The sequence below is a fragment of the Roseovarius sp. TE539 genome, from assembly GCF_003298505.1.
Classification (GTDB): Bacteria; Pseudomonadota; Alphaproteobacteria; order Rhodobacterales; family Rhodobacteraceae; genus Roseovarius.
This window is the reverse complement of sequence record NZ_QNGB01000004.1, coordinates 1-112470: the sequence shown is the minus strand read 5'-3', so window position 1 is coordinate 112470 and position 112470 is coordinate 1. Positions and strand designations below refer to the sequence as shown.

General features: G+C 62.9%; 113 protein-coding genes and 1 pseudogene. 55 read left to right on the top strand and 59 right to left on the bottom strand.

The genetic code is table 11. The features are described 5' to 3' along the window. Positions 1-187 precede the first annotated feature (187 nt). Both DQW77_RS04075 and fdhF read right to left on the bottom strand, forming a co-directional pair. Positions 188-1387, bottom strand: a complete 1200-nt coding sequence (locus DQW77_RS04075) for a hydantoinase/carbamoylase family amidase (protein WP_113256917.1) — start codon at positions 1385-1387, stop codon at positions 188-190. Between the two features lie 219 nt (positions 1388-1606). Then, the gene (gene fdhF / locus DQW77_RS04070) at positions 1607-4387 is read right to left on the bottom strand and encodes a formate dehydrogenase subunit alpha (protein ID WP_113256916.1); all 2781 of its coding nucleotides are present in this window, start codon (positions 4385-4387) and stop codon (positions 1607-1609) included. Between the two features lie 288 nt (positions 4388-4675). Between fdhF and DQW77_RS04065 the strand changes: the two genes are divergently transcribed. Genes DQW77_RS04065 through DQW77_RS04050 form a run of 4 tightly spaced genes read left to right on the top strand, consistent with a single transcriptional unit; the run spans position 4676 to position 8170 of the window. After that, complete coding sequence (locus DQW77_RS04065) at positions 4676-5326, top strand: histidine phosphatase family protein (protein ID WP_113256915.1); 651 nt, start codon at positions 4676-4678, stop codon at positions 5324-5326. A 25-nt stretch (positions 5327-5351) separates the two neighbouring features. Continuing rightward, a complete protein-coding gene (locus tag DQW77_RS04060) occupies positions 5352-5966 on the top strand; it encodes a glutathione S-transferase family protein (protein WP_113256914.1) in 615 nt (204 codons plus the stop codon). A gap of 12 nt (positions 5967-5978) precedes the next feature. Continuing rightward, entirely contained in the window at positions 5979-7034 is a 1056-nt protein-coding gene (locus DQW77_RS04055; protein WP_113256913.1) for a saccharopine dehydrogenase, read from the top strand. Continuing rightward, entirely contained in the window at positions 7031-8170 is a 1140-nt protein-coding gene (locus DQW77_RS04050) for a saccharopine dehydrogenase family protein (protein WP_113256912.1), read from the top strand. The genes DQW77_RS04055 and DQW77_RS04050 overlap by 4 nt, the downstream gene beginning before the upstream one ends. A 315-nt stretch (positions 8171-8485) precedes the next feature. On the opposite strand, the gene DQW77_RS04045 is transcribed toward DQW77_RS04050, so the two are convergent. The 7 genes from DQW77_RS04045 to DQW77_RS04015 all read right to left on the bottom strand — a co-directional run bounded on the left by DQW77_RS04045 (position 8486) and on the right by DQW77_RS04015 (position 13965). Next, positions 8486-8929, bottom strand: coding sequence for a heme-binding protein (locus DQW77_RS04045; RefSeq protein ID WP_113256911.1), 444 nt, complete (start codon positions 8927-8929; stop codon positions 8486-8488). Positions 8930-9001: 72 nt separating this feature from the next. Then, the gene (locus DQW77_RS04040; protein WP_113256910.1) at positions 9002-9328 is read right to left on the bottom strand and encodes a DUF3775 domain-containing protein; all 327 of its coding nucleotides are present in this window, start codon (positions 9326-9328) and stop codon (positions 9002-9004) included. A gap of 69 nt (positions 9329-9397) precedes the next feature. Beyond that, on the bottom strand, positions 9398-10132 hold the full coding sequence (locus DQW77_RS04035; protein WP_113256909.1) for an SDR family oxidoreductase: 735 nt from the start codon (positions 10130-10132) through the stop codon (positions 9398-9400). Further along, positions 10129-10692: a DUF3833 domain-containing protein gene (locus tag DQW77_RS04030; RefSeq protein WP_113256908.1), complete on the bottom strand. Its 564-nt coding sequence runs from the start codon at positions 10690-10692 to the stop codon at positions 10129-10131. Before DQW77_RS04030 ends, DQW77_RS04035 begins: the two co-directional genes overlap by 4 nt. Next, a complete protein-coding gene (locus DQW77_RS04025) occupies positions 10689-11909 on the bottom strand; it encodes an MFS transporter (protein WP_113256907.1) in 1221 nt (406 codons plus the stop codon). The genes DQW77_RS04030 and DQW77_RS04025 overlap by 4 nt, the downstream gene beginning before the upstream one ends. After that, positions 11906-12661, bottom strand: a complete 756-nt coding sequence (locus DQW77_RS04020; RefSeq protein WP_113256906.1) for a DUF1365 domain-containing protein — start codon at positions 12659-12661, stop codon at positions 11906-11908. The genes DQW77_RS04025 and DQW77_RS04020 overlap by 4 nt, the downstream gene beginning before the upstream one ends. Further along, positions 12658-13965, bottom strand: a complete 1308-nt coding sequence (locus DQW77_RS04015; protein ID WP_113257003.1) for an NAD(P)/FAD-dependent oxidoreductase — start codon at positions 13963-13965, stop codon at positions 12658-12660. Before DQW77_RS04015 ends, DQW77_RS04020 begins: the two co-directional genes overlap by 4 nt. Positions 13966-14193: 228 nt before the next feature. Here DQW77_RS04015 and DQW77_RS04010 point away from each other — a divergent pair, with 228 nt between their 5' ends. Then, the gene (locus DQW77_RS04010; protein ID WP_220124943.1) at positions 14194-14742 is read left to right on the top strand and encodes a sigma-70 family RNA polymerase sigma factor; all 549 of its coding nucleotides are present in this window, start codon (positions 14194-14196) and stop codon (positions 14740-14742) included. Positions 14743-14750: 8 nt separating this feature from the next. Continuing rightward, positions 14751-15413, top strand: a complete 663-nt coding sequence (locus DQW77_RS04005; RefSeq protein WP_113257002.1) for a ChrR family anti-sigma-E factor — start codon at positions 14751-14753, stop codon at positions 15411-15413. An 8-nt stretch (positions 15414-15421) separates the two neighbouring features. Here the strand turns inward: DQW77_RS04005 and DQW77_RS04000 are convergent, their stop codons facing one another. Together DQW77_RS04000 and DQW77_RS03995 are read right to left on the bottom strand one after the other, a co-directional pair. Next, on the bottom strand, positions 15422-16123 hold the full coding sequence (locus tag DQW77_RS04000; protein WP_113256904.1) for a response regulator transcription factor: 702 nt from the start codon (positions 16121-16123) through the stop codon (positions 15422-15424). Next, a complete protein-coding gene (locus DQW77_RS03995) occupies positions 16120-18033 on the bottom strand; it encodes a PAS-domain containing protein (RefSeq protein WP_113256903.1) in 1914 nt (637 codons plus the stop codon). Before DQW77_RS03995 ends, DQW77_RS04000 begins: the two co-directional genes overlap by 4 nt. 195 nt (positions 18034-18228) lie before the next feature. Between DQW77_RS03995 and DQW77_RS03990 the strand changes: the two genes are divergently transcribed. The 8 genes from DQW77_RS03990 to DQW77_RS03960 all read left to right on the top strand — a co-directional run bounded on the left by DQW77_RS03990 (position 18229) and on the right by DQW77_RS03960 (position 26200). Next, on the top strand, positions 18229-20205 hold the full coding sequence (locus DQW77_RS03990) for an AMP-binding protein (protein WP_258523661.1): 1977 nt from the start codon (positions 18229-18231) through the stop codon (positions 20203-20205). Continuing rightward, on the top strand, positions 20202-20600 hold the full coding sequence (locus tag DQW77_RS17995) for a hypothetical protein (RefSeq protein WP_147094923.1): 399 nt from the start codon (positions 20202-20204) through the stop codon (positions 20598-20600). The genes DQW77_RS03990 and DQW77_RS17995 overlap by 4 nt, the downstream gene beginning before the upstream one ends. Continuing rightward, positions 20593-21411 (top strand): ABC transporter ATP-binding protein, encoded by an 819-nt coding sequence (locus DQW77_RS03985; protein ID WP_113256901.1) that lies wholly within the window; start codon positions 20593-20595, stop codon positions 21409-21411. The genes DQW77_RS17995 and DQW77_RS03985 overlap by 8 nt, the downstream gene beginning before the upstream one ends. 95 nt (positions 21412-21506) lie before the next feature. Beyond that, positions 21507-22493, top strand: a complete 987-nt coding sequence (locus DQW77_RS03980) for a branched-chain amino acid ABC transporter permease (RefSeq protein WP_113256900.1) — start codon at positions 21507-21509, stop codon at positions 22491-22493. Between the two features lie 4 nt (positions 22494-22497). Continuing rightward, positions 22498-22758 carry a hypothetical protein gene (locus DQW77_RS03975; RefSeq protein WP_113256899.1) on the top strand — a complete coding sequence of 87 codons (261 nt, stop codon included), beginning with the start codon at positions 22498-22500 and terminating at the stop codon, positions 22756-22758. Beyond that, a complete protein-coding gene (locus DQW77_RS03970; protein WP_113256898.1) occupies positions 22759-23880 on the top strand; it encodes a branched-chain amino acid ABC transporter permease in 1122 nt (373 codons plus the stop codon). 78 nt (positions 23881-23958) lie between these two features. Next, positions 23959-25242, top strand: coding sequence for an ABC transporter substrate-binding protein (locus DQW77_RS03965; RefSeq protein WP_113256897.1), 1284 nt, complete (start codon positions 23959-23961; stop codon positions 25240-25242). A 133-nt stretch (positions 25243-25375) separates the two neighbouring features. Next, the gene (locus DQW77_RS03960; RefSeq protein WP_113256896.1) at positions 25376-26200 is read left to right on the top strand and encodes an ABC transporter ATP-binding protein; all 825 of its coding nucleotides are present in this window, start codon (positions 25376-25378) and stop codon (positions 26198-26200) included. Between the two features lie 114 nt (positions 26201-26314). Here the strand turns inward: DQW77_RS03960 and DQW77_RS03955 are convergent, their stop codons facing one another. Next, the gene (locus tag DQW77_RS03955) at positions 26315-27163 is read right to left on the bottom strand and encodes a hypothetical protein (protein ID WP_113256895.1); all 849 of its coding nucleotides are present in this window, start codon (positions 27161-27163) and stop codon (positions 26315-26317) included. A 128-nt stretch (positions 27164-27291) separates the two neighbouring features. On the opposite strand from DQW77_RS03955, the gene DQW77_RS03950 reads away from it, so the two are divergent. Next, entirely contained in the window at positions 27292-28512 is a 1221-nt protein-coding gene (locus DQW77_RS03950; protein ID WP_113256894.1) for a phenylacetate--CoA ligase family protein, read from the top strand. 116 nt (positions 28513-28628) lie between these two features. Here DQW77_RS03950 and DQW77_RS03945 read toward each other — a convergent pair whose 3' ends face one another. The 7 genes from DQW77_RS03945 to crcB form a co-directional block, all read right to left on the bottom strand. After that, entirely contained in the window at positions 28629-29420 is a 792-nt protein-coding gene (locus DQW77_RS03945; protein ID WP_113256893.1) for an amino acid ABC transporter ATP-binding protein, read from the bottom strand. A 15-nt stretch (positions 29421-29435) separates the two neighbouring features. Beyond that, entirely contained in the window at positions 29436-30806 is a 1371-nt protein-coding gene (locus DQW77_RS03940) for an amino acid ABC transporter permease (RefSeq protein WP_113256892.1), read from the bottom strand. Position 30807: 1 nt separating this feature from the next. After that, the gene (locus DQW77_RS03935) at positions 30808-32076 is read right to left on the bottom strand and encodes an amino acid ABC transporter permease (protein WP_113256891.1); all 1269 of its coding nucleotides are present in this window, start codon (positions 32074-32076) and stop codon (positions 30808-30810) included. A 127-nt stretch (positions 32077-32203) separates the two neighbouring features. Further along, a complete protein-coding gene (locus tag DQW77_RS03930) occupies positions 32204-33220 on the bottom strand; it encodes an amino acid ABC transporter substrate-binding protein (RefSeq protein WP_113256890.1) in 1017 nt (338 codons plus the stop codon). A gap of 173 nt (positions 33221-33393) precedes the next feature. Continuing rightward, positions 33394-34104, bottom strand: coding sequence for an ATP12 family chaperone protein (locus DQW77_RS03925; protein WP_113256889.1), 711 nt, complete (start codon positions 34102-34104; stop codon positions 33394-33396). A gap of 82 nt (positions 34105-34186) precedes the next feature. Next, on the bottom strand, positions 34187-35230 hold the full coding sequence (locus DQW77_RS03920; RefSeq protein WP_113256888.1) for an RluA family pseudouridine synthase: 1044 nt from the start codon (positions 35228-35230) through the stop codon (positions 34187-34189). Then, positions 35227-35604, bottom strand: a complete 378-nt coding sequence (gene crcB, locus DQW77_RS03915; protein ID WP_113256887.1) for a fluoride efflux transporter CrcB — start codon at positions 35602-35604, stop codon at positions 35227-35229. Before crcB ends, DQW77_RS03920 begins: the two co-directional genes overlap by 4 nt. A gap of 141 nt (positions 35605-35745) precedes the next feature. On the opposite strand from crcB, the gene DQW77_RS03910 reads away from it, so the two are divergent. Together DQW77_RS03910 and DQW77_RS03905 are read left to right on the top strand one after the other, a co-directional pair. Continuing rightward, positions 35746-37029, top strand: coding sequence for a glycerate kinase (locus DQW77_RS03910; RefSeq protein ID WP_113256886.1), 1284 nt, complete (start codon positions 35746-35748; stop codon positions 37027-37029). Between the two features lie 58 nt (positions 37030-37087). Then, complete coding sequence (locus DQW77_RS03905) at positions 37088-37495, top strand: hypothetical protein (RefSeq protein WP_113256885.1); 408 nt, start codon at positions 37088-37090, stop codon at positions 37493-37495. A gap of 23 nt (positions 37496-37518) precedes the next feature. Here the strand turns inward: DQW77_RS03905 and rsmD are convergent, their stop codons facing one another. Next, positions 37519-38082 carry a 16S rRNA (guanine(966)-N(2))-methyltransferase RsmD gene (gene rsmD, locus DQW77_RS03900; protein ID WP_113256884.1) on the bottom strand — a complete coding sequence of 188 codons (564 nt, stop codon included), beginning with the start codon at positions 38080-38082 and terminating at the stop codon, positions 37519-37521. After that, positions 38079-39293: an NAD(P)/FAD-dependent oxidoreductase gene (locus DQW77_RS03895; protein ID WP_113257001.1), complete on the bottom strand. Its 1215-nt coding sequence runs from the start codon at positions 39291-39293 to the stop codon at positions 38079-38081. Before DQW77_RS03895 ends, rsmD begins: the two co-directional genes overlap by 4 nt. 106 nt (positions 39294-39399) lie before the next feature. Here DQW77_RS03895 and DQW77_RS03890 point away from each other — a divergent pair, with 106 nt between their 5' ends. Next, positions 39400-39888, top strand: a complete 489-nt coding sequence (locus DQW77_RS03890; protein ID WP_113256883.1) for a peroxiredoxin — start codon at positions 39400-39402, stop codon at positions 39886-39888. Between the two features lie 38 nt (positions 39889-39926). Here the strand turns inward: DQW77_RS03890 and DQW77_RS03885 are convergent, their stop codons facing one another. The 4 genes from DQW77_RS03885 to DQW77_RS03870 are packed head-to-tail and all read right to left on the bottom strand — an operon-like array spanning position 39927 to position 42692. Continuing rightward, positions 39927-40223, bottom strand: a complete 297-nt coding sequence (locus DQW77_RS03885) for a 4a-hydroxytetrahydrobiopterin dehydratase (RefSeq protein WP_113256882.1) — start codon at positions 40221-40223, stop codon at positions 39927-39929. Then, positions 40220-41410, bottom strand: a complete 1191-nt coding sequence (locus DQW77_RS03880) for a GNAT family N-acetyltransferase (RefSeq protein ID WP_113256881.1) — start codon at positions 41408-41410, stop codon at positions 40220-40222. The genes DQW77_RS03885 and DQW77_RS03880 overlap by 4 nt, the downstream gene beginning before the upstream one ends. Positions 41411-41463: 53 nt before the next feature. Further along, the gene (locus tag DQW77_RS03875; protein ID WP_113256880.1) at positions 41464-42234 is read right to left on the bottom strand and encodes a glycerophosphodiester phosphodiesterase family protein; all 771 of its coding nucleotides are present in this window, start codon (positions 42232-42234) and stop codon (positions 41464-41466) included. Further along, the gene (locus DQW77_RS03870; protein ID WP_113257000.1) at positions 42231-42692 is read right to left on the bottom strand and encodes a RidA family protein; all 462 of its coding nucleotides are present in this window, start codon (positions 42690-42692) and stop codon (positions 42231-42233) included. The genes DQW77_RS03875 and DQW77_RS03870 overlap by 4 nt, the downstream gene beginning before the upstream one ends. A gap of 377 nt (positions 42693-43069) precedes the next feature. On the opposite strand from DQW77_RS03870, the gene DQW77_RS03865 reads away from it, so the two are divergent. Both DQW77_RS03865 and DQW77_RS03860 read left to right on the top strand, forming a co-directional pair. Continuing rightward, the gene (locus DQW77_RS03865; RefSeq protein WP_113256879.1) at positions 43070-43840 is read left to right on the top strand and encodes a VacJ family lipoprotein; all 771 of its coding nucleotides are present in this window, start codon (positions 43070-43072) and stop codon (positions 43838-43840) included. 11 nt (positions 43841-43851) lie between these two features. Further along, positions 43852-44469, top strand: coding sequence for a phospholipid-binding protein MlaC (locus tag DQW77_RS03860; RefSeq protein WP_258523660.1), 618 nt, complete (start codon positions 43852-43854; stop codon positions 44467-44469). 6 nt (positions 44470-44475) lie between these two features. Here DQW77_RS03860 and DQW77_RS03855 read toward each other — a convergent pair whose 3' ends face one another. Then, the gene (locus DQW77_RS03855; RefSeq protein ID WP_113256878.1) at positions 44476-46608 is read right to left on the bottom strand and encodes a transglycosylase domain-containing protein; all 2133 of its coding nucleotides are present in this window, start codon (positions 46606-46608) and stop codon (positions 44476-44478) included. A gap of 254 nt (positions 46609-46862) precedes the next feature. Here DQW77_RS03855 and DQW77_RS03850 point away from each other — a divergent pair, with 254 nt between their 5' ends. After that, positions 46863-47201 carry a P-II family nitrogen regulator gene (locus DQW77_RS03850; protein WP_113256998.1) on the top strand — a complete coding sequence of 113 codons (339 nt, stop codon included), beginning with the start codon at positions 46863-46865 and terminating at the stop codon, positions 47199-47201. Positions 47202-47229: 28 nt separating this feature from the next. Continuing rightward, positions 47230-48570, top strand: a complete 1341-nt coding sequence (locus tag DQW77_RS03845; RefSeq protein WP_113256877.1) for an ammonium transporter — start codon at positions 47230-47232, stop codon at positions 48568-48570. Positions 48571-48656: 86 nt separating this feature from the next. Here DQW77_RS03845 and DQW77_RS03840 read toward each other — a convergent pair whose 3' ends face one another. Then, the gene (locus DQW77_RS03840) at positions 48657-49034 is read right to left on the bottom strand and encodes a rhodanese-like domain-containing protein (RefSeq protein WP_113256876.1); all 378 of its coding nucleotides are present in this window, start codon (positions 49032-49034) and stop codon (positions 48657-48659) included. Between the two features lie 24 nt (positions 49035-49058). After that, positions 49059-49958 (bottom strand): MBL fold metallo-hydrolase, encoded by a 900-nt coding sequence (locus tag DQW77_RS03835; RefSeq protein ID WP_113256875.1) that lies wholly within the window; start codon positions 49956-49958, stop codon positions 49059-49061. A gap of 143 nt (positions 49959-50101) precedes the next feature. Here DQW77_RS03835 and mutL point away from each other — a divergent pair, with 143 nt between their 5' ends. Together mutL and DQW77_RS03825 are read left to right on the top strand one after the other, a co-directional pair. Further along, entirely contained in the window at positions 50102-51982 is a 1881-nt protein-coding gene (gene mutL / locus DQW77_RS03830) for a DNA mismatch repair endonuclease MutL (RefSeq protein ID WP_113256874.1), read from the top strand. Continuing rightward, positions 51979-53148 (top strand): DNA recombination protein RmuC, encoded by a 1170-nt coding sequence (locus DQW77_RS03825; RefSeq protein ID WP_113256873.1) that lies wholly within the window; start codon positions 51979-51981, stop codon positions 53146-53148. Before mutL ends, DQW77_RS03825 begins: the two co-directional genes overlap by 4 nt. Before the next feature lie 231 nt (positions 53149-53379). Here DQW77_RS03825 and DQW77_RS03820 read toward each other — a convergent pair whose 3' ends face one another. The 4 genes from DQW77_RS03820 to ilvD are packed head-to-tail and all read right to left on the bottom strand — an operon-like array spanning position 53380 to position 57055. Next, positions 53380-53757 carry a hypothetical protein gene (locus DQW77_RS03820; protein WP_113256872.1) on the bottom strand — a complete coding sequence of 126 codons (378 nt, stop codon included), beginning with the start codon at positions 53755-53757 and terminating at the stop codon, positions 53380-53382. 18 nt (positions 53758-53775) lie between these two features. After that, positions 53776-54570: a DUF6478 family protein gene (locus DQW77_RS03815; RefSeq protein ID WP_258523659.1), complete on the bottom strand. Its 795-nt coding sequence runs from the start codon at positions 54568-54570 to the stop codon at positions 53776-53778. Positions 54571-54606: 36 nt separating this feature from the next. Continuing rightward, complete coding sequence (locus DQW77_RS03810) at positions 54607-55278, bottom strand: hypothetical protein (RefSeq protein WP_113256870.1); 672 nt, start codon at positions 55276-55278, stop codon at positions 54607-54609. Between the two features lie 19 nt (positions 55279-55297). After that, positions 55298-57055 carry a dihydroxy-acid dehydratase gene (gene ilvD / locus DQW77_RS03805; protein ID WP_113256869.1) on the bottom strand — a complete coding sequence of 586 codons (1758 nt, stop codon included), beginning with the start codon at positions 57053-57055 and terminating at the stop codon, positions 55298-55300. Positions 57056-57155: 100 nt separating this feature from the next. On the opposite strand from ilvD, the gene DQW77_RS03800 reads away from it, so the two are divergent. The 4 genes from DQW77_RS03800 (at position 57156) to DQW77_RS03785 (ending at position 61266) form a co-directional block, all read left to right on the top strand. Next, a complete protein-coding gene (locus DQW77_RS03800; protein WP_113256868.1) occupies positions 57156-58046 on the top strand; it encodes a CPBP family intramembrane glutamic endopeptidase in 891 nt (296 codons plus the stop codon). Positions 58047-58105: 59 nt separating this feature from the next. After that, positions 58106-59053 carry an acetyl-CoA carboxylase, carboxyltransferase subunit beta gene (gene accD, locus DQW77_RS03795; RefSeq protein ID WP_113256867.1) on the top strand — a complete coding sequence of 316 codons (948 nt, stop codon included), beginning with the start codon at positions 58106-58108 and terminating at the stop codon, positions 59051-59053. Then, the gene (locus tag DQW77_RS03790) at positions 59050-60324 is read left to right on the top strand and encodes a folylpolyglutamate synthase/dihydrofolate synthase family protein (RefSeq protein ID WP_113256866.1); all 1275 of its coding nucleotides are present in this window, start codon (positions 59050-59052) and stop codon (positions 60322-60324) included. The genes accD and DQW77_RS03790 overlap by 4 nt, the downstream gene beginning before the upstream one ends. A gap of 315 nt (positions 60325-60639) precedes the next feature. Further along, the gene (locus DQW77_RS03785) at positions 60640-61266 is read left to right on the top strand and encodes a LysM peptidoglycan-binding domain-containing protein (protein WP_113256865.1); all 627 of its coding nucleotides are present in this window, start codon (positions 60640-60642) and stop codon (positions 61264-61266) included. A gap of 191 nt (positions 61267-61457) precedes the next feature. Here the strand turns inward: DQW77_RS03785 and DQW77_RS03780 are convergent, their stop codons facing one another. The 5 genes from DQW77_RS03780 to DQW77_RS03760 all read right to left on the bottom strand — a co-directional run bounded on the left by DQW77_RS03780 (position 61458) and on the right by DQW77_RS03760 (position 64118). Beyond that, the gene (locus tag DQW77_RS03780) at positions 61458-62018 is read right to left on the bottom strand and encodes a F0F1 ATP synthase subunit B (RefSeq protein ID WP_113256997.1); all 561 of its coding nucleotides are present in this window, start codon (positions 62016-62018) and stop codon (positions 61458-61460) included. 5 nt (positions 62019-62023) lie between these two features. Further along, a complete protein-coding gene (locus DQW77_RS03775) occupies positions 62024-62554 on the bottom strand; it encodes a F0F1 ATP synthase subunit B' (RefSeq protein WP_113256864.1) in 531 nt (176 codons plus the stop codon). Between the two features lie 85 nt (positions 62555-62639). Continuing rightward, entirely contained in the window at positions 62640-62876 is a 237-nt protein-coding gene (locus tag DQW77_RS03770) for a F0F1 ATP synthase subunit C (RefSeq protein ID WP_085799500.1), read from the bottom strand. Between the two features lie 110 nt (positions 62877-62986). Then, complete coding sequence (locus tag DQW77_RS03765) at positions 62987-63769, bottom strand: F0F1 ATP synthase subunit A (RefSeq protein WP_113256863.1); 783 nt, start codon at positions 63767-63769, stop codon at positions 62987-62989. Then, positions 63759-64118, bottom strand: coding sequence for an AtpZ/AtpI family protein (locus tag DQW77_RS03760; protein WP_113256862.1), 360 nt, complete (start codon positions 64116-64118; stop codon positions 63759-63761). The genes DQW77_RS03765 and DQW77_RS03760 overlap by 11 nt, the downstream gene beginning before the upstream one ends. Positions 64119-64348: 230 nt before the next feature. Between DQW77_RS03760 and DQW77_RS03755 the strand changes: the two genes are divergently transcribed. After that, complete coding sequence (locus DQW77_RS03755; RefSeq protein WP_113256861.1) at positions 64349-64699, top strand: metalloregulator ArsR/SmtB family transcription factor; 351 nt, start codon at positions 64349-64351, stop codon at positions 64697-64699. A 30-nt stretch (positions 64700-64729) separates the two neighbouring features. On the opposite strand, the gene DQW77_RS03750 is transcribed toward DQW77_RS03755, so the two are convergent. After that, positions 64730-65611 carry a DMT family transporter gene (locus tag DQW77_RS03750; protein ID WP_113256996.1) on the bottom strand — a complete coding sequence of 294 codons (882 nt, stop codon included), beginning with the start codon at positions 65609-65611 and terminating at the stop codon, positions 64730-64732. Positions 65612-65631: 20 nt separating this feature from the next. Continuing rightward, positions 65632-66513 (bottom strand): LysR family transcriptional regulator, encoded by an 882-nt coding sequence (locus DQW77_RS03745; protein ID WP_113256860.1) that lies wholly within the window; start codon positions 66511-66513, stop codon positions 65632-65634. Positions 66514-66858: 345 nt separating this feature from the next. Between DQW77_RS03745 and ffh the strand changes: the two genes are divergently transcribed. The 8 genes from ffh to rimM all read left to right on the top strand — a co-directional run bounded on the left by ffh (position 66859) and on the right by rimM (position 72234). Beyond that, complete coding sequence (gene ffh / locus DQW77_RS03740) at positions 66859-68352, top strand: signal recognition particle protein (protein WP_113256859.1); 1494 nt, start codon at positions 66859-66861, stop codon at positions 68350-68352. 64 nt (positions 68353-68416) lie between these two features. Continuing rightward, positions 68417-68986: a GNAT family N-acetyltransferase gene (locus tag DQW77_RS03735; protein ID WP_113256858.1), complete on the top strand. Its 570-nt coding sequence runs from the start codon at positions 68417-68419 to the stop codon at positions 68984-68986. Beyond that, a complete protein-coding gene (locus tag DQW77_RS03730; protein ID WP_113256857.1) occupies positions 68983-69522 on the top strand; it encodes a GNAT family N-acetyltransferase in 540 nt (179 codons plus the stop codon). Before DQW77_RS03735 ends, DQW77_RS03730 begins: the two co-directional genes overlap by 4 nt. A 1-nt stretch (position 69523) precedes the next feature. Next, positions 69524-70129 (top strand): GNAT family N-acetyltransferase, encoded by a 606-nt coding sequence (locus DQW77_RS03725; protein ID WP_113256856.1) that lies wholly within the window; start codon positions 69524-69526, stop codon positions 70127-70129. 81 nt (positions 70130-70210) lie between these two features. Further along, positions 70211-70507, top strand: a complete 297-nt coding sequence (locus DQW77_RS03720; protein WP_113256855.1) for a chorismate mutase — start codon at positions 70211-70213, stop codon at positions 70505-70507. 51 nt (positions 70508-70558) lie between these two features. Continuing rightward, entirely contained in the window at positions 70559-70927 is a 369-nt protein-coding gene (gene rpsP, locus DQW77_RS03715) for a 30S ribosomal protein S16 (protein WP_113256854.1), read from the top strand. A gap of 24 nt (positions 70928-70951) precedes the next feature. Next, entirely contained in the window at positions 70952-71581 is a 630-nt protein-coding gene (bluB, locus tag DQW77_RS03710) for a 5,6-dimethylbenzimidazole synthase (RefSeq protein WP_113256853.1), read from the top strand. Positions 71582-71721: 140 nt separating this feature from the next. Continuing rightward, complete coding sequence (rimM, locus tag DQW77_RS03705; protein WP_113256852.1) at positions 71722-72234, top strand: ribosome maturation factor RimM; 513 nt, start codon at positions 71722-71724, stop codon at positions 72232-72234. Between the two features lie 49 nt (positions 72235-72283). On the opposite strand, the gene DQW77_RS03700 is transcribed toward rimM, so the two are convergent. From DQW77_RS03700 to leuS, 3 genes are read right to left on the bottom strand one after another with little or no spacing between them, the layout of a single operon-like run. Next, a complete protein-coding gene (locus DQW77_RS03700) occupies positions 72284-73309 on the bottom strand; it encodes a DNA polymerase III subunit delta (protein WP_113256851.1) in 1026 nt (341 codons plus the stop codon). Next, positions 73306-73800, bottom strand: a complete 495-nt coding sequence (lptE, locus tag DQW77_RS03695; RefSeq protein ID WP_113256850.1) for an LPS assembly lipoprotein LptE — start codon at positions 73798-73800, stop codon at positions 73306-73308. Before lptE ends, DQW77_RS03700 begins: the two co-directional genes overlap by 4 nt. Then, a complete protein-coding gene (gene leuS, locus DQW77_RS03690) occupies positions 73787-76444 on the bottom strand; it encodes a leucine--tRNA ligase (protein ID WP_113256849.1) in 2658 nt (885 codons plus the stop codon). The genes lptE and leuS overlap by 14 nt, the downstream gene beginning before the upstream one ends. A 152-nt stretch (positions 76445-76596) precedes the next feature. Here leuS and DQW77_RS03685 point away from each other — a divergent pair, with 152 nt between their 5' ends. Continuing rightward, on the top strand, positions 76597-77835 hold the full coding sequence (locus DQW77_RS03685) for a glycosyltransferase family 4 protein (RefSeq protein ID WP_113256848.1): 1239 nt from the start codon (positions 76597-76599) through the stop codon (positions 77833-77835). A gap of 22 nt (positions 77836-77857) precedes the next feature. Here the strand turns inward: DQW77_RS03685 and DQW77_RS03680 are convergent, their stop codons facing one another. Then, on the bottom strand, positions 77858-78337 hold the full coding sequence (locus DQW77_RS03680) for a DUF3576 domain-containing protein (protein ID WP_113256847.1): 480 nt from the start codon (positions 78335-78337) through the stop codon (positions 77858-77860). A 156-nt stretch (positions 78338-78493) separates the two neighbouring features. Here DQW77_RS03680 and DQW77_RS03675 point away from each other — a divergent pair, with 156 nt between their 5' ends. Then, positions 78494-79147 carry a YggS family pyridoxal phosphate-dependent enzyme gene (locus DQW77_RS03675; RefSeq protein ID WP_113256846.1) on the top strand — a complete coding sequence of 218 codons (654 nt, stop codon included), beginning with the start codon at positions 78494-78496 and terminating at the stop codon, positions 79145-79147. 20 nt (positions 79148-79167) lie between these two features. On the opposite strand, the gene DQW77_RS03670 is transcribed toward DQW77_RS03675, so the two are convergent. Further along, positions 79168-79665 carry a L,D-transpeptidase gene (locus DQW77_RS03670; RefSeq protein ID WP_113256995.1) on the bottom strand — a complete coding sequence of 166 codons (498 nt, stop codon included), beginning with the start codon at positions 79663-79665 and terminating at the stop codon, positions 79168-79170. Positions 79666-79905: 240 nt separating this feature from the next. Beyond that, positions 79906-80937: an FAD-binding oxidoreductase gene (locus DQW77_RS03665; RefSeq protein ID WP_113256845.1), complete on the bottom strand. Its 1032-nt coding sequence runs from the start codon at positions 80935-80937 to the stop codon at positions 79906-79908. 63 nt (positions 80938-81000) lie between these two features. On the opposite strand from DQW77_RS03665, the gene mnmD reads away from it, so the two are divergent. Together mnmD and DQW77_RS03655 are read left to right on the top strand one after the other, a co-directional pair. Beyond that, positions 81001-81681 carry a tRNA (5-methylaminomethyl-2-thiouridine)(34)-methyltransferase MnmD gene (mnmD, locus tag DQW77_RS03660; protein ID WP_113256844.1) on the top strand — a complete coding sequence of 227 codons (681 nt, stop codon included), beginning with the start codon at positions 81001-81003 and terminating at the stop codon, positions 81679-81681. Next, positions 81678-82544, top strand: coding sequence for a DMT family transporter (locus DQW77_RS03655; RefSeq protein ID WP_113256843.1), 867 nt, complete (start codon positions 81678-81680; stop codon positions 82542-82544). The genes mnmD and DQW77_RS03655 overlap by 4 nt, the downstream gene beginning before the upstream one ends. Before the next feature lie 19 nt (positions 82545-82563). On the opposite strand, the gene DQW77_RS03650 is transcribed toward DQW77_RS03655, so the two are convergent. The 3 genes from DQW77_RS03650 to DQW77_RS03640 form a co-directional block, all read right to left on the bottom strand. Then, complete coding sequence (locus DQW77_RS03650) at positions 82564-83262, bottom strand: NYN domain-containing protein (protein ID WP_113256842.1); 699 nt, start codon at positions 83260-83262, stop codon at positions 82564-82566. A gap of 56 nt (positions 83263-83318) precedes the next feature. Further along, the gene (gene yghU / locus DQW77_RS03645) at positions 83319-84191 is read right to left on the bottom strand and encodes a glutathione-dependent disulfide-bond oxidoreductase (RefSeq protein ID WP_113256841.1); all 873 of its coding nucleotides are present in this window, start codon (positions 84189-84191) and stop codon (positions 83319-83321) included. Between the two features lie 141 nt (positions 84192-84332). Continuing rightward, positions 84333-85445, bottom strand: a complete 1113-nt coding sequence (locus tag DQW77_RS03640; protein ID WP_113256840.1) for an S-(hydroxymethyl)glutathione dehydrogenase/class III alcohol dehydrogenase — start codon at positions 85443-85445, stop codon at positions 84333-84335. Positions 85446-85588: 143 nt separating this feature from the next. On the opposite strand from DQW77_RS03640, the gene DQW77_RS03635 reads away from it, so the two are divergent. The 3 genes from DQW77_RS03635 to DQW77_RS03625 all read left to right on the top strand — a co-directional run bounded on the left by DQW77_RS03635 (position 85589) and on the right by DQW77_RS03625 (position 88078). Then, entirely contained in the window at positions 85589-85876 is a 288-nt protein-coding gene (locus DQW77_RS03635; RefSeq protein WP_258523657.1) for an I78 family peptidase inhibitor, read from the top strand. Between the two features lie 85 nt (positions 85877-85961). Next, positions 85962-87620, top strand: a complete 1659-nt coding sequence (locus DQW77_RS03630) for a DNA polymerase Y family protein (RefSeq protein ID WP_113256839.1) — start codon at positions 85962-85964, stop codon at positions 87618-87620. 113 nt (positions 87621-87733) lie between these two features. Beyond that, entirely contained in the window at positions 87734-88078 is a 345-nt protein-coding gene (locus DQW77_RS03625) for a DUF2794 domain-containing protein (protein ID WP_113256993.1), read from the top strand. Positions 88079-88084: 6 nt separating this feature from the next. Here DQW77_RS03625 and DQW77_RS03620 read toward each other — a convergent pair whose 3' ends face one another. Next, positions 88085-89869, bottom strand: coding sequence for an ABC transporter ATP-binding protein (locus DQW77_RS03620; RefSeq protein ID WP_113256838.1), 1785 nt, complete (start codon positions 89867-89869; stop codon positions 88085-88087). A 108-nt stretch (positions 89870-89977) separates the two neighbouring features. Then, positions 89978-91813: a trypsin-like peptidase domain-containing protein gene (locus DQW77_RS03615; protein WP_113256837.1), complete on the bottom strand. Its 1836-nt coding sequence runs from the start codon at positions 91811-91813 to the stop codon at positions 89978-89980. A 164-nt stretch (positions 91814-91977) separates the two neighbouring features. Here DQW77_RS03615 and DQW77_RS03610 point away from each other — a divergent pair, with 164 nt between their 5' ends. The 7 genes from DQW77_RS03610 to folP all read left to right on the top strand — a co-directional run bounded on the left by DQW77_RS03610 (position 91978) and on the right by folP (position 101305). Then, positions 91978-92907 (top strand): glycine--tRNA ligase subunit alpha, encoded by a 930-nt coding sequence (locus tag DQW77_RS03610; protein WP_113256836.1) that lies wholly within the window; start codon positions 91978-91980, stop codon positions 92905-92907. Beyond that, positions 92904-93431: a DUF6446 family protein gene (locus DQW77_RS03605; RefSeq protein WP_258523656.1), complete on the top strand. Its 528-nt coding sequence runs from the start codon at positions 92904-92906 to the stop codon at positions 93429-93431. Before DQW77_RS03610 ends, DQW77_RS03605 begins: the two co-directional genes overlap by 4 nt. A 4-nt stretch (positions 93432-93435) precedes the next feature. Next, positions 93436-95712 carry a glycine--tRNA ligase subunit beta gene (gene glyS, locus DQW77_RS03600; RefSeq protein ID WP_113256834.1) on the top strand — a complete coding sequence of 759 codons (2277 nt, stop codon included), beginning with the start codon at positions 93436-93438 and terminating at the stop codon, positions 95710-95712. Positions 95713-95783: 71 nt separating this feature from the next. After that, entirely contained in the window at positions 95784-98324 is a 2541-nt protein-coding gene (locus tag DQW77_RS03595) for a putative PEP-binding protein (protein WP_113256833.1), read from the top strand. Between the two features lie 245 nt (positions 98325-98569). After that, positions 98570-99178: a cell wall hydrolase gene (locus tag DQW77_RS03590; RefSeq protein WP_113256832.1), complete on the top strand. Its 609-nt coding sequence runs from the start codon at positions 98570-98572 to the stop codon at positions 99176-99178. A gap of 98 nt (positions 99179-99276) precedes the next feature. Further along, complete coding sequence (locus tag DQW77_RS03585; RefSeq protein WP_113256831.1) at positions 99277-100209, top strand: dihydroneopterin aldolase; 933 nt, start codon at positions 99277-99279, stop codon at positions 100207-100209. Positions 100210-100249: 40 nt separating this feature from the next. Then, the gene (gene folP / locus DQW77_RS03580; protein WP_113256830.1) at positions 100250-101305 is read left to right on the top strand and encodes a dihydropteroate synthase; all 1056 of its coding nucleotides are present in this window, start codon (positions 100250-100252) and stop codon (positions 101303-101305) included. Here folP and DQW77_RS03575 read toward each other — a convergent pair. Continuing rightward, the gene (locus DQW77_RS03575) at positions 101271-102197 is read right to left on the bottom strand and encodes a DMT family transporter (RefSeq protein WP_113256829.1); all 927 of its coding nucleotides are present in this window, start codon (positions 102195-102197) and stop codon (positions 101271-101273) included. The genes folP and DQW77_RS03575 overlap by 35 nt on opposite strands. Positions 102198-102269: 72 nt before the next feature. Next, the gene (gene ilvC / locus DQW77_RS03570; RefSeq protein ID WP_113256828.1) at positions 102270-103292 is read right to left on the bottom strand and encodes a ketol-acid reductoisomerase; all 1023 of its coding nucleotides are present in this window, start codon (positions 103290-103292) and stop codon (positions 102270-102272) included. Positions 103293-103437: 145 nt separating this feature from the next. Here ilvC and DQW77_RS03565 point away from each other — a divergent pair, with 145 nt between their 5' ends. Together DQW77_RS03565 and DQW77_RS03560 are read left to right on the top strand one after the other, a co-directional pair. Further along, on the top strand, positions 103438-103893 hold the full coding sequence (locus DQW77_RS03565) for an Lrp/AsnC family transcriptional regulator (RefSeq protein ID WP_113256827.1): 456 nt from the start codon (positions 103438-103440) through the stop codon (positions 103891-103893). Next, a complete protein-coding gene (locus DQW77_RS03560; RefSeq protein ID WP_113256826.1) occupies positions 103890-104348 on the top strand; it encodes an Lrp/AsnC family transcriptional regulator in 459 nt (152 codons plus the stop codon). The genes DQW77_RS03565 and DQW77_RS03560 overlap by 4 nt, the downstream gene beginning before the upstream one ends. A gap of 42 nt (positions 104349-104390) precedes the next feature. Here DQW77_RS03560 and DQW77_RS03555 read toward each other — a convergent pair whose 3' ends face one another. Both DQW77_RS03555 and DQW77_RS03550 read right to left on the bottom strand, forming a co-directional pair. After that, on the bottom strand, positions 104391-105593 hold the full coding sequence (locus DQW77_RS03555; RefSeq protein ID WP_113256825.1) for a UbiH/UbiF family hydroxylase: 1203 nt from the start codon (positions 105591-105593) through the stop codon (positions 104391-104393). Positions 105594-105657: 64 nt separating this feature from the next. Continuing rightward, complete coding sequence (locus DQW77_RS03550; protein WP_113256824.1) at positions 105658-106302, bottom strand: pyrimidine 5'-nucleotidase; 645 nt, start codon at positions 106300-106302, stop codon at positions 105658-105660. A 112-nt stretch (positions 106303-106414) separates the two neighbouring features. Between DQW77_RS03550 and DQW77_RS03545 the strand changes: the two genes are divergently transcribed. Continuing rightward, the gene (locus DQW77_RS03545; RefSeq protein WP_113256823.1) at positions 106415-107059 is read left to right on the top strand and encodes a GntR family transcriptional regulator; all 645 of its coding nucleotides are present in this window, start codon (positions 106415-106417) and stop codon (positions 107057-107059) included. Here DQW77_RS03545 and DQW77_RS03540 read toward each other — a convergent pair. Then, positions 107000-108952, bottom strand: coding sequence for a glycosyltransferase (locus tag DQW77_RS03540; RefSeq protein ID WP_113256822.1), 1953 nt, complete (start codon positions 108950-108952; stop codon positions 107000-107002). The two genes, DQW77_RS03545 and DQW77_RS03540, sit on opposite strands and share 60 nt — an antisense overlap. Positions 108953-109051: 99 nt before the next feature. After that, positions 109052-110200 carry a glutamine-hydrolyzing carbamoyl-phosphate synthase small subunit gene (gene carA / locus DQW77_RS03535; RefSeq protein ID WP_113256821.1) on the bottom strand — a complete coding sequence of 383 codons (1149 nt, stop codon included), beginning with the start codon at positions 110198-110200 and terminating at the stop codon, positions 109052-109054. A 148-nt stretch (positions 110201-110348) separates the two neighbouring features. On the opposite strand from carA, the gene DQW77_RS03530 reads away from it, so the two are divergent. Further along, a complete protein-coding gene (locus DQW77_RS03530; protein WP_113256820.1) occupies positions 110349-110807 on the top strand; it encodes a GatB/YqeY domain-containing protein in 459 nt (152 codons plus the stop codon). Between the two features lie 108 nt (positions 110808-110915). Here DQW77_RS03530 and DQW77_RS03525 read toward each other — a convergent pair whose 3' ends face one another. The 3 genes and pseudogenes from DQW77_RS03525 to DQW77_RS03515 all read right to left on the bottom strand — a co-directional run. Next, entirely contained in the window at positions 110916-111416 is a 501-nt protein-coding gene (locus tag DQW77_RS03525; RefSeq protein ID WP_113256819.1) for a DUF2244 domain-containing protein, read from the bottom strand. 64 nt (positions 111417-111480) lie between these two features. Continuing rightward, entirely contained in the window at positions 111481-112278 is a 798-nt protein-coding gene (locus DQW77_RS03520; protein ID WP_113256818.1) for a DNA methyltransferase, read from the bottom strand. A 65-nt stretch (positions 112279-112343) separates the two neighbouring features. After that, a pseudogene (locus tag DQW77_RS03515) lies at positions 112344-112470 on the bottom strand (IS481 family transposase); the annotation flags it as partial.

The window sequence follows — 112470 nt, the reverse complement described above, 5'->3', positions numbered from 1 at the left end:
TCCGCGCCGCGGCCCCGGAAGAACATGCCGCGCGCGACAGGCAGGATGCTGGCCACGACGACACCGGCCCCGGCGAAGGAGACCGCAAACCGCAACCTGAACGTAAACCGTGGCCAAATCCATTGCGCCGCTCTGTCAAAGGGCGACCAGACAGCCTGGCAGTTCGGAACGTGGCGGCCACGCCTCATCATGCGATGCGCGCCACGGCGCCGGCCAGCACCTTGAGCCCAAGGACGAGGTCCGCCTCCTCGGTGTCTTCGGCGAAATCGTGGCTGATGCCCCCGATCGACGGCACGAAAAGCATGCCGGTGGGAAGGACGGGAGCAAGGTTGGAGGCGTCATGCAACGCGCCCGAGGGCATATCACGCCACCTTCCCGGCACCTCTTCTTCCGCGGCCGCAGCCAGCGCCATGCGAAACCGTCCATCCATCGGCACCGGCGAGAGGTCGCCCAACGGCTTCAGCTCCGATTCCAGACCGCGGCCTGCGCAGATTTCATCAAGCAGGCCGCGAACGGATTGTTCGATGCGATCCAGACGGTCGGCGTCGGAGTCTCGCCATTGCACCGTGAACCGCACCTCGCCGGGGACGATGGAAGGCGCATTCGGATGCAGCTGGACCCGGCCGATTGTCCAGACGGTCCGGGGTGTCACGATTTCCTCCAGCCGTCCGTTCAGAGCGACACAAAAGGCAGCGAGCCCCTGGAACGCATCGCGACGCTGATGCATCAGGGTGGTACCGGCGTGATTCTGGCGACCCCTGAGCGTGACTTCCAGCATGCGCGAACCGACGATATCCGTCACCACGCCAACAGCCTCGCCCGCCTCGTCGAGTGTCAGCCCCTGTTCGATATGCATCTCCATAAAGCCCGAGAACCACGCCGGATCGACATACCCGCCGGACATGTCCGCCATCGCCGCACGCGCCTCGGCCAGCGTGATCCCGTCCGCATCGACATTTCGATCGGCTTCCTCGCGGGATAAAAGACCCGAGAAAACCGCGCTGCAGGTCACGGCGCCGAAACGGCCCTCCTCATCCTGGAAACTCACCATCGAAACCGGCGGGCCGCCGGCTTCCCGGGCGGCGCGCGCGATCTCCAGTCCCGCGATGACCCCGAGCGCCCCGTCAAGCCACCCGCCCTCGGGCTGCGTGTCGGAATGCGAACCGACCAGAAGCGACCGGCCCTCGGCAAGGCCGAAAACATTGCCCATCGGATCGACCCGGGGGATCAGACCCGCTTGCTCGATCCTCGACACCAGCCATTCGCGCGCCTCTATGTCGGCCTCGCCATAAGCCGGGCGCATGACGCCCTTGCCGACACCGGCGGCGCCGAACTCGCGAAGCCTGTGGAGATCGGCAAGAAAACGGTCCGGATCTACGGGAATCATGGGCGGTCCTCCTTGAACTGCGCCCAGTAGACAGCCATACGCGCGCGGCGTCAATTTATCATGAAAAATTATGTGGCCGGACCATGCCCTTCATCTTTCCCGAAATACTCCCGCCGGAGGCGCCCCAAGGCAGAACCCGGGGCCGGCCCCTCCCTGGCCAGCGCGCAGCCCGGCTCCCGGCCGGGCGGGCCGGGGCGGCGTGGCCACACGCCACGGAACTCATTCCGCCGCGACCTGGTCCTCGGCCTTTTCCACCCGCACGGCGGAGAACTTGAACTCGGGGATCTTGCCGTAGGGGTCGATCGCGGGGTTGGTCAGGATATTGGCCGCCGCCTCCACGTAGGCAAAGGGCAGAAACACCATGTCGGGCGCGATGGCACGATCGGCGCGGGCCATGATGCGGATGCTGCCCCGCTTGGTCGTGAGGCGCACATGCTCGCCCGGCGCCACCCCCAACTTGCGCAACGTCGCGGGATGCATGGAACAGTTGGCCTCCGGCTCCACCGCATCGAGCACCGTTGCACGGCGGGTCATCGAGCCGGTGTGCCAATGTTCAAGCTGCCGCCCGGTGGTCAGCACCATCGGGTAATCGTCGTCGGGGGTGTCGTCGGGCGGAATGACGCTGGCGGGGGTGAACCGTGCACGCCCTTCCGGCCGCGGAAAGCCCTCACCGAAAACCACCGCTTCGCCGGGACCTTCCGGATCGTGACAGGGATAGGTGACCGCGTTCTCCCGCTCCAGCCGCTCCCAGCCGATATTGTCGAGCGAACGCATGTTGAGTTTCATCTCGGCAAAGACGTCCGCGGGGCTCTCGTACTGCCACGGCAGTCCGAGGCGCCGGGCCAGCGCCACGGTGATCGCCCAGTCCTCGCGCGCCTCTCCGGGCGGGGTGACGGCACGGCGGCCCATCTGGACCTGTCGGTTGGTGTTCGTCACCGTCCCCGTCTTTTCGAAGAACGCCGAGGCAGGCAGGATCACGTCGGCGTAGTTGGCCGTTTCGGTGATGAAGATGTCCTGCACCACGAGATGATCGAGTTTGGCCAGCGCATCGCGGGCGTGTTCCACGTCCGGATCCGACATCGCCGGGTTCTCCCCGAGGATATACATGCCGCGGATATTGCCGGCATGCACGTCATCCATGATCTCGGTCACGGTGAGGCCCTTTTCGTCCGAGAAATCCCCCGATTGCCAGACCTCCGTGAAGGCGGAGCGCACCCCGTCATCCGTGACGCTCTGGTAGTCGGGCAGGAACATCGGAACCAGCCCCGCATCCGAGGCCCCCTGCACGTTGTTCTGCCCCCTGAGCGGGTGCAGCCCGGTCCCGGGGCGGCCGACATGCCCGCACATCAGCGCAAGGCTGATCAGGCAGCGCGAATTGTCGGTGCCGTGGATATGCTGCGAGATCCCCATGCCCCAGAAGATCATGCCGGATTTGGCGGTGGCGAATTCGCGCGCCACGGCACGCAGCGACTCGGCCGGTATGCCGCAGAGATCTTCCATCTTCTCCGGGGCGAAACCGGCAAGATGCGCCTTCTCGGCTTCCCAGTTCTCGGTGAAGGCCTCGATGTACTGCTGATCGTAAAGTCCCTCCTCGGCGATGACGTGCATGATGGCGTTGAGCATCGCCACGTCGGTGCCGGGCTTGAACTGAAGCATGTGGGAGGCGAAGCGGCGCAGGCCCACGCCGCGCGGGTCCATCACGATCAGCTTGCCGCCGCGCTTGGTGAACTGCTTGAAATAGGTCGCCGCGACGGGATGGTTCTCGACCGGGTTGGCGCCGATGATGATCGCCACGTCGGCATTCTCGATCTCGTTGAAGGTCGCGGTCACCGCGCCGGAGCCCACGTTCTCGATCAGCGCGGCCACACTGGACGCATGGCACAGCCGCGTGCAGTGATCCACGTTGTTGTGGCCGAAACCCTGGCGGATCAGCTTCTGGAACAGATACGCCTCTTCGTTGGTGCACTTGGCACTGCCGAATCCTGCGACGGATTTGCCCCCGTGCCTGTCCTTCAGCGTCTTGAGGCCATCGGCGGCCACATCCAGCGCCTCGTCCCAGTCCGCCTCGCGGAAGAAAGCCTGCCAGTTGGAAGGATCGACATTCAAGCCCTTGGGCGGCGCATCATCACGCCGGATAAGCGGCATGGTCAGGCGGTGATCGTGGTGGATGTAGTCGAACCCGAACCGGCCCTTGACGCAAAGCCGCCCCTCGTTTGCCGGGCCGTTGAGTCCATCGACGTATTTCACCTTGTTGTCCTTGACCTTGAGGCTGACCTGGCACCCGACGCCGCAGAACGGGCAGACGCTCTGGACCTCGGTGTCATAATCGGCGCTGTCGCCCCTCTGGGCGTCGTCCAGCACGCTGGCCTCCATCAGCGCGCCGGTCGGGCACGCCTGCACGCATTCACCGCAGGCCACGCAGGTACTGTCGCCCATGGGGTCGTCGAAATCGAAGACGGGGAAACTGTCATGGCCGCGGCCTGCCATGCCGATCACGTCGTTGACCTGGACCTCGCGGCAAGCACGGACACACAGGTTGCACTGGATACAGGCATCGAGGTTGACACGCATGGCGACGTGGCTGTCATCAAGACGCGGAACCCGCCGCTTTTCCATCGCGGGAAACCGGCTTTCGGAGACTCCCTGCATGCGCGCCATTTCCCAAAGATGGGAAGACGCGTCATGCGCTTCTTTCTGAACCGGCTGATCGGCCAGCAGCATCTCCACCACCATCTTCCGGGCGTTTTCGGCCCGCGCCGAATTGGTGGTCACCACCATGCCATCCCTGGCTTCCCGGATGCACGAGGCGACCAGCGCGCGCTCTCCCTCGACCTCGACCATGCAGGCCCGGCAATTGCCGTCCGGGCGGTAGCCGGGAGCGGGTTTGTGGCACAGGTGCGGGATCACCAGTCCGCGCCCGTGGGCCACTTCCCAAAGCGTCTGGCCGGCTTCGGCTTCGACGTCGCTGCCATCCAGCGTGATCGTGATTTTCTCGGACATGCGCGTGCCTCCCTGCTTGGTGACATTCTAGACCATGAGACGGCGAATGGGAGTCCGCCAATCCCGACACCTGCCCGCGTTTTTGCGCCACCCGGACGGCGCGCGTTTCGCATCGTCAACACGGGCCGCCCCGAAACGGCAAAGGTTCGGCCCCGAGGACCCATCAGGATCAAAACACGCCGGGCCTGACCTGACCGCGCCGGCGCCGTTCGAAATTTTCGTCATCCGCCTTTCACCTTCCCGCCGCCGCCGGTAACCTGTGTCCAGACACATCGGGAGAAAATTCAGGTGGCGGAAATCATCCTGGTAAGACACGGGCAGGCCAACAGCCATGCCACCGACGAGCAAAGCTATGACCGCCTGTCGGATCTGGGCCGCGAACAGGCAACGTGGCTGGGCGCGCATCTGCGCGACACCAATCCGCATTTCGACCGTGTGGTCACTGGCACGCTGACCCGTCAGACCGACACCGCGCACGCGATGGGATACGAGATCACGGCCCGTGACCCGCGGCTCAACGAGCTGAGCTACTTCAGCCTCGCGATGGCGCTGGAAGCGCAGCACGGCATCCCTGCCCCGCGCGATGCAACCGAGTTCGCAACCCATCTCCCGCAGGTCATCGACCACTGGTCGCGGGGCACACTCGCGGATGTTCCCGAAACCTTCGATGCGTTCTCCGCGCGGGTCACCTCGCTGATCGGGGACATCTGCGAAGGCAGCGGGCGGATATTGCTGGTGACATCGGGCGGGGTGATCGGCATGGCCATGCGCCAGGTTCTGGATCTTCGCAATGGCGGCATGGCGCTGATGATGCTTCAGATCATGAACAGCTCTCTCCACCGCCTCGAATATGTGCATGATCGTCTGATGCTGGGCGGATTCAACGCAACGCCGCATCTGGACCTTCCGGACCGCGCCCATGCCCGGACCTTCGTATGACCACGCAAACCCGGAGACCCCGCAAATGATCCTGTATTATGCGCCGAACACGATCTCGGTCGCGGTTGCCATCGCTCTTGATGAAGCCGGGCTCGATCACACGCTGGCAAGGCTTGATTTCGCCAAAGACGAACAACGGCAGGCCGATTATCTGGCTGTCAATCCCAAGGGCCGGGTGCCTGCGCTCGAAACACCGCAGGGGGTGCTGACCGAAACCGGCGCAATCCTCGATTACATCGCCGCTCTGGCGCCGGAGGCGGGGCTGGTGCCCGGAGAACCGTTCGCGGCCGCAAGAATGCGCGCGGTGATGTATTACCTCGCCAGCACGATGCATGTGAACCATGCCCATTTGCGCCGCGGCCACCGCTGGGCCGACAACCAAAGCTCGTGGCACGACATGGCGGCAAAGACCCCGCGGACGATGACCGAAAGCTGCCGTTTCATCGAGGATCACGCCCTGATCGCACCTTTCGTGATGGGCACCACGCTAACACTGGCCGATCCCTATCTCTTCGTGGTCAGCACATGGCTGGAAGGCGATGGCGTGGAGATAGCCGATTTCCCCGCCATCGCGGCTTTCCGGGCGGCAATGCGCGCCCGCCCCGCGGTCGAGCGGGCCGAAGCCCGGGGCATGATCTGAGGGAGAGCAGGAATGACCCATCTTTGGATGCGGGCCGAACAACGCCCCAACGAGGAACGTACGGGCCTGACCCCGGAGGGTGCGGGTGCCCTGATTGCCGCGGGCATCGAGGTCACGGTGGAGGAAAGCCGCAATCGGGCCATTCCCCTGGAAGGTTACCGCGCCGCAGGCTGCACGATCGCGCCGGAGGCAAGCTGGCCCGGCGCCCCGGACGACGCGATCATCTTCGGCCTCAAGGAACTGCCCGATGACGACAGTCCGCTGCCGCACCGACACATCATGTTCGGGCACGCCTTCAAGGGGCAGCACGCGGGGCGCCGCCTGCTGGAGCGTTTCGCGGCAGGGGGCGGCACGCTTTATGACCTCGAATACCTCGTGGACAGCGAGGGCCGTCGCGTCGCGGCGTTCGGTTACTGGGCCGGCTACGCGGGAGCGGCGGTATCTCTGAAGGCCTGGGCGGCTCAGCGCCGCGGAAAGATCTGCCCGCCGGTCGCCACCTACGCCTCCAGGCAAGCCCTGCTTGACGATCTCGCCGATGACCTGGCCGGTGGCCCCCGCCCGTCCGCCATCGTCATCGGCGCACTGGGCCGGGTAGGGTCCGGGGCCGCGGATCTGTGCATGGAAACGGGTATCGAAACCACCCGGTGGGACGTGGCCGAGACCGCCGGGGGAGGCCCGTTCGCCGAGATCCTCGCGCATGACATCTTTCTCAACTGCATCTTCGCGCGCCCCGGAACGCCTGTTTTCGTGCCGCGCACCGCGCCGGACTCGGAGCGCCGGCTGACCGTGATCGGCGATGTAGCCTGTGACCCGGACAGCGATTACAATCCGGTCCCGGTCTACGACGCGGCCACCACATGGACGGCGCCGGTAACACGGGTCCATGACGCTCCGCCCCTCGACGTGATGGCAATCGATAATCTTCCCTCGCTCCTGCCGGTGGAATCATCGCATGATTTCGCGGCACAGCTCTTGCCCTCGCTCAAACGCCTCGGCACTCTGCACGACGGCGTATGGGCCCGCGCAGAGGCCGAATTCGAAACCCACATGGAAGGGATCCGAGCATGACAATCCATTGGTGCGGCACCGGGCTTTCGGCCATTCCCGGGCTGAGGCGGCTGATAGAAGGCGGGCACGAAATCACCGTCTGGAACAGGACCCCCGAAAAGGCCGAGGAGGCCGTCGGCGACCTGACCAACCGGATCATGGCCTTCAGCGTGGACGCCCTGAGCGCCGAGGTGCAACCCGGTGACGTTGTTGTGTCGATGCTGCCCGGCGACTGGCACGTGCCCCTGGCCGAGATGTGCATCGCCAAGGGCGCGCATTTCGTATCGTCAAGCTATATCGCCCCCGAGATGCGCGCCCTCGACGGCGCCGCGCGCGAGGCCGGCATCTGCTTGGTCAACGAGGTCGGGCTCGACCCCGGCATCGACCATCTTATGGCGCATCACCTCGTGGCCGATTACCGCGCGTCCGATGAATGCGACGCTGACAACGTGTTGAGCTTCATTTCCTACTGTGGCGGCATCCCGAAACATCCCAATCCCTTCCGCTACAAGTTCAGCTGGTCACCCCTGGGCGTTCTCAAGGCGCTGCGCTCGCCGTCGCGGTCGATCCGGGACTTCTCGGAACTCAACGTGGCGCGGCCGTGGCACGCGCTCTCGAGCTATACCGCACCGCTGCCAGCGCCCGAGACCTTCGAGGTCTATCCGAACCGCGATTCGATCCCCTTCATGGCGGATTACGGGTTCGATGCGGACTGGAAGGTGAAGGAATTCGTGCGCGGCACGCTGCGGCTCAACGGCTGGGCCGAGGCCTGGGGCGACGTTTTCGCCGAAATCGAGACGCTCGAAGGCCCGGAAGGCGAAGCGCGCCTGAGGGAGATGTCCGACAGCTTCTGGGCCGAGAACGCCTATGAGGAGGACGAGCCCGACCGCGTGGTGCTCTGTGTCTCGCTCAGGGCCGAGAGGGAGGGTATGCCCGTCTGGCACAAGACCTACGTGATGGACGCCTGGGGTGACGCGCGCGGCACTGCGATGGCACGGCTGGTGTCGATCCCGCTATCACTGGTGGTGGAGGCCGTGATGAACCGAGAAATCCCCGTCGGCGTTACGCCGGCGCCAGGCGACCCCAAGCTGGTTCAGCGGCTCCTTGGCGAGATCGACCGCCTCGCGCAGCATTTGCAGGTGGTTGACCACCTTTAGGGCCAAATTGCTGAACCACGCGGCGCCTTTCAAAAGGTGCGCCTTTCAGGCGCGCAGTCCTGTCTCGTTGCCGGCCTTCGGCCGGCGCCTCGGGGCGCCTCCGGCGGGAGTATTGCAGGAAAGATGAAGACGGACCGGAGGTCTTCATCTTTCCCCAAATACTCCGGCGGAGGTTGTCATTGTCCCACCAATGACGCCGGAGACGGAGGCGAAGGTCAGCGCCACGGAGCCTGCGTGGCCCGAACGCAAAACAGACGTGTGTGGCGCAGTCACGCCTGCGGGGAACGGCCGCGGTCAACCCGGAACGACACTGGCTCAGCCGGTCTCGGCGGTGAAGCCTGCCGCCCCGATTCCAGCCACTGCGAAGGCTTCATCGAACTCACCGGCCTCTCCGGCCACGCCAACAGCCCCCAGGACACCGCAGGCGCCATCGCGGATCAAGACGCCGCCCCGCGATCCCGTGAGAGGCACGCCCATGCGCGATTGCGCCACCTCGCGCACACCGTGAAACCAGGTTGGCGTTGCATCGGCCCATTCCATCACCGTCTTGCTCGGCTTGCCGTAGACGATGCATGTCTTTGCCTTGGCCTCGGCGATATGCGACAGCAGCGGGGCGGCATCGGCCTCGCGGCTCATGGCCAGGGGATGACCGCCCGCGTCAACCACGCAAACCGCAATCCGCCGTTCTGATCCCGACCTCTTTCCGGAAAGGGCGGCATCGATGATGATGCGGGCATGATCAAGGCTGAGGGTGGTCATGGCAGGGATCCTTCAGACCGGGGCGTGTGACTGGAGCAACGCAGGACCATGCCCCGGGGTGGCATCGACCTCTCAGCCGCCACGCACCAATTCGTCCTCTTCGTCCACCACGGAAATGCCCAGCTCATCAAGACCATTCTCGAGATGATCGGAAAGATGCGGCGTCCCCAGGAGGTAATCCGCGGTCGGCGTCGTGGCCTCCGCACGGGCGGTGGCCTTGGCCTCCTGCAGTTCATCGGCGGCGAAACTTTCGCGGCCGATCCACATCAGCGCGACCAGGCTGATCTGCTCCTCCTCGTCGAGCCGGTCGATGAAGGCCCGCAACTCTCCTTCGGCGCGATCGAGTTCCCGCGCCATCAGTATGACCTGAGCGATCTTGTATGTGCTGATTTCGAGCATGAGCGCAACTCCCCCTGGCACGTGATCCTAGCACAGCTTTGGTCCACCGCGCAGCCCCGTTCCTTGATCCTACGCAAAAAGACGGTAATAGATCCAGTCCGGCAGAAACCGCGACATGCGGAACACAAGGCTGAAACCGGCCGGGAAATGACGTTGGAAAGCGCGTTCGTCACACATCAGCTCGAACATCTGCCGGGCGGCCGTTTCCGGGGTCATCAGGAAAGGCATGTGAAACTCGTTCTTGTCGGTGAGCCGGGTCTTGATGAAGCCGGGATTGGCGAGTTGCACCCGCACACCGGTGCGCCAAAGGTCCGCCCGCATCGATTCCGCAAGCGCCATGATCCCGGCCTTGGACGCGCAATAGCCGATCGCGCCGGGCAGACCGCGAAAGCCCGATAGGGATCCTGTCAGCACGACATGCCCCGAATCACGGTCCACCATCGCCGGCAGGGCAGCACCGATCACGCGCATCGCGCCCGTGAAGTTGATATCAGCCATTGCGGTGACCTGTTCAGCGTTCCAGTTCACCGAAGACATTGGCCAATAGACGCCGGCGAGGTACACCAGCCCGTCAACCTGGCCCACCTGGGCCGCCGCGGTGGCAACGCTTTGGTCGCTGGCCACATCCACCGGCACGACCCGGGTTCGCCCGGGCAGGGATTCGGCCAGCTGATGCAGCTTGTCGGCATCGCGGGCCGACAGGATCACCTCGGCACCGGCGGCACTGATGCGGCGGGCCAGCGCGGCGCCCAGCCCCTCGCTTGCACCCACGAGCCAGTATCTTTTTCCGATCCACCCGGTCATGACGCGTCCACCCTGCGCATCGTCGCGACAAGTTCCGCGACCTTGATGCCGAACTTGCGGAACTGGCTCCGGTTCACGATCGTGCCATTGGGCGCCAGATACATCCAGTCATTGGCATCAAGGACGTGACCGCCGGACTCCCGCGGCAGGCGCAGCCGATAGCGCAACTGCACCGTCGGGCCCGACTGCCGCCCCTGCCCGGTGCCCTCCACGTCCGCGGCCTCGGCCCGGATTGCCCCGTCGTTGCCCAGTTCCAGATGCCACGCACGATCCTGGGTTTCACCACTGTCATAGATGAAATGTTCTGTCATCACGCCGCGATTGCCGGTCCATTCGGCGTTGAACCTTCCCGTGAACCGTGATGCGACCCGTCCAGTGGGCCCGTAGATGACCCCTTCGCAGATCATCGGGCCGTTCAGATGGCGGATCAGATCGAATTGCGGTGTCGCGTCGGCGTAATGCCGCGGCCGCTGCGCGGAGAACCCTGCCAGGTATTCACGCAGCCACACGAGACCCAGCATCGCCAGGGCGCCGGTTGCAAGGAATGAAGCCGCGGTCATGCGCCGTCCTCCGTGTCGTCGAGTTTCAGTGTCGCCAGAAGCGCGATGGCCACGGCCTTGAGAAGACAGGGCACGGCCCCGTAAAGCAGGCTCAGGAGGAGCAGAGCCTCCGCATCATTGGACCCGCCAGCGCGAAAGCCACCCGACTCGAGCAGGGGCAGAAGCGCCACCGCCGCGAATGCCAGGGTGAACTTGGACACGAAGGACCAGAGGCCGAAAGCCTCGCTCGCCCCGGGAGAGACACGCGCCATGCGGCGGGCAAAGAGGGCCGGCAAAAGCGTCATGTCCGCACCCAGTGCCGCACCGGATGCCACACAGATCACCCCGAAGGCCCAGGTGTCGCCCGGCCCCAGCGTCACCGCCGCTCCGAAGGCCGCGATCGACAGGACCATCCCGGACAGAAGCACGCGGCGGGCGCCGGCATGTTCGGCAGCCCGTCCCCATAACGGCGCCGCAAAGGCCGCCGAAAGGAAAAACAGTAGAAGGAACGGCCCCTCGAGACCGGGCGCTTTCAAGCGGCTTTCGACAAAGAAGAGAAAGAGGGTCGAACTGACGGCCACCGGCGCCGCGTTGACCATCGCGATCACCAGGAGACGCCGCGCGATCCTGTCGCGCAGGACGGGCAGGAACCCGGCTCCGGCCACCGGGGCGGCGCGCCATTCCCGCCGCATCACCGCCAGCGCGGCAATCGCAAGCAGTGCAAAGCCGATGGCAAATCCGCCGTGGCCACCAAGCGCCAGCGGCGCCACCGCGGCGGCGCATATCCCCAGCAAGGCACCGCTTTCGCGCCAGCGTGCAAGGCGCAGATGCCCCTTGCCCTGAAGCGTCACCGCCGCGGTCACGCCCTGCGCGTAAAAGCAGACCGTAAGATAACTGAAAGCGGAGAAAACGATCGTGAGCATCACCGCGAACCAGGCGAGGGGCTCTATCGGTGGTGTCACGGCGAACAGGCCCACCATCGCCGCCGCCATGGCCACCACCGCGACGGCAACGGAGGCTCCGCGCCGCAATCGCAGACGGTCCGCCAAACGTCCGAGAAGCGGGTCCTGAAGGACATCCAGCAAGCGGAGTCCGAAGAGAACGGTGCCGAGCGCAGCCAGGGACACACCGTATTCGTCGACATAGAACTTCGGCGCATGGATATACAGCGGCAATCCCGCAGACGCCAGCAACCCCGCGAACAGCGCATATGCCGGAAGGCGCGGCGCTGCCGTCAATGGCTCACCTCCTGCGCGGGCGCCTCGGGCCGTGGACGATAGCGCGCACCCTTCCACCACAGCTTGAGTGCCTGCCAGTGAATCAGCGCCAGAACCCGGCGCGAACCCAGGGGACGGCGCAGAACGGCGCGCAGCAACCCGGCATTGCTGAGCCGCGCGCGCGGACCGACGAGGGTGGCGATCACGCCCCCGTTGCCCCCGGTGAAATCGATCCAGATGCCGATGCGGTCGGATCTCAGATCAAACCGGAACTCGTAACCGCCCTCGACCTTCTGGAACGGCGATACGTGAAGCAGCTTGGCTGCGTACAGCCGGTCATCGGCCGTGATCGGCGCCATGTCGGGGCGGTGACAAAGGTAGGAATGGCGATCGCCGAAGGTATTGGTGACCTCGGAGATGACTGATCGCAGCGCGCCCTGTTCGTCGCGGCAGATCCAGAACGAAACCGGGTTGAATACATGCCCCAGTATGCGCGGCTGGGTCAGAAGCTCGATCCGTGCTGGAGCTGGAAGGCCATGCGTCCGAAGCACCTCGCGCACCCAGAGCGGGCCGCGCCCCATACCCGGAGGGCCGCCGTGATCTTGGTCGCGCACCGATGCCAGCGCGGCCCGGTTGCGGCCGAAAAGGCGCGGGCATTCCGGGTCCGCCTCGGCGTCGAGGAGCACGTAATCGACACCGTAGCGGAACGCGTTCTCAATCGCGCCCTTGCGCCCGTGCCACGTGTGGCCGGCGATATGATCAACGGTCCTCATGCGGCGCGCGGTGCCGTCGCGGTCCTGTCCGCGCCGCCGGTAAGGCCATGCACCACATCGACCGCGCTGGACAGCCCGTCCTCGTGAAAGCCGTGCTTGAGCCAAGCACCGCAGAACCAGGTCCGGTCGCGACCGTTCGAGGCCCGCACCCGTTGCTGTGCTGCCAGTGCGGGCAGGTCGTAAACGGGATGGCGCAGCGTCACCTGATCATAGATCAGCTCTTCGCGGATCGTGCGGTTCGTGTTGAGAGTCACGAAGTGGAGATCATCCTGCGGGATCGGCTGAAGCCGGTTCATCCAGTAGGTAAGGTCGATCTGCCCGTCGCGTCGGGCCTCGGCCTCGGTATAGTTCCACGAGGACCACACCGCGCGACGACGGGGCATCACGCTTGCATCGGCGTGAAGCACGATGTCATTGGGCTGGTAGCGTATTGCACCGAGGTCGGCCCGCTCGTGCGGGGTGGCGTCACTCAGCATGCGCAGGCTGTCGTCGGAATGGGTGGCGAAGACGACCTCGTCAAATTCTTCCCAGTCTCCGCCGTGCGCCCGCACGGCCACGTCGGATGGGCCACGCCGCACACCGCTGACCGGGCACCCGAGCCTCAGGGTGACTCCAAGCCGTCTCATGTCATCGCCGAGGCGATCCACATACGAGACAGAACCGCCCGCCACAGTGTACCACTGATGCTGGCCGGTATGGTTGAGCAGGGCATGGTTCTCCATGAATCGGATCATCGCGTGGGCCGGGAAATCGCCCATCTTTGTCTTGGGCGTGGACCATATCGCGCCGGTCAGCGGGTACAGGTAATAATCGCGGAACCATGGCCCGAGGCCCATGCCGCCGAGAAACTCGCCGATCGTCTGATCGGGATCGCTGGTGTGGCGCAACGCACGGGCATTGAACCGCATCACATCGCGCAGCATGCCAAGAAAGCTGGGGTTCAGAACGTTGCGGCGCTGCGCGAATATCGCGTTCACGCTGGCAAGGCCATATTCCAGTGCCCCGCCACGGATCGAGGCGCCGAAGCTCATGTCGCTCTTGACGACGGGCACGTCCAGCCTGTCGAAAAGGCGTGCCAGGTGTGGATAATTGGCATAGTTGAAAACGATGAAACCGGTATCGACCGGCTGATCGCCGCGTTTCCCGGCGATAACCGTGCGGGCATGACCGCCAAGCCGGTTTTCAGCTTCGAACAGTGTCACGTCATGGGTGTCCGCCAGCATGTGCGCCGCCCCCATTCCGGAAATGCCGGCACCGATCACGGCGATACGCTGGCGCGGGGGCGGCATGGAGTCGAATGGCATGGTGTTTTGACCGTTTCTTTTCATTGCGTCTGGGGTTTCTACGCGCCGCAAGCCGCAGCGGATGACAAAATAAATCGGTCGGCAGGTGATCCGCCGGGCGAAGCGGGCCGTAGACGTTACATGTTGCAAGAACCCGACGTCATTGCTCGCCCGGTCCCCTCGCCTGTGTTTGCGGGCTGTGCTAGGGCAAAGCCCAAATCCGCAACGGGGGTGGGATCAGACCGAGTGATGACGGCGAAGAACGAGGAAAACACCGAATGGGTAACGTGCATCGCACGGGTGAGGGACGCGCAGGACAAGGCTGCCTTCGCCCGTCTCTTCGCGCATTTCGCACCAAGGGTCAAAGCCTTCCTTATGCGGTCGGGCGCGGACGCGGCCATGGCGGAAGAATGCACCCAGGAGGTGATGGCGACGCTTTGGCAAAAGGCGCATCTATTCGACCCGGCTCGGGCCAGTGCGGCGACATGGATCTTCACCATCGCCAGAAACCGCAAGATAGATGCCTTGCGCAAGGCGCGCCGGCCGGAACCGGAAGAGGTGATTTGGGGGCCGGACGAAAGCCCTGACCAGGCAGAGATCCTTGCCCTGCAACAGGAAAGCGAGAAGTTGGCAGAAGCCATGACGGCGCTGCCGGAAAAACAGAGAGCATTGATTGAAAAGGCCTATTTCGGGGATCTCAGCCATTCCGAGATTGCCGAGCAGACGGGCCTGCCACTTGGCACGATCAAATCCCGAATCCGTCTGGCGCTGGACCGGCTGCGCCACGCAATGAAGTGATGACCAGTATGACCGACATGATAAACCACCATCTTACCGATGCGCTTTTGATGGCGTATTCCGCCGGCACATTGCCCGAAGCGTTCAGCCTGGCGGTGGCAACGCATGTTTCGATGTGCGACGAATGCCGCGCACGGCTGGGTGCGTATGATACGGTTGGTGGCGCGTTGCTCGACGAGAGTGAAACAGCCACCATGGAGCCCGGAAGCCTTGAAGCGACACTGGCCCTGATCGCCGGTTCGGAGGAGGCACGGGGCGCCACGGCGCCCTGCCAGGTGGGATCGACCGACGATGTCTTCCCCGCGCCGGTGCGCGATTACGTCGGCGGCGGACTTGACGATGTCAAATGGCGCCCGATCGGCATGGGGGTTAAACAGGCGATACTCCCTACCGTCGGCGACGCCGAAGTCCGGCTGCTTCATATCCCCGCCGGGGTGGCGATGCCTGATCACGGCCATACCGGGACCGAGATCACCCTGGTCCTGAAGGGCGCCTTCATCGACGATCAGGACCGCTTTGCCCGCGGTGATGTGGAGGTCGCCGACGAAAAAGTGAACCATACGCCGGTGGCCGATATCGGCGAGGATTGCATCTGCCTTGCGGCCACTGAGGCACCGTTGAAGTTCAAGGGGCTGATGCCGCGGATCGCACAACCGTTCTTGCGCATCTGACACCCGGGTCAATCCCAGCTGACATCCCCGAGAAAGATGTAGCCCGCGCCATAGATGGTCTTGATCAGGCGCGGGCTTTTCGGATCCTCACGCAGCTTGGTGCGCAGGCGCGATATGCGCACATCCATGGCCCTGTCGAAGGTTTCGCCGGCCGCGCCGCCCAGCACCTCCTGCATTGCCTGCCGCGAAATCAGTCTTTTGGGCCGTTCCAGAAAAAGACGCAGCACCTCTCCCTCGGCGTGGGAGAACGGGGTTTCGGTGCCGCTTTCGTCCTCCAGGGCATAACGGTCGAAATGGGCGGTCCAGCCGTTGAAGTGAGCCGTCTCGCCTGTTTGCGGCGCAGACGCGCCACGCCGCAGGCGTGCCCGGATCCGCGCCACCACCTCGGCCGGGTCGAAGGGTTTGATGATGTAGTCGTCGGCACCCAGCTCAAGCCCTGTCACGCGGTCCTGCACCTGTGCCCGACCCGAGATGATGATGACCGTGGCCCCCTGTTCCAGCGCAAGACGATGAACCAGGGTCAGTCCGTCACGGTCGGGAAGCGACAGATCAACCAGGCACACGTCGGGTGTGGTCGTCCGAAGGGACGCCTCGAATTCGGTCGCCCGGTTGAACGTCCGGGTCCGAAAGCCGGCCTCTTCCAGCGCATCGGCCAGCATTGCGCGGATCGCCGGCTCGTCATCCAGGATGCTGACAAGGGGCGCGGTCACGACGCGACCCCGGCGGTGTGCCCCAGGAAAGCGTGCAAATCCTGCGCTGAGAAAGGCTTGCGCAAAACCGGCGCCCGCCCCAGTGCCGCCACGTGCCGGGGATCATCCGCGGGCAGCGACGTCATGAGGTAGGCCGGGCAATGATCTTCGGGCATGCGATCCAGAAGGTCCAACCCGGTTTCACCGCCTTCCAGAACGATGTCCGACAGCACGGCGGATACCTGTGGAAGGTCGGCAAGCAGCGCCAGCGCCTCCCCGACGTTGTCGGCCTCGACAACACTATGACCCGCGTCGCGCAACATGTCGCGCACGGCGCCGCGCAGATCCGGACTGTCCTCGACCACAAGCACCATCCCGGGGGCGCCGCCGGGCGTGGCGGGCCGGAACGGCAGACGCAGCACCACCCGTCCGCCACTGTCCGTGTTGGCAAGGTTGACATGCCCGCCGGCCAGCTTCGTCATGTCGTAGACCATCGACAACCCGAGGCCCGATCCCTCTCCGCCCTTGGTCGTGAAGAAGGGATCGAGGGCGTGCGAAAGCGCCTGATCCGAAAACCCGGTTCCGGTATCCGACACCACGAATTCGAACCAGGTGTCGCGAATGATGCGCGCCGTGATCTCGATCCGGCCCCGCGGCCCGCATGCATCGCGTGCGTTCAGCACCAGATTCAGAAGCGAATCCTGCAACATGCCGGCATCAAGGAGATAGGAACCGGCACCGGCGAGATTGCTGATTTCAAGGCTCATCCCCTCTGGCAGGGTGGAGCGCGCCAATGTTTCCAGATCGGACAGGAACCCTGCAAGATCCACCGGCGCGGGCATGTGCTCACGCGGGCCGGTCATGTCCGCGATGCGATTCAAAAGCCCGCCACCCCGGCGGGCGGCGGCAAGCGTGGCGCCGATCAATTCATCGGCCTCGGCCGGCAGGTCCATGCGGCGCAGCTTGGATTGCATCCCCAGAATGATCGTCAGCAGGTTGGAGAAATCATGCGCCAGCCCCGAGGTCAGCTGCGCCGCCATCTCCCTGCGCCGTGTCTGTTGCAGGGCGGCGCGGGTCTGGCTTTCCTCGGTGATGTCCATCGACAGGATATAGACGCCACCATCGCTGTGATCGGGCGTGAGCGCCACGCGGATGCGCCGTGAGCTGGGATCATGCGTAAACTCGAACACGGACGGCTCACCGGCATAGGCCTTGTCGAGATGCGGGCTGATGACGGACCATGGCTGCGGACCAAGAACCTCGGCCGCGTGGACGCCGATGAGATCGGATTTCGAGCCGGGCATCACCGTTGTTAGCCGGCGGTTCGAATAGGTATAGCGGCGATCGGCATCCACATGGGCGATATGGGCCGGCATCATCTCGGTCGTGAGCCTTGTGCGCGCCTCGGAGGCCGTCAATTGTCGCTTTGCCTCTTCAAGCGCGGTAATGGTGGCCGAAAGCTCGCGGTTGGCTGCGGCAAGTTCCTCGGAATAGTTCAGAAGCTGATCCGAAAGTTCTTCCGATCGGGCACGCAACAGGGTTTCCTGCCGTTTGGTGCGTGTGATGTCCGTATAGACAGTGACCCAACCACCCTGCGGCAGCGGCGACCCCTCGACGCTGATCGTGCGGCCGTTCGCACGGGTGCGTTCCATGTAATGAGGCTCGAACGCGCGGGCCTGACGCACACGCACGTCCACGAACTCTTGCAGATCGCCGACATGCCCGTAATCTCCGCGCTCCGCGAGGTAGCGGATCGTGTCGGCAAAATCCGCGCCGGGCGTCACCAGACGGTCGGGCAGATCGAACATTTCCTGGAAGCGCCGGTTGCAGACCGCAAGGCGCAGATCACGATCATAGATCGTCAGGGCCTGCTGTATCAGGTTCAGCCCGGCCATTGTCATGGCGTCGGTGTCTGGGCGCGTGGATTGCATCTGCTCTTCCCCCGAACCTCGCTAGCACCGGTGCGTGGCGCCGGAAAGTCCTGACTGCAACTTGTTACATTTTGTAAGGATTGGGCAATCTTCACGAAAGAGTTGACCGACAGCGTGAGCGGCGCACTGTGGATGTACAGGGAATCGCCCATCGGGCGTTCGGGCCCGCACAGCGGGCAAACGGGAGGAGAAAACTTGGCACAGTCGTCACAGGCGACCGGCGGGCTTGAGTCCGTGCCGGCGCTTTTGCAGCGCAACGCGTCCGAGTTCGGCGGCAAGCCCGCCTACCGGGAGAAGGAATTCGGGATCTGGCAGTGCTGGACCTGGTCTGAAACCGAGAAAGAGATCGAATCTCTGGCACTCGGTTTCATCAATCTCGGCGTCCAGGAAGGTGATTTCATCGCCATCATCGGGCGCAATCGCCCCTGTTTCTACTGGACGATCGTCGCCGCGCAATCGGTCGGTGCGATCCCGGTGCCGCTCTATCAGGACGCTGCCGCCGAGGAAATGGCCTTTGTCATGGACCATTGCGGCGCGCGCTTCGCCGTTGTCGAGGATCAGGAACAGGTCGACAAGGTCATCGAGATCCAGGAACGGCTGCATCAATTCGAGCACATGATCTATGTCGATCCCCGTGGCATGCGGAAATACGATCACCACAAGCTGCACCGCTTCGTCGACATTCAGGAGCAGGGGCGCGCGGCCTACTACGAATTCATCGAGGACCTCACGGCGCGGCGCGGAAAGCTCGATTATGACAGCGTCTGCGTGATGCTTTACACGTCTGGCACAACCGGCAATCCCAAGGGCGTGGTGCTTTCGAATCGCAACATCATCGAGGCATCCAGATCATCGGCCGAATTCGACAACCTTCAACAGGGCGAGGAGGTACTGGCCTACCTGCCAATGGCATGGGTGGGTGATTTCATCTTCTCGATCGGACAGGCCTATTGGTGCGGTTTCTGCGTCAACTGCCCCGAAAGCGCCGACACGATGCAGACCGATCTGCGCGAAATCGGCCCGACCTATTATTTCGCTCCGCCGCGCGTCTTCGAGAACCAGCTGACCAATGTGATGATCCGCATGGAAGATGCAGGACGGTTAAAGAAATGGCTGTTCGACACCTTCATGGCCCATGCCCGCAAGGTCGGGCCCGACATCCTTGACGGCAAATCCGTAAGTGCCTGGGACCGTTTGAAATACACGATCGGGAGTTTTCTGGTTTATGGCCCGCTGAAAGATACTCTGGGCCTAGGGCGTGTCCGTGTCGGGTATACGGCCGGCGAGGCGATCGGCCCGGAAATCTTTGATTTCTACCGGTCCCTCGGCATCAACCTCAAGCAGCTCTACGGACAGACCGAGGCATCGGTCTTCATCACGCTACAGCCTGACGGCGAGGTCCGAAGTGATACCGTGGGCGTGGCGGCGCCGGGCGTCGAGATCCGGATCAGCGAGGACGGCGAGGTTTTCTATCGCGGGCCGGGTACGTTCGAATATTACTACAAGAACGCCGAAAGCACGAAAAAGACCAAGGACGAGAACGGCTGGGTCGCCACCGGCGATGCAGGTTTCTTCGAAGAGGGATCAGGCCACTTGCGGATCATCGACCGCGCCAAGGATGTCGGAAAGATGGCCGATGGCAAGCTGTTCGCGCCGAAATACGTGGAAAACAAGCTCAAGTTCTTCCCCAACATTCTTGAAGCGGTCGTGTTCGGCAACAACCGCTCGGAATGCACGGCCTTCATCAACATCGATCTCAACGCCGTCGGCAACTGGGCCGAGCGGAACAATATCGGCTATGCCTCGTATCAGGAACTGGCCGGGCATCCCCGTGTCCTGGAAACCATGCGCGAGCATGTCGAGGACGTGAACCGCAGCCTTGCGGAGGACCCGATGCTGAGCCATTGCCAGGTTCATCGTTTTGCCGTCCTCCACAAGGAACTCGACGCCGACGATGGCGAGATCACGCGCACCCGCAAGGTGCGCCGCGGGGTCGTGGCCGACAAGTACGAAGACATCATCGCCGCGCTCTATGACGGATCCGAGGAGGTCTCGACCACCACAGAGGTGACCTACGAGGACGGACGCAAGGGCGCCATCAGCGCAACGCTGAAAGTTTGCGATGCACAGGTCGTGCCGGTCGGCCCGGCCCGACAGGAGGCAGCGGAATGAGCAAACTTGATTGGTCGAAAAACTCCAAGAAAAATCGTGTTTTACAAGCCGGTTATGCGGCGGACGAAAGTGCTCGAAAGGACACTCGTGGCTTGGGCCGCAGGCAAGAACCGAAGTCTGTAATCAAACAGCTCAAAGGCGTTGGGAAACCGAGTAGGTTTACTCACGTAAAAGACGCGAAGAAGACGGCGTCGAAACAATTGGCGATGGCTAGGATAGAGATGCAGGAACTGGCCGCCAAAGGTCTTGAAGGCTCTGAAAGTTTCGAAAAAGCAAAACGCAAAGTGGCGCGCCTAAAGCGAGAACATGATCCCGTGGGAGAGTATCGCAAGAAGATGAGTCTTGTCAGACCAAGCAAGAAAGCAAAAAGAAGAAAGGCGAGACGCCATGCTTGACGCGACAGAAGGGTACATCACCGAGGATGGTCGCAACATCGGTGGCGTGGTGATGGAAATGCACAACATCACCCTGCGCTTCGGCGGGGTGGTGGCGATCAAGGATATCAGCTTCGACATCCGCGAGGGCGAGATACGGGCGATCATCGGGCCCAACGGGGCCGGCAAGTCCTCGATGCTCAACGTCATATCCGGTTTCTACAATCCTCAGGAAGGGGAAGTCTGGTACAAGGGTGCCAAGCGGCCGCCGATGAAGCCATATCAGGTTGCCCGGCAGGGCATCGCCCGCACCTTTCAGAACATCGCGCTGTTCGACGGAATGAGCGTTCTGGACAACATCATGACGGGCCGCATCCGACAGATGCAGGCCGGGCTGCTGGCGCAAGCGCTGTGGAAGGGCAAGGCGGAGCAGGAGGAGGTCGAGAACCGCGAAGCGGTCGAGAAAATCATCGACTTCCTCGAAATCCAGCACATCCGCAAGACGCCGGTGGGCCGCCTGCCCTATGGCCTGAAAAAACGCGTGGAATTGGCGCGCGCGCTGGCCGCCGAACCCTCGATCCTGCTGCTGGATGAGCCCATGGCGGGCATGAATGTCGAGGAGAAGGAGGACATGTCACGCTTCGTTCTCGACGTGAATGACGAATTCGGCACCACCATCGCCCTCATCGAACATGACATGGGGGTCGTGATGGACCTGAGTGACCGTGTGGTGGTGATGGATTACGGCAAGAAGATCGGCGACGGAAGCCCCGATGAAGTGCGCAACAATCAGGCGGTGATCGACGCCTATCTGGGGGTGGCCCATGACTGATTTCAAATCACCCGTTCCGGGCCCGACCCGGGAGCTCAACCACCGGGAGGCCCCGCTGCAAGTCCGGGGCGTGGGAACACAAGGGGAGGCGCATCATGCCTGAGCAGCTGATCTGGGGAATGGAGGTGTTCCTGAACGGCCTCATGGCCGGTGTGCTTTATGCGCTCGTGGCGCTTGGTTTCGTCCTGATCTTCAAGGCGTCGGGCATCTTCAACTTCAGCCAGGGGGTGATGGCACTTTTCGCCGCTCTCACGCTGGTGGGGATCATGGAGGGACAGGTGCCCTTCAGCCATCTCATCAACGCCGCATTCGGCACGGAAATCCACCATTTTGGCTGGCACGTGCCGGCGGTGGCCGCGATCCTGCTGACGATGGTGGTGATGGTTGCGCTGGCCTGGCTGGTCAACCAACTCATCTTCCGCCACCTCGTCAACCAGGAGCCGATCATCCTGTTCATGGCCACGATCGGCCTTGCCTATTTCCTCGAGGGCTTCGGTGACATCATGTGGGGCGCCGACATCAAGAAGCTCGATGTAGGTCTGCCGCAGGGCATAAACAGTACCATCGACGAGGTGACCTACAACATCTTCGGCTACGGATTCTTCATCGACAATCTCGATCTCTGGGCAACGGCGGTGGCCGCGCTTCTGGTGATCGCGCTGGTGATCTTCGCGCAATACACCAAGCAGGGCCGGGCGATGCGTGCGGTGGCCGATGACCACCAGGCCGCGCTCAGCGTCGGCATCTCGCTCAATTTCATCTGGGTGATGGTCTGGTCACTGGCCGGGTTCGTGGCGCTGGTGGCCGGGATCATGTGGGGCACCAAGTCGGGCGTGCAGTTCTCGCTTTCGCTGATCGCGCTCAAGGCATTGCCCGTCCTGATGCTGGGCGGCTTCACCTCGATACCCGGCGCCATCGTCGGCGGCCTGATCATCGGGGTGGGCGAGAAGCTTTTCGAGTTCATCATCGGGCCGATGGTGGGCGGCGCCACCGAGAACTGGTTCGCCTACGTGCTGGCACTGATCTTCCTCGTCTTCCGGCCTCAGGGGCTTTTCGGCGAGAAGATCATCGAGAGGGTATGACGGGATGAAGAAGCTCATTGCCATCGTCAATGTCATTGCCTGGGCCGGGTTCTGGTCCTTCGGCTACCTCGCGCTTTCGGCCCGGGTGGAGGACACGGGCCAGATGATCACCGCCGCGATACTCGCTGCCATTGGCGGGGGGCTGGGCATCGCCGCCTATCTCTGGCTGGCGCGTCACTCCGAGGCGACGGGATATGCGCGACCGGCCAACCGCGCAGCAAAACGCGAGGACGAAGACGAACAGATTCACGGGGAGGTTCTTTAGATGTTCTATCGCGAAGCGGGGGATTTCAAGACCTCCTACGAAGCCGACAACCAGACCTTCCCGATCAAGTTCGATCGCTATCGCTACTACGCGGTTCTCGTGATCGCGTTTGCGATGGTGCCGTTCGTGATCAACGATTACTGGGTCAACGCGGTTTTCCTACCCTTCCTGATCTATTCCATCGCGGCGATCGGGCTCAATATCCTGGTGGGCTATTGCGGGCAGGTCAGCCTGGGCACCGGCGGATTCATGGCCGTGGGCGCCTATGCCTGCTACAAGTTCATGACCGGCTTGGACATCTGGCTGATGCAGGATGGCGAATGGGTCCGCTACGCCCTGCCCGAGATCAACATCTTCTTCTCGGTCATCCTGGCGGGGCTGGTGACATCCGTCGTCGGCGTTCTGTTCGGGCTGCCGTCACTCAGGATCAAGGGGTTCTACCTTGCCGTGGCCACGCTGGCGGCGCAGTTCTTCCTCGTCTGGCTCTTCAACAAGTGGTCGTGGACCTACAACTACTCGGCCTCCGGGCAGATCAGCGCGCCGGAACGCACGATCATGGGCGTGCCCGTGACCGGGGCGGAAACCGCGCCCTGGGCGGCGTATCTTTTCTGTCTCGTCTTCCTGACGCTGAGCGCGCTGATCGCGCGCAACCTTACCCGCGGCATGGCCGGGCGGAAATGGATGGCGATCCGGGACATGGACATCGCCGCCGAGATCATCGGCGTGAACCCCCTCAAGGCCAAGCTGAGCGCCTTCGCGGTCAGTTCTTTCTTCGTCGGCATCGCGGGCGCGCTTTTCTTCGCGGTCTACCTGGGTGCCGTCGAGGTGGGCGAGGCGTTCGGCATCAACAAGTCCTTCCTCGTGCTCTTCATGGTGATCATCGGCGGGCTCGGCTCGATCTTCGGCTCCTTTGCAGGGGCTGCTTTCCTGGTGCTGCTGCCGGTGCTGCTGAAGAACACGCTGGTGGGCGGCCTGGGCTGGCCCACGGATCTTGCCGCGCACCTGGAATTCATCATCGTCGGCGGACTCATTGTCACCTTCCTGGTGGCGGAGCCGCACGGGCTGGCACAGCTCTGGCGGGTGACAAAGGAGAAACTGAGACTTTGGCCCTTCCCCCACTAGGGTGCAGGGTGAGAGGTGTGGCGGGTTCAGCACCCGCCCTACGCGAACATCGGAGAAACCAAGGGAGGATATCAACCGATGAAACAGAAACTACTGACAGCAGTCACCGCCGCCGTGATGGCCGCGGGGCCGGCACTGGCCGAACTCAAGATCGTCGACACAAGTTACCGCACCGGCCCCTACGCGGCGAATGGCATCCCGTTCTCGGACGGTTACCAGGATTACTTCACGCTGCTCAATGAACGCGACGGTGGCATTGGCGGAGAGATGATAAATCTTGTCGAATGTGAAACCGGGTACAACACCGAAAAGGGTGTCGAGTGCTACGAAGGCACCAAGGGCGACGATTCTCTGGTCTACCAGCCGCTCAGCACGGGCATCACCTATCAGCTGATCCCGAAGGCTTCGGCGGACGGCATCCCGCTCCACACGATGGGGTACGGCCGCACGTCGGCAAAGAACGGGTCGGTGTTCAAGTGGGTTTTCAACTACCCGGCGAATTACTGGGACGGGGCGAGCCACGCTGTGACCCATATCCTCAACCAGAATGACGGTGACATCGGAGACAAGACCATCGCGCTGGTCTACCACAATTCCGCCTACGGCAAGGAGCCCATTCGAACGCTGGAGAAGCTGAGCGAGAAGCACGGCTATGACCTGACGCTTCTACCGGTCGACCACCCGGGCCAGGAACAGAAATCGCAGTGGCTGCAGATCCGCCGCGAGAAGCCCGATTACGTGATCATGTGGGGATGGGGCGTGATGAACCAGGTCGCGATCCAGGAAGCCGTGAATATCCGTTTTCCAATGGAGAATTTCATCGGCATCTGGTGGTCCGGATCGGAAAACGACGTGAAAGCCGCAGGCGAACGGGCCGATGGTTACAAGGCGCTGACATTCCACAACCTTGGCAGAGATTATCCGGTTTACGATGATATTCAGGAATATGTCGTCGATGCCGGTCTTGCAGCCGGCGCGGGTGATCAGATCGGAAGCGTGCTCTACAACCGTGGAATGTACGCTGCTATGCTCGCTGCGGAAGCAGTGAAAACCGCACAGGAAATGCATGGCGTGGCTGCCATCACGCCCGAGCAAATGCGCGACGGTATGGAGAACCTGGAGATCACCGAAGAGAAAATGGCCGCGATCGGCCTTCCCAACTTCGGCCCCGAGTTCACTGTGACCTGCGAGAACCACGGCGGCAATGGCCTTGGCGCGGTTTCGCAGTGGGACGCCGAGGCCGGCAAGTTCGAGCTGATCACCGATTACTACCAGTCGGACCAGGAGATCATCCAGGAGCTTGTCAAGGAAGATTCCATGTCCTTCGCCGAGGAGAACGACATCGAGCTGCGCTGCGATTGATCGCTGCGTGGACAAGCCCGGCCAAGGGACGGGCTACATGATACCGGGCGCGGCGGTTCCGCCGCCGCGTCACGCCCCACTCCATCGAATTCCAGCGGTCCCGGAAAGGTTCGGGACATGACGGAGATACACCATGCTCGACGCCGGACGTACCGAAGAAAAGCTTCTTCAGGTCAACAATATCGAGGTGATCTACAATCACGTCATCCTGGTTCTAAAGGGCGTCAGCCTCAGCGTCCCCAAAGGCGGGATCACCGCCCTTCTTGGTGGCAACGGTGCGGGCAAGACGACGACGCTGAAGGCCATCTCGAACCTCCTGAAATCGGAACGGGGCGAGGTGACAAAGGGCTCCGTCACGTACCGTGGTGAACGTATACAGGACCTGGCCCCCTCCGATCTGGTGAAAAAGGGGGTCATACAGGTAATGGAGGGCCGACACTGCTTCGAGCACCTGACGGTCGAGGAAAACCTTCTGACCGGTGCTTATACGCGAAGCGCCTCGAAGGCGGATATCAATACCGACCTGGAGCTTGTCTATTCCTATTTTCCGCGCCTGAAGGAACGTCGGCGAAGTCAGGCCGGCTATACGTCGGGTGGCGAACAGCAGATGCTCGCCATCGGCCGTGCCCTGATGAGCCGGCCCGAGACGATACTTCTGGACGAACCCTCGATGGGCCTTGCGCCGCAGCTCGTGGAAGAGATTTTCAATATCGTGAAGGGCCTCAACGAGAATGAGGGCGCGACCTTCCTGCTGGCCGAGCAGAACACCAACGTCGCGCTGCGCTTCGCGCATTACGGCTATATCCTCGAGTCGGGGCGTGTGGTGATGGACGGGCCCGCCGACGATCTCCGCGAGAACCCCGACGTGAAGGAATTCTATCTCGGCATGTCGGATGAGGGCCGCAAGAGTTTCCGCGACGTCCGCAGCTACCGCCGCCGCAAACGCTGGCTGAGCTGAATCAGGAGCGCCGCGATGGCCAATCATGCACATTCACAGCCCCGTGCGGGTGTCTTTCGGGCCGGGTACGGGGCATGGCACTTCCGCAACAAGACGCCGAAGCGCCAAACCGGATCATTCGCCGGTAAGGTCCGCGCGCATTTCCTCGATCAAGGAAAGTGCTTCCTTTCTCGTGTTGTGGATATTCGGCCGGAAGCCCTGCGTTTCGGCGCGCAAGCGAATATCCTCTTCAGTCTCCGACCCGGCAGCAAACCGCGCACTGCCCAAAGAGGCCGCCTCGTTGAGCCGCTTGCCGCGGTGCGCATAACGCACCCAGGCGGCCGGAAGGATCTCGCACCCGTTGAGGTTGACAAGGAAAAACCACTTTCGATCCGTTTCCTTGATCCGCTCTTCAATGAAATCATAAAAATCGTCAACGTCCCGACTGTGGTGGAAGACGAAGTGGGAAAAATCCACTTCCATGATCACCCTGTCCTCGTCAAAAGCCAGCCTGCGGACAAAATCGGAAAGCGTGTAGTTCGGATCATGGGTGATTCTTGCGCGCCGCTTGCCGGGCAGTTCCGCGATACGTTCAAGCGCAGCGGCGCGGTCAGTGAAAAGATTTGGATCGAAGGCTTCGGTATTCGCCGCGCGTTCGATCTGACGCCGGGTCACCTCGGAGGCATCGAAACGGACCGATCCCATCGAATGGGCGAGGTTGAGTGCCCTGCCGCGGCGGGAATAGGCCGTCCATGCGATCGGGTCGATGCGGGTCCCATTGAGGTTGACAAGAAAAAACCAAAGCTCCTCTCCGGTCCGAGCGATACGTTCTTCCAGCCGGTCGTAAAAGCGATTCACGATCTCGGAATCGCGGAAATGAAACTCCGAAAAATCCGCTTCCATGATCTGTTCGGCTTCGTGAAAAACAATTCGCGAGTCTATCTCGGCGTCGCTGACGGCGGGGCTGGTTTCTGTCTCTGTCATTCTCGGGCGTCCTCGGGATGGGGCGTTGCTGATCTGTATACTTTTGTATGCAATCGTCTAGCCGCGACTCCGTGCGCCTTCAATCTGTCAAGCTGTCGCGCCCCCCGCGACGGAATATCGGTGTAAACATGACCCAATTTTACGACGACCTGGAAACGCGCAGTCCCGAAGATCGGGAAAAGGCAATAGCAGACGCATTGCCGAAGCAGATCGCCCGGGCAAAGGGACTGCCCGGATACGAGATGTCACTCGCACATGTTGATGCCGCGACGGTCCGGAGCGTTGGTGATCTTGCCGCGCTGCCTGTTCTGCGCAAAGCGGATCTGGGGCGGGCGCAGACCGCGGAGTCACCCTTCGGCGGTCTGACCACACGGAATGCCGCGGATTTCACCCACATCTTCCAATCCCCCGGGCCAATTTACGAACCCGGTGGCGGCAGCCGGGACTGGTGGCGCATGGGCCGGTTCCTGCACGCTTGCGGCATCGGTCGCGGCAACATCGTGCAAAATTGCTTCGGGTATCACCTGACACCGGCGGGAATGATTTTCGAGAACGGGGCACGCGCCGTCGGCGCCGCGGTGGTGCCAGCCGGAACCGGACAGAGTGAGCTTCAGGCACGGGCGGCTGCCGATATCGGCGTGACCGCCTATGCCGGCACCCCGGATTACCTGAAGGTCATTCTGGACAAGGCAGACGAGATGGGCCTGTCCCTTTCGATTTCGAAAGCTGCCGTCGGTGGCGGTGCCCTGTTTCCTTCGCTGCGGAGCGAGTATGCCGATCGGGGCATCGCGTGCCTGCAATGCTACGCCACGGCCGATCTGGGCAACATCGCGTATGAGTCCGATGCTCAGGAAGGCCTTGTCGTGGACGAGGGCGTTATCGTCGAGATCGTGACCCCCGGCACGGGCGAGCCGGTAGCGCCGGGCGAGGTGGGAGAGGTCGTTGTGACAACCCTCAATCCCGACTACCCGCTGATCCGTTTCGCAACCGGCGATCTGAGCGCGTCAATGGAGGGGACAAGCCCCTGTGGCCGCACCAACCTGCGCATCAAGGGCTGGATGGGCCGGGCCGACCAAACGACGAAAATCAAGGGCATGTTCGTGCGGCCCGAACAGGTGGCGGCGCTGGTATCGCGTCATGCCGAGATTTCGCGCGCCCGGGTCATAGCCAGCCGCGAGGGCGAAATGGACGTGATGACCGTGAAGATCGAGGCCGAAGACGGCAACGCCGACGCGTTCGCCGGATCCGTGGCCGAAGCGTTGAAGATGAAGGGCCGGATCGAGATCGTGGCCAAGGGCAGCCTGCCCAACGACGGCAAGGTCATAGAGGATCAGCGCAGCTACGACTGACTGACCTGTTCGCGCTTGCCTGTATAGTGCCACAAGCCGGTGATATGCGCCAGAATCAGGTCGGTGGCGGTTTTCCACCCCGGTTTTGCGGCGGGTGACTTCGGACAACCGGGCGATCAGTGGCCGAGGATCTGGCTCAGGAACAGCTTGGTACGTTCCGATTTGGGGTTGTTGAAAAACTCCTCGGGCTCGTTCTGTTCGACGATCTGCCCCTGATCCATGAAAATCACCCGGTTGGCGACCTGCCGCGCAAAACCCATCTCGTGGGTGACGCAGAGCATGGTCATGCCTTCCTCGGCCAGCTCGATCATGGTGTCGAGAACTTCCTTGATCATTTCGGGGTCCAGCGCCGATGTGGGTTCGTCAAAAAGCATGATCCGCGGCTTCATGCAAAGCGACCGCGCGATCGCCACCCGTTGCTGCTGGCCACCCGAAAGCTGGCCGGGATACTTGTCGGCCTGTTCCGGAATCTTGACCTTTTCAAGAAAGTGCATCGCGGTTTCCATCGCTTCCTTGCGCGGTGTCTTGCGAACCCAGATCGGCGCCAGGGTGCAGTTTTCGAGGATCGTCAGATGGGGAAACAGGTTGAAGTGCTGGAAAACCATGCCCACTTCCGAGCGGATCTTGTCGATGTTCTTCACGTCGTTCGAAAGCTCGGTACCATCCACGACAATCCGGCCCTGCTGATGCTCCTCCAGCGCGTTGAGACAGCGGATAAGGGTGGACTTGCCAGAGCCGGACGGACCCGCAATCACGATCCTTTCGCCTTCATGAACCGTCAGGTTGATGTCACGCAGCACGTGGAAGGCACCGAACCACTTGTTCATGCCGTCTATTTCGATGGCGACCTTGTCGCTCACCTGCATTTTTGAGCGGTCTACATCGCGTTCGAGAGCCAGATCGGACATTGCCGGAATCCTTTCTTAATTGTGGCCGGTCTGAAGCTTTCGCTCCAGCCACATTGAATAACGGGACATGCTGAAGCAGAAGATGAAGAACAGCAGCGCGATGAAGGCGAAAAGCTCCCAGTAGATGCCGTTCCATTCCTGGTTGGCGCGGATACCCTGGCTCAGGCCGATCGGATCAAGCAGACCGATGATCGACACCAGGGTGGTGTCCTTGAAGACGCCGATGAAGGTGGACACGATGCCGGGGATCGAGATCTTCAGGGCCTGCGGCATGATGATCAGCCGCTGCGCCTGCCAGTAATCAAGGCCCAGGCTGTCGGCGCCCTCGTACTGACCCTTCGGCAACGCCGCGAGGCCACCGCGCACCACCTCGGCGATGTAGGCCGAGGCGAAGACGGTGACCATGATCATCACCCGCATGATGATGTCGAAATTCGTGCCCGGCGGCATGAAGTAGTTCAACAGCACCGACGCGACAAAAAGAAGCGTGATCAGCGGCACGCCGCGGATGAGTTCGATGAACCCCACGCAGAGCGACTTGACGATGAAGAGGTCGGATTGACGACCGAGCGCCAGCAGGACCCCGATCGGCAGCGACAGCCCGATCGCCACGACACCGAGCAGAAGCGCCAGCATAAAACCCCCGAACTGCCGGCTTTCGACACTCGGCAGACTGATCGGAACGACCTGATCCAGACCGGCGGTGACATAGCCCATGATCACGCTCCACCACAGCAGGGCCGCGATCACGCCGGCGATGACCGCCAGCAACGAGCCCAGCCGCACCTGACCCATCGAAATGACCAGGTAGAGAATGACGAAGCCGGCCGCGATGCCGAGAGGGAACCACAGCGACCCGCCCCACATCAGCCAGGGCATCAGGAACGGGTAGATCGCGGTCACGATCAGAAGTTTGCGCGGCGCCCTGTCGAAAAGCACCGGCGCAAGCGCGATGAACAGCAATACGAAGGTCAGGTTGGGCCGGAAATAGGCCGGCAACATGGCTTCGGGTGGCGGGGCATCCACCGTCGCATCCGGAGCGAAGGGATAGGGTGGATAGAAACCGTAAAGCAGCTGAAGCCACCGGTCCTTGATGACCGCCCAGCACGCGTGCCCATGGGTTTCGCCCCATGTCGCCTTCATGATCTGGCGGCATTCGTCCAGCGATTCGGCGTTCCAGACCGATTGGAAAACCCAAGGAAGGAGCCCCGAAAGGACATAGTACACGAACCCGATCGACAGCAGGGTCAGGATCGTGTTCAGCCAGCCCGAAAAGAGGTTTTCCCGCATCCAGCCGATGACACCCGTTTCGGTGACCGGAGGCTCCTGTTCGGGGAGCATCGTCTCGCGCACATAGGAGACGGTTTCTGCATGTGTATCGCTCATCCTACCGCTCCACCAGTTTCACACGATTGTTGTACCAGTTCATGATCGACGAGATGACCAACGAGATCGTCAGATAGACCAGCATCAGCAGCAGGACGCATTCAAGCTCCCGCCCGGTCTGGTTCATGGTGATGCCGCCAAGGGTACCCGTGATGTCCATGTACCCCACCGCGATCGCCAGGGACGAGTTCTTGGTCAGGTTGAGATATTGAGAGATCAGCGGCGGGACGATCACCCGCAGGGCCTGCGGCAGCACCACCAGGTTCATGACCCGGTTGGGACGCAGCCCGAGGGCCGCTGCGGCCTCTGTCTGACCGTGGCTCACGGCGAGAATACCGGCGCGCACGATCTCGGCAACGAATGCAGCCGTGTAAAGCGACAGTGACAACCAGAGTGCGATCAGGGAATTGCGCATGTGTATGCCGCCCTGAAAGTTGAACCCCGTGAGCTCGGGATTGCCAACATGAAATCCCATTGCGATCAGCAATCCAAGCGTCGGAAGGACGATTATCCCGAGATTTATGTACCATGTGGTTGGCCGTTCACCCGTCGCGTTCTGGATCGCGTCGGCCCGCGCCGTAACCTTGCGCGCCGCGAAGATCGACAGGCCGAGAACAAGCACGAAGGCCAGCAGGTCCAACGAAACATCCATGCGCAGGCTGGATTGTCCGAACAGATGGATATCGCCCAGGGAGCGCGAGAAAAGCGGCTCGGGAATATAGAACCCGCGATTTGTGAAGGCCACACTGTCAAAGAGCTTGAGCGTTGCATCGGGATTGTCACCCCGGAACGCCGATGGTCGTGGCAAGCTTTCGATCAGGATCGCCATCGCGAGCACGATCCACAAAAGGACCGGAACATTGCGGAACATCTCGACATAGACGGCCATGATCTTGGCCACCAGCCAGTTCTTGCTAAGCCGCAGGACACCCACCAGAACCCCCACGATGGTTGCCGTGGCGCACCCCAGAACAGCGACGATGAGCGTGTTCAAAAGCCCGATGAACGAGGCGCGCAGGTGCGAATCCCGGCTGTCGTATTCCAGGATGTGCTGGTTGATGTCGTAGCTCGACGGTTCCGAAAAGAAGCCAAATTCAACCGGCTTCCCGAGCGCGGCCAGGTTCTGCATCGTGTTGTTGATCAGCCACGCCGCGGCCAGCATGAAGGCCATCAGCGCCACCACCTGTATCGTCGTGGAACGATACCGGGTGTCATAGATGAGCATGGACAGCCGGAACGACTCCTTGGGAGGGTCGGTATCTGTTGTCATCTGGGATGTTCCCCGTCTGTCGGCCCGGTTTGTTTTTTCGCGGCTGAACGCCGTGGGCCGATCATTCTGGTTTGGTCTTGATCAAAAAAGGGCGCAGGCCTTGGCCTGCGCCCCTGTCTTCAGCCGATCAGCGGAACGGCGGCGCGTACATCAGGCCACCGTCTTTCCACTGTGCATTGAGCCCGCGTGCCAGGCCGACGGGGGTTTCCTCGCCAATGTGCTTGGCGAAGAGTTCACCGTAGTTGCCGCCCGCCATGATGGCGCGCTTGGCCCACTCGGAGTCGAGGCCCAGCATCTCACCCATGGTGCCTTCGCTGCCGAGTATGCGGTTGACCTCGGGGCGATCGGTGCCCTTGGCCAGCTCCTCGATATTGGCCGAGGTGATGCCCAACTCTTCGGCCGCGATCAGGGCATTGAGCGTCCAGCGCACGATATCGCCCCATTCCTGGTCCCCGTGGCGTACCAGCGGGCCAAGCGGCTCCTTCGAAACGATCTCGGGCAGGATCACGTGATCGCTGGGGGTCTCGAACGTTGCGCGCGTGGCGGCGAGGCCCGACGAGTCCGTCGTGTAGACGTCACAGGCACCGGCAAGGTACTGCTGCTGCGCCTCGGCATTGGTCTCGATCGGAACCGGCTCGTATTCCATGTCATTGGCGCGGAAGAAATCCGCGAGGTTGAGCTCGGTCGTGGTGCCGGTCTGGATACAGACAGTGGCGCCGTTCAGCTCCTTGGCCGAGGTCACACCAAGCGACTTGGGGATCATGAAGCCCTGACCGTCATAATAGTTGATGCCGACGAACTCGTTCTTGAGGTCGACATCGCGCGTCAGCGTCCACGTGGTGTTGCGTGCCAGCATGTCCACCTCGCCCGAAGCGAGCGCCGTGAAACGCGTCTTGCCGGTTGTCGGTACGAATTCAACAGCGGTTGCATCACCGAGAACGGCTGCGGCAACGGCGCGGCAGACCGCGACATCGAAGCCTTCCCAAACGCCATTGGCATCGGGCGCCGCAAAACCGACGAGACCGGTGGTAACGCCACAGTTGAGGGTGCCCCGCGCCTTGATGTCGTCAAGCGTGGCAGCGGCGGCACCGCTTGCGGCAAGCCCGGCGACTGTCAGCGCGCCAAGAAATACGGATTTTTTCATCTTTACCTCTTCCTGATTGCCCGTCCGATTGCACAGGACGGTTCGTGCGGCCGGTTAAGGCCGGTCGGGTTTTGAAGGGGCAATCCCCCTCAGCGAGCCTGAGTTTGGGCGGATTCATTCGTCAAGGTCAAGTGCAGATCACGAAAAATGATGCCCCACAAGACGGACGGTGATCAACCGCGTGACAAGGCGTAGACCCGGTGCGCCTGCAGGAATGCGGCCCGTTTCCGCGCCGTTGTCGTAGCCGCCTCGGCATCCGTTCCCCAAAGTTCCTCCTGCCAGGTCTCGTCGATGCGCGAGGCGTTCCAAAGCTCTTCCGGCCGGCTTTGCCCGTGGATTGCCGCGAATCCGATCACCAACGAGCCAGACATCGACACAAGGTCATGCATGGCGGTCAGTGCAAAGGAATCCAGATCGTGCACCCGCCCGGACATCGCGCCAAGCGCAACAGGATCCTGGGGAACATGCATGACGCCGTTCACCGGCCGCAACCTTGCGCCAAGATGATCGGCGGCCCATTCCAGCAACGGGTCCCAGGCCGCGCATTGGCGCGCGACCAACCCTTCCGGCGAGTCGGCGCGATAGCACAAAAGATCGGCATCGCCATAAGCGGCGATCATGTCAGCGACTTCTGAATGCTGGTGCCACACTTTGTCGATCGCGGCATTCGCAGCCCGGGTCAGAGGCATGACGTTAGGATCGACGCGCTCTTGCTGAGCGTCCCACTCCCCGGCGATGGCCTCGGCCAGCGGTCGGGTCGGCACGACCAGTGGCGCCTTGGCCGGAGTATGTACCGGGCGGCCATCCAGTTCGATCCGGTATCCCGGGTCACAATCCGCGACGCCCGCGGATTTCCAAAACCGTTTCAGTGACCATTCACTCATTGTTGTTTCGCCCCCGCGTGAGTTTTTGTGCTTTTCCGCGCGCAGACACGTCTGCGCGCGTCCCGATGATCGACACCGCCGGTCAGAAGATCTTGGAGAAGGGATCGTCCGGCACGTCACCGGGTTGCCATTGAAAGACGTCCCAGGTCCGGGACATATGCGCCGGAAGTGGCGCGACAAGCACAAGCTGCGCACCCGTCACCGGGTGCCGAATGGTGAGTGAACGCGCATGCAGGTGCAGTTTGCGGCTCAATTCGCCGCCCAGTTGGGCCCCCCAGCCATCACCGGGATTTTCCTGACCGGACCCGCCGTATTTCCCGTCTCCGATGATCGGATGACCGATCTCGGCCATGTGCGCGCGCAGCTGATGGGTGCGGCCCGTAACAGGGACCAGGGCCATCCATGCACACCGGCTGGCCGCGGCCTCGAGGACCGTGAAATCGGTGATCGCATGCCGCGCGCCCTGCGTTCGGTCCACGTCATCGGGATGTACGCAATGCATTTTCTCGCCTTCACCTTTCGCACCATGGCCCGGTGCCTTCACAAGGCCGTAACGAATCGTGCCGGTACGGGGCGCGGGAACACCTGCCACTGCCGCCCAGTAGATCTTGCGGGTCGTGCGACTGCGGAATGCGGCGGTCAGCGCCGCTGCGACCGCCCGCGTGCGCGCCATGATCAGAACACCCGACGTGTCCTTGTCCAGCCGGTGGACAAGGCGCGGCTTTTCCTCCAGCCCGAAGCGCAACGCCTCGGACAGACCATCGACATGACGCGTCTGTCCTGATCCGCCCTGCACGGCAAGGCCCGGCGGCTTGTTGATGGCAATGACCTGATCATCCCGGTAGATCACGGCATCACGGATCATCGCGCTGTCCGCTTCATCGATTTTCTGTCGCACCGCGGTGCGCGTGTTCGCCGTATCCGGCAACGGCGGCACCCGCACCTGCTGCCCATGCGCAAGCCGCGTTCCGGCCTTGACCCTGCCACCATCGACCCGGAGTTCGCCCTTTCGGCACATCCTTTCGATCCGGCCTTGCTGGACATGCGGAAACTGTCGCCGGAGCCAGCGGTCAAGCCTTTGACCAGCGTCTTCTGGCGCCACTGTCATGGTTTGAACAGACGTCATGACAAGGTGAACCGCGCCACGGCCATACCCAGCACGATCCCCATCAGCGAAAAGCCTACGGATGCCGCCACATACGCCGCGGCAATCACGGTCTGGCCACGCTCCCACAGTGTTAGCGCATCCAGCGAGAAAGCGGAAAAGGTTGTGAACCCGCCCAGCACCCCAGTCAGAAGGAACGGCCCGAGGCGCGTGCCGTCGCGATGAGCGAGCACGACCACGATGACCCCCATGAGGAACGATCCGAGGATGTTTACCCCGAGTGTGGCCCATGGAAACCCCGGCCCGATCAGGCGCATAGACCCCACCGAGGCGAGATACCGCGCCGAAGCGCCGATCGCCCCTCCAAGGGCCACTTGTGCAAGCGTCATGAACATGGCGCGTCTGTCGCGTGCCGCCCCGGTTTTGTCAAGCTGGCGCCGGGGCGCGCAAGTGTCGTCCGATATGCCGCGAATGGGCTGTCCCCCGGTCTTGGCTCGGTCTAGTCTGGTATAAACACGGATTTTGATGAGGCGCCGATGACAGATCCTCAGAGTCTGCTGCGCGGTCTGTTCGACCGGGCAGTCCAAGTGGCTGACCCCATGCAAAGCCTTCACCGCGCGCTGCCTCCGCGTCCCGAAGGGCGGCTGGTGATTGTCGGCGCCGGAAAGGCATCCGCGCGCATGGCCGAAGCCGCGGAAGCTGTATACGGCCCCTGCGAAGGGCTGGTGATCACGCGCTACGGTCATGGCCGGCCCTGTATTGGTGTCGAGATCGCGGAGGCCGCGCATCCGGTGCCGGACGCCGCGGGTCAAAGGGCGACGGCGCGGATGCTGGGACTGCTGGAAGGACTGGGAGAAAGCGACATGGTCCTGGCACTGATCTCGGGCGGTGGTTCTGCCCTGCTGACCGCCCCGGCGGGCGACATCTCTCTGGAGGAGAAGCGGGCACTCACGGATGCACTTCTGGCCAGCGGCGCACCGATCGCCGAGATCAACGCCATCCGCAAGCGGATCTCGGCGGTCAAGGGCGGAAAGCTGGCGGCCGCAGCTTATCCGGCGCGGATGCGGGCGCTGCTCATTTCGGACGTTCCGGGAGACGATCCCGGCGAAATCGCCAGCGGCCCCACGGTGGGCGACGACGGTAATGCCGCGCAGGCGCTGGAAGCTCTCAGGCGGTGGAATGTCAGGCCACCTGCCTCGGTCGATGCCTTCCTGCGCGCGGGAGGCGATCCGCTTGCCCCGGATGACGTGCGCCTTGGCCGGGTCGAGAACGTGATTTGCGCCGCGCCTTCGCAATCGCTGGCCGCCGCGGCCGACCTTGCCGAGGCCGAAGGATGCGAAGCACGAATCCTCGGCGACGCGCTGGAGGGAGAGGCCCGGGACGTGGCACGGGAACATGCAGGGCTGGCATGCAGGGTGCAGGCCACGCTGAGGCCCCATGCCGCGCCGGTGGTTCTGCTTTCCGGCGGCGAGCTAACGGTCACGCGCCGCGGTGACGGCGTGGGGGGACCCAACGCGGAATATGCGCTGGCTCTGGCACTGGCTCTTGACGGCACGCCGGGCATCCATGCCATCGCCTGCGATACGGATGGTGTCGATGGCGCAGCCGAAGTTGCCGGCGCGGTCATCGGGCCGGACACACTTTCCCGCGGCGTCCGGGCGGCCCGCGATGCGGCAGGGGCGTTGGCCAGGAACGACGCTCACGGTTTTTTTGCGGCCATCGGAGATCAGGTTGTAACCGGTCCGACACTCACAAATGTCAACGATTTCCGGGCAATCCTGATCACGGCTTTCTCACCTCTCCGTGATGACGGGGCATGAGTCTTCAACCTTGCGCCCTTTGTGTGCGACCTTTCCCGCTGCACAAGGGGAGGAAGACATGATCAATCGCAGGGTTTTTTCCGCCATCATCATGGCAGGCGCAATTATGGTAACGGCACCGGGCATGGCAATGGCCGGCGAGGACAAGGATGCCGTCGCGGTTCAGATGACCGCCGCCCAGATCGAGGATCTGCTCGCTGGCAACACGGTGATGGGGACCTGGTCGGGCTCAACCTACACGCAGTACTACGGCGAGGGTGATTTCACCGTCTACATTCCCGAGGGCGGTGAACCCGATGAGGGCAAGTGGCGCACGAACGCCGAGACCGATGAATACGAAAGCTGGTGGCGCTCCACCGGTTGGACACCTTACACGATCGTCATGACCAATGACGGTTATGCCTTCGTGAACGGCGGGGATCTGGAGCAGTTCGACGTCTTCGAGGGCAAGCAGGTCGAGTACTGAGCCGCGCTTCCGACGGCGGGGTGTCAATCCCCGGCAAGGCGCAAAAGGTTGATGCAGGTCTCCCCGTAGCGGCGTGATCCGAGGAGGTGCAGCCAGTCGGGGGGGTGGATCTCGGCACCCTCCTCCCAGATGACGGTGGCGCCGCCCGCGAGCCAACCACCTTTGAACAGCGCCGCCAGCGCCACCTCTCCCATGCCCTTGCCATAGGGCGGGTCCAGAAACAACAGGTCATGCGGCGGCCCGGGCGGGGCGCCGGGGTGCCGGGCATCGCGGCGCAGGATCCGGCAGGCTTCCTCCGCGCCGCAAAGCGCGATGTTGCGCTGCAGGAGCGCCAGAGCGGTGCGGCCGTTCTCTATGAAAAGGGCCTGCGCGGCCCCGCGCGACAGAGCCTCGAGCCCCAAAGCGCCGGTTCCCGCAAAAACGTCCAGCACGCGCGCGCCGTCCATCCTGACATCGTCAAGTCCGGCCAGAACATTGAACAGGCTTTCGCGCACCCTGTCGGAGGTCGGTCGAAGCTGGGCGCCCGCATCGCCCTTGCCCAGCCCGGCCAGACGACGGCCGCGGAAGTCACCGGCAATGATCCTCACGCCTTCAGCAACGCCTTGAGGTCCGTGCCCGGGTTCGCCACGACCTCGGGATCGGGGGATTTCCCGGCGTCGATCAGGCGCTTGCCAACCATGTAGGCACGCGGTTCATTCATCGCATCTACCGCCAACAGCTCATTGCCCCTGTAGTACCAGAACGAAACATGGCCCGCGCCGTCCCCCTGTCTGGTAACGACGAGGTCATAGCCGTTACCAAGGCCGGCGATCTGCAACTTGACGTCATATTGATCAGACCAGAACCACGGCTGCGGCACGTAATCCTTTCCGGCACCAAGGATGTTTTCGGCCACGCATTCGGCCATGTCGATGGCATTGGGCACGCTTTCCAGCCGGAGCCGCTCTGCCCCGAAGGGAAAGGACGCACAATCCCCCGCCGCCCAGATCGCCGGATCACTGGTGCGCCCCATGGAATCCGTCCGAATACCATTCTCGATTTCAAGCCCCGCCGTGGCGGCCAGTTCGGTGGCCGGTGTGATACCGACACCCACGATGACGAAATCCACGGAAAGTTCGGACCCGTCGGACAGAATCGCGCCCTTCACACGGCCGCCTGTTTCGGTCAGGTGCTCCAGACCGACCCCTTCCCGTATATCGACGCCATGGTCCCGGTGCAGCCTGCGAAAGTAATCCGAGGTTTCGGGCGCCGCGACACGTTGCAGGATGCGGTCAGCCATCTCCACCAGTGTAACCTTCAGCCCCCTGCTCGCCGCCACCGCCGCCGCTTCCAGCCCGATATAGCCACCCCCGACAATGAGAACATGCCGGCCCTCTTCGAATTCCGGGGCCATCGTATCGACGTCGCGCAGATCGCGCACCACGTGCACGCCCGCGAATTCACCGCCAATCGCACCCGGCAGGCGGCGCGGCACCGACCCGGTGGTCAGTACAAGTGCGTCATACGGGATCGCCCGGCCACCGGCGATCACCTGCCGGTCGGCACGGTCGATCGCTGTCACGGTCTCATTCAGATGCAGGTCGATGCGATTGTCGGCATAATAACTCTCCGGCCGCAGGAAGAGTCGTTCCAACGCCATTTCACCCAACAGGTACTTCTTGCTCAGCGGCGGCCGCTGGTAGGGCGGCACAGGTTCTTCACCGATGAGTGTTATGGTCCCCGTAAAGCCACCGGTTCGCAATTTCGCCACCAGTGACGCACCGGCCTGCCCTGCGCCGACCACGACAATTCTTTCCACATGCGCCTCCATCATGACCGCGGCGGTTTAAAAGGATCTGGCCACGCGGCAAACCGAACCTATATCTACCTGCCAATGCAACGCAATGGATAGGCAGGGAACGACAATGACCATTACCACCGGCGACAAACTTCCGGATGCAGCTCTGATGCGGATGGGCGATGACGGCCCCGAGAGCGTGGAATTGGCCGAAAGGACCGCCGGCCGGAAGGTGGTGATCTTCGCGGTGCCCGGCGCCTTCACGCCGACATGCCATTCCGCCCATGTTCCGAGCTTCGTGCGCACCGCCGGGGACTTCGCGGACAAGGGCGTTGACGAGATCATCTGCGTATCCGTGAACGACCCTTTCGTCATGGGCGCCTGGGGTGAGGCGACAGGTGCCGATGCGGCCGGACTCACCATGCTGGGCGATCCCGAAAGCACATTCACCGAGGCCATCGGCATGGATTTCACCGCCCCGCCTGCCGGCCTGCTTGCGCGGTCGAAGCGTTACGCGATGCTGGTCGAAGACGGCAAGGTCACACGGCTGCATGTCGAGGAAAATCCCGGCGCCTGCGAGGTGTCGGCCGGCGAAGCCCTGCTGAGCGAAATCTGAGGCCGGCCTCGGCCGGTACGAATTCCGGCCCTGCGGCTTCAGTCTGCGAGCGTGTCCATCTTGCGGGCCAGTTTGGCGTCCAGTGCGCTAAGTCCATCCACGTCATGGGTGGTCAGGGTGACGTCGACACGATTGTAGACATTCGACCACTCGGGATGGTGATTCCACTTCTCCGCCCAGATGGCGCACCGGGTCATGAATCCGAAGGCTTCGGTGAAATCCGGAAACTTGAAGGTCTTGGAGATCGCATCCCGGCTTTCGTCCATTGTCCAGCCATTTTCGAGAAGCGGTGCGAGCGTGGTCTTGCGGGCGGTGTCGCTAAGGCGTTCTGTCACTGGTGATCCTCCACTTGGGGTTTTCTGAACGGTCCGTAACCGGTCAGGATTTCGATATCCTCTTCCACGGCATCACGCTCGGCGGTCAGATATCGGGCGACGGCATCGGAAAAGCCGGGGTCGGCCATCCAATGCAGGGAGTGGGTGCTGACGGGAAGGTATCCGCGCGCCAGCTTGTGTTCGCCCTGCGCCCCGGCCTCGACCCGGGACAATCCGTTTTCGATGGCATGCTCGATGGCTTGATAATAACACAGCTCGAAATGCAGGCAGGGGTGATCCTCGGCGCAGCCCCAGTAGCGGCCAAAAAGCGCCGAGGCCCCGACCAGGTTTAGCGCCCCGGCCACGACGCTCCCGTCACGTTCTGCCACGACCATCAGCACGTCGTCGGCCAGGCAATCGGCGGCGATGTCGAAGAAGGCACGGGTCAGATAGGGCATGCCCCATTTGCGGGCGCCCGTATCCTGATAGAAGGCCCACATGGCGTCCCAATGGCGCGGTTCGATCTGTGCCCCCGTCAGCGCGCGAATCTGTCCTCCGAAATCTTGTGCGCGGGTGCGTTCCTTGCGGATCGTCTTGCGCTTGCGCGAGGACAGATCAGACAGGAACGCGCCAAAATTCTCGTAATCGCGGTTTTCCCAATGGTATTGCTGGGTAAGGCGCGGCATGAGGCCCATCCCGGCGCCCGCCTCGGCCTCGGCTTCGGTGCAGAAGGTCGCATGAACCGACGAAAGCCGGTTCTGTTCGGCAATCTGCACCCCCCCTTGCAGCAGCGCGGCACGCCCCGTCTGTTCCAGGCCCGGGCGTGTCAGAAGGCGCCGGCCCGTGACGGGCGTGAACGGCACAGCGATCTGAAGCTTGGGGTAATAACGGCCACCGGCACGTTCATAGGCATGGGCCCAGTTGTGATCGAATATGTACTCGCCCTGACTGTGGGATTTGACGTAGACCGGCGCACAACCGATCAGCGTTTCATCAATCCGCGCAGTCAGGTATTGCGGCTGCCACCCGGTGCCCGGTCCGACCGATCCGCTGTCCTCCAGGGCCTTCAGAAACCGGTGCGTCGTGAACGGATCTTCCGGGCGCCCGCCCTCTGCGGCTTCGGGGCAGGCGCAGGAATCCCATTCTGCCGCGGATATGCGCGACAGGCTGTCATGGGTTTCGACCGTGATCTGTTGCTGCTGCGTCATGTTGCCGGTCCGCCTGCTGCCTTGAGCCTAATCTGTTGCCGCAAACGCCGGGTTCAAGGCGGGATTGCCGGCTGATACCCTTCGAAAGTTATATTGCAGGCAACGCGACGCGCCCGAATTTCGGCGCGCGGGGAACGGACGGTCCAGCACAGGACCGGCACACCGGCAGCGCGAAGCTGCAACACCCTGCGCCGATCCAGATCACCCGCTTCATGACTGATGAAACACGCGTCCGAAGCCTCGAAATCGGGGATATCCCGCAAATGGCGCCGCGTTCGCCCGGACAGGCGCGGCCAGTTCGCGCGCCGCCACGCGCAGGTGGTCAGGCCGCGTGGAAGCCCCGGCGCAAGCGACGCGAGCCGGATGACCATATGCGGATTGAACGACATCATGGCGATAGGACCGCGATAACCGGCCGCGGTGGCGACGGCCGCTCTTTCCAGCTGGCCATCAGTCTCCCCCATTGCGCCGTGCTGATCCTTCAATTCCACCAGCAGCGGCACCCTTCCCGCGACCAGTGTCAGCACCTCCTGGAAACTCGGGATGCCCTCGCCGTCACCATCCTTGAGAGGTATTTTGCCCAGCGCTGCCGCCTCCCGCCCCTGCACCGGGCCGGTCTCTCCGGTCAGACGGTCGAGAGCCGCATCGTGAAAGACCATCGCAACCCCGTCCGCAGAGGCCTGAAGATCAATTTCGACACCATATCCTGCGGCAATGGCCGCCTCGATCGCTGCACGGGAATTCTCGGGGCGCCGCGCCCGCGCATCATGCAATGCGCGATGTGCCAGCGGCACATGACAGAATGCGGCGGGCAGTGCCGTCATCGGATGCGGAATATCCCTTCGATCTCGACTGCGACACCAAAGGGAAGCGACGCGGCCGAAACCGCTGAACGCGAATGCCGCCCGGCGGCGCCAAGGGCCGCGCCGATGAAATCCGACGCGCCGTTGATCACCTGCGGCTGCTCGGTGAAACCGGGGGTGGAGTTGACGAATCCGGTCAGCTTGACCACCTGCGAAAGCCGGTCGAGATCTCCATCGCAGGCTGCCTTGACCTGCGCCAGAAGCGCGATTGCGCACAGTTTGGCGGCCTCGGCCCCGCCCGCGGTATCCATGTCATCACCCAGCTTGCCGGTGATCAAACGGTCGCCGTCCTTGGATATCTGGCCGGACACGTAAAGCGTGTCACCCACCTGCACATAGGGCACGTAATTCGCTGCCGGGGCGGGCGCGTCCGGCAATTGCACGCCCATTTCGGCCAGTTTTCCCTCGAATCCGCTCATCCGCTTGTCTCCCTGGTTTCCTGCTTCACCTGAGCCGAACGCTAGCGGCCGTTCGGACCGATGAAAATCAAAAAGAACCGGCGCAATGGTCCTGCCCTTCCGGGCGGGATATTTCAGTGACATGAAGCTTGCCGCTTATTGGAACCGGCGGGGGTAACGCAACCGGTGCCTTGTCCGACCCGGGCGACATCAATGTGTCAGGGTACTTCTCTTGTCCGTGGCACCGCCCGCATGTAACCCTGCGGGCTGCGAAAAAACGTCTGCGACGTTACCATTGTGCCACGCCCGGATCACAACCGTTTGCAGGCCTGTTTCCCGCGTGGTCGTTCAGGTTAAATGAAGGCCTTGAAAATTGATGTCGGAAGTTTCGATTTAACATGCTCAGACTGCCTGCAGCCCTGCGATTCCCGCGCCGCGCACTCGCCGCACTGACCCTGGCACTGGTGGCAGGGTGCACCACACCCGACTCACCCCTGCCGCCCGGGCAGGTCTTCGATCCCTACGAGGTGGGAAACCGGAAAACTCATGCGTTCAATCGCAAGCTGGACAAGGCCCTTCTCAAACCGGCCAGCGAAGGTTACGCCGGCGCCATACCTGTGGACATCCGCACCGCGATCGGTCGGTTCGCCGAAAACCTCTCGATGCCGCAGGCTATCGTCAACGGCGTCCTGCAGGGCAACATGAAAGGTGCGACAGAAGATACGTACCGTTTCCTCGTCAACACGACCGTGGGGTTGGGTGGCTTCTTCGATCCGGCGACAGAGATGGGAATGCCAAGCGGCACCGGCACGGATTTCGGCGAAACGCTGGATGTCTGGGGCGTTCCGCAAGGTGCCTACCTGGAACTGCCGGTGCTGGGGCCATCGACCGAAAGGGCGGCCACGGGCCGGATCGTGGATCTTTTCACGGATCCACTCGGATACGCACTGCCAACGCCGGAAAGGTACTACAGCACGGGGATATCGGTTCTTGACGGCATTGGCAAACGCGGCCGTTATGCCGAAACGATCAACTCGATCCTTTACGAGAGCGCCGACAGCTATGCCGCATCACGAAGTGTCTATCTGCAGAACAGGGGCTTCCGTCTGGGCAGAAGCACCGAGGAAGATTATGTTGATCCCTACGACATGCAATTCAGCGATCCGTAGGAGGGTCCGCCATGGCGAATGAAATGCCGCAGGAAATATCACGCCGCACCGCGATCCTTTCGGGCACGGCGGCAATCGGGTCAATTGCTGCCAGCGGACCGGCTCTTGCCCTGAATAATTCTCAGGCCAAGGCGCTCGTGGAGCGCGTGGTAAGCGATATCAACGGGGTGATTTCTTCGGGCAAATCGCTAAGAGGCATGATCTCGGATTTCGAACGTATCTTTCGCAGATACGCGGATGTGAACATTATCGCGCGATCGACCCTCGGCGCTGATGCGCGTGGCTTGAGCAGCGCACAGATGCGCGCTTACACCGATGCGTTCCGAAGCTATATCGCGCGCAAGTATGGCAAGCGGTTCCGTGAATTCGTCGGCGGCCGCGTCGAGGTGAAAACGGTCAACCAGGTCAAGTCATGGCATGAGGTCTCGACGACAGTCTACCTGAAGGGCGAAGCGCCGTTCGAAGTAAGATTCCTGGTATCGGACCGGTCGGGCCAGAACCTTTTTTTCGACATGCTGATCGAGGGTATCAGCCTGCGGCTTACCGAACGCACCGAAATCGGGGCCATGCTGGATCGCAACCTCGGCAATGTTGACAAGCTGATCCGGGATCTGCGCATGGCCGGCTGAACCCGGTCAATCCCCCCCCAGCAGACGCCGGATCAGGTCGCCAACCGGCGTTGCACGTTCGCGCGGATCAGGTCGGCGCAGGGGTTCGGGATCGGCGGTCGGCCTTTCCGCGGGCCGCAGCATCGGCAGCGGGCGCACCGGAAGGCCCTCGTTCACCCGCAGCATCGTTTCGCGCCATATTTCGGCCGGCAGGCCACCGCCGGTCACGGCGGTCAGGGGGGTGTTGTCGTCATATCCCATCCATACCCCGGCCACGTAATCCGCCGTGAAGCCCAGGAACCAGGCATCCCGCGCCGCCTGGGTTGTCCCTGTCTTGCCAGCTGCCTCCCACTCGGGAAGGGTGGCGCGCGTGCCGGTTCCATCCGTGACAACCCGGTGCATCATGTAGATGAGCTCGCGTGCCGCATCCTCGCGGATCACCCGCTCTCCGATGCCGCCGCTTGTCCCCACCAGGGGGGTCTCCTCGCCAAGCAGGCGCAACTCGACCAGCCCGTAGGGTGTGACAGAGGATCCGCCATTGAGGATCCCGGCATAAGCTCCGGTCATTTCCAGAAGGGTGCTCTCGGACGCGCCAAGCGCCAATGCCGGTCCATCCGCCAGGTCGCTTTCGATCCCGAATTCATTCGCGACCCTGCGCACCAGATCCCGACCCACGCTTTCGGAGACCTTCACAGCCGGGATATTGAGCGATTTGCGAAGAGCCTCGGTCAGTGTCACACGGCCATAGTGCCTTTTCCCGTAATTCTCGGGGCACCAACGGCCGGAGCCCGGAATGTCCTGGCAGTAGGGTTCGTCCACCACCGTCGAGGCATGGTCGTATCCCAGTTCCAGCGCCGTCGCGTAGACGAAGGGCTTGAAGGCCGACCCGGTCTGACGACGGGCCTGCGTGGCCCGGTTGAATCCCCCGGCGACAGTCGTGTCACGACCGCCGACCATGCCACGCACCGCCCCGTCCGCCGACATTATCACGATCGCCGCCTGTGCCCCGGAGTCTTCGTCGACCTTTTCGGCAAAAACCGTTTTCAAGGCGTCTTCGGCGGCACTCTGTATGCGCTGATCGAGGGTGGTGCGGATGATGACGTCCTCGGTGGTGTCGCGGGTAAAGAATTCCGGTCCCGATGCCATGACCCAGTCGGCGAAATATCCGCCCGCCTGCGCCTCGGCCGCCTCGGACAGGGTCGCAGGGTCACTACGGGCCGCCCGGGCCTCGGCCTCGGTCAGATACCCCTGTTCGGTCATCAGCCGCAGCACCGTCTCGGCCCGGTCCCTGGACCGTTCGAGATCCGTTGTCGGGGCAAGCCGCGATGGCGCGGTCAGAAGCCCCGCGAGGACCGCGCTTTCCTGCGCGTTCAACTCAGCCGCATTCTTGCCGAAATAGCGCTGTGCGGCGGCCTCGGCACCATAGGCTCCGGCCCCCATGTAGGCACGGTTGAGATAGATCGACAGAATTTCGTTCTTGGTGTACTTGACTTCCATCGCCAGCGCATAGACGGCCTCCTTGGCCTTGCGCCAGAGGGTCGTGCGGCGGCAATCGGCAACATAGTCGGCCTCGCTGTCCCATTGTGCCTCGTCATAGGCGACACCAAGGCACATCAACTTCGCCGTCTGCTGGGTGATCGTGGATCCACCGTGCCCGGTCAGAGGGCCACGACCCTCGCCAAGGTTGATCCTCACCGCACTGGCAATGCCGATCGGATCAATGCCGGGATGCAGGTAGAATCGCCTGTCCTCCGTGGCGACAACAGCATCGCGCAGATAGGGCGAGACGGTTCCGGCCGTAACGACCCCGCCAAACTGATCCCCCCGCCAGGCAAAGACATCGCCCTTGACATCCAGCAGGGTCACCGATCCGCGCGCGCGCCCGTCGAGAACTTCGGAAATGTCGGGCAACTTCGCGTAAGTATAGCCGGTGGCAAGCGCGAGAATCAATGAAACGACCGCCGTGAAACGCCAGCCGATCGCCCAGATCAGCCGCAGCGCCCACGCCACGACGGCTTTCATGAAACGGATCAGCGGATTTCGCGGTTTCCGCGATCCCCGCCGCTTCTTCGGTGCGGATTTTCGCGCCGGTTTTCGAGCGGGTTTCCGATAGCGCCTGTCTGCCACGAGTGGCGGTTTCCTGCGACCTGAATTACTCATGCAAGCCCTGCCCGGACCTCGTTTGTTTGGTGCAGTCTAAACCGCTTTGCCGGACTTGTAGAGTCCCGCCGGCCCTGTGTTCCGGCTTTTACGTTTGCATATTTTTTGTGCGATTTATTTTTTTTGAGCATTTTTTGTGCGAATACACTCCGGCCCTGGCCGAATTTGACGCCAATCCCTTTCAGGCAGCCCGCCCATTGGATTTTTCTGCATGTGCGAAATGCCTGTTCAGCAGGAAACCGAAAGGGGAATACGTGAAACTCATCATTGCGACAATCAAGCCGTTCAAGCTCGAGGAGGTCCGCGAAGCGCTGACCGAAATCGGCGTGCGCGGCATGATGGTTACCGAGATCAAGGGCTTCGGCTCCCAATCGGGCCATACCGAGATTTATCGCGGCGCGGAATACGCTGTCAATTTCGTGCCCAAGATCAAGCTGGAAATAGCCGTGAACGCGGGGATGGCCGACCAGGTGGTCGACACCATCACCAAAACCGCGCGCACCGGCAAGATCGGCGACGGCAAGATCTTCGTCCTCGATCTTCAGCAGGCCACGCGTGTGCGCACCGGCGAAACCAACGGCGACGCGCTCTGACCCGGCGCTCAACGGAAAGGAAACGACCATGACCAAATTCACGACACTCGGGCTTGCCGCTGCCGTGGCCGCGCTCCCGCAGCTCGGACTGGCACAGGAGGCGGAGGCAACCGTCCCGGCCGCCGTGCCGACAGATTCGGTATTCATCTTCAATTCACTGTTGTTCCTGATCGGGGGCTTTCTGGTGTTCTTCATGGCGGCGGGGTTCGCCATGCTCGAGGCCGGGCTGGTACGCGGCAAGAACGTGACGATGCAGTTGACGAAGAACGTCGCGCTCTTTTCGCTCGCCGCAATCTTCTATTACGCCATCGGCTACAACCTCATGTATCCACTTGGCGACTGGGCCATCGAGAATGTGCTTTCGGGGCTGTTCCCGTCGCTCGGTGTTCTGGAACCCGTGGGCGTGAGTGCCGCGGCGGCGGACGACTATTCCTATGCTTCTACCGGGTCGGACTTCTTCTTCCAGTTGATGTTCTGTGCCGCCACCGCCTCGATCGTTTCGGGTGCGCTGGCCGAGCGGATCAAGCTGTGGCCCTTCCTTACCTTCACCATTCTCCTGACGGCGATCATATACCCGCTGCAAGCCAGCTGGAGCTGGGGCGGTGGTTTCCTGAGCGCGGCCGGCTTCTCGGATTTTGCCGGGTCGACCATCGTGCATTCGGTGGGCGGTTGGGCCGCACTGACCGGCGCAATCATCCTTGGGCCGCGTATCGGCAAGTACAAGGATGGCAAGGTGCATCCGATCCCCGGCTCCAACCTTGCACTGGCCACGCTGGGCATGTTCATCCTCTGGCTGGGCTGGTTCGGTTTCAACGGCGGCTCTCAGTTGGCAATGGGCAGCGTCGGTGACGTGGCCGATGTCAGCCGGATCTTCTCGAACACCAACACTGCCGCTGCAGGCGGGGCCGTCGCCGCACTGATCCTGACGCAGGTGATGTACAAGAAGCCGGATCTGACCATGGTGCTCAACGGCGCGCTGGCAGGTCTGGTGTCGATCACCGCCGAACCGCTGGCCCCGAGCCTGGGGATGGCGACGCTGATCGGCGCCGTGGGCGGTGTCATCGTGGTCTTCACCGTGCCGATGCTGGACAAGTTCAAGATCGACGACGTTGTCGGTGCGATCCCTGTTCACCTCTTTGCCGGCATCTGGGGCACGATCGCGGTCATTCTCACCAACGGAGATGCCAACCTGATGACGCAACTTTACGGCATCGCCGTGATCGGCATCTTTACGGTAGTGGCCTCCGCCGTGGTATGGCTCATCATCAAGGCGGTTGTCGGTCTGCGGGTCTCGGAAGAAGCCGAGATCGACGGGCTGGACATGTCGGAACTGGGCATGGAAGCCTATCCCGAATTCTCCAAGACCTGATCAGAACCGCCGCCACGAGATGGACCCGGGCATGACTGCCCGGGTCTTTTCGTTTCAGCGCCGGAAACCCTGGCGCCACCCCGTGCTCAGCCCTCGACGCGCCGCGGTGCGCCGGTGGCCATATTGGTTCCGATGTAAGGGCTGGCCGCCTTCTTCCACGCCGCGAACCCCCCTTCCATATGAGCGATACGGCTCATCCCGGCTTCCAGCGCGGCACGCGCCACCTTCTCGCTACGGACACCAGAGCCACACATGAAGACGATGCGCTTGTCGCTCTGCCCCGGCAGCTTGTGCGCGTTGAAGAACGGCATCGGCAGAAGCAGGGCCCCTTCAACATGTTCGAACATGTACTCCTGCGGGGTGCGGACGTCGATCAGCACGACTTCGTCACGCGCCCAGGCGTCGGACACCTCCTCGACGCTCCAGGTTTCCAGTTCGCCGCCGTCAATGGTTTCGGTCTTCATGTCTGCAGTCCTTTTTCAGCCGTTTCAGAATCGGTTCGCGGGTATCTTGAAATAACTTTGCCCGTCATCCTCGGGTTCGGGAAGGCGCCCGCCGCGCAAATTGACCTGCAGCGCGTACAAAATCCGGTCCGGCAGGCCCAGCGTGGCATCGCGATCGTCGCGCAGCGTCATGAATGCCTCGCGGGTGGCCCCGCCACCGACATGGGGATTGTCGCGCTTGTGTCTGGCCACGGTCGCCTCCCAAGCCGGCTCCTTGCGGTCACCGACAGGGGGATAATCATGCCCGACGAAAAGACGCGTGTCTTCGGGCAAGGCCAGGATGGCCTGCAGGCTGTCATAGAGTTGACTTGACGATCCACCGGGAAAATCGGCACGGGACGTGCCAACATCCACATGCATGAAGGTGTCATGCACGAAGGCCGCATCCTGTCCAACCACGTAGGTGACCGACCCCAGCGTATGACCGGGCGACAGCATGACGCGCACATCAAGATTGCCCAGCTTGAAGATCTCGCCATCCTCGAACAGCCGGTCGAAATCACGGTCGGGATCGAACGCGCCGCTCAGGTTATACAGCTTTTCCCAGATTTCACTGATGTCGCGGACCTTGGCGCCAATGGCATTCGGTGCCTCCAGTTCCTGCCGCAACCACGCCGAGGCCATCAGGTGATCGGCATGCGGATGGGTGTCGAGGATCCATTCCACCTCCAGCCCCTCGGCGTTGACGAAATCCACGATCTCCCGGGCGCTGTCATGGGATGCGGCGGCCTCGGCGGGCCGGAAATCCTGAACGATGTCTATCAGAGCGGCCTTTCCGGTGTCGGGGTCAGCCACGACGTATTGTATGCTTCCCGAGGCAGGATCGTGAAAACCTGTTACTTCGGGCGAACTGGATCCCTGTGAAGGGCTTTTTCGGCGGAACATGGTCACTCCTTTCTTATGATCCCATTCATTTAAGTGAATGTATTTGTGAACCAACCCCACACGCGGGATTTTGGCAGCGTGACCGCCGCGCGGCCAAGTTCTCGTCTGGCAGAATCGCTACGTCTCATGCTAGGTGTTGGGTTATGAATGATGAAAGCCCCCAAATAAGCCCCGGAACACAAGTCAAGCGTCCCATGATCCGGCAATTGGATGAAGCGGCAATCAATCGGATCGCCGCCGGGGAAGTAGTGGAGCGGCCGGCTTCGGCCGTCAAGGAACTGGTGGAGAATGCGCTGGACGCAGGTGCATGTCATATCGCAATCGCGCAGGCCGATGGCGGCAAGACGCTGATCCGTGTAGCCGATGACGGTTGCGGAATCGTGCCCGAAGACCTGCCGCTGGCGCTTGCGAGGCACGCCACCTCCAAGATCGACGGCTCGGATCTGCTGGATATCCACAGCTTCGGCTTTCGCGGCGAGGCGTTGCCGTCGCTCGGGGCCGTTGGCCGATTGACGATCGCCTCGCGCGCCGAGGGCCACGATGCCGCCGAAATCCGTGTCTCCGGTGGAACACCGGGCCGTGTCAGGCCCGCCGCGCTCAACGTGGGCACGGATGTGACCCTGCGCGATCTCTTCCATGCCACGCCGGCGCGGCTGAAGTTCATGCGCAGCGACCGGGCCGAGACGCAGGCCATCACCGATACGGTCAAGCGGTTGGCAATGGCCGCCCCGTTCGTATCCTTCACGCTTCGCGATGTCTCGGGCGGCGGTGACGGGCGTGTGACCTTCCGCGCGGATGCCGAAACAGGAGACATGTTCAATGCTCTCCACGGTCGCCTGGCGCGGATCCTCGGCTCGGATTTTGCCGAAAACGCGCTGCGGATAGAAGCCGAGCGCGACGGGCTTCGCATGACCGGGTTTGCCGCGCTGCCCACCTATTCGCGCGGCGCCGCGGTGGCGCAGTACCTCTTCGTGAACGGGCGCCCGGTACGCGACCGGATGCTGATCGGCGCGTTGCGGGCCGCCTATCAGGATCTGCTCAGCCGGGACAGGCATCCCGCGGCCGCGCTCTTCATCGACTGCGATCCGCGGCAGGTTGACATCAATGTCCACCCCGCGAAATCAGAGGTGCGGTTTCGTGATCCCGGCCTTGCCCGCGGTCTGGTGGTCTCGGGGCTGCGGCACGCGTTGGCCGAGGCCGGGCACCGCGCCTCCTCCACGATCGCGAGCGCCACACTGGGTGCGATGCGCCCCGACTCCGATGGCGCCCGTGTCTACCAGATGGACCGGCCCTCGCCCGCTGCGCGCGCCGCGGCATACCAGGCCCAAGCCCCCGCCTTCGCCGAGATGCAGGCCGCTTACAGTGCCCGGACAGAACCTGCCGCAGGCGAACCAGACCCGGCCCCGGACGACACGCACGAGCCACCCGAAACACCGCCGCAGTCCCTTCCTCTGGGGGCAGCCTGTGCCCAGATTCATGAAAACTACATCGTCGCCCAGACGGAAACCGGCATGGTCATCGTCGATCAGCACGCCGCGCATGAACGGCTTGTCTACGAAAGGCTCAAGTCGCGGACGGGCAGTACCGGCGTAGCGTCGCAAGCGTTGCTGATCCCCGAGATCGTCGATCTGTCCGAGGCAGATGCAACACGAATTCTGGACTTCGCCGGGCAACTGCAACGCCTCGGACTCGTTGTCGAGAACTTTGGCCCCGGCACCATCGCAGTCCGCGAAACGCCCGCCATTCTCGGCCCGGTGGACGCGCGCGCGATGATCCACGACATCCTTGACGAACTTGCAGAGCAAGGTGAAACCCGGACATTGCAAACGCGCATCGACGCGGTCCTGTCGCGCATCGCCTGTCACGGCTCGGTACGCTCCGGCCGCCGGATGACCGCGGCGGAGATGAACGCGCTTCTACGCGAGATGGAGGCGACCCCCCATTCGGGCCAGTGCAACCATGGCCGGCCCACCTATGTGGAGCTGCCGCTTGCCGATATCGAAAGGCTTTTCGGGCGCACATGATTACCATCGGGGACACCGCCGTTTCACTCGAAGATCCGGTCGGCACTGCCATTCTCATCGCTGTCGGCGGTCTGGTTGTGATCGTCATCCTGCTGATCATGGCCGTCCGCGCCGCTGCCCGGTCGGCACGCATGACCGAACCCCTGGTCCGCCAGATGGGCGACCTGGGCCAGCGCGTGCAGGGGCTGAGCGAGGGCCAGCAGCAGCTCGCCGGGGGTCTCAACCACGTTTCCGAGGCGCAGGCCTCGGCGCAATCGCACATGCTGCAACTGATGGAGAAGCGGCTGACACAGGTGACCGAGAACATGACCGAGAACCTGCAAGGCTCGGCCCGGCGCACCGCGCAATCGCTGGGCGAATTGCAGCAGCGCCTGCAGGCCATCGACAAGGCGCAGGACAACATCACCAAGCTGTCGGGCGACGTGCTGAGCCTTCAGGATATCCTCTCCAACAAGCAGACGCGCGGAGCCTTCGGTGAAATCCAGCTTACCGATATCGTGACCAAGGCGCTGCCCTCCGACAGTTACAGCCTCCAGCACACGCTTTCGAACGGCAAGCGCGCCGATTGCCTGGTTCACCTGCCCAATCCACCCGGGCCGATCTGCATCGACAGCAAATTCCCGCTGGAAGCCTACGAGGCCATGCGCAAGGCCGGCTCCGACCGGGAATTGAGCGAGGCGGCCAGGTTCCTGCGCACATCCGTCAAGAAGCACATCAAGGACATCGCCGAGAAATACATCCTCGACGGGGAGACGGCCGACGGGGCGCTTATGTTTCTGCCCTCCGAGGCGGTCTATGCCGAACTGCACGCCAATTTCCCCGAACTGGTACGCGAGGGGTTCGCGGCACGGGTCTGGATCGTGTCGCCAACCACCTGCATGGCCACGCTCAACACCATGCGGGCGATCCTCAAGGATGCCCGGATGCGCGAACAGGCCGGCGCTATCCGGCGCGAACTCGGCTTGCTCTTTGCCGATGTGGACCGGCTGGGCAACCGGGTCGAGAACCTGGACCGGCATTTCCATCAGGCTGCCAAGGACATCTCGGACATCAAGATTTCCGCCGACAAGGCCGGGCGCCGTGCCAAGAGGCTGGACAATTTCGATTTCGAGGAGCTTACACCCGAAGGCGAAGCCCGGATCGTTCCGCTTCCCAAGGATCGCTGAGCGCCTGGCGCGCGCGGTCCAGCGCCTTGGTTTTCTGATCACGGGTCTGCCGCGCGGACCTTGGGGGCGCTGCCCCCAAACCCCCGAGGTATTTCAGGCCAGATGAAACGGGCACCCCGTCCGCCCGGAACCGGCCCGGGGTCTCGTGCCGTGGATCGCCGCGTCAAGAGGGGTGGTCCGCAGGCAATGTGCCGGGCACGTCACGTGCTTGTGACGGTGGCGCCCTTGCGCCTACATCGTTTCAAGGCAATGCCGGCGGAAGGCGCGTTTGAGCATATCCAGTTCGTCGCGCAGGAGGTCAAGTTCGGCGCGTATGTCATGGCTCAGGGCGTGGCCCGACATCAGCGCGAAACTGTCCAGTATGTCACCCGTGGCGACATCCCGAATCAGGAATGTCTGCACGCCGTCTGCGATCATTTGCACCGGGATCGGAACCCGCACCCGCCATTGTCCAGGCGTGCCGGTATCCGCAACCTCGACACCCTCGACCGGCGTCTCAAGATGGGTCACCTCAAGCTGCGGAGCGTCGACGCCGCCGCTCTTGCGGGTCAACAGGCCTTCCCAGACGCCTTCGGAAAGCCGTGTCTTGGTCAGTATGAGATCGCTCATGCCGTTTCTCCCGGACAGTCAGAGCGCGGCCCGCGGGCGACGCGAGAAGGTGAGATCCCGCACGATGACCTGGCTCATCTGAGGGTTCTCGAAGATCAGGTCGATCCAGGCGCGCTCGATCCTTTTTTCGTTCAGTTTTGAATAGGCCAGATCGAATTCCACCATGATCTCGTCGTGGTCCAGTGGCAGCTCGCGCACGATCTGTTCGGTGTTGGGCCCGTGGCGGATGTTGAGGCGGGCAAAGATCTCCAGAGGTTTTTCCATCTCCACGATCGTGTCCATGCGGACCAGGTGATTGCGGCGCAGCCCCCCCACGGCCTCCCGGGGAAGATCGACGACAAGCGACAGGAACGAACCGTCGAAAGCAAGAACATCCATGCGCAGCCCGTAAGGCGCCAGATCGGCTGCACGGGTATTGCGCAGTTGGCGCAGCGTCAATTCGGATCGTTCACAATCGTGGAACAACGTCACCTCATCGCCCATGCGCGATTTGCTTTGTGCCGATGAAATTCCGGGGCGCTCCAGAACTTCGCGCCACAGTCGCGGGCGCCACGACCAATCGGTTCCGTGCGGACGGGGAAAGGCGTCGGACCCCTCCACTGGCAGAGCAAGCCGGCTGTCCGCGACCTTCATGAACTCATGGAGGCAAAAAAGCAGGCTTCGGGCGCGTTTTCGCTCTGTGCGAAGCTGGGCAAGGCTCATGCGCGGCGCATTTCGAGCGGCCCGTGCCCAGCGGCGCAAGCCCCGGCGATAGGTCATCCAATCCAGGAGAACACTGCGAAACTCGATCATTCGGTCACCTGCTTCCGGCATGGGTTCTATCCTGCCCGGTCCTCTTCTTCCAGATGATTACGAGGAATTTCCGAACAATCCCGAAAGGAACGTTCCCAGAGCGCCACGCGGCCGGTCCTGTGCCTGGTCCGACCCGCCTTGGCGAGCGTCATCGGCATGCCCACCCTCCGCGAGGCGCGCGGGCGGGTTGGCGTTGCGCAAAGTGTCTGCCAGTTCGGTCACAAGGCGCCGTCCCGCGGCGCCTGCCAGCCTGCTATCGCGGGGCGCATAGACTGCCAATCCGGTCAGATGGCCATTGAGTACCATGCTACCGCGCCAATGGCGCGGGTCACCGCCAGGCATCGCCTGGTCGCCCCCGGAAGCAAGGTGCACCAGCGCGAGATCCTCCCCGTTCACCATTTCCAGAGGGGCGGCATTCGGCGACAGCTTCTCGGCCAACTCCTCGGCCGTTGCATTGCGCACGCCCGGCTCATCCGGCAGAACCGATACGGTGATGACCGCAGGGTCCACCATGGGTCCTTCGCCGTCAATGTGGGCACAGCCCGCCATGAGAACGAAACTTCCCTGGTCACGGCGCCGGACATGGCTTTCGTCTATACAGTATCCCGCGGGGCTGGCAACGATCGCTCCGCCCTGGAAAAGGGCCGTGCGCTGAACTTGCCGCGAGTCGCGGACCGGGGACACACACCCCGCGACCGCCAGCATTGCGACGGCCGATGCCAGGGCCATCCAGAACCGGGGACCCCTTTCAAAGATCCATGTAGACATGGCGTTCCGCGGCACCGCCCGGATGTGTCACCGCACCCTTGTAGGTCTCACCCACGAGCTTGGCAAATTTCCATATCGCGCCGGACGCATAGATCGTCTCGCGCGGGCCGGGCCAGGCAGCCTTGCGCCGGGCCAGCTCCTTGTCGTCGAGATCGACCGACAGCTCGCCGCGGATCGCGTCGATGGTAATGCTGTCGCCCGTGGCGATCAGGGCAATCGGCCCGCCATGCGCCGCTTCGGGCCCGACATGGCCCACGCAGAACCCGCGAGTCGCCCCCGAAAAGCGGCCGTCCGTGATCAATGCAACCTTCTTGCCCATGCCCTGACCCGAAAGCGCGGCCGTGGTGGCCAGCATTTCGCGCATGCCGGGGCCGCCGGCCGGCCCCTCGTTGCGGATGACGATCACCTCGCCCTCCTCGTAACTCCGGGCCTTGACCGCTTCGAACGCCTCTTCCTCGCTCTCGAAGACCCGTGCAGGGCCGGTGAATACCTGGTGTTCGGGCGCGATCCCCGCCACCTTCACGATCGCCCCCTGTGGCGCAAGGTTGCCCTTGAGCCCGACAACGCCGCCAGTGGCCGTGAGGGGCTTGTCGATGGGGTGGATCACCTTTCCGTCGGCCTCGCGGTCGATCAGTTCAAGCTCCTCGCCGATGGACCGGCCGCTCGCGGTCATGCAGTCCTCGTGGATGAGCCCTGCCTTGCGCAGCTCCTTCATCACCACCGGGATACCGCCGGCATCAAAAAGATCCTTGGCCACGAATTGCCCACCCGGTTTCAGATCGACGAAATAGGGCGTGTCGCGAAAGATCTCGCAGACATCATCGAGATAGAACTCGATTCCCGCCTCATGAGCGATCGCCGGCAGGTGCAGCCCGGCATTGGTGGAGCCGCCTGTGCAGGCCACCACGCGCGCGGCGTTCTCAAGGCTCTGCCGCGTCACCACGTCCCGGGCCCGGATGTTCCTGTCCAGCAGAGACATCACCGCGACACCGCTGGCCTCGCCATACTGATCCCGTGATTCATACGGTGCGGGCATCCCGGAGGAGTTCATCAGCGCAAGGCCGATCGCCTCGGACACGCAGGCCATGGTGTTGGCTGTGAACTGCCCGCCGCAGGCCCCGGAGCTCGGGCAGGCCACGCGCTCCAGCATCTCCAGCGCAGCATCCGACAGGGTGCCGTTCTGGTTTCGCCCCACCGCTTCGAACATGTCCTGAACCGTCAGGTCACGGGTGCGGAAATCTTCGGGGATCTCGTCCACCTGCGGCGCCTTGCCCGGCAGGATCGAACCGCCGTAAACGAAAACCGAGGGCACGTTGAGCCGTACCATCGCCATCATCATCCCCGGCAGGGACTTGTCGCAGCCAGCGAGCCCGACAAGCGCGTCGTAACAATGGCCGCGCATCGTCAGCTCCACCGTATCGGCGATGGCCTCGCGGCTGGCGAGGGACGAACGCATGCCCTCGTGCCCCATCGCGATGCCGTCGGTCACGGTTATCGTGGTGAACTCGCGCGGGGATCCGTGCGCCTCCTTAACACCACCCTTCACCGCCTGGGCCTGACGCGACAGCGCGATGTTGCAGGGCGCGGCCTCGTTCCAGCATGTCGCGACTCCGACGAGCGGCTGATGGATCTCCTGCTCTGTCATGCCCATGGCGTAGTAATAGGACCGGTGAGGTGCGCGCGCCGGCCCTTCGGTCACATATCGGCTGGGCAGCTTGGATTTGTCGAACTTGGTCATGGCGGCCTTCCTGAAAACTTTTTGCCAACAGGGTTAAACAAGCACACCTGCAGGCACAAGGCCGATTGCAGGGGACGCGGGCGCGACCTAGATAAGCGGGATGAATTATGATCCGCACAGCGAATTGACCGATCCGGCCAGACCCAACAGCGAACTCTGGCGCCTGGCGGCCGGGCTGATGATGGGCGTTCTGGTTTATTATGGTCTGAACTGGGCCATTTTCGCTCTGGTCGCCCTTGGTGCCGGTGACGAGGCCTACATGAACTTCATGCAGGTCGTGCGCGAGGGTGAAACCCCTCTTGCTGTCCTCGTGCAACTTTACAGCTTCGGCTGTCTCGGGGCGGCCGTCATGATCGTCACCGCCCACATGCACAATCGACCGGCCCGCGGTCTGCTCGGGCCACTGCCCCGCGCGGTGCGCGATTTCACCCGCGTCTTCGTGGGCCTAGCGCTGCTTTACGCGGTCGTGACGCTGCTGCCGCCATGGACCCCGGCGCATGACCTCAAGCTGAACCTGCCGGTTACGGCTTGGTTGATGATGTTGCCGCTGGCCATTCCGGCGGTGCTTGTGCAGGTCGGGTCTGAGGAGTTGCTTTTCCGGGGCTACCTGCAACAACAACTGGGTGCGCGTTTCGCCAACCCGCTGGCCTGGATAGGGCTCCCTTCGCTTCTTTTCGGTGCGTTGCATTTCGCGCCCGGCGTCTACGGAGAGAACGCGCTGCTGATCGCGCTCTGGGCGGCATTGTTCGGTGTGGCTGCCGCAGATCTCACGGCGCGCAGCGGATCATTGGGGCCAGCCATCGGGTTGCACCTTTTCAACAACCTTGGCGCGATCCTCGTGACGGCCCTGCCCGGTCCGATGTCCGGCCTCGCGCTGTTCGTCGTGGAGCACGGGCCGCAGGCGGCCGAAATGCTGCGCCGGACAATCCCGGTGGATTTCGCAATGCTGCTGGTCAGCTGGCTGACGGCCCGGCTGGCCCTGCGACGCTGATTGCATTTCATGCGTCGGCGGCTTATCTCGGGGCCGAAACCGCTTGAGGGACCGCTTTCATGAACTGGATCACCAACTACATGCGTCCGCGGATCAACTCGATCTTCTCGCGCCGCGAGATGCCCGAGAACCTGTGGTCCAAGTGTGACGAATGCGGCACCATGCTCTTTCACCGGGAATTGAGTGACAATCTGAATGTCTGCACCAGTTGCGGCCATCACATGCAGATCACCCCGCGCGCCAGGTTCCAGGCTCTTTTCGACGGGGGCACCTTTGCACAGGTCTCGGTACCCGCGCCCAAGCCCGACCCCCTGCATTTCCGGGACCAGAAAAAATATCCCGACAGGATGCGCGCCGCGCAGAAATCCACTGGCGAGGTTGAGGCGATGCTCGTGGCCACCGGCGAGATCGGGCGCACGCCCATCGTCGCGGCGGCCCAGGACTTCAGTTTCATGGGCGGGTCGATGGGCATGTATGTTGGAAATGCCATCATCGCCGCAGCGCAGGAGGCCGTGAAGCTCAAACGCCCGCTCATTCTCTTTTCCGCTGCTGGCGGGGCCCGGATGCAGGAAGGTATTCTCAGCCTGATGCAAATGCCGCGGACAACCGTCGCCGTGCAGATGCTGCAGGAGTCCGGGTTGCCCTACATCGTCGTGCTCACGCACCCCACAACCGGCGGCGTGACGGCAAGTTACGCTATGCTGGGAGACGTGCATATAGCCGAACCGAACGCTCTTATCTGTTTCGCGGGACCGCGGGTGATCGAACAGACAATTCGGGAAAAACTGCCCGAGGGGTTCCAGCGTGCGGAATACCTTCTGGATCATGGAATGCTCGACCGGGTAACGCCGCGCACCCGGATGCGGGAGGAACTGATCACCATCACGCGCCTGCTTCTGGGGCTGCCCCCGGCGGTGCGCGGTGACCTGCCGCCGCCCGATCCGGCCGAGGCAACGCAGCCGGCAGCGGCTGAAACCCCCGCCACCGATCGGCAATCCCGGGAATGAAGGCTCCGAATTCCGACATCATCCTTGAACGGATGATGGCGCTGCACCCAAAGATCATCGACCTCACACTCGACAGGGTCTGGCGGCTTCTGGATGCCTTGGGCAACCCGCAGGACGCCCTTCCGCCTGTCATTCATGTCGCCGGAACCAACGGCAAGGGGTCGGCCCTGGCGATGATCCGCGCCGGGCTCGAAGGGGCGGGCAAGACCTGTCATGCTTATACCTCGCCTCACCTGGCGCGGTTTCACGAACGCATCAGGTTGGCCGGCGATCTGATCTCGGAACCCCACCTCATGCAGGTTCTGGATGAATGTTATGCCGCCAATGGAGAAGCCCCGATCACATATTTCGAGATCACGACCTGTGCCGCGATCCTGGCCATGTCGCGGGTCGGGGCCGATTACACGCTGCTCGAGGTGGGACTGGGCGGCCGGCTGGACGCCACCAACGTGATCGACACCCCCCGCCTTACGGTCATCACGCCGGTTTCGATGGATCATGAACAGTTCCTTGGTGATACGCTGACCGCGATCGCCAAGGAAAAAGCAGGCATCGTCAAGCGTGGCGTGACATGCGTCATCGGGCCACAGGATGACGCGGCCCTTGAGGTGATCGAGGATCGCGCGGCCCTTTGCCGGGCACCGGTTCTCGCACATGGGCAGCACTGGCACGTGCAGGATGAACGCGGCCGCCTTACCTATCAGGATGAACGCGGGTTGCTTGACCTGCCGCTGCCGGTGCTGCCCGGCGCCCACCAGATTCAGAATGCCGGCATCGCACTGGCGGCATTGCGCCATCTCGAGGCGGACGAAACCGCCTTCGAGGCGGCTATGTGCAACGCCCAATGGCCGGCCCGGATGCAAAGGTTGCGTCATGGTCCGCTCGTCAAAGCCGCCCCCGAGGCCGAACTCTGGCTTGACGGCGGACACAACGCTGCCGCGGGCCGCGCGCTCGGGCAGCACCTCGCCACGTTGCCGGCACGTCCCACGCACCTGATCTGCGGGATGCTCAACACCAAGGACATCTCGGGTTACCTGACGCCGCTCTCCGGGGTGGCCGGAAGCCTTACCGCCGTCTCCATACCGGGCGAGGCCAATACACTCCCGGCGGCCGATACAGCGGCGGCGGCCGAACGTGCCGGCATGTCGGCCTTTACCGCGCCAACTCCTTTGGGTGCGTTGGAAAACATCGTCGCGGACACGCCCCGGGCACGTGTCCTGATTTGCGGGTCGCTCTACCTCGCGGGGCATATTCTGCGTGACAACGCCTGATGATCCCGCGAACGGCCCCGGATGCCGTAGCGGAGGTTCGGGGCATCGGCTGCGGCGAAATTCTTGCAATGTCCGGTGAAAACTCCTGTTTACCGGCCCGAACGTGACCTGCGCGCGGGAATTTCCGACATGCCGAATCACTTTATGTTGACCGATTCGCATTGATTCGCCTATATCTGGGTGAAATCAGGCAAGCGTCAGCCCGCATTCGAAGCGGGACGGCGATATCGGGGGATACGTTTTGGCCGCGCGGCACAAGACGCGACAGCACGGAACAAAAGCGCGGGCTCAAGCCCGGCGCTCAGGGGGGATGCGATGATCCGTATCGCGCTTGTCCTGGCCGGTTTCATTGCCGTGAACATCGCGCTGATCTTGGTACTGACCGCCAATGGTCCGCGGCGCGATGTGGCCCAATCGGGAGGCATTGACGGCGTGACGCGCATGCAAGCCGGGCTTGATCCGGACGGATTTCGGGACGAGGCGATCCGCCCCGATCCTGTGCCGGTCGCTGCCCCGGACCATGATACAGCGCTCCCTCGGGACGACAGCGGCGCCGGCGGGGCAGGCACGCCGCCACGACTTGAACAGCTCATCATCGCCGCGCTGGCGCAAGGCAAGCCCGAGGCTTACCTTGACGAAGTGGCCATCAGGGCGGCAGCGCCCGGCGGGGGCGACGTGCCGCAAAACCTCATGTCGGCAGATGGTCGCGTCGATACAGCGCCGTTGCTGGCGATGCTCGGCACGAACAGGCAGCACGCGGATGCGCCCGCACCCGGAGCCCGTCATCACATCGTGCGGCCGGGCGATACGCTGGAATCGATTTCTTATCGTTTCTACGGACAGACCGGCCATGAAGACGAGATCCACGACGCAAATCGGGACATTCTGTCCGGTTCCGGTGCCCTCGAACCCGGGCTGAGGCTCGTGGTTCCTGAACAGTAACGAGATCGAAGGATTACAGGCAGACCTCCAGACGACTATCGTGGCAGGCGTGATTGAGGGGCCGGTTCAACGGCCCCCTTTCATGTCCGGACCCCGGAGAACCGGCGTAGGCAAATCAAGGGTGACCGGACCAGAAAACCCCGGACCGCAGGTCCGGGGTTTCGATGGAAGGGGCGATGTCTGCGCGCTTTTCAGTGCAGCTTCGCCTCGACCTCACCGATGGCGTCCTCGATCATCTTGTTGCCTTCGGCAGCCGTCATCTGCTTGGCGATGACATCGCGGGCCGCTCCGATGGCTATGGTGACGGCCTGATCCCGCACTTCCTTGACAGCGTTGGCCTGTGCGGACGCGATCCTGTCCTCCGCGGCCTGCATCCGGCGCGCAATCGACACCTTGAGATCCTCCTGCGCCTGTTCCGCGGCGGCGGCCGCCTCGGCTTTGGCGTGCGCGACGATCCTGTCCGCCTGCGATTGCACTTCCTTTTGCTTGCGCTCGTAGCTGGCCAGAAGCGCCTGCGCCTCCTCACGCAGCGCGCGGGCCTCGTCAAGTTCGCTCTTGATGCCTGCTGCGCGCTTGTCGATCATCGCTCCCACCAGCGAGGGCACCTTGAAATAGACAAGCACACCGACAAAGATCAGGAAGGCCAGCAGTACCACGAAATCGGTATTGCTTAGCGAAATGAAGGGGCCGGAGGCTGCGAGCGCCGGACCAGCCGGGGCAAGCGCCGCGAGTGTTGCCAGAACCGTTCTCATGGCGATCATTCCTTCATCCGTGCATTGACCGCGGCCGTCACGCTGCGCGCGTCCGCCTTGCCGCCCATGGCTGCCACGACTTCCTGTGCAGTGTCCTTGGCAACTTCCTTGACGCTCTCCAGCGCTCCTTCCCGGATCTCGGCGATCTTCTTGTCGCCTTCCGCCGTCTTCGCGGCGATCTCGGCATCGGCCTTTGCCACCGCCTCGTCAAGCTCGGCCTTGATGTCGGCCTTGGTCTCGGCAATGATTTTCTGCGCCTCGGCACGGGCATCGGCCAGCGCCTTGTTGTACGCCTCTTCGGCTTCCGCTGCCTTGGCCTTCAGATCCTCGGCGGCAGCGATGTCGTTCGTGATCGTTCCCTGACGCTCGGCCAGAACGGCCGCGATCCGCGGCAGCGCCACACGCGACAGAACGAAATAGATCACCACCAAGGTCACGACCAACCAGAAAATCTGGTTGCTGTAGGTGGTTATATCCAGCTGCGGCATGCCTGCGCCCGACGCGGCGTCGGCTGCTGCGGTGGTGTCGGTTGCCATGTCGTCCTCCTTCGGGAACTTTCCGTTTGAACCGGGTGGTCGGCGTGTGCCGCCACCCGGCCGTAAGGATCAGCTTCCGGTGGGCTCAGACGGCGAACATCAGCAGAAGCGCGACGAGGAACGAGAAGATCCCCAGAGCTTCCGAGAACGCGATACCGATGAACATGGTCGCTGTTTGGCCGCCGGCGGCGGAGGGGTTGCGAAGTGCACCCGAGAGGAAGTTGCCAACCACGTGGCCCACACCAACGGCTGCCCCGCCCATGCCCGTACAGGCCAGACCGGCACCAATATATGCACCCATTTGTACGACGTCGCCTTCCATTTCGATTCTCCTTACGTTGGAATTGCGTTGTTTCGTTTGTCCGTATGGCAGGCGAGCCCACCGTTGATTTCATCATGCACCGGCCCCTTGGCCGGTTACCCGCCCGGTGATCAGTGATGCGGATGAAGCGCGTCCTTCAGGTAAACACAGGTCAGGATCGCGAATACATACGCCTGAATGAAGGCCACCAGAACCTCCAGCGCATAGATTGCCGTGATCGCCAGGATGCTCAGCGGCGTCACCAGGATCCCCACCCCGACCGAGATCGTGATCATCGGCGCAAACGCGGCGAAAACCTTGATCACCGCGTGGCCGGCCATCATGTTGCCGGCAAGACGAATGGAATGGCTGACCGGGCGCACGAAGTAGGAAATCACCTCGATCAGCGCCAGGATCGGACGCAGCGGCAACGGGGCGGCGCTGATCCAGAACAGGCCCAAGTAGCCGGCGCCGTGCTTGACGAACCCGATGACTGTCACCGCTATGAACACCGCCATCGCCATCACCGCGGTCACGGCAATGTGGCTTGTGGTGGTAAATGCCGCCGGCAGAAGCCCGAGGAAGTTGGACACCACAATAAACATGAAAAGCGTCATGATATACGGGAAGAATTTCACGCCATCCTTGCCGGCGACGTCTTCTACCATCTTGTAAACGAACCCGTATGCCAATTCCGCGATCGACTGGGTGCGCCCCGGCACCGTGGATCTCTTCGATGTGCCCAGCACCAGCAGCGCGATGATTGCCAGCACCGTCAGGGCCATCCACATCGTCACATTGGTGATCGTGAACATGCCGACCGGCCCGTCGCTGAACAGGGGCTTCACGATGAACTGATCCATCGGGTGAAAAACCAGTCCGCCGTCGTCGGCGGTGTTCGCTTCAGTCGCCATCTTTCGTCCTCTCGCCGCCCTTGCGGGCCTCTTTTCGCTCGGCCTCTTCGGCCAATTTGTCCCGCTGGATTTCCTTGGCGCTACGCATCATGGTCTTGATACCCGCGGCCAGCCCCAGCAAAGTGAACAGCACAAGGAAGACCGGCAGAGTGCCAAAAAGGCGATCCAGGCCATACCCAATGCCAAAGCCGATCAGAAGACCGACAACAAGTTCTATCACCATCCTCCAGGCAAGATGCGCCTGGCTGTAGTGCTCGTCCTGATGGGCTTTCGGCGCTTCCTTGCCCTTCAGGGCCTTTATCCGAGCGTCAAGCCGCGCAAGGCGCTCGCTCTTCTCGGGGTCGGTCACGCGAAATAGCCCTCCGGAACGGTTGGCTATTTGCTAAGCCGGGGTCGCCCGCGAGTCAAGCACACGCAGCAATGTATCAAGAAACTTTCAATACTCTGAAAACCAACAACTTTTACCCCTTCCGTCCGACGAGGCACCTTTTGACAAGCCGGGTATCTCGGTCCGTGGGCACAAGACGCATATTCAACCGTACGGTTGACGATCCTGAGCCGTCGAGCGTATTGGCAGGCATGGCGCCAACCCTCGATACCGTCTTCGCGGCCCTTGCCGATCCCACCCGTCGGGCGATCCTGTCGCTTCTTCTGGAGGATGACATGGCCGTTACCGACGTGGCAGAACCGTTCGAGATGAGCCTCGCCGCGATCTCCAAGCATCTTGGCATCCTGTCCCGTGCCGGCCTTATCAGCCAGGAACGCCGCGGGCGGGTGGTGTGGTGCAAGCTCGAACCCGGGGCGCTGCGCGAGGCCAGCGTCTGGATGCAGGGCTTCGGACAATTCGAAGCGGTTAACCTCGACGCCTTCGAGAAATTCCTTGAAATCGAATTCGCACAGTTCCCTGGCCGCTCTGCCCCGCAAGAGTGACCGGCCGGACCTGCCGTCGTCACCGCAGGCTCAGCCCTCGTCCTTGAGCAGCACAAGCAATGCCAGCACCGTCAACCCCACGCCTCCCATGATCATAACCGGCGGCAGCGAATGCCCAAGGGCCGCTTCCCAGCAAATGACCCATGTAGGCGTGAGATAGGTATAGGCCATGACCTTGGCCGATGGCAGCCTGAGCGACGCATACTGCAAAAGCACGAAGCTCGCCGCGGTGGCGAAGACGGCGACATAGACCAGCGTGATCCACACGATCCCGGGCAGCGCGGTCCAATCCGTCGCGGCGATGTCGCGCCAACCTGCCAGCGCAACCAGCACCGCCGCCCCAACCGTGGCGCCGAAGGAGAAAACCACCGGCGGTTCGCCGCGGTTCAACAACCGCACCATCGGGGTATAGACGGCATGCGCCACGCAGCCGAAGAAATAGATCACCTCCCCGCGTCCGGGCGCGAAAGCCACGATTTTGGCCGGATCGGCATCGAAGATCACCCACAGCGCCCCGGTCGCCCCGATGGCAAGCGCCAGCGCCATTCGCGACGTGGTGATCTGGCGCAGCATCACGTAACCCGCAAGGCCCGACACTATCGGCGTAAGGGTGAACACGGCCGCCGCCGAAACCGGCGCAGCGGTCTTGAGCCCTTCGAACATGAGCACGAAATACAATCCCATCGCGCCGCCCAGCAGAAGATATCGCCAAGGCGCCCGGAACGCGGCGCGTGAAAAACCGTGGGTCACCTGAACCGCGGCCCCGACGATCAAGGCCGCAAGAACGAATCGCACCGCGTTGAGGGCAGTTGGCGCCACGTGCGGCGCCGCCATCGAACCGAGTGCAAATGACCCTGCGATCAGCGCCGAAAAGGCCAGCATCGCCAAATGCCCGCGCATCGGCTGTGTCATGGGCACACGGACGCCGGCGGTCATGCGCCCTGCCAGGTTTTCGACCGTATCTTGATGAAGGAAAGAAACGCCTGAACCTTCGTGGTACGGTGCAGGTCCATGTGCGTGACCAGCCACAGCGGCGCCGACCATTCGTCGCGCGGACCCGTTATGCGCACCAGTCCACCGATCTCGGCTGCCTGCATTTCCGACAGGAACCCGATACCGGCCCCCTCCGCAATGGCGCGCCGCTGTGCGTGCACGTCACCACTGCGAAAGGTGATGCAAGCTTCTGGCACGGCATCGCGCAACCAGCGCGCGAAGGGCGCACGCGAATCCGGGTCATCGGCGCTGACGAACCGATGGCGCGAAAACTCGGCCTCACCTGCCGGCCGACCGTGCCGGTCGATGTATGCCTCGCTGGCGAAAAGCGCCATGCGTTGTTTCAGCAGCGGTTGCACGACGTTGTCGGCCTCCTCGGGCGCCGGCCCTGCGCGCACCGCCACATGCGCTTCGCCGTATTCCAGCCGGAAAAGGCGATCTCCGGTCAGGTAACGCACCAAGATATCGGGATACTCGGCCTGAAATTCCGCCAGCACCGGAACCAGCAAATGACTGAGCCCCCCGACCGAGGTCACCACCAGATCGCCGGTCACCGCGTCGCCGCGCCCGCGCAAGCGCCCTTCGAGCTGTGACAACTGGTCGTCGGTGGCCTGCGCCACGCGCAGCAGGTCATCACCGGCCTCGGTCGGGGTGTAGCCGCGGGCATGGCGTTGGAACAGCTTCACCCCCAGCCGCGCCTCCAGCGCGTCGATATGGCGGATGACGGTGGCGTGATGCACGCCCATGTCCTGAGCCGCGCCGCTCACCGTCCCGATACGGGCCACGTTGTAGGCGGTCCTGATCTCGTCCCAGTTGTCCATAGTGTCCCGGCAGCATTGTGCGAATACCAACACTTTTCCGGCAATTGGTAGCGATATGGCAACCCGGGCACAAGTCCGGCGCTTGACCGGGAAGATCATACAGCCCCACCTTTGTCCGGATCCCGCGGGCACCTGCGGCGAGGAAGAACACCGGCCTTGACTTCCGCAAACTTTCGGCATACGCGATCCCAAATTTCCGGAAGTCGCATCGCTTCCGGTCCCTGCGGCGCAATGCCCGGGATCGCCCCCCACCAGCGAGTTTCGCCCGTGGGGGCATTTGTGTATTGAACCGCCGCCCCCATCTGGGGAAGGGCACGGCAGCAACCGGCGAAGGAGGCCAGGGCGATGTTTGAAAATCTTTCCGAACGCCTCTCAGGCGTCCTCGACCGCCTGACACGGCAGGGCGCGCTTTCCGAAGAGGACGTGAAGACCGCCCTGCGCGAGGTGCGCGTCGCGCTGCTGGAGGCCGACGTATCCCTTCCCGTGGCGCGCGACTTCATCAGCCGGGTCCAGAAACAGGCCACCGGCGCCGCGGTCACCAAGTCGGTCACGCCCGGCCAGCAGGTGATCAAGATCGTCCATGACGCGCTCGTGGAGATGCTCACCGGCGAGGAGGAGCCGGGCGCGCTCAAGATCGACACCCCGCCGGCGCCGATCCTGATGGTCGGCCTGCAGGGCTCGGGCAAGACCACCACGACCGCCAAGCTGGCCAAGCGCCTGCGCGACCGCGACGGCAAGCGCGTGCTGATGGCCTCGCTCGACGTGAACCGCCCCGCCGCGATGGAGCAGCTCCAGATCCTCGGACAGCAGATCGGGATCGACACCCTGCCCATCGTCAAGGGCGAGGATCCGGTTGCGATCGCCAGGCGCGCGAAGACCCAGGCCAGCCTCGGGGGCTATGACGTCTACATGCTCGACACCGCCGGGCGGCTCCATATCGACGACGAGCTCATTGCCCAGGCCGCGGCGGTGCGCGACGTGGCCAACCCGCGCGAAACCCTGCTGGTGGTGGACGGGCTCACCGGGCAGGACGCCGTCAACGTCGCCACCGAGTTCGACGCCCGCATCGGTGTTTCGGGCGTGGTGCTCACCCGGATGGACGGTGACGGGCGCGGTGGCGCGGCGCTCTCGATGCGCGCCGTGACGGGCAAACCGATCCGCTTTGTCGGCACCGGCGAGAAGATGGAGGCCCTGGAAACCTTCGAGCCCGAGCGCATCGCCGGGCGCATCCTGGGCATGGGTGACATCGTCAGCCTGGTCGAAAAGGCGCAGGAAACCCTGGAGGCCGAGCAGGCCGAGCGCATGATGAAGCGCTTCCAGAAGGGTCAGTTCAACATGAACGACCTCAAGGCCCAGCTGGAACAGATGCAGAAGATGGGCGGCATGGAAGGCATGATGGGCATGATGCCCGGTATGGGAAAGATGGCCAAGCAGGTGCAGGAGGCGGGTTTCGACGACCGCGTCATCACCCGCCAGATCGCCCTCATCCAGTCGATGACCCGCAAGGAGCGCGCCAACCCCAAGATCCTGCAGGCCAGCCGCAAGAAGCGCATCGCGAAAGGCGCCGGGCAAGAGGTCAGTGAACTCAACAAGCTTCTGAAGATGCAGCGCCAGATGGGCGACATGATGAAGAAGATGGGCAAGGGCGGCGCCCTGAAACAGGCGATGAAGGGCATGTTCGGAAAGGGCGGCCCCGGCCCCGAGGATCTTCAGGGCATGGATCAGAAATCTCTGGAACAGGCGGCAAGGCAACTGGGCGGCGGTCGAGGCGGTCTGCCCGGCACGGGCGGCGGCGCCGGGCTTCCCCCGGGCCTTTCCGGGTTCGGCAAGAAGAAATGATCGCGGTGGCCTCGTCACGTCGGGAAAGCCAGTGCCGGCATTGTCCGGGTGCGGTGGCGTGCGCATGAGCCTGACCCTCACCATACCCCGGCTGGAAACCGGCCGCCTGGTGCTGCGCGGGCCGCAGCACGACGATTTCGAACCGCTTTGCGCCTTCCTGCTGGACCGTGAGCGGTCCTGGGGATTCGGGACCGAGCGGGACCGCGCCAAGGCGTGGCGCTGGTTCGCCTGCAATATCGGCCACTGGGCGCTTCACGGGTATGGCTATTTCACCATCCAGTGGAAGGAAACCGGCCAGCCCTGCGGCATCACCGGCATCTGGAACCCGGAGGGCTGGCCCGAACCCGAAATCGGCTGGGTCGTGTTCGACGGGTTCGAGGGCCGCGGCATCGCCTTCGAGGGCGCCGAACGTGCCCGCCGCTGGGCCTATGAGGAGCTGGGCCTCGCCACGCTGACCTCGAACATCGTGCCGGGCAACGACCGCTCCGTCGCACTGGCCGAACGTCTTGGGGCCTGGTTCGAACGCGAATACGACAATGTCGAAATGGGCGCCGAACGGCTTTACCGCCACCCTTCGCCCGCCGACCTGGGGATCGGCGCGGACAATGACGGCAGCCCGGAGGCCTACGCATGACGCTTCGCCATGCCGATACCCCGGTTCTGGAAACCGAACGACTGCGCTTGCGCGCCTTCGATGCGCGCGACGTGGCGCGCGGCGTGAATTACCTGACGCAGGTGCGCACCGTGTACATGGGCGGGCCGTATTCCAGGGCCGCCGCCTGGGATCATTGTGCCGGCCTGATCGGCCATTGGGCGATCCACGGCTTCGGTCTCTTCGTGCTCTGCCTTGAAGGCGACGATCAGGCGATCGGGGATTGCGGGCTGCTGATGCCCGGCGGCTATCCCGAGATCGAGCTGGGCTGGGGCATCTGGGATCCCGCGCTGGAAGGCCGGGGGTATGCCCGCGAAGCCGCCCGCGCCGTGCGCGCCCATGCCTACGGAACATTCGGCCTGTCCACGCTGGTCAGCTACATCGACCCGGAAAACGCCCGCTCAATCGCTCTGGCCGAACGTCTGGGCTGCACGCTGGACGCGGGTGCCGCTATTCCCGACCTGCCCGGCTGGACGGGCACGATCGTCTACCGTCACCCCGCACCGGAGGCCGCCTGACATGCCCACGTCCCGCATTCCCGTCCTGGACACCCGCCGCCTGGTGCTGCGCGGCCCCGAACCCGACGATTATCCCAACTTCAAGGCCACCTTCGCCTCCTACCGGTCGCGTTTCATGGGCGGGCCGCTCAACCCCTACGAGACCTGGATGCTCTACGCCGCCGAGATCGGCCACTGGGAGATCCGCGGCTATGGCATGTGGATGATCCACGACCGCGAGACCGACAAGACCCTCGGCATGACCGGCGGCTGGTATCCGGCCGGCTGGCCCGAACGCGAGATCGCCTGGATCATCTGGCCCGACGAGGCCGGCCATGGCTACGCGCTTGAGGCCACCCACGCGGTGCGCCGGTATTTCTACGACGATCTCGGCTGGGAAGGTGCCGTCAGCTACATCGATCCCAAGAACCTCGACAGCATCCGCCTGGCCGAACGGCTGGGGTGCGTCAAGGACAAGGAGGCCGCGACGATCGACGGCAACGATGCCGTGTATCGTCATCCCGCCCCGGAGACGCTGCGCTCCGGGCAGCTTCTGGACGGGATAGAACTTGAGATCAGTCATTACTGCGACCCCCTGTTCAAGCCGAAGGGAATGCCGGTTGACTGATTTCATCTTCCATATGCGCGCAGGCGCGGGTGGCATGACAGGCCTGCGACCCGCCCGTCACATCGTTTTGCGAGGCCACCGATGACCGATACCACCGCCCGCGCCGCCGCGCTCCTGCGTGAGCACCGTGAAAGCATAGATCGCCTCGATGCAATCCTGGTCTACACACTGGGCGAGCGGTTCAAGCACACCCAGGCCGTGGGCCTTCTCAAGGCCGAGCATGACCTTCCCCCGTCCGATCCCGATCGCGAAGCGGCACAGATCGCGCGGCTTGAAGACTTGGCGAACCGGGCCGACCTGGACCCGGAATTCGCCAAGAAATTCCTCAATTTCATCATCGCTGAAGTCATTCAGCACCACCGGAAACAACAATCGTAGGATGCGTGATTTCACGCACCTTTCCACCGCCATTCAAAGGAGAAAATGACAATGGCCATGAAGATCCGACTTTCCCGCGGCGGCTCCAAGAAGCGCCCGCACTACTCCATCGTCGCCGCCGACAGCCGCATGCCGCGCGACGGGCGCTTCATCGAGAAGCTCGGCACCTACAACCCGCTTCTGCCAAAGGACAGCGAGGACCGCGTCAAGATGGATCTCGAACGCATCCAGCACTGGCTTGACAAGGGGGCACAACCCTCCGACCGCATCAGCCGCATGCTTGAAGCCGCCGGCGTTCTGAACAGGAAAGAGCGCAGCAACCCCAACAAGGGAACCCCCGGCAAGAAGGCGCAGGAACGCGCTGCCGAAAAGGCGGAGAAAGCCGCCGCCGCCAGCGAAGAGGCGACCGGCGAGGCGTAAGGGGCTCGGAGGTGAAGGGCTGGAATGGATAGGTTTTCACCGGACTTCCGGAACCTACTCGGCGATCTGATGCGCTGGCGGCGGGACGTGCGCCGCTTTCGCACCGATCCGGTGGACGAGGCACTGCTGCGCAGCTGCCTCGACACCTTCCTCCTCGCACCTTCCGTCGGGTTGAGCGAGCCGTGGCGTCTCATTCGCCTTCAGACGGTGAGCGCACGCCGCGCCGCACTCGACAATTTCAACGACGCCAATGCCGAAGCGTTGGGTGGTTACGATGGCGAACGTGCACAGCTCTACAGTCAGCTCAAGCTTTCGGGCATGCAGGACGCGCCGATTCAGATCGCGGTCTATTGTGACGAATCGACCACAAAAGGCGCCGGTCTTGGTGCGCGCAGCATGCCCGAGATGCGCCGCTACTCCGTCGTCGCCGCGATCACGCAGTTCTGGCTTGCGGCGCGCGCCGAGGGACTGGGCGTCGGCTGGGTGTCGATCCTGGATCCGGCGCGCTTGGCCCGCGACCTTGACGTGCCTGCGGACTGGACGCTGGTCGCGTATCTCTGCATCGGTTGGCCCGAAAAAGAGAGCACAAATCCGGAACTCGAGACCGCCCGGTGGGAAGATCGGCGCGGTGCCCTGATGATCGAGGCGCGCTGAGATGCTCCGCCCGGTCCGTCTGGTGATCGTCTGTCTCATTGCCTTCACCGCCGGCGTGCTATTCGAAAGGCGGTCACAGAGTGACGCCTGCGCGGCGGCAGGCGGCACGATGAGCGGGTCATTCTGTGAAGGAGCGACACATGACTGAGCGCATCTGCATAGGCGCCGTTGCAGGTGCCTTCGGCGTCAAGGGTGAGCTGCGGCTCAAGAGTTTCACCGCCACGCCTGAGGATATCGCGGCCTACGGCCCCGTGGAGACCGAAACCGGGGCGCAGTGTTTCACGATCAGGCTTACCGGCCAGACGACAAAGGGCTCGCTGATTGCCCGACTCTCGGGCATCGACACCAAGGAAGCGGCGGACGCATTGCGCGGGACACGCCTTTTCGCGCCACGGGACCGCCTGCCCGAGCTGCCCGATGACGTATACTACCATGCGGACCTGATCGGCCTCGAGGTCTTCGATACCGGAGGGGCCTACCTGGGCAAGGTCACCGCCGTGCATGATCACGGGGCCGGAGACATTCTTGAAATCCGCTGCCCCGGTGTTTCGGCCACTGTCCTCATGCCGTTCACGCAGGCCGTGGTTCCGACGGTTGATCCGGCAAGGGGACGGATGGTAGCAGATCCACCAGATGGGCTGTTCCCCGAATGACCCTCAAGTGCGGCATTCCTTTCGGCAGCGTTGAATGGCGGAAGGGATGTCAGCGCGCTGCGAGCATCGCAAGACGGATAAGCGTGCGTTCCACAAGCGCCATGGCCGGCGCACTCTGACCGGCCGACCGCAAGGCCAGATCGGTCTCGGTCATCATCGACAGCGCCTGTTCCAGACGCGCAGCACCCCAGTGCTGTGCCTGCCGCTGCATCCTGTCACGTTTCGGACCGTACACGGGCGGGCGCAATGCGGCGATACCACGGGCCACGCCGCCCGGATCGGCCGCGGCCACGTACAAGGCTTTGAAATGGCGCGCCGCCCCGATGCAGAGTGTCACTGGCGCCACGCCCTGCGCCCGCAGCCGTGCCATCATCGGCCCGATCTCGGCGGTGCGCGCCTCCGCCACGATATCCACCATGTCATCGACCGCCGCCTCGGTGGCGGCAGGCGCACAGGCAGCGATATCCGTCGCGGCAAGCGGCGTGCTGTCGTCAAGCTTGTAGAGCGATATCTTTTCCAGGGTCTGGCGGAAATGACCGGGGTCCAGCGCACGGGCAAGCGCCATCAGATCAGCCTTGGCGTCGGACCCTGCATTGCCCAGGCCCGCGGCCTCCAGTGCCGCCTCGACCTCCGAGCGTGACGGGGGATCGTCATAGATCGCCGCCGCATAGGCATTGGGGTGAGCTTCGAAAAGCTTGCGCAGTCTTGATCCCGCCCGGAGGGCACCCGCCGTCACGATCACCTGCGCATCGCCTTCGCGCCAGTCTTCAAGGACCGCGCCGATCTGCTCGGCCAGCCCGTCACCGGCCCCGTCAACGAAGGCGACACGCCGACCCGGAAAGAAACCCTGGGATCGGACCGCATCCGATAGCATGGCCGGATCCTTGCGCAGGTCGGCGGCCGGAATCCGGGACAGGCGCATTTCGGCTTCACCCTCCGGTCCGACCAGCGCCGATATGACCTCCTGCCGGCGCAACGCCACGCGCATCGCATCGGCACCATGGATCAACAACCCGGCCCGGTGCGGCTCGGGATTGGCGAAATAACCGGGCGCGTCCCGCGGCGACAGCTTCATTCCGGCAGATCCGGGGCCGCCGCGAGAAGCCTCGCGATCATCTGGTCAGACAGAATCGTCATCAGCCGTTCACGGGCATCCCGCTCCGCGGCCTGAGTGGCCACCGTGGAGCCGGAGGCGGAGTAACCGTTGAAATTCTCCACCTTGCCGGACTGCACCACGGCACCGGTGGTGGTATCACGCAAGGCATAGGTCGCACGCCCGCGAAGGTTGAAACGCTGTGTCACGTTGTCGGGCGATATGGCGATGGCTTCCGCATGGACGGAGATTGCATAGGACAACGCGTAGCGCGCACTCGCCGGGCCACGGCCCAGACGCTCCTCCGTGCGGCGAGCGAAAAGAAAGGCGTCACGCCCTTCGGGCTCTTCCAGGCGGACGGCCCCCCGGAGCCTGTTTCCCCCGCCGCCCGGGCCATAGACGGGCCGGAACCCGCAGGCCGAAACGGCGGCAAACCCGGAGATGCAGAAAGCACGGCGACTAAATGACGACATTCACGATCCGTCCGGGGACAACGATGACCTTCCTGGGCTGGGCCCCATCCAGCATCCTTGCCACAGCATCGACGGCAAGCGCGGATTTTTCAACCTCGGACTTGTCGGCGTCACGCGGCACGCTGATCTCGGCCCGGCGCTTGCCGTTGATCTGCACCGGCAGCGTGATCGTGTCCTCGATCAGCATCGCGGGATCGGCCTCGGGCCAAGGCGCGTTGGCAACCAGCCCCTCGCCGCCCAGCATCGACCAAACCTCTTCGGCCAGATGCGGCGTCATGGGCGCCATGAGCTGTGCCAGGGTCCGGGCGGCCCGCCGCCTGGCGTCTTGCCCGGCCTCGGAGCGCGCCAGCGTTGCGGTGAAGCCATAGAGCTTGGCGATGGCCGCATTGAAACCGAAGGATTCCAAACCGCCGGTGACTTCGTGGATGGTCTTGTGCATCTCACGCAGCAACGCCTCGTCGGCCTCTGGCGTGGCCGCCTCGTCAGTATTCGCGCCCGCGATTCCGGTGGCGATGCGCCACACGCGCGAAAGGTGCTTGTGCGCGGCCTCGGCGCCGGCGGCGGTCCATTCCACGTCGCGCTCGGGCGGGCTGTCGGACAGGACGAACCAGCGCGCGGTATCGGCGCCGTAGTCGCGGATGATATTGACCGGGTCGACCACGTTCTTCTTGGATTTCGACATCTTGGCAGAGGGCACCACCTCGACATCCTCGCCCGTCGCGCCCAGCCGGGCACCGCTTTCATGCACCTCCACATCCTCGGGGAAGTGATAGACGGGCCGGTCATTCTCGTCTCGGGTGACATAGATCGCGTGCGTGACCATCCCCTGCGTGAAGAGCGCATCGAAGGGTTCCTTGCATTTCTCCGGCAGGTGGCCGCAGATATGCATCGCCCGGGCGAAGAAGCGCGAATAGAGCAGGTGCAGGATCGCGTGCTCGATGCCGCCGATATACTGGTCCACGTTCATCCAGTAGGCCGCCTCGGCCATGTCGGTGGGTGTGTTGGCGCGCGGCGCGGTGAAACGCGCGAAATACCAGCTTGAATCGACAAACGTGTCCATCGTGTCGGTCTCGCGCTGCGCGGGCGCGCCGCAAGCGGGGCAGGCACAGTCGCGCCATGTCGGGTGCCGGTCGAGCGGGTTGCCCGGCACCTCGAAACTCACGTCGTCGGGCAGCGCGATGGGCAGGTTTTCCTTGCGCTCCGGCACCACGCCGCAGGCCTCGCAATGCACGACGGGGATCGGGCAGCCCCAGTAGCGCTGGCGGGAAAGCCCCCAGTCGCGCAGGCGGTAATTGGTCACGCCTTGCCCGACGCCGTTGGCCTCGCAGAAGTCGATGGCCGCGTCGATTGCATGCTCGCCGGTTTGATGTTCTTGCCCGGCGAAGCCATTAACATAGCGGACTGTTTCGGTTTTCGGCGGCACGAAAGCCGTATTGGTGATACGAAAAAACTTTTTGAGGACAGAACCTCCATTTGGTCCTGGCCCCAAATCCTTCAAAAAGACTGGATTCCCAGCGAACTCACTATCTGGGATAGCGTCGTCATGGTATGATCCAAACTCTTCAAATACCGCTTTGACACATAACCCGTACTTGCGGGCGAAATCCAAATCGCGCTGGTCATGCGCGGGGCAGCCGAAGATCGCGCCGGTGCCGTAATCCATCAGGATGAAGTTGGCCACGTAAACCGGCAGTTCCCAGTCCGGATCAAGCGGGTGGCGGACCTTCAGCCCGGTATCGAACCCCAGCTTCTCAGCGGTCTCCAGCGCCTCCTCGGTGGTGCCGCCCCTTGCGCATTCGGCGCGGAAGGCGGCGACCTCCGGGTTCTGTTCCGCAAGTTCCTTCGCCAACGGATGATCGGGCGAGATGCCGATGAAACTCGCCCCCATCAGGGTGTCGGGCCGGGTGGTGTAGACCTCGATCGGATCGCCCCCGTCGGTGCGCGCGAAGCTGAACTGAAGCCCTCGGGATTTGCCGATCCAGTTCTCCTGCATCAGCCGCACCTTGGCGGGCCAGTTGTCGAGGGTATCGAGCGCCTCCAGAAGCTCCTCCGCGAAGTCCGATATCCGGAAGAACCACTGCGTGAGTTCGCGCCGCTCCACCAGCGCGCCGGACCGCCAGCCGCGGCCGTTCTCGACCTGCTCGTTGGCCAGAACGGTCATGTCGACCGGGTCCCAGTTGACGACGGCGTTCTTGCGATACACCAGCCCTTTTTCAAGGAAATCGAGGAAAAGCGCCTGCTGCTGACCGTAATATTCAGGATCGCAGGTGGCAAATTCACGACTCCAATCGATGGACAGGCCCAGCGGCTTCATCTGCGCGCGCATGTCGTCGATATTCCCGTAGGTCCAGTCCCTGGGATGCCCGCCGGAGGCCATTGCAGCATTTTCCGCCGGCATGCCGAACGCGTCCCAACCCATCGGATGCAGCACGTTGTGGCCGGTGGCCAGCTTGTGACGCGCGATCACGTCACCCATCGTATAGTTGCGGACATGGCCCATGTGGATCCGCCCCGAAGGATACGGGAACATTTCCAGCACATAGTATTTCGGCCGATCCTCGCTGCGTGCGGCATGGAAAATTCCGGCCTTATCCCAGGCCTCTTGCCATTTCGCTTCGATCTCGGCGGCAGAGTAACGAGACATATACGGCGGACCCTTCTTATCTTGCATCCCTGGCTGGGGTGATAGGCGCAAGCGGGCACACGGTCCAGAGGCGGGTAGGGAAATTCCGCCCTTTGCAGGGACGGTTTGCATGCCTATAACCCCGGAGCCTGATAACCGCGTGGCACCGAAACATGAAGATCCTTTTCATACATCAGAACTTTCCCGGACAGTTCAAGCACCTTGCGCCTGCACTGGCACAGCGGGGGCATCAATGCACGGCTCTGACGCTGAGGGTGAAGGAGGCAAGCAACTGGAGGGGTGTGCAGATTCTGCCCTACAGCCTGCCGGACCGGGGCCGCCAGAACGTGCATCCCTGGCTAGTTGATCTGGACAGCAAGGTCACCCGCGGCGAGGCCTGTTTCCAGGCGGCCCGAAAACTGTCACACAAGGGATATTCTCCTGATCTGATCCTGGCTCATCCCGGCTGGGGCGAGTCGATGTTTCTTCGTGATCTCTGGCCGGAAGCACGGATCGGCCTGTACTGCGAACTCTATCACCACGCGGAATGGCCGCATCTGGGCTTCGATCCCGAATTCGAAACCGCCGACACCACCGTGCAGCCATTGCGGATCAGGTTGAAGAACCTCAACAACCACCTGCATTTCCCGACCGCCCATGCGGGCCTCAGCCCGACCCAGTTTCAGGCGGATACGTTTCCACCGGAATTTCGCGACAATATCACCGTGATCCATGACGGGATCGACACCACGACATCGTGCCCCGATCCGATCGCGACACTGGAGGTGGAAGGCGCCGGGCGCCTGAGCCGCAGCGATGAGGTGATAACCTTCGTGAACCGGAACCTGGAGCCTTACCGCGGGTATCACGTATTCATGCGGGCACTTCCCCGGCTCCTGGCGGAACGGCCCGATGCCCGGATCCTGATTGTCGGCGGTGACGGGGTCAGTTATGGCGCACGCCCGCCGGGCAAACGCACCTGGAAGCAGATATTCATCGACGAGGTACGCGGTCAAATCCCCGAGCCGGACTGGAACCGGGTGCATTTTCTGGGGCGTATCCCCTATGACAAGTTCACCCGCCTGCTGCAAATCAGCCGCGTGCACGTCTACCTGACCTATCCTTTTGTCCTGAGTTGGTCACTGCTCGAAGCCATGAGCTGTGGCGCGGCGATCGTGGCAAGCGACACCACCCCGGTGCGTGAGGTCATCGACGACGGAAAAACCGGGCGGCTGGTGGATTTTTTCGATGGCGCGGGCATGGTCGATACCGTCTGTTCGCTGCTGGACGACGCTGGTGCGCGTGCGGAGCTGGGCGCTGCGGCGCGAAAGAAAATGCAGGCCCGGTACGATCTCGAGACAATCTGCCTGCCTGCTCAGTTGCAGTGGGTGGAAAGGATTATGCAGGGTTGAGAGGGAACGGCGGACGCGGACGCTAGTACCGCTCCGCGTTTATGCGAAGCTGCCTTGCGCGGCCGAGGATGGCGTCTTCGACGGCACGTTGCGTCCCGGCACCGACCGGCCCACGGCGCGTTTGCAGGGCCACGTTCAGCGACCGCGCATCAAGTGCAGGATCCGAGATCAGGATCGTGGCGCGGTAGGCCCGGCCACCTCCCGGCGGTGTTCCGTAACCGGTGGATATGACACCGGTGAACGGATCGGCCGATTCGACAGGCAGGAAATTCAGCACATCGAGAGAGGCGGTCCAAAGATAGCGGTTGACCTTCACGTTTCCGTCGCCATCGCCGAAGATCGAGTCCAGCAGGCTGCCACCCTCGGTTACACCGCTCTTGGATTCACGGCCGGACGCTACTGTCGTCGCGTCCTCACTTATTCCGCGGGACTGGCCGCAGCCAGCAAGAATGGCAACGCAGACGATGGCCGCGGCGGCCTGTTTCGCAGGAAAGTGGAACATGCTGGCTTCCGATCTTGTTCATCTCTCTACTATCCAACGCGGCAGGCCGGGGCAAGCCGTTTGCGGGCATGCGCAATTAGCCGCTGCACCGAATGAAGCAGCGCGCTACTATCGTGTCGAGATGCGGGAAACAGCAGCCGACAAAGGAGGAGCAGAGTGACACTTGCCGACATAGAGGCGCGCGTGACCACCGCCGCAATGGATGCCGGGCGCGCGTGCGAGGACATCTCGCTCATCGCCGTTTCCAAAAAACAGCCCGAAGCGCGCGTGACCGCCATACTGGAGCAGGGACATCGCATATTCGGGGAGAACCGCGTGCAGGAAGCGGCCGAGAAATGGCCCGACTACCGGGATCGTTTCGACGGCATCGTTCTGCATCTCATCGGCCCCTTGCAAACCAACAAGGTGCGGCAGGCCTTCGGGCTGGCGGATGCAATCCATTCCGTCGACCGGTCCAAGCTTGCGAAAACGATCGCGCGCATCGCACAGGAAGAGGGGCACTGCCCCGAACTTTTCGTTCAGGTCAATACGGGCGAGGAGGAGCAGAAAGCCGGTATCATGCCCACCGAGGCAGATGCATTCATCACCGATTGCCTGAGCATGGACCTTCCGGTGCGTGGTTTGATGTGCATTCCACCGGTCGACGAGGCGCCAAGCCCGCATTTCGCGCTCCTGGCAAGGATCGCGGCACGAAACGGGCTGACCGGGTTGTCGATGGGGATGAGTGGCGATTTCGAGGACGCGATCGCCCTCGGCGCCACGCATATTCGTGTCGGCAGCGCAATTTTCGGGGCGCGCGATCAGGGCTGAGCCCATCCCGGACCGATCGTTCAGCCGTGGACGATCACGCGGGATCGAGGGGTGAGGCGGGCCGCGATGTGGCGTAAATCAGCCGGCCTCAACCCGATGCATCCCGCTGTGGGGTATCCGGGACGGCGCCACTGATGAAGGAAGATGCACGATCCCCGCCCGGGCATCGCGACCGGCCAGTTCCAATCGGTGACGAGAATGAGATCGTAAAGCGGATCCGCGCGCCGCAGAACCTCATGGCTGCCGGGATACGGCGCCCGGACCTTGAGGTTGTAATGCGCGCAATCGGGATCGTCGGACCAAAGGTCACCGGGACGAATGGGCCGGGCCCAGGATACCGGCGGCCGCATCCGGTCGGGCCTGAAAAGTAGCCCGGCGATGCGGTGCGTCCCGATCGGCGTGGCACCGTCCCCCTCGCGCTTGTCACCGGTGATCCCGCCGCGCCCGATAGTACAGGGATAGCGCCGGTTGAGGAAGCGGAGCCCGGTAGGTGTCAAGACAAGATCATCCGGTTTCATGGTCCATTCCTGCCCCATCACCCGGTTCAGGGAAAGCCCCGACATGACAACGTATCGCCATTATCCACGAACACGTGGCTGTTTATCGTTCCGTGATGCAGTTGGCCGACCGCGCCACTGACAGCATGCGAAATGTCCGTGCCGTGCCGGAGCGACGGCTCTGCATGGGTGCGCGGCCCGGACGGGCGGAAATGTCCAGCGGCCGGGGCCGGGTGAACCTGTAACACCGGGCTTACACACCTACAGGCAAGTGGCAGGGCGAAAACCATCTGGGATGTCATCGATGCCGTCCAGAACGAGGGCCGCCATGACCTCTCCGATTTTCGGGGCCATCCCGAAACCGATCTTGAACCCGCCATTGGCGATGAACTCGTCCGGGCGAAAGGGGTGCTCGCCCAGCATCGGCGCGCGGGAGCGCGTGCGCGGCCGCAGCCCGGCCCAGCGTTCAATGACCCGCGCACCATGCAGGACCGGCACGGCGGACATCGCGGCCTCTATCACCGCGTCAAGCTGTTCGTCGGTGGTGGCCGGGTCATCGAATTCACGTTCGCTTGTCGATCCGATGGCCAGCGTTCCGTCGGCATGGGGCACGACATGCACGCCATCAGAAAAGATCTGTGGCTTGTCGCAGGCATCGAAATGCAACAGTGCCGCCTGTCCTTTCACCGCCCCGCCAACACTCCGGTCGCGCGTGGCGGAAAGGACTTCAAGGCCAGCCGCTCCCGTCGCCCAGACGATGCGGCCCTTCGGCTTGCCAGTGGTGGAGATCAGGCCGCCCCTGGCACGGATCCCCGCCGCGAGCGCGGCACAGCCGCGGCGCGGGTGAACGCGTGCGCTCAGGGTGTCGTGGATCAGCCAGCCCGTCGGTGTCACCGGCGCCCATGTTTCCCCGTCGTCGCGCCGCAATTCCCAGGTTGCGCGCCCCTGCCAGAGGTCGGCGGCGGTCCGTGTCCTGTTTTGCGCCAGGTCCAACGCCTGAAGGTCGGGAACGGGTTGCAGCCGGCCCAGCCTCGCATACCCGGGTGAGACACCGCCGGCCGCCTCGACCTCGATCCAGAATGCTTCGGCCATGAGCAGGCTTTCCAACTGGAACGCCTTCTTTTCATTCCAGTTTTCCGGTACGTGCGGGGCAAGCGCGCCCACGACGCCACCCGACGCCCCAGCCCCGGGACCGCCCGGGTCGATCACCTGCACGCGGGCGCCCCGCGACTGGCAGCACCAGGCAATCGAAAGCCCGAAAATACCCGCACCCATCACGGTTACATCCGCCATTGCCAATCTCCTTGCCGGCCTGCATGGTCGCCGCGTCCCTGTTACAGCCTAGAGGAAGCGCCGATGCAGGACCAGCGGATCGAACTGGAATGGCGGGCGGGCGACATACCTGTTTCGGCCCGCTTCGACGATCCTTACTACAACCTTGGCGACGGGTTGGCTGAAACACGGCATGTATTTCTTGGCGGTAATGACCTGCCAGCGCGGTTTCGCGAAGGGTTCCGAATCGCCGAACTCGGCTTTGGCACAGGGCTGAACCTGCTGACGGCAATTCAGGCTTGGCGGCATTCGGGGCGGGCCGGGCGCTTGACCTACACCGCCTTCGAGGCTTTTCCGATGAAGGCCACGGACATGATCCGTGCCCAGAGCCGGTTTCCGGAATTGGCCGAGTTGATCGCGGAACTGGCGCCATTCTGGCATGCGGACAAGCGCCGGATCTCGCTTCGTGATCTGGAATTCAGGCTCGTGCCGGGTGATGCACGGCGCAGCCTCCCGGGCTGGACCGGCCGCGCCGATGCATGGTTCCTTGACGGGTTTGCCCCCTCGAAGAATCCTGAAATGTGGGAAACACCGCTTCTTGCCGCGGTTGCGGACCACACGTCACCGGGCGGCACTGTGGCCACCTATACCGCGGCGGGACATGTCCGCCGGGGACTGGCCAAGGCCGGTTTTTCGGTCGAACGCGTGCCTGGCTTCGGGCGCAAACGCCATATGACCCGGGCGGTGATGGAGCCCGGGACATGACCGAACAGAATACCCGTCTGGGAATCCTGCTGATGGTGGCGACAACATTCGTTTTTGCCATGCAGGATGGTATTTCCCGCCATCTGGCGGGGGAATACAACGTCTTCATGGTGGTGATGATCCGCTACTGGTTCTTTGCTGCCTTCGTGATCACCGTGGCGGGGCGCAAGGCCGGCGGCCTCCGTGCCGCGGCGGCCACAACACAGCCCTTGCTGCAGGCGTTTCGGGCGGTGCTTCTGGTATCCGAGATATGCGTCATGGTCCTGGGCTTTACCCTTCTCGGGCTGGTGGAAAGCCACGCGGTCTTCACCTGCTATCCGTTGCTCATCGCCGCGCTGTCGGGGCCGATCCTGGGCGAGCATGTGGGCTGGCGCCGCTGGGCGGCGATCGCAGTGGGATTTGTCGGGGTCCTGATCATCCTGCAGCCCGGCTTCGGTGTATTCAAGCCACAGGCCGTGGTGCCTCTGATCGCGGCGCTGATGTTCGCGCTCTACGGGCTTCTGACACGCTATGCGGCCCGGCGTGATACCACCGCGACCAGCTTTTTCTGGACCGGCACCGTGGGGGCGATGGCGATGACGGCGGTCGGTGTCTGGTTCTGGGAGCCGATGACCGGCCCCGATTGGGCATGGATGGGTGGCCTCTGCCTTACCGGAGCCCTCGGTCACTGGACCCTGATCAAGTGCTACGAGGTCGCCGAGGCCAGCTCGGTACAGCCTTTTGCCTATCTTCAACTGGTTTTCGGCAGTGCAATCGGCGTTCTGGTGTTCAGCGAGGCGATCCGCACCAATGTGGCAGTCGGGGCGGGCCTGATCGTCGGAGCGGGCCTGTTCACGCTCTGGCGGCAGCGCCAGGCGGGCTGACACGGGTCATGGGACGGGGTCAATCCACCCGCCGCACCATGAGCTGATTGCCTTCGCGCCGGGTTTCCAGAACCCTGATGGCGCCCACGAGATCGCTGAGTTTCTTGTGGCCGTAACTGCGCGTGTCGAAATCGGGATTGGCTGCGGTCACTTGCTGACCCAGCCGACCCAGTGCAAACCATTCACTGTCCTGATCGAGGCTGTCCATCGCCTTGAAAAGAAGGTCACGCGCCTCGTTGAGGTTCTTGTCACCCCGCGGACTGGCCTTTTCGGGCGCCTCATCCCCCAGGTTTTCCAGGTAGATGAAACGCTTGCAGGCCTTGCGGAATGCCTCGGGAGTCTTGCGCGCGCCAATCCCGTAAACTTCGAGCCCCTGTTCGCGGATGCGACTGGCGAGACGGGTGAAATCACTGTCGGAACTGACCAGAACAAAACCGTCGAAGCGGCCCGAATGCATCAGGTCCATCGCGTCGATCACGAGGGCGATGTCGCTTGCATTCTTGCCCACTGTGTTTGCCGGCTGATGATGCGGAACCAGGCCGAACTCGGCCTGGACCTTGTTCCATCCCGCCATCTGTTGCGAAGAGAAATCACCGTAACACCGCCGCACGCTTGCCTCCCCCATGGCCGCGATTTCCTCGAAAACCGCGCGGGTCCACTTGGGCGAGGTGTTGTCAGCATCGATCAAGACAGCCAGGAGCGGAGTACGATCAGGCATGAATGGTTTCCCTCTCAAGACATTGATGACCGATCACAGCGGTCATAGAAACCCTTTCAGGCTTCATCGCCAATCTTGTCCTGTGTCCTGGTGTCGAAATCGGCAGCCGAATGACGCTCGTGCAACTGTTCATGGGGTTCGCCGAACGTCCTGTTGACCTTGCGACCTCGCTGAACCGCCGGTCGGGCGTCGATCCTCTTTGCCCAGGCCATCACATTCTCGTATTCATGCGTGGCCAGAAACGTTGCCGCATCGCCGTAGGCCCGGCCGAGCGCGAGATTGCCGTACCAGGGCCAGATCGCCATGTCCGCGATGCTGTAGTCATCACCGGCTATGTAGGGCCTGTCGGCAAGTTCCCGGTCCAGCACGTCGAGTTGTCGTTTCGTTTCCATCGCAAAGCGGTCGATCGGGTATTTCATCTTCCAGGGCGCATAGGCATAGAAATGCCCGAAGCCTCCACCCAGATAGGGCGCGCTGCCCATCTGCCACATCAGCCAGTTGATCACTTCGGTCCGGCCCGGTCCGCTTGCAGGCAGGAACGCTCCGAACTTCTCTGCCAGGTGCAGCAGGATCGCACCACTTTCGAAGACCCGCAGCGGCTCGGGACCGGTGTGGTCGACCATGGCGGGGATCTTCGAGTTGGGGTTGATCTCCACGAAACCGCTGCCGAACTGTTCACCGTCTCCGATCCTGATCAGCCAGGCGTCGTACTCGGCATCATGTCCTTCGGCCAGCAACTCTTCGAACATCACCGTGATCTTGACGCCGTTGGGCGTGGCGAGCGAATAGAGTTGAAAGGGGTGTTCGCCGACCGGCAGATCCTTGTCGTGGGTGGCGCCGGCCACCGGCCGGTTGGTGGAGGCGAAGGTTCCCCCGCTTTCCTCTTCCCAGGTCCAGACCTTTGGCGGGGTATAATTTTCATTGCTCATGTATAGCCTCCGGAATCGCATTGCAGTCGGCACACAAGTAACCAGGTGAGGGGGCGATACAAGGTGCGGGGGCGCACAGATTTCTGTGCACCCCCGCGGGAAACCGGCCGGAGAGTAGGGCGATCCTGCCCCTGCACGATATCAATAAACGACAACCGAGCGGATCGACTCGCCCGCATGCATCATATCGAAGCCTTTGTTGATCTCGTCGAGCTTGAGCGTGTGGGTGATCATCGGGTCGATCTCGATCTTGCCGTCCATGTACCAGTCGACGATCTGCGGCACGTCGGTGCGCCCCGAAGCACCACCGAATGCGGTCCCGCGCCAGACCCGGCCTGTCACCAGCTGGAAGGGACGGGTCGCGATCTCGGCCCCGGCGGGCGCCACGCCTATGATCACGCTCTCACCCCAGCCCTTGTGGGCCGATTCGAGCGCCGCGCGCATCACCTGCACGTTGCCGGTCGCGTCGAAAGTATAGTCGCCGCCGCCGCCCGTCAGCTCGACCAGATGCGCGACCAGATCACCATCCACGTCTTCAGGGTTGACGAAATCGGTCATGCCGAACCGGTCCGCCATGGGCTTTTTCGCAGGATTCAGGTCAACCCCCACGATCTGATCGGCCCCCGCCAGGCGCAACCCCTGGATCACATTGAGGCCGATGCCGCCAAGACCGAAGACAATCGCCGTCGATCCTATCTCGACCTTTGCCGTGTTGATCACGGCGCCGATGCCGGTGGTCACACCGCATCCGATATAGCAGATCTTGTCGAAGGGGGCATCACGCCGCACCTTGGCCAGCGCGATCTCGGGCAGGACGGTATGGTTCGAGAAGGTCGAGCATCCCATGTAATGCAGGATCGGTGTTCCATCGGTGAAGGAAAACCGCGAGGTTCCGTCGGGCATCACACCCTGCCCCTGCGTCGAACGGATCTTCTGGCACAGGTTGGTCTTGGGGTTCAGGCAGTATTCACATTCGCGGCATTCGGGGGTGTAGAGCGGAATCACATGATCCCCCGGCTGTAGCGATTTGACGCCGGGACCAACCTCGACAACCACGCCGGCCCCTTCATGGCCGAGGATGGCGGGAAAAGCACCCTCCGGATCGGCGCCCGAAAGGGTGAAATCGTCAGTGTGGCACAAGCCGGTGGCCTTAACCTCCACGAGAACCTCGCCCTCCTTCGGGCCATCGAGGTTGACTTCCATGATCTCGAGCGGCTTGCCCGCTTCGAGGGCGACTGCGGCTGTGGTGCGCATTCCTGATGTCCTCCCGTTGGTTTGGCCGAACTGTGAGCGAAAGCTTGCATCATTTCAATACGCACGCGACCCCTGCTTGCGCGGGCACGACGAAATTACGATGCTGCACCCGGATTGACGCATAGACAGACCGGAACGCGTGAATGCGAAGGATCACACTTTTGCTTTGCTGGGCGCTGATGCTCGCGGCCTGCCGGCCCGGGGCGCAGAGCGGGGCAGATTCCGCAAGCACCGCCGAGACCGGACGCTGCGGCGCGTCGGAACTGCGGCATCTCGTGGGCCAGCCGCGCGATGCATTCGACCCGGGAGCGCGTGAAGGACCGGTCCGTATTCTTCCGCCGAATGCCATGAGGACGATGGATCACCGTCCCGAACGGCTGAACCTATCGGTGGACGAGAATCAGCGGATCACGCGCATCTGGTGCGGCTGACTGCGCCGAACGGTCCATCACCGCTCGACTCGACTCCGGCAACGCGGTGATCTACCTTCGGAACAAACAGCGAACAAATACCTTCATGCACGCCCGCCGCATCCTTTCCGTCTGGTTTCCATATCTCGGGGCTGAACGCCTCTTGCGCCGCCTCGACAAGCTCACAGACATTCCTTTTGCGGTGGTTGCCGAGGACGGACAGGCGCAAATCCTGTCCTCGTTGTCGAAAGACGCCATGGCGGCGGGGCTGCATCAGGGACAGGCACTTCGGGATGCGCAGGCGATCTGCCCGGAGCTGGTGACCTGGCTGCAGGATCCGCAGGCCGAAGCGGACTTCATGTGCGCGCTGGTTCGGTGGGCCGGGCGTTTCTCGCCCTGGGTGGCGGCCCAGGCCCCCGGGGGGCTGGTGCTCGATATCACCGGCTGCGCGCACCTTTTCGGCGGTGAACCCGGGCTGATGACACGACTGGTGCATGATGCTGAGGAAATGGGGCTCAGCGCAATTTGCGGGCTTGCCGATACGCCGGGTGCGGCCTGGGCCCTGGCAAGGTTCGCCGGCGCGGCCACGACGACGGACAGGTCAGGGGACGCCATCGACCAGGAAGCCCGGGCCACCCGATCACGTGCCGCCAGGAACCGCCACCGGAAACGAAGTGACACGGAGCCCGCGCTGTTTCACGGGTCAGGGGGCGCAAGGCGTATCGCGCCGCCCGGACAAACCCATGGGGCGCTGGCCGGCCTGCCGGTGGCCGCGCTGAGGCTGGAAAAGGAGGTGGTGGCGCAGCTTTCCCGGCTGGGATTGCGCCGTATCGGAGATCTCATCGGACAGCCGCGCGCACCACTGGCACGGCGGTTCGGGCGTGATCTGGTGCTTCGTCTGGATCAGGCGCTTGGCCAGGTGCCCGAGCCGATCTCGCCGGAACAGCCGCAGCCGCGCTATGTCACGCGGTTGAGCCTGCCCGAACCTGTCGGCCTCAGTGATGATATCCTGGCGGCACTGGACCGGCTGCTCCCGCGGCTCTGCAAGTTGCTGAGCGACAAGGGTCAGGGCGCGCGGGCAGTTCGCCTGCAAGCCCTGCGCACAGACGACACGGTACAGGCTGTCGAGGTGGGGCTGGCGCGTGCCGCAGACCGGCCCGAACATATCCGGCCACTGCTGGCAATGAAGATTGCCGGGATGGATGCCGGTTTCGGTATCGACACGCTGCGCCTGGAAGCGACACGCGTGGAACCGGTTCACGAGCGCGCGCCAACCGGGCATGTCATGGCCGGGAAGGCCGTGCAGGACAGGCTGGCACGCAAGGCCGGAACCGAAGAGCTGATGGGCCGCATCGGGGCACGGATCGGGCTGGAGGCAATTACCCGGCGTCACCCTGCCAACAGCCACATCCCGGAAAAATCCGCGATGATCCTGGCCGCTGCCTGGTCCGATCCGGCCCCCGGCCACTGGCCCGCGCCGCCAGCGCCGCGACCGCTGATGATGTGGCGGCCCGAGCCGGTGAATGCCCCCGACACCCCGGCCCCACCGGCGCGGTTTCGTTGGCGCGGACGCATGCATGAAGCCCGCGCCGCCACGGGGCCCGAACGGATAGCGCCGGAATGGTGGCTGGACGATGTCAATTGGCGCAGCGGCGTACGTGATTACTGGCAGGTGGTGACCGACAATGGCACGCGTCTGTGGTTGTTCTACGCTCACGGCGGCACGATGAGCCCCGGCTGGTTCTGTCAGGGACGCTTCGCCTGACCGGCCCGACGGGCTGCAAGCCCAACCGAAAACCGATGCCCGATCCTGCCAACAGGCCGGGGGTGGCGCTGAATTCGCTTGATTTCAGCTTTGCTTGCAGCAAGTCTGTGCGCATGACAACCCATTCTCACGCATCGGTCCCGACGCCCCACGCGATAACCGAGGTTGCCTTTCACCGCAGTGAGTTGGGGGTGATCCTGTCCTTGTACGGCCGCATGGTGGCTGCCGGGGAATGGCGCGACTACGGGATTTCCTGCTTGAAACATGTTGCCATCTTCTCGGTTTTCCGGCGCACGGCGGAACATCCATTATACCGGATCGAAAAACGGCCCGAACTGCGCAACCGTCAGGGACAATATGCCGTGATCGGCATGGACGGACAGATCCTGAAGCGCGGTCATGACCTGAAGACCGTACTGCGGGTTCTGGAGCGCAAGCTCATCCGAGCCGTGGACTAGCGCCGGTCAGGCCGCATCGTAGCCGCGTTTCTGGGCCCTGTAGAGTTGCGCATAAAGCCCGCCTTGGTCAAGCAGGTCCTCATGATGGCCCTTCTCGACCAGTTGCCCGGCTTCCAGCACGAAAATGGTGTCGGCGTCCGAGATCGAGGACAGCCTGTGCGCGACTATGATCGTGGTTCTTCCCCTGGTCAGCCGGCCAAGCGCGGACTTGATCCGCGCCTCCGTGGCCTGATCGAGGGCTGACGTCGCTTCGTCCAGCAACAGAACAGGCGCATCGCGCAGAAAAGCACGCGCAATGGCAATCCGCTGCTTCTGCCCGCCGGAAAGCTGCGCACCCTTGGGACCGACCGGCGCATCGCCCCGCCGACGGATCAAATCGGCGATCTCGGCATTCTCAGCAGCCTCCCATATCTCTGCCTCGCTCGCCTCCGGCTTCACGTAGCGGATATTCTCCCAGATCGAATTGTTGAAGATCACGATATCCTGCGCCACGACCGAGAAAGCGCGCCGCAAGGCCGAAACCTTCAGCTGATCAATGGGTTGCCCCCCGATTGTGATCCGTCCGGACCCGACATCGTAAAGCCGTGACAGAAGTGACAGGATCGTTGTCTTGCCGGATCCGGTCGCACCGACGATCGCCGAAACGCGCCCGCCCGCAAAGGTCATGTCGAGCCCCTCGAAAAGCGGCTGATCGGGACTGTAGGAAAAATGCACATCCTCCAGCACGATGTCTCCGGAGGTATCGAAACTTTCCACCGCGTCCGGGGCGTCATTGATTGTCGCGGCCTCGTCGTAAAGCGCACGGATCCGCGACAACAGGACCAGATTGGCCTGAAGCTGGGCAAAGAACTGCGCGAGCAGCCTCGCTGGATCGAAAATCATGACCATGCCGAGCAGGAAGGTGATGATGCCCGCGCCGTCCATGTCGAAACCGGGGCTGAGAACCATGTAACCCCCGCCGCCGATCACCAGAACATAGACGAAAGCCGATGACAGATCTATCGCCGGCAGCATCAATGCCTGGGTTGTCTGCACACGGGTCAAAAGATCACGGATGGATGCCGTGCCCTTGAGCAGCCTCGAGGTTTCCATGTCTTCCTGGCTCGAGATCTTGACGGTTCGCATGCCGTTCATCGTCTCTTCGATACCATTCATGTAATCGCCAAGCGCCGCTTCGGCATCGGTCTGACCCTGCTTGATGCGATCCGAGACATAATTCATGATCCAGATGATGAAGGGCAGGATCACGACGGCAGCACCGAACAGGATCGCATTCTTGTAGATCAGGTAGCCCGACACGATGAAAACAGTCACAGCATCACGCACCGCCGCAGCCGTGGCCTGGCCGACGAAGACACCCAGCTGTTGGGTCTGTGTGACGAATTTCTGGATTATCTCGCCCGATTTGGTGCGCTCGAAAAAGGCAAGGTCGAGAGACATCAAATGTGCAAGCAGATCGCGCCGCATCTCGTAGATCGCGGCGTTGCTCACCCGCACGGTGACCAGTGGCACAAGGAACGACATCAGGCCGCGAACGGCAAAAAGGAAAAACACCACCACGCAAACCAACGCCAGTTCGGCAACGTCGCCACTTTCGAAGATCACCCGGAGGCCGGTTTCCGTAAGCGACAGGAATTGCTGGTAAACGAGCCCCTGCACGAGGATCATGGCCAGCACCAGACCAAGAAGCGGTGCGCGCTTGCGCAAATAATGCGCCCACAGCCAGCTCAGGTTGTCGCGGTCTTCGACGGAAAACAGCGGCGCGCGCTTTTTTGCCTGGCGTTTGGTCATATGCGGACAGATCCAAGGGAACGTGGTCGCCCGCTCTTAACCGGAACTTGCGGCAAGGTCATCCCGTTCCTTCAACCCCGCCCGGGCCACGCCCGACCGGGCCGGCGATCAATCCCAGCAGCTGACCAGAACTGTCATGCCATTGGCGCGGTCGCTCAGGTCCGCCGGTGCGACGTCGTCTATCTCGGAGGTCGCTGACGGTGAAACACCCGCCTCTCGCAGAACCTTCAGCACAGCCCGGGAATCGGCGGCGAAACTGACATCCTCGGGCAGTTTGCGTTCTCCTCCCGTCTCCGGCAGGAGCATGCCCAGAACCGCGCCACCGGTATCCATCACCGGCCCGCCGGCGTCACCTTCCAGCGCGGCGAGCGCGAGGCGCTTGAGGTCCTCCTCTCCGTTGAGGCCGCGCAAATCAGCCAGTTTTCCGAAGGTAAGCGTCGGTGCATTCAAGACACCTCCATAAGAATACCCGGCGACAGCAACACCGGACTTGAGTCGCGGTACGGATTGCTGGAAATCGGCAAAGCTCATCGGGGCCAGCGCCTCGCGCGGGCGCAGGACCGCGATGCCCAGTTCGGCATTCCGTGTCGCGATCTCTGCCGCATAATCATGGTTTATGGTGATCCGGCCACAATTCGCCACAACCTCGGTCGTGGTCACGACTGTCCCACGCCGGTCCACGTAAAAACCCGAACGCGACAGGCGGGGCTTGCGTATCTCCAGACCCGAAACAAGATCGACACTCTGATCGTCATCCCAACCCTGTGCCGGGTCGAGCACACCCCGGAGACGGGTGAAACTGGCCTGCATCTCGGACAGAAGGCGGGTGCGCCGCTCTTCGTCGCCGGCCGGCCAGATCAACGTGAACCCCTTGATCCGACCGTTGCGCAGCGTCGCTTCGGTATGCGAGACGATCCGATCGTTCCGTCCAACGAGCGTGAAACTGTCTCCTTCGCGTGATCGCGGGCCGTCCTGCGGCACGATTTCCAGTGTCTGCATGATGTCATACAGCCCATAGAGCGTATCACGATCGCCCTCCTGACTGATCAGAAGAACACGCGCCCCCAAATCGGTGCGGGCATCGAAATGTGCGAAAGGCGGCTCGTAACGGGCAAAGGCCACTTCGGCTGTGGGCATCTGCATTTCTATGCCGGTCCTCTCGTCACGCACAAGCGCCAGATCCAGACCGTCGAGAACTGCGTTGTACTGCCGCAAGAGTTCCGCCCTCTGCCGTGAGGTCAGCACACCGGTGCGATCGAAAGCGTTGTCCCGCTGCCACCCCGCCATGGCGGCGCGGGTTCCGGGCCCGATCGCGGCGTCGATCCGGCCTGCGTAGTAGCCCGCCCACTTGAGCGCGATCTGAATCTGCATGCGTTCCTCGCGGTTCAGGCGGCGTTCGCTGGCGCGTGCCTCGGCGAGAGTTTCTTCCGGCAACTCGGCCTCCCTCACGACTTGAGGCTCGCGCGCCTCCGCCACGACGGGACCGGGATCGGCTTCAGCGGCGTCAACTTCCGCGGACTGTTCTCCGGCAATATCATCCGCCCTGATGTCGATTTCAGCCGCGGATGCCGGGGCATTGGCGAGCTCGGGATCGCGCTGTTCGGCGCCGACGGGCCATATCTGACGCCGGAAGTCCGATCCGTTGCTGATGTAGCTGTCACGCGGTATCCGACCCTGATTGCGATAGGTGACAAGAACCCGTTCGGCATCGGCCCTTGAATACGGTCCCAGGGCAACACCGTACCAGCCTGAACCGTGATCGAAACCGTTCACATCCTCGAGCCGGTTGTCATATCTTCTCAGGGAATTGGTGATCTCCGTCAGGCCCGGCTGCGCCTCTATCAGAACCCAGAAAGCGCCGCCGGGATCCGACTCCTGTTGCGCCTGCAACGTCTGAACACCGAGAAGGACCGATAGTACCGAGGCCAGAATGAATCTTGTCATCACGTGGGTTACCTTTGCCGTTACCGGAATTGGTTGCACTTCGGGGAGTTTTACCAAATCCTCGCATCTATGCACCTAAAATATGGCGCCCCGCGTGATTGACCCTCCCCTGCGGGGGCCCTAGGAAGAGCATGCGAAATTCGCGGCACTGTCCGGGGGAAAAGATGGCCGAAAATTCCGGCAAACCAACCAGTTTTCAGGATATCATCCTGCGTCTTCAGGCCTATTGGGCCGGATGCGGCTGCGTGATCCTGCAACCGTATGACATGGAAGTCGGGGCCGGCACCTTTCATCCCGCCACCACGCTGAGAAGCCTTGGTACGCGGCCCTGGGCGGCGGCCTATGTGCAGCCGTCGCGGCGTCCGACCGACGGCCGCTACGGCGAAAATCCCAACCGCCTGCAACATTACTACCAGTTCCAGGTGCTGATCAAACCCAGCCCGCCCGACCTGCAGGAGCTTTACCTCGGGTCTCTCGAAGCGATCGGCATCAACATGAAAACCCATGACATCCGCTTTGTCGAAGATGACTGGGAAAGCCCCACACTGGGCGCCTGGGGCCTTGGATGGGAAGTTTGGTGCGATGGCATGGAGGTCAGCCAGTTCACCTATTTCCAGCAGGTGGGCGGGCATGACTGTCATCCCGTATCGGGCGAACTGACTTATGGTCTGGAACGGCTGGCGATGTACGTGCTGGGCGTGGATCACGTGATGGAAATGCCCTTCAACGATCCCGCCGCGCCGATCCCGCTCAGCTACGGAGACGTGTTCCGCCAGACGGAGCAGGAATATTCACGCTGGAATTTCGACGTGGCCGACACGCAGGTTCTGCTGCGCCATTTCGAAGAGGCCGAGGCCGAATGTGCGGCGATCCTGAACCAGCCCGACCAGGACCCGAGGACCGGCCAGCGTATCGTGATGGCGCATCCCGCGTATGATCAATGCATCAAGGCCAGCCATATCTTCAACCTTCTGGACGCCCGCGGCGTGATCAGCGTGACCGAGCGGCAGGCCTATATCGGGAGGGTGCGGACATTGGCCCGGCAATGTGCAGACGCGTATGTCCGGACCGCCGCCGGGGGGCATTCGAAGTGACGGGAAAAATCCTATCGGTGATCATCGTGATCGCGGCACTGGTGGCAGGGGCGGCCCTTTATTACCTCCAGGTCTATCATTTCTACGAGCCCGTCCGCGCGACCGGCGACGGCGATGTGCGGCTGACCTCGCTGGTTTCCGGAAAGCCCGAACCGGTGCTGTACGAAGCGTTCGAAGCCATCGATGCGGACAGCTCCCCGATCCGCTACCGGGCCTGTTTCACGACACCGACAAGTCATGCGCTCCTGACCGAAACCTTTGTGCCCTACGAAGCGGCGGAACCACTGAACGCGCCCGGCTGGTTCGATTGCTTCGACGCGGAGGAGATCGGCATGGCACTGGAAGAAGGGGACGCGCTCGCCTTCCTGGGACAGCGCAACATCCAGTACGGAATCGACAGGGTCGTCGCCGTCATGTCCGACGGTCGCGGCTATGTCTGGCACCAGATAAATCACTGCGGCGAAGTCGTTTTCGACGGACGTCCAGCGCCCGAAGACTGTCCGGAACCGCCCGAAGGGTACTGACACCATGCCTGATATCCTGATCGAACTCTTTTCCGAGGAAATCCCCGCACGCATGCAGGCGAAGGCCGCGGGTGATCTCAAAAAGCGCATGACGGACGGGCTCGTCGAGGCGGGGCTGACATATGCGGGGGCCGCTGCCTTCTCCACGCCACGGAGGCTGGCTTTGACGGTGCAGGGGTTGCCGGATGCAAGCCCGACCGTCACGGAAGAACGCAAGGGCCCGCGCGAGGGCGCGCCGGAAAAGGCGATCGAGGGTTTCTTGCGCGGCGCCGGTATCGGCCGCGAGGCGCTTGAATTGCGCGATGAGAAGAAGGGCCGCGCCTATTTCGCAACCATCACGAAACCCGGCCGCCCGGCCTCGGTGATCATCGCCGAAGTTCTGGAGCAGGTGATCAGGGATTTCCCGTGGCCCAAGTCGATGCGGTGGGGGGCAACACCGCTTCGCTGGGTGCGGCCGCTGCATTCGATCCTGTGCATATTGACGGATGATGCGGGCGAAGCGCGGGTCGTGGACATGGATCTCGACGGTATCCGCACGGGCAACACGACCGAAGGGCACCGGTTCATGGGGCATGGGCGCTTCGCCGTCAGTTCATTCGACGACTACCGCACAAGGCTGACGCGCGATTTCGTCATGCTGGACGCGGATGCCCGGGCCGAGCACATCTGGCAGGATGCCACAAATCAGGCCTTCGCGGCGGGCCTTGAAGTGGTCGAGGACCGTGGGCTGCTGGCAGAAGTTGCCGGCCTCGTGGAGTGGCCGGTGGTTCTGATGGGCCGGATCGACACCGGCTTCCTCGACCTGCCGCCGGAGGTCCTCCAGACCTCGATGAAGGAGCATCAGAAATTCTTCTCCGTCCGCAACCCCGGCTCGGGCCGGATCGAGAAATTCGTCACTGTCGCCAACCGCGAGACCTCCGATCACGGCGAAACCATCCTCGCCGGCAACCAGAAGGTGCTGGCGGCACGGCTGGGCGACGCGAAATTTTTCTGGGAGAATGACCTGCGCACGGTGCGGGAAAAGGGCCTCGAAGGCATGGCCGAAGGGTTGCGCGACGTGACCTTCCACAACAAGCTGGGATCACAGGCCGACCGTGTGGAGCGCATCGCGGCACTGGCGCGCGAGATCGCACCCCTTGTGGACGCCAAACCCGATCTGGCCGCGGAGGCGGCAAGGGTGTGCAAGGCCGACCTGCAATCCGAGATGGTCGGCGAGTTCCCCGAATTGCAGGGGCTGATGGGCCGCTATTACGCACAGGCCGCAGGCCATGACGACGGTGTGCCCGAGGCCTGCGAAGAACATTACAAGCCGCTGGGGCCGGGCGACGCCGTGCCAAGCGCGCCTGTCTCGGTCGCCGTGGCGCTCGCCGACAAGATCGACACGCTGACCGGCTTCTGGGCGATTGACGAGAAGCCCACCGGCTCGAAAGATCCCTACGCGCTGCGCCGCGCGGCGTTGGGGGTTATCCGGTTGGTGTTGGGGAATGGTGATAGGCTCTCTTTGGAAGCTCTTTTAAAAACTTCCATTTTTATTTTTGCTTATTTGGAAACGGCACGTGGGACACAAGCGTATGATAGAATAGCCGAAAGTGGCTCAAGCAATGAGCAATTTTTCAAGCATTTTGATCGCTGGAAAACCGGTGCATTCGATCATTCTCTTACTGCTGAAGATGTCTCTCCAGAAAACGATGGGGATGTAATCCAAGAGTTTATTTTCTATACGATCCTAGATTCTTACAGAATCTTCGATCATTCTATCGACCTCCTCGCCTTCCTGCACGACCGCCTGAAGGTCCATCTCAAGGACGAGGGTATCCGCCATGATGTGATCGACGCCTGCCTTGCGATGGAGGGTAATGACGATCTCACCCTGCTCGTCCACCGCGCCCGCGCGCTTGGGGCGTTCCTGAGCACGGAGGATGGCGAGAACCTGTTGCAGGGCTTCAAGCGGGCCAACAACATCCTCACACAGGCCGAAGAAAAAGACGGCGTCGAATATTCCTTCGGCGCGGATGTGAAATTCGCCGAGACCGACGAGGAAAAGGCGCTCTTCACCGCGCTCGACACTGCAGAGCCGCAAATCGCCGCCGCCCTCAAAGCAGAGGATTACGCCGCGGCCATGTCTGCCATGGCGGCGTTGCGCGGACCTATCGACGCGTTCTTCGAGGCGGTGCAGATCAACACCGGAAATCAGGTGTTGCGGCGCAACCGCCTGAACCTGCTCAACCGGATCCGCACGATATGCACGCAGGCCGCGGATCTGACCCGAATCGAAGGCTGAGACCACCGCAAGCCGGGCCTTGCCTTGCTCGACACCAAGCGTATGCTGCGCCAACCAAGGAAGGTGCCGCAGTGCAGCAAAATGACCCCGACATAACCCTGATCACACCGGACGTTCCGATGCGCACGGATACACATGGTGGCCGCGCAAAGTGTCTCCAACGCCTCCTGAGGCTGGACCTGCCGGTTCCGCGCACGGTTGCATTGTCTTTTGATGCGGTCCATGCGATCGCCGCCGGAGAGATACCTGACATGGATCGGCTCCTGGGGCCGTTCGGGTCCGCGCCGCTTCTCTGTGTAAGGCCGTCGTCGGAGGATCCGGACTGGGGCGGACCCCGGGCCGTTCTGAACATCGGCATGAATACATCCCTCCACGCCGATCTCTGTGAAAGGCTCGGAGAGCGGGCCGCGTCGGAACTCTATATGCGGTTCGTGCAATCCTATGCGATCCATGTGTCGCGGCTGGATCCGGACATCTTCGACGACCTGAGCGACGACCCCGCGCGCGGACTTGCCGAAGCGCTGAAAGCCTACGAGGACGAGACCGAAGAGGCATTTCCACAGGATCCCTCGGTTCAACTGGCCGAAGTTCTGCGTTCGATGGCCCGGGCATGGGAAGGCACCACCGCGCGATTGCTGAGACAGGCCAAGGGCGCCCCCGCGGATGCGGGGCTGGGCCTTGTGGTGCAGGAAATGGCGCTCGGGCTGGGGCAGGGAGAATGCGGATCGGGCGTGATGCAGCTGGTCAACAGCCAGACGGGAGCGCGCCAGATAACCGGCCGCTACCTGTCGCAATCCCAGGGACGCGAAGCGCTGAGCGGCGGGGCCGACGCCCTTTACCTGGAGCGTGATCCCCGCGGACCGTCGCTTGAGGAGCTGGCACCGGACGCGTTCGCGCAACTGAAGGCGCACACCGCCCTGATGCGTGAGAAGCTGCGCGAGGAAATGCAAGCCGAGTTCACCATCGAGAACGGCAAGCTGTTTATTCTCGACGGGGTCCGGGTGGCACGCAGTGCCCGCGCGGCGGTCAGCATTGCCGTGGCGCTTGCTCAGGACGGTATCATCAACCGTGAAGAAGCACTGATGCGGATCGAGCCGAGGGCGCTGAACGAGATGCTGCACCGGCAGGTCGATCCCGAGGCTCAGCGTGATGTGCTGGCAACCGGCGTTGCCGCGAGCCCCGGCGCGGCGTGGGGCCGGATCGTGTTTTCGGCGAATGCCGCACAATCCGCCGCCGCGCGCGACGAGCCCTGCATTCTTGTACGCCGGGAAACCAGCCCCGAGGACATACGCGGCATGCATGCGGCTGTGGCTGTGCTGACGGAACGTGGCGGTATGACCAGCCATGCCGCCGTGATCGGGCGCGGTATCGGCCTTCCATGCGTGGTGGGCGCCTCTGACATTCGCTTCCAGACCCGGCGCAAGCAGCTTACCGCCCCCGACGGGCGCGTTTTTGCCGAAGGCGACGTGATCACGATAGACGGCTCCAATGGCGAGGTTCTGGCGGGCAAGGCCCCTCTGCTGGACGCGGGCCACGACGACTCACTTCGCGTTCTCATGGACTGGACCGACGAAGTCCGCGATATCGGGGTGCGCGCCAATGCGGATACACCCGCCGATGCCGAGCTGGCCCGCAATTTTCGCGCTCAGGGAATCGGGCTGTGCCGGACAGAGCACATGTTTTTCGAAGCTGACCGCCTCACGGTCATGCGCGAGATGATCTTCGCCGACAGCAGCCAGGATCGCGCCGCGGCGCTGGAGCGGCTGTTGCCGATGCAGCGTGAGGATTTCACCGATCTGTTCCGGATCATGCAGGGACAGCCTGTATGTATACGGCTTTTCGATCCGCCTCTTCATGAATTCCTGCCGCACGAACGTTCGGGCATGCTGGAACTGGCCGAGGCGCTGGATCTGCCGATGTCGGATGTGACCCGCCGTGTCGAGGCACTTGGCGAATACAATCCGATGCTGGGGATGCGCGGTGTGCGCCTGGGTATTACCGTGCCCGAAATCTACGACATGCAATCACGGGCCATTTTCGAGGCCACGTTGCAAGGCAGCCGGGAAGGCGAACCGGTCGTGCCCGAAATCATGATTCCACTGGTTTCGGCACGCCGGGAGGTGGAACTTGTCAAGACGCGGATCGACGCTGTTGCTGCGGCAGTGCGTAACGAGACCGGCCGGGACTTCACCTACCGTCTGGGCGTGATGGTCGAGACGCCCCGCGCGGCACTTCGCGCCGGAGAGATTGCTCCGCTGGTCGAATTCCTGAGTTTCGGCACCAACGACCTCACGCAAATGACATATGGCCTTTCGCGTGATGATGCCGGCCGGTTCATGTCCGATTACGTGCAACAAGGGGTTTATCCGGAGGATCCGTTTCACACGCTTGACGTCGAAGGCGTGGGGGAGTTGCTCAGCATTGGTGCGGATCGCGCCCGCAAGGCGCATCCCGGACTCATGCTGTCAATCTGCGGTGAACATGGCGGAAACCCCGAATCGATTGCCTTTTGCCGTCGCGTGGGGTTCGATTACGTCTCGTGCTCGCCTTTCCGGGTGCCGGTCGCGCGGCTTGCCGCGGCACAGCTCGCGGTGCGCGACAGGACTGGCTGAGGGATGCGCGGCCCACTGCGATGCAGGCCCGTTTTGAAACGGGAACCCCTTTAAAAGGGCGATTTGGCCGGGTTGGACGGTGCTGTTGCGTTTGCGAATGAATGGCGCGAACGCGGCCATCCGTGCCCCCGATTGACCCGTCGAGCCCGGGCTCACCGGGGCCAAGCTGGACGGCAGGGCAGAAATTCGGTAAGAGGCGCCGGTATTTGCACGGATCTGGTCCGGCAAGGAACCTGGAGGTTGGCATGACACGCATCGCCCTGGCATTCATTCTGGCGTTTTCAGGCATGGCCTTGGCCGACACGAAGGTCGACCGGCTGGTCAATGATGAACGGCGGGCGTTGAACACGATCCCGGAGTCCCGCCTCGCCGGATACCTTGAGGAAGTCGGCATCGGCATTCGCTATACGCGGGATTGGCTGGACGTTCAGAAACCGCGCAAATTCGGTGATGGTTGGAAGTGCCTGGCCGAAGCCCTTTACTTCGAGGCCCGTGGCGAAAGCGTCAAGGGACAGTTTGCGGTCGCCGAAGTGATCATGAACCGTGTCGATAATCCGCGCTTCCCGGGGTCTGTCTGCGGTGTGATAAATCAGGGTACGGGACGCAAGTTCGCCTGTCAGTTCACCTATACTTGCGATGGCAAGAAAGAAGTCATCAGCGAGCAACGCGCCTATCGCAGGGTCAGCAAGATTGCCAAGCTCATGACCGGTGGCGCCGATCGCCCCCTGACTGACGGAGCGACACATTATCATACCCGCCAGGTGTCACCGGACTGGTCGCGCGTCTTTCCCCGGACGGCCACGATAGGGGTCCATCACTTCTACAGGCTGACGACCCGCCTTTCACAGAACTGAAGCGCGCGACCGGCGCAAAACGGGCGTTGCCTGCCGCATTTGCGCATGCCGACCGTTTCGATGCCTCTAGGCTGCGCCCACCCTTTCCGGAGCGTCCTATGAGCAATGAAATCAGACTGGCATTCGAGCATCCGGCGGCACGCGCCGACGCCACGGCCCCCGACGGTCCGCTTGACCGCATTTCACTGCGCGACCACGTGGTCGAAGTGGAAATCGGTGCGTTTCAGGCGGAACGTGGCACAACCCAGAGGGTATGTTTCAATGTTGTCGTCGAGGTGCGCCCGGTCACCGAGCCTTTGGATGACGATGTGGATCGCATCCTGTCCTATGATCGGGTAACCGAGGCGATTGGCGCAGAACTGGCCGAAGAGAGGTTGAACCTTCTCGAAACGCTCGCCGAACGGATCGCGGAAAGAATTCTTGCGGAACCACAGGCAGTGCGCTGTTTCGTCCGGATCGAGAAACTTGATCGCGGGCCAGGTGCCCTTGGTGTCGAGATCGTGCGCTCAATGCAGGACGTGGCAACAAAGCCGGTGGCATTGCAGGCGGACGCGCGCCCGCGCCCCCATGTGGTATTCCTGAGCAACCGGGCCATCATGTCACCCAACCTCGGGCACTGGCTGGACCAGTTGCAGAACCGTACCGAGCCTGTGATCCTTTGCGTCGGGGCGGCGGATGCCACACAGCCGGATGCCCGCCACCGTATGGCGCAGCGCCGCATCGCCCTGCTGGAGATCGAACAGAATGCCTGGGTCCTTGCGGGGCGTGACGATCGGTGCGTGGTGATCGGCACACGCACCGAACTCGACTGGGCGATGAAGAACGGTCAGATCAGTGTCTGGGCGCCGTCCAAGATCGTTCTGGACGCGATCGACGGCCCGACCACCGAACCGGGCGATGCTGTCGCACTGGCGGCTTGGTTCGCGGATCACATTGAAGCCTCGGACCTGCTTCTGATCGGCGCCACGCCACCCGAAGACGGCGCGAATGTGCCGGTGCTGGTTCAGGACATGGCGCAATCGGGCCTGTGACCTGCTTGTCAAGCCAGGCCACCTGCGCCATGCACCAACCATGACACACTATTTCCGTCCCCTTCTCCGTCACGACGATGCCCGCCCCGAGACTGCGCTGACGCTGGCCGACGGCTGGACCTGGTTTGATACCGTGGAATTGCGCCAACGCGATGCGTCGCCTGTCATGCTACCCGTCAGCGAGGTGCCGTCCGAAACACTGGATCGCCTCACGTCACAACGGGCACCCATCTGCGGGCTGGACTTCGCGGCACCACGGCTGATGGGGATTCTGAATGTCACGCCCGACAGCTTTTCGGATGGTGGCGAACACTATGCCCACGATGTCGCGCTCCAGCACGCGCGCGACATGGCGGACCAGGGTGCGGCGATCGTGGATGTCGGCGGAGAATCCACCCGCCCCGGCGCCACAGAAGTGCCCGCGCGGGAAGAAAGCGCGCGCGTCATACCCGTAATACGCCAAATCCGGAAAGACGGGCGTGTTCCCGTCTCGATTGACACGCGCAAGGCCGCCGTGGCCCGCGCTGCGCACGATGCCGGCGCGGGACTGGTCAACGATGTGGCAGGCTTCACCTTCGACAAGGAGCTGGCCCCGCTTTGCGCCGAAAAGAACCTGCCGGTCTGTATAATGCATGCCCAGGGCGACCCGCAGACCATGCAGGTTGATCCCCGCTATGATGACGTGGTTCTCGATGTCTACGATTTCCTGGCCGAGCGGGTGAACGCGCTCATCGGCATCGGCATCGAGAGGCACCGGATCATCGTTGATCCCGGTATCGGTTTTGGCAAGACACAGGAACACAACCTGACCCTCCTGCGCAACATGTCGATTTTCCACGGCCTGGGGTGCGCGCTGCTTCTGGGCGCTTCACGCAAACGTTTCATCGCCGATATTGGCAAGGCACCACAACCGGGCGACCGCGTGCCGGGATCGGTTTCCGTGGCGCTGGCCGGTGTCATGCAGGGGGTGCAGATCCTGCGCGTACATGATGTCAAGGCGACGCGATCGGCCCTTGATCTGTGGAGCGCGATCCATCGGGGACAAGCGGACAAAGCGGATGTCAGCCCGTCGCACGGCGGCCGAACAAACGCCTGAGCGCCGCCGCCTGGCTGATCGCGACACCGAAAAGGATCAATGCCAGACCACTCAACAGGCTTGGTGGCACCGGCTCGGACAGAATGAGCGCCCCGAATATCACCGACCAGACCGGGACCATGTAGTTCACCAACCCGAAGAACGACGGGCCGGCTTCGCGATTGACCTGAACAAGCACAATCTGCGCCACACCTGTGGGCAGGATCCCGAGGTACACGACCGCGATGACCCCGATCATGTCCAGATCCTCCGGCAGACCTTCGACAATCAGCGCGACAGGCAGCAGAATCATGCTGGCCAGAAGCAACACGGCCGCCGAGAGTGACACCCGGTCAACATCCGGGCAAAGCCGGGTGAAAATCGTGCCCGTCGCATAACATCCGGCGGCCGCCACGCAAGCGAGCTTGGCCAGCAGCTCCAAATCCTTGCCGGTCGATGCGAAGGCGCCCGGCCCGATCAGGACGACCACACCGCCTGTTCCCAGTACAAATCCCGCCAGGCGCCGCCATGTCAGATGTTCCCCCGGCACGAAAATGTGTGCCAGTGGCAAGATCAGGAGCGGTACCGCCGACATGCAAACGCCGGCAAATCCCGAGGCGACCACCTGCTGCCCCCAGCCCAGCAGTGTAAAGGGAACCGCATTGGAAAACAGGGCCATAGCCAGGGCGAAAAGCCAGATGCGCCCCGCATCAGGACCACGACGCGGCGGCAAACCGATCCCCATGGCATGGGCAAGCCCAACAAGGAACACCGCCCCTAGCGCGATGCGCATTGCCGCCAGCAGCAATGGCCCGACACTGCCGAGTGCCAGGGTCATGAACATGAAGCTTGCGCCCCAGACAACCCCGAGGAACCCGATCCTGAGCCAGTTGACGGGGGCGATATCCTGCATTCGCTCTATCTTTCCGTGCAGACAGGGGCACCCTTGGCAGGCGCGCCCCTGTCGCGGTTTCCGAAGACGGGTTCAGTTCTTCTCGCGATCGACCATCTTGCCGGCGGAAATCCACGGCATCATGCCGCGCAGTTTTTCGCCCACCTCCTCGATCTGGTGGGCATCGTTCATCCGCCGGGTGCCCTTGAAGAACGGCTGTCCGACCGCGTTTTCCTGCATGAAATCACGCACGAAGGCACCGGACTGAATGTCATGGAGGATTGCCTTCATCTCCTTCTTGGTGCGCTCATAGGGAAGAATGCGCGGCCCCGAGACGTACTCGCCATATTCGGCGGTGTTGGAGATCGAATAGTTCATGTTGGCAATCCCGCCCTCGTAGATCAGATCAACGATCAGCTTTACCTCGTGAAGACACTCGAAATAGGCCATCTCGGGGGCATAGCCAGCCTCTACCAGTGTCTCGAAGCCCATCCGGATCAGCTCTACCAGACCGCCGCACAGGACCGCCTGCTCGCCGAAAAGATCGGTTTCGCATTCTTCGCGGAAACTCGTTTCGATGACGCCGGAGCGTCCGCCACCGATGGCCGCACAATAGGAAAGCCCCGTTTCCAGCGCCTTGCCGGTCGAGTCCTTGTCGACCGCCACGAGGCATGGCACACCGCCGCCCTTCACGTATTCGCCACGCACCGTATGGCCCGGCCCCTTGGGGGCCATCATGATCACGTCGATGCCTTCCTTGGGTTCGATCAGTCCGAAATGCACGTTGAGTCCGTGAGCGAACGCGATCGCGGCGCCAGGCTTGATATTGTCGTGAACGTATTTGCGATAAGTCTCGGCCTGAAGTTCGTCCGGCATGGTGAACATCATCAGGTCGCACCATGCGGCCGCTTCTGCGATCTCCATCACCCTGAGACCCTCTGCCTCGGCTTTCCTGGCGCTTCCGGACCCTTCACGCAAGGCCACCACCAGGTTCTTGGCACCGCTGTCACGCAGATTCAGCGCATGAGCATGGCCCTGGCTGCCATAGCCCAGAATCGCAACCTTCTTGTCCTTGATGAGGTTTATGTCGCAATCGCGATCATAATAGACTCGCATGTCATTCTCCTTCGCTTTCGTTCATGCCGTTCAGTCAGGTCGTCAGTATCCTACTCTTGCAGCCACAAGAATGATGGCAAAAAGCACTTCATTTTTACATTTTGCGAAAATATGATGCGCGTAATCGAATATCGTAGGGATTTTCATGCTGGACGATACGGACAAGCGCATTCTCAGGCACTATCAGCACAACCCGACGACAGGCTTCGCTGAACTGGCTGAACGCGCAGGCGTGACAGCCGCGACATGCACCCGCAGGATCGAAAAAATGCGACAGGAAGGTGTGATCCGGGGAAATCATGCCGTCATCAACTGGCGCGCACTTGGCCGGGAGGTCGAGGTGTCCCTGCGCATCGCCCTGGACAAGACACAGCCCCGGGCCTTCGATGAATTCCTCGCCGCCGCCCGCGAGGTGCCCGACGTGGTCGAGATCCAGACGTTCCTCGGCCGTGTGGATGTGCGCCTTTCGGTCATCGCGCGGGACATGGCACATTACCAGCAAGTCTATCGAACCGCGATCCTTACGCTTCCCCATATCGCGGACATCGAGGCGCTGATGCATGTGGCGCGGATCAAATCCGACGAGGTGCTGCCGCTTTGATCGAACTGGACACCATGGACCGCCGCATTCTGCGCGCGATGGCAAGGGACGCAACCCAAAGCGCCAGCGCCCTTGGCCGCGTTCTGGGCGTATCGCAATCAGCGGTCTGGCGGCGCATCAAACGCTTGCATGAAAACGGGATCATCCTTGGTCAGCGCCTGGATCTTGACGCAGAAAGGCTCGGTTTCGGCGTCACGGTCTTTCTTGGCGTGAAACTGGCAACCAAGGGCCGCGTCAGCCTGGATGATTTCGAACGTGCGGTTTCGGCGATCCCGGAAGTTCAGACCGTGGAACATATCCTCGGCCTCTACGACTACCGTCTGCGTGTCGTTGCCCGGGACATCCCTGACTTCGAACGCGTGTTGCGTCGCCGGATCATGATGCTTCCGGGTGTCGGTGATGTTGAAGCCAACGTTCTTCTGAGCGAAGAACGGCGCCCCGGCCCGATCGGATAGCGATCAGAACCACTTCCGGTACGCGAAAGGGCCGAAGGCGCATCATCCCCTTGCGCCCAGCCCCATCTGCATCAGCAGGCGCCGCACCGGCGCAAGCGCGTATATGGTATCCACACCCAGTGCGCGACAGTCTCGCAAGGGCTGGAAATGCATCATGGAGGCACGGTTGAGCGCGTCGATCCCGGCCAACCTCAACGCCACCTCCCGATGACGGCGCCGGTGATACGCCTCAAGCATTTTCGCATCCCCGAGTGTGTCGGGCGACTCCAGCGCCAACGCGAGCAGAACCCGCATGTCTCCAAGGGACATGTTGAGGCCCTGCGCGCCGATCGGGGGCACGACGTGTGCCGCCTCGGCCACCAATGCCACGCGTTCGGCCCACATGCGGTCCGCAACCTGGCTTATGATCGGCCAGATAGTCATCCGCGAAGCCAGCTTGAGCGGCCCGAAAAGGCCACAGGAGCGTTCGGTCATTGCGGCCTCGAAGTCGGGAATGCCAAGACCCGCGAGACGCACGGCCTCGGGCCCGTCTTCCATCCAGACGATCGCCGAGGATGGCAGCCCCTCGTGATCAGGCAACGGCACCAACGTGAAGGGGCCGCCCGACCGGTGAATCTCGGTGGACACGTTTTGATGCGGAAGCGGATGGGTGACAGCGAAAGCCAATGCTTTCTGACCGTAACGGATTGTGTGCACACCAACGCCGGCCGCTTCGCGGATCGGTGAATTGCGGCCATCGGCGGCGATCACCAGCCGCGCCCGCACGGTTGTGCCATCGCTCAGGCCCACCCGCGCTTCGCCCTCACGCGTGAAAAGGGATCGCGTCGCCGTTCCGGTCCAGAATTCGACACTGTCCAGTTCCTGCAGATGTGCAACCATTTCCCGGCGCAAAAGCCAGTTCGGCAGGTTCCAGCCAAACGGGAGGTCCGAAATATCCGCCGAATTGAAATCGCGGGTAACGCGGACTTCGGGCTCTGGTCCACCGGCATCGACAATCCGCATGACCCGCAATTCGCTGGCATGCCCCTCAAGCCGGGCCCACAGGCCCGCCTGCTCGAGCAACGCCTGCGCCGGTTGCAGGAAGGCGGTGCTGCGCAGGTCTGCGCCCTCTGCCTCGCGTTCGGTGACCGGCGCGGCGGGGTCCACGCAGAGCACCGAAAAACCGGCGGCACCGAACGCGGCAGCTGCCGTCAGCCCGGCAACCCCGCCGCCCGATATAACTATGTCATGGTCGAAGCCGCGCATCCGGTCATCCTTCCGTTTTCCTACAGATAGGTGCGGTACGGCCATCGGTCCAAGCGGCAGCCTGTCACATCAGCCTTGCCAGAAAACCGCTCAGGTCATCGGTATGATGATGAATGTGATCGGCCGGTGCGGGCTCGGGCGCGACATGGACGGTACGCATCCCCATGACATGCGGAACAGCAAGATTGCGCGGATCGTCCTCAAACATCGCGGCCAGACTCGCGTTCAGCCCATCACGCCGGAAAACCGCCTCGAACGCGGCCGGGTCGGGTTTGGGATGGAACCCCGCATCTTCGACGCCGTACACCGCGTCAAAGCAACCGTTGAGCCCGCGGCGATCAATCACGCGTTCGGCATAGGGCGCGCTGCCATTGGTATATACGATCTTGCGACCCGGCAGGTCCGCGATCCGCGCACCCAGCTCGGGATCCTCGTCGAGACCCTCAAGCGAGATCTCATGCACGTGGGTCAGGTACGGGCCCGGATCGACGTCGTGTTCACGCATCAGGCCGGCCAGTGTCGTACCGTGCTCGTGCCAGTATTTGATCCGCAGACGGTCCGCCTCGGCACGGGCAACCCCGAGCGCCTCCATCACATAGGCGGTCATCCGCACCTCGATCTGATCGAAAAGCCGGGCCTGCGGCGGGTAAAGCGTGTTGTCGAGGTCGAAGACCCATGTCGAGACATGTGTGAAATTCTGCTTTGGCATGCCCCGGTTCTAGGGCGGCGCGGCAATCCGCGCAATGCCCGCAGGCTTGATCCCCACTGTATGCCAAAGATAGGGTACAGAAACAGATCCCGGCAAACGGAATACATCCTTCATGAAACCACCCCAAAAAGATGCCTACACGCTGATCCTCGAAGCGATCGACATGGGCATCTACAAGCCCGGCGACCGCCTGGTCGAAAGCGATCTTGCCGAGCGGTTCGGTGTTTCGCGCACACCGATCCGCGAGGCGCTGCAACGGCTCGAGACGCAAAGCCTGCTGATGCGGGACGGACGCAGCCTGATCGTGTCATCGCTGGATCACAACCAGCTGGCCGAGCTGTACGTGGTGCGTGCCGAACTCGAGGCCCTGGCAGCCGAGTTGGCCGCGCGCCATGCCACCGATGAGGAGGTGCGTGTGTTGCGCGACATGGTCGAGGACGACCATCAGCTTCTGGGCGATCCTGCCGCCATGGCCCGCGCCAACCGGCGGTTTCACAAGCAGGTTCATCTTGCCTCCCATAACCGGTTTCTTGTTCAGCAGCTTGATCTTGTACACCGCTCCATGGCGCTCATGGCGACCACGTCACTTGCCGCCGTCGGCCGCGACCGGGACGCGCTCAAGGAACACGACGCCATCGTGAGTGCGATCGAGGCACGGGATGCGCAGGCCGCCGGTGAAGCTCTGAAAGCGCATATCTCAAAGGCTTTCGTGACGAGGCTCAAGCTTGATTCCGGGGAAGTCGACACCCTTATCTGATGGTTGCCCGGGGCCCTGCATCCGCTTGAGCAGCGGCAGGGAATGGCCGTGTCGTGTCTTGTCCCAGAAGAAAGGGGCGAAAACCATCTCGTAGAGGGCCTTGTAGGCCGCCACCGCGCCGAGCGGCGCATAGAAATGCATCGTCGGCGCCCAGGCCATCAGGTGCCTGTGTTCGCGTCCCGAAACCGCGGTCATGTGCAGCACGACATTGAAAACCTCGATCAACAGGAAAAGCACACCGACGGTCACGAGCGTGCTGCGCGCCACATACGGATCCAGAGGGTGCGGCAAACCGAAGATCAACAGCCAGAAAGACCACAGGAACGGCGCGAGAATGAACTGGGACAGCGCCGAAACGAAATGTGCCTGGAAACCCCAGAATTTTCGCGGCCCCAACTGCCGGAACAGTAGCCGGGGGTTCCTCATGTGCACCAGATAGGTGGTCATGTACCCCTTGAGCCAGCGCGAACGCTGCCGGATCCAGGGCCAGGCCCGGCAATTCGCCTCCTCGGCAGTCACCGTGTTGATCATCTCGGTCCGGTAGCCGTGACGCGCCAGCCGAAAGCCCAGATCCGCATCCTCGGTCACGTTGTGCGCGTCCCAACCACCCAGCTCCTCCAGAACGTGGCGCCGGAAATAAAGTGTCGTGCCGCCAAGCGGGATTGCGAGGCCCAGCCGAGACATTCCTGGTAACATCACACGGAACCAGGTGGCGTATTCAATGGTGAAGCAGCGCGCCAACCAGTTCTGTCTCGGGTTGTAGTAATCGAGGATGCCCTGCAGGCACACCAGATCCGGCGGGGCAGTCTGAAATCGCCGGGCGACACGGGTGATCTGGTCCGGATCCGGTGCGTCCTCCGCATCGAAGATCCCGACGATGTCGCCTTCGCAGAAATCCAGGGCATAATTCATCGCCCGCGGCTTGGTGCGGGGCTGCCCATCCGGCACCACGACGGCACGCATCCATGGCGGCAGGTCGATCGAGGCGAGGGTCTGTTGGGTCAACGCGTCCTTTTCCTCGAGCACCAGAACCACATCAAGAAGGCATTTGGGATACGTGAGGCGGCTGAGGCGCGCGATCAGCGCATGCGCGATCTCGGTTTCGCGGAACAAGGGCACCAGGATGGAAACCTTCGGAAGCCTGCCGTCCTTCACCCCCGGATCTGGCATTGTGTCCGGTTCCGGCGCCGTGACGCTCGCAATGAAGGCAGCCATCTTCAACGCCGCAGAAACGACCAGCGTAATACCGGCCCATACGGCGAACATGGTGAAGACCCCGGCGGGAAACATCAGCGTGAACCCGACACACAGCCCCAGCAGGACGAATGTCACGACGAGCCGTCCCCTTATCGGGCCAAGCCAGCTTCGGCAGCTTTCCGACTCGGGCACCCGCGCCTGTGCGGCTTCGGTCAGGGTGTCACGGTGATCGCGCGCGATACGTGCCTGTATGGCAGCGCGCGGCGCGATGACAGGCGGGGCATCGGCCACCTCACGCGGAAGCCGGGTACGAAGCGGGCCGGTTTCCGAAGGTCGCGCTGTGGCAAGGCGGGCCCGCCCTTCGGCCCCGGCCAAGGGCAGCATCCCGTGGCGGAGAAGATCACGCGGATCAACCTCCACCGGCCAAGTGGATGCCGCGGCGAGCCCCGCTTCATCCAGACGCAGGGCCCTCCGAGCCGTGGCCTGTGCATCGAGTACCTCGGCCTCGCTGGCCAGCCCCTCGGCCTCGAGCACACGGTCAAGCGGGGCGGCGCAGTACCTCTGAACCATCAGTGCCAGCGACGCGTCGGCACGTGTAATGGAACCCGACTCAACGAGTGCCTCCTCAAGCTCGGCCGGCCTGTCCGCCAGGTCTTCAGCCGGCAGATCCAATTGACGAAGTTCTGAAATGCCCATGATTGGCTCCCTGCCGCAAATCCTCGCAGAGAGTTTTGACCAAATCAGTTAATGGACCGTAAACAAATACGTAACAAGGTGTTAACGCAGATCCGGGGCTCAGTCGGCCATAGCGGCTGCGAACCGTTCGAACAGGTAAAAACTGTCCTGTGGCCCCGGGCTCGCCTCCGGGTGATGCTGCACGGAAAAAACCGGGCGGTCGCGCATGCGGATGCCGCAATTCGAGCCGTCGAACAACGACACATGCGTTTCCACCAAGTTCTCCGGCAGGGATTGGGCATCGACTGCAAAGCCATGATTCATCGATGTCACCTCCACCTTTCCGGTCTCGATTTCCTTGACCGGATGATTGGCACCGTGATGGCCATGGTTCATTTTCACCGTCTCGGCACCCAGGGCCAGCGCAAGCATCTGATGCCCAAGGCAAATGCCGAACACCGGCACCTCAGCGGCCAGTATACCGCGGATCATCGGCACCGCGTAATTCCCGGTTGCCGCGGGGTCGCCCGGACCGTTCGACAGGAACACGCCGTCGGGTTCAAGTGCCAGGATATCGTCGGCGGTGGCAGTGGCAGGCATCACCGTGACATCGCAGCCCGCCGAGGCAAGACACCGGAGGATATTGCGCTTGGCGCCGAAATCCACGGCAACGACCTTGTGGCGCGCTTCGGTTTGCCGGGCAAAACCGCCAGGCCAAGCCCAACGCATTTCGTCCCAGCGGTAGGACTGTGCACAGGTGACATCGCGCGCAAGGTCCATTCCTTCCAGCCCGGCGAACCCGCGCGCCTTGGCGACAAGGGCCGCCGTATCGAAATTGCCGGCCGGGTCATGGGCCAACGCCACATGCGGCGCGCCCTGCTGGCGGATGGCGCGCGTCAGCCTGCGCGTGTCCACGCCACCGATCGCGATCCGTCCGCGGCGTGCCAACCATTCGGACAGGTTTTCCATTGCACGCCAGTTGCTTGGCTCGGTCGGATCCCATTTGACGACCATGCCTTCAGCAACCGGGTCGGCGGCCTCGTCATCCTCGTCATTGACACCGACATTGCCGATATGCGGGAAGGTGAAAGTCACGATCTGCCCGGCATATGACGGGTCGGTCATGATTTCCTGATAGCCGGTCATGGCGGTGTTGAAGCACAGCTCGGCCGTGGTTTCCCCCGTCGCCCCGAACCCGCGCCCCATCAAAACCGTGCCGTCGGCGAGGGCCAGGCAGGCGGTCGGGTGCTGGGGGGCGGATCTGGTCATGTCTGGAGGCTCCGGGGCGGAAATTTGCGCGAAACTAGGGCCGGCGGCGAATAGCGTCAAGAGCCCGCGGCACGCTGCGGCGGTTGCGAGTGTCGGAGGATTTGGATATTGTCCGGGGCTTGTGACCAAACCATGGGGATGGAACGGCATGAGCTTGCGCGAGCAGGTCAACACGGCCCTGAAACAGGCCATGAGAGACAAGGCGACGTCGCGGCTTGCAACGCTTCGCCTGATCAATGCGGCCATCAAGGACCAGGACATCGCGGCCCGGAGCGCCGATGGAGACAACGGCGTGAGCGACCGTGAAATCCTCGCGATCCTTGGGAAAATGACCAAGCAGCGGCAGGAGAGCGTGCGCGCCTACGAGGAGGGCGGGCGGCTTGACCTGGCCGAGCGGGAGCGCGAAGAGATCGCGGTGATCGAGGAGTTCCTGCCCCGCCAACTGGACGAGGCGGAAACCGGGGCGGCGATCGACAAGGCCATTGCCGACACCGGCGCGTCCTCGATCCGGGACATGGGCAAGGTCATGGGCAAGCTCAAGGAACGCCATGCCGGGCAGATGGATTTCGGCGCCGTCGGGCCGATGGTCAAGACCCGGCTGAGCTGACCGGGCCGGGCGCCCGCGCGGAACCGGGATTGAACGGTCCGAAGGCCCGGAACCGGGGGCTTGAACCGAAATCCGGCACCTCGGGGCAATTGGTGTCCAACCGCCCGTTCAGCCGGCCCGCGCGGTCCGCAGTGCATCGTTCAGCTCACCGTAAAGCGCCAGGCGCTCCTCCTCGCTCAGGAACGCCCCGATCTCGACCTCGCGGCCCTTGCCCTTGAGGGTGAGGTAATGCGCCACCGGCCCGCCGGTTGGATGCATCGCCACCCGCGCCCAGTAGCTGTTGCAATCCCAGTGCCGCACCGCGCCGCCGGGATCCGTGCGGGTGAGGTGCACCTCGGCCGGGTCGATGGTGAGCACCTCGCTGAGCCCCTCGGCCTGCCGGTAGGAGTGCTCCAGCCCCCACCAGACCCCGCCGACAGCCAGGAGGATGAACGGCAGCAGCCCCCAGAGAAGGACAGTGCCCAGAAGCGGGTAGAGCGGGATGGTGATAAGCGTGAAGGTGGCCAGGATGAAGGCGGCGAAGCCACGGCGCGGCAGCGACCGGTGCGGGCGCAGCGACAGCCGCGTTCCGCCATCATCGCCCGGGGGAGTGGACCATTCGTAAGGCATGTCGCAATTCTAGCGCGGCACGGCGCGGTGAAAAGGCGTCAATCGGCCTCGCCGCGCCGGGCGGTCAGAGATCGAGCGACCCCTGCGCGCGCGCGTCCTCCTCGCGGGCGGCGCGCTTGAAGGCGTCGTCGCGCCGGGCGGGCAGGCGCACGGCGCGGTCGCGCAATTGCAGCGCCTGCTCGATGGTGACGATCTGGATGCGGGGGACGGGCTCGAACCCCTCCATCTCGAATTGTCCGGCCGCCGCCGCCTCGGCCACCATGGTCTTTTTCGGTTCCGTCAGGGTGAGGAATATCCCGATGCCCGCCTTTTCCCGTTCGATCACGCCGCGCAGGTCACGGATCATGCCGACGCCGATATTCTCGCCCGCCTTGACGCTGACGATGGCGCGGTCGGTCTTGCCGAAATAGATATTGCCGTCGATCCCCTTGTCGGCGCCCTTCTTGCCAAGGTTGCCGGGTTGTGCGGCGATCAGCGACAGCGCCCATTTCTCGAACTCGAAATAGTAATTCTTGTCCTCCCGCCCGCGATTGGCGAGGTCGCGCGCGCCCGCGATGTCCTGCGGCACACCTTGGGTGGTGAATTCCACCTTCGGGAAAGCGTCGCGCAGGCGTTTCTCGATCAGCCCGATGGCGAGGTGGGTCACGTCGATGCCGATCCATTTGCGCCTGAGTTTCTCGGCGGCGTGCACGGTGGTGCCGCAGCCGCAGAACGGATCGAGCACCACGTCGCCGGGGTTCGAGGAGGCGGCGACGATGCGTTCGAGCAGGGCGACGGGTTTCTGCGTGGGGTAGCCGAGGCGTTCTTTCTTGCTTGCCTGTGTAATATCTGACCAATCATTCTGAACAGGCACACCCGGCATTTCATCCAAAAAACGCTTGAATCTTGGAGTTCCTGTTGACGTGTATCCGATGCGTCCTTCTGCATCTAGTTGTCGGATCCCGGAAGGTAGTATGGCCGTTTCCTGAACAGGTCGGGCTTGAGTTTGTGCCAGTCTTTCATCGCCTGCAAGGGCGTCTTGCTGCCCAGGGCTGATTGCGGGAGCTGCTGGTTG

Bases quoted from the DNA above. Each gene is read 5' to 3' on its own strand.
- crcB (WP_113256887.1), bottom strand. From the start codon at position 35,604: ATGTTCATGACGCTTGCACAAGTGGCCCTTGGAGGGGCGATCGGCGCT.
- DQW77_RS03840 (WP_113256876.1), bottom strand. From the start codon at position 49,034: ATGAAGACCGAAACCATTGACGGCGGCGAACTGGAAACCTGGAGCGTC.
- DQW77_RS03530 (WP_113256820.1), top strand. From the start codon at position 110,349: ATGAGCTTGCGCGAGCAGGTCAACACGGCCCTGAAACAGGCCATGAGA.
- DQW77_RS03610 (WP_113256836.1), top strand. From the start codon at position 91,978: ATGGCCGAAAATTCCGGCAAACCAACCAGTTTTCAGGATATCATCCTG.
- DQW77_RS03575 (WP_113256829.1), bottom strand. From the start codon at position 102,197: ATGCAGGATATCGCCCCCGTCAACTGGCTCAGGATCGGGTTCCTCGGG.
- DQW77_RS04005 (WP_113257002.1), top strand. From the start codon at position 14,751: ATGACCGACATGATAAACCACCATCTTACCGATGCGCTTTTGATGGCG.
- DQW77_RS03865 (WP_113256879.1), top strand. From the start codon at position 43,070: ATGCTCAGACTGCCTGCAGCCCTGCGATTCCCGCGCCGCGCACTCGCC.
- DQW77_RS04010 (WP_220124943.1), top strand. From the start codon at position 14,194: ATGACGGCGAAGAACGAGGAAAACACCGAATGGGTAACGTGCATCGCA.
- mnmD (WP_113256844.1), top strand. From the start codon at position 81,001: ATGCAGGACCAGCGGATCGAACTGGAATGGCGGGCGGGCGACATACCT.
- lptE (WP_113256850.1), bottom strand. From the start codon at position 73,800: ATGTCGTCATTTAGTCGCCGTGCTTTCTGCATCTCCGGGTTTGCCGCC.
- DQW77_RS03735 (WP_113256858.1), top strand. From the start codon at position 68,417: ATGAGCCTGACCCTCACCATACCCCGGCTGGAAACCGGCCGCCTGGTG.
- DQW77_RS03890 (WP_113256883.1), top strand. From the start codon at position 39,400: ATGACCATTACCACCGGCGACAAACTTCCGGATGCAGCTCTGATGCGG.
- DQW77_RS03650 (WP_113256842.1), bottom strand. From the start codon at position 83,262: ATGCCTGATCGTACTCCGCTCCTGGCTGTCTTGATCGATGCTGACAAC.
- DQW77_RS04040 (WP_113256910.1), bottom strand. From the start codon at position 9,328: ATGCTCGAAATCAGCACATACAAGATCGCTCAGGTCATACTGATGGCG.
- DQW77_RS03770 (WP_085799500.1), bottom strand. From the start codon at position 62,876: ATGGAAGGCGACGTCGTACAAATGGGTGCATATATTGGTGCCGGTCTG.
- DQW77_RS03820 (WP_113256872.1), bottom strand. From the start codon at position 53,757: ATGAGCGATCTCATACTGACCAAGACACGGCTTTCCGAAGGCGTCTGG.
- DQW77_RS03745 (WP_113256860.1), bottom strand. From the start codon at position 66,513: ATGGACAACTGGGACGAGATCAGGACCGCCTACAACGTGGCCCGTATC.
- rimM (WP_113256852.1), top strand. From the start codon at position 71,722: ATGACTGAGCGCATCTGCATAGGCGCCGTTGCAGGTGCCTTCGGCGTC.
- DQW77_RS03975 (WP_113256899.1), top strand. From the start codon at position 22,498: ATGAAGAAGCTCATTGCCATCGTCAATGTCATTGCCTGGGCCGGGTTC.
- DQW77_RS03615 (WP_113256837.1), bottom strand. From the start codon at position 91,813: ATGACAAGATTCATTCTGGCCTCGGTACTATCGGTCCTTCTCGGTGTT.
- DQW77_RS03730 (WP_113256857.1), top strand. From the start codon at position 68,983: ATGACGCTTCGCCATGCCGATACCCCGGTTCTGGAAACCGAACGACTG.
- DQW77_RS03780 (WP_113256997.1), bottom strand. From the start codon at position 62,018: ATGAGAACGGTTCTGGCAACACTCGCGGCGCTTGCCCCGGCTGGTCCG.
- DQW77_RS03555 (WP_113256825.1), bottom strand. From the start codon at position 105,593: ATGCGCGGCTTCGACCATGACATAGTTATATCGGGCGGCGGGGTTGCC.
- rpsP (WP_113256854.1), top strand. From the start codon at position 70,559: ATGGCCATGAAGATCCGACTTTCCCGCGGCGGCTCCAAGAAGCGCCCG.
- DQW77_RS03815 (WP_258523659.1), bottom strand. From the start codon at position 54,570: ATGCCGGAAGCAGGTGACCGAATGATCGAGTTTCGCAGTGTTCTCCTG.
- DQW77_RS03790 (WP_113256866.1), top strand. From the start codon at position 59,050: ATGAAGGCTCCGAATTCCGACATCATCCTTGAACGGATGATGGCGCTG.
- DQW77_RS03700 (WP_113256851.1), bottom strand. From the start codon at position 73,309: ATGAAGCTGTCGCCGCGGGACGCGCCCGGTTATTTCGCCAATCCCGAG.
- DQW77_RS03935 (WP_113256891.1), bottom strand. From the start codon at position 32,076: ATGACAACAGATACCGACCCTCCCAAGGAGTCGTTCCGGCTGTCCATG.
- DQW77_RS03970 (WP_113256898.1), top strand. From the start codon at position 22,759: ATGTTCTATCGCGAAGCGGGGGATTTCAAGACCTCCTACGAAGCCGAC.
- DQW77_RS03755 (WP_113256861.1), top strand. From the start codon at position 64,349: ATGGCGCCAACCCTCGATACCGTCTTCGCGGCCCTTGCCGATCCCACC.
- DQW77_RS04035 (WP_113256909.1), bottom strand. From the start codon at position 10,132: ATGACCGGGTGGATCGGAAAAAGATACTGGCTCGTGGGTGCAAGCGAG.
- bluB (WP_113256853.1), top strand. From the start codon at position 70,952: ATGGATAGGTTTTCACCGGACTTCCGGAACCTACTCGGCGATCTGATG.
- DQW77_RS03585 (WP_113256831.1), top strand. From the start codon at position 99,277: ATGAGCAATGAAATCAGACTGGCATTCGAGCATCCGGCGGCACGCGCC.
- DQW77_RS03920 (WP_113256888.1), bottom strand. From the start codon at position 35,230: ATGACGTCTGTTCAAACCATGACAGTGGCGCCAGAAGACGCTGGTCAA.
- glyS (WP_113256834.1), top strand. From the start codon at position 93,436: ATGCCTGATATCCTGATCGAACTCTTTTCCGAGGAAATCCCCGCACGC.
- DQW77_RS03625 (WP_113256993.1), top strand. From the start codon at position 87,734: ATGACAACCCATTCTCACGCATCGGTCCCGACGCCCCACGCGATAACC.
- DQW77_RS03985 (WP_113256901.1), top strand. From the start codon at position 20,593: ATGCTTGACGCGACAGAAGGGTACATCACCGAGGATGGTCGCAACATC.
- DQW77_RS03545 (WP_113256823.1), top strand. From the start codon at position 106,415: ATGAAACCACCCCAAAAAGATGCCTACACGCTGATCCTCGAAGCGATC.
- DQW77_RS03800 (WP_113256868.1), top strand. From the start codon at position 57,156: ATGAATTATGATCCGCACAGCGAATTGACCGATCCGGCCAGACCCAAC.
- DQW77_RS03940 (WP_113256892.1), bottom strand. From the start codon at position 30,806: ATGAGCGATACACATGCAGAAACCGTCTCCTATGTGCGCGAGACGATG.
- DQW77_RS03870 (WP_113257000.1), bottom strand. From the start codon at position 42,692: ATGAGCGGATTCGAGGGAAAACTGGCCGAAATGGGCGTGCAATTGCCG.
- DQW77_RS03835 (WP_113256875.1), bottom strand. From the start codon at position 49,958: ATGTTCCGCCGAAAAAGCCCTTCACAGGGATCCAGTTCGCCCGAAGTA.
- DQW77_RS03565 (WP_113256827.1), top strand. From the start codon at position 103,438: ATGCTGGACGATACGGACAAGCGCATTCTCAGGCACTATCAGCACAAC.
- accD (WP_113256867.1), top strand. From the start codon at position 58,106: ATGAACTGGATCACCAACTACATGCGTCCGCGGATCAACTCGATCTTC.
- DQW77_RS03520 (WP_113256818.1), bottom strand. From the start codon at position 112,278: ATGCCGGGTGTGCCTGTTCAGAATGATTGGTCAGATATTACACAGGCA.
- DQW77_RS04060 (WP_113256914.1), top strand. From the start codon at position 5,352: ATGATCCTGTATTATGCGCCGAACACGATCTCGGTCGCGGTTGCCATC.
- DQW77_RS03725 (WP_113256856.1), top strand. From the start codon at position 69,524: ATGCCCACGTCCCGCATTCCCGTCCTGGACACCCGCCGCCTGGTGCTG.
- DQW77_RS03665 (WP_113256845.1), bottom strand. From the start codon at position 80,937: ATGGCGGATGTAACCGTGATGGGTGCGGGTATTTTCGGGCTTTCGATT.
- DQW77_RS03925 (WP_113256889.1), bottom strand. From the start codon at position 34,104: ATGAGTGAATGGTCACTGAAACGGTTTTGGAAATCCGCGGGCGTCGCG.
- DQW77_RS03955 (WP_113256895.1), bottom strand. From the start codon at position 27,163: ATGACAGAGACAGAAACCAGCCCCGCCGTCAGCGACGCCGAGATAGAC.
- DQW77_RS03670 (WP_113256995.1), bottom strand. From the start codon at position 79,665: ATGAAACCGGATGATCTTGTCTTGACACCTACCGGGCTCCGCTTCCTC.
- leuS (WP_113256849.1), bottom strand. From the start codon at position 76,444: ATGTCTCGTTACTCTGCCGCCGAGATCGAAGCGAAATGGCAAGAGGCC.
- fdhF (WP_113256916.1), bottom strand. From the start codon at position 4,387: ATGTCCGAGAAAATCACGATCACGCTGGATGGCAGCGACGTCGAAGCC.
- DQW77_RS03540 (WP_113256822.1), bottom strand. From the start codon at position 108,952: ATGGGCATTTCAGAACTTCGTCAATTGGATCTGCCGGCTGAAGACCTG.
- DQW77_RS03640 (WP_113256840.1), bottom strand. From the start codon at position 85,445: ATGCGCACCACAGCCGCAGTCGCCCTCGAAGCGGGCAAGCCGCTCGAG.
- DQW77_RS04055 (WP_113256913.1), top strand. From the start codon at position 5,979: ATGACCCATCTTTGGATGCGGGCCGAACAACGCCCCAACGAGGAACGT.
- DQW77_RS03945 (WP_113256893.1), bottom strand. From the start codon at position 29,420: ATGTCCGATCTGGCTCTCGAACGCGATGTAGACCGCTCAAAAATGCAG.
- DQW77_RS03775 (WP_113256864.1), bottom strand. From the start codon at position 62,554: ATGGCAACCGACACCACCGCAGCAGCCGACGCCGCGTCGGGCGCAGGC.
- DQW77_RS03880 (WP_113256881.1), bottom strand. From the start codon at position 41,410: ATGACGCAGCAGCAACAGATCACGGTCGAAACCCATGACAGCCTGTCG.
- carA (WP_113256821.1), bottom strand. From the start codon at position 110,200: ATGACCAGATCCGCCCCCCAGCACCCGACCGCCTGCCTGGCCCTCGCC.
- DQW77_RS03680 (WP_113256847.1), bottom strand. From the start codon at position 78,337: ATGTTCCACTTTCCTGCGAAACAGGCCGCCGCGGCCATCGTCTGCGTT.
- ilvC (WP_113256828.1), bottom strand. From the start codon at position 103,292: ATGCGAGTCTATTATGATCGCGATTGCGACATAAACCTCATCAAGGAC.
- DQW77_RS03960 (WP_113256896.1), top strand. From the start codon at position 25,376: ATGCTCGACGCCGGACGTACCGAAGAAAAGCTTCTTCAGGTCAACAAT.
- DQW77_RS04020 (WP_113256906.1), bottom strand. From the start codon at position 12,661: ATGAGGACCGTTGATCATATCGCCGGCCACACGTGGCACGGGCGCAAG.
- yghU (WP_113256841.1), bottom strand. From the start codon at position 84,191: ATGAGCAATGAAAATTATACCCCGCCAAAGGTCTGGACCTGGGAAGAG.
- DQW77_RS03905 (WP_113256885.1), top strand. From the start codon at position 37,088: ATGATCAATCGCAGGGTTTTTTCCGCCATCATCATGGCAGGCGCAATT.
- DQW77_RS03720 (WP_113256855.1), top strand. From the start codon at position 70,211: ATGACCGATACCACCGCCCGCGCCGCCGCGCTCCTGCGTGAGCACCGT.
- DQW77_RS03875 (WP_113256880.1), bottom strand. From the start codon at position 42,234: ATGACGGCACTGCCCGCCGCATTCTGTCATGTGCCGCTGGCACATCGC.
- DQW77_RS03995 (WP_113256903.1), bottom strand. From the start codon at position 18,033: ATGCAATCCACGCGCCCAGACACCGACGCCATGACAATGGCCGGGCTG.
- DQW77_RS03685 (WP_113256848.1), top strand. From the start codon at position 76,597: ATGAAGATCCTTTTCATACATCAGAACTTTCCCGGACAGTTCAAGCAC.
- DQW77_RS04045 (WP_113256911.1), bottom strand. From the start codon at position 8,929: ATGACCACCCTCAGCCTTGATCATGCCCGCATCATCATCGATGCCGCC.
- DQW77_RS03810 (WP_113256870.1), bottom strand. From the start codon at position 55,278: ATGGCCCTGGCATCGGCCGTCGCAATGCTGGCGGTCGCGGGGTGTGTG.
- DQW77_RS03525 (WP_113256819.1), bottom strand. From the start codon at position 111,416: ATGCCTTACGAATGGTCCACTCCCCCGGGCGATGATGGCGGAACGCGG.
- DQW77_RS03785 (WP_113256865.1), top strand. From the start codon at position 60,640: ATGATCCGTATCGCGCTTGTCCTGGCCGGTTTCATTGCCGTGAACATC.
- DQW77_RS03590 (WP_113256832.1), top strand. From the start codon at position 98,570: ATGACACGCATCGCCCTGGCATTCATTCTGGCGTTTTCAGGCATGGCC.
- DQW77_RS03765 (WP_113256863.1), bottom strand. From the start codon at position 63,769: ATGGCGACTGAAGCGAACACCGCCGACGACGGCGGACTGGTTTTTCAC.
- DQW77_RS03750 (WP_113256996.1), bottom strand. From the start codon at position 65,611: ATGACACAGCCGATGCGCGGGCATTTGGCGATGCTGGCCTTTTCGGCG.
- DQW77_RS04075 (WP_113256917.1), bottom strand. From the start codon at position 1,387: ATGATTCCCGTAGATCCGGACCGTTTTCTTGCCGATCTCCACAGGCTT.
- DQW77_RS04050 (WP_113256912.1), top strand. From the start codon at position 7,031: ATGACAATCCATTGGTGCGGCACCGGGCTTTCGGCCATTCCCGGGCTG.
- DQW77_RS03950 (WP_113256894.1), top strand. From the start codon at position 27,292: ATGACCCAATTTTACGACGACCTGGAAACGCGCAGTCCCGAAGATCGG.
- DQW77_RS03825 (WP_113256873.1), top strand. From the start codon at position 51,979: ATGATTACCATCGGGGACACCGCCGTTTCACTCGAAGATCCGGTCGGC.
- DQW77_RS04015 (WP_113257003.1), bottom strand. From the start codon at position 13,965: ATGCCATTCGACTCCATGCCGCCCCCGCGCCAGCGTATCGCCGTGATC.
- DQW77_RS03855 (WP_113256878.1), bottom strand. From the start codon at position 46,608: ATGAGTAATTCAGGTCGCAGGAAACCGCCACTCGTGGCAGACAGGCGC.
- DQW77_RS03630 (WP_113256839.1), top strand. From the start codon at position 85,962: ATGCACGCCCGCCGCATCCTTTCCGTCTGGTTTCCATATCTCGGGGCT.
- DQW77_RS03860 (WP_258523660.1), top strand. From the start codon at position 43,852: ATGGCGAATGAAATGCCGCAGGAAATATCACGCCGCACCGCGATCCTT.
- folP (WP_113256830.1), top strand. From the start codon at position 100,250: ATGACACACTATTTCCGTCCCCTTCTCCGTCACGACGATGCCCGCCCC.
- ilvD (WP_113256869.1), bottom strand. From the start codon at position 57,055: ATGACCAAGTTCGACAAATCCAAGCTGCCCAGCCGATATGTGACCGAA.
- DQW77_RS03655 (WP_113256843.1), top strand. From the start codon at position 81,678: ATGACCGAACAGAATACCCGTCTGGGAATCCTGCTGATGGTGGCGACA.
- DQW77_RS04030 (WP_113256908.1), bottom strand. From the start codon at position 10,692: ATGACCGCGGCTTCATTCCTTGCAACCGGCGCCCTGGCGATGCTGGGT.
- DQW77_RS03845 (WP_113256877.1), top strand. From the start codon at position 47,230: ATGACCAAATTCACGACACTCGGGCTTGCCGCTGCCGTGGCCGCGCTC.
- DQW77_RS03635 (WP_258523657.1), top strand. From the start codon at position 85,589: ATGCGAAGGATCACACTTTTGCTTTGCTGGGCGCTGATGCTCGCGGCC.
- DQW77_RS03980 (WP_113256900.1), top strand. From the start codon at position 21,507: ATGCCTGAGCAGCTGATCTGGGGAATGGAGGTGTTCCTGAACGGCCTC.
- DQW77_RS03965 (WP_113256897.1), top strand. From the start codon at position 23,959: ATGAAACAGAAACTACTGACAGCAGTCACCGCCGCCGTGATGGCCGCG.
- DQW77_RS03620 (WP_113256838.1), bottom strand. From the start codon at position 89,869: ATGACCAAACGCCAGGCAAAAAAGCGCGCGCCGCTGTTTTCCGTCGAA.
- ffh (WP_113256859.1), top strand. From the start codon at position 66,859: ATGTTTGAAAATCTTTCCGAACGCCTCTCAGGCGTCCTCGACCGCCTG.
- DQW77_RS03550 (WP_113256824.1), bottom strand. From the start codon at position 106,302: ATGCCAAAGCAGAATTTCACACATGTCTCGACATGGGTCTTCGACCTC.
- mutL (WP_113256874.1), top strand. From the start codon at position 50,102: ATGAATGATGAAAGCCCCCAAATAAGCCCCGGAACACAAGTCAAGCGT.
- DQW77_RS03930 (WP_113256890.1), bottom strand. From the start codon at position 33,220: ATGAAAAAATCCGTATTTCTTGGCGCGCTGACAGTCGCCGGGCTTGCC.
- DQW77_RS03910 (WP_113256886.1), top strand. From the start codon at position 35,746: ATGACAGATCCTCAGAGTCTGCTGCGCGGTCTGTTCGACCGGGCAGTC.
- DQW77_RS17995 (WP_147094923.1), top strand. From the start codon at position 20,202: ATGAGCAAACTTGATTGGTCGAAAAACTCCAAGAAAAATCGTGTTTTA.